Origin of the sequence: Yersinia sp. 2466 StPb PI (assembly GCF_041538325.1) — a bacterium.
Taxonomy (GTDB): Bacteria; Pseudomonadota; Gammaproteobacteria; order Enterobacterales; family Enterobacteriaceae; genus Yersinia; species Yersinia enterocolitica_E.
Genome location: NZ_JAULSL010000001.1, coordinates 2,594,669 through 2,710,011 on the forward strand (window position 1 = coordinate 2,594,669; position 115,343 = coordinate 2,710,011).

A 115,343-nucleotide genomic window follows, 5' to 3' on the forward strand; every position below is an offset into this window, starting at 1 on the left:
TGCGTGACATCCCAGGCAATGATGCTCAACAATTGGCAACGGATGCGGATTATTTAGTCGATAAATCCATCTGGTTGATTGGTGGCGATGGCTGGGCATATGACATTGGTTTTGGTGGACTTGACCATATATTGAGCCTAACAGAAAACGTCAATGTGCTGGTGCTCGATACCCAGTGTTACTCCAACACCGGCGGCCAGCAATCTAAAGCGACCCCGCTCGGGGCGGTCACTAAATTTGGTGAGCATGGCAAACGTAAGGCGCGCAAAGACTTAGGCGTCAGTATGATGATGTATGGCCATGTCTATGTTGCCCAGATTTCGCTGGGAGCGCAGCTCAATCAGACGGTAAAAGCCATTCAAGAAGCGGAAGCTTATCCTGGCCCATCGCTGATTATCGCTTACAGTCCGTGTGAGGAGCATGGTTATGATTTGGCCTACAGCCATGATCAGATGAAGCAATTAACCGCCACCGGTTTCTGGCCGCTATACCGCTTTGACCCACGCCGCACTGACGAAGGCAAAGCGGCCTTGGCATTGGACTCCCGCCCACCAAGCAGTGACCTGACCACCACACTGCTGAATGAGCAACGTTTCCGCCGACTCAATACCCAAGAGCCGGAGGTGGCGGCACAGTTGTACGCGGCGGCGGAGAAAGACTTGAAAAAACGCTACGACTTCCTGAGCTTACTGGCAGGGAAAACAGAAAAAACCGCCTCTGAGGGATAAGTCCACTCAGTATCAACATCGTTTATCAGCAGGATAACAACGCCTCATTCGGGGCGTTGTACTGCGGGTTTTGATTCTGGGGGCACCCTATTCTATTGTTTTTCTCGTACTGAGTATTCCCCCATAAATCAATGGGGGAATAGCAGAATGGGTCAAAGGTGATATTACCGCGTTAACTTAATAGATAAATAAAATCAGAGATTGGTTACATCTATATACAGGGCGTTATTGATATTGGTAGAAGAAACCGTTGCTTCACTAAACGCGTACTCTTCCCTATCCCCGTCACGATCTAACGGCAGGTTGACGAAATCAAAAAGGTTACGGTCAGCTAACTGGCTTGGGCTTACGTTTTGTATTGACTTAAATACACTCTCAACCCGTCCCGGATCTTTTTTATCCCATTCGCCTAGCATGGTTTTAATCGCCTGGCGTTGCAAATTCTCCTGCGAACCACACAGGTTACATGGAATTATTGGAAAAGTTTTATACTCAGAATACTTAATCAGGTCTTTCTCGCGGCAATATGCCAGCGGCCTGATAACAATATTACGTCCATCGTCAGAACGTAATTTTGGCGGCATCGCTTTCATGCGTGCACCATGGAAAATATTCAAAAATAGCGTTTCAACAATGTCATCCATATGGTGACCGAGCGCGATTTTTGTAGCGCCAATCTTCTCCGCAAATGAATACAATGTTCCTCTGCGTAGACGAGAACATAGCCCGCAGGTTGTTTTACCTTCAGGTATTTTCTCTTTAACAACCGAATAAGTATCTTTATCTACAATATAATAAGGGATATTAAGGCTTTCAAGATACTCAGGCAGAATATGCTCAGGAAAACCAGGCTGTTTTTGGTCTAAATTTACCGCAATAACATCGAACTTGATCGGCGCAACCTTTTGTAGGCCGAGCAGGATGTCCAACATTGCAAACGAGTCCTTCCCACCACTCATGCATGCCATTACAACGTCATTATCTTCGATCATGTTGTAATCGGTGATAGCGTTGCCGACATTTCTCCGAATGCGCTTCTGGAGTTTATTGAACTCAAGGGTTTCTTTTCTTGTATCTTCTTGATTCATAAATACTTATCAGGTCTCTAATAACGTTCAGAGCGACTAATTCCGAGTGAAAAAGTAAAGCGTTATTATACGTAAGTTTATGCATCCATGAAACAGTAGAAATTGCAGCAACCCTGAGCAGGTTGAAAGGAATTAAATATCTTGCTAAAAATGCATAAAAAAAATGCCGATGTTGAGACAACATCGGCATCGTAACAATTATGTGCTATGCAGTAATTCAAAATAAAAGTATTACAAATATGGAGCGCAACGCCCATCGCTTGACGTTGCATTCACCTGCACAGTGATAATGCCTGAGTCATTACCATCAAATCTTGATGTGGCTCAATTTTGCAGTGATTAACCCTATCTCTGGCACACTCTTTTACGCGCCTACCGCTTCATTATTAGAGCCATTTACTGCGCTTTAACCACCAGGCAACACCTAACACCAAAGCCACCAACATCATGCAAAAAGTCGCAAAACCAAAAGAGTCGGTATTACCGGGGATCCCACCAAGGTTGACCCCAAACAAACCGGTCAAAAAGGTCGTCGGTAAAAAGACCATTGCCAAAAGCGACATGGTATAGGTCCGCCGGTTCATCGCATCAGCCATTAATGAACTAATTTCATCAGACAGCACTGCCGTGCGGGCGATGCTTGAATCTAAATCCTCTAATCCACGGCCCAGCCGTTCTGAGATTTCCTGCATTCGACGCCGATCATCATCATTCATCCAGGGCAAACGCTCGCTGGCCAATCGAGAAAATACATCGCGTTGTGGTGCCATATAGCGGCGTAACACAATTAGCTGCTTGCGTAATAATGCCATTTGCCCACGCTGGGGGATTTTTTGCTCCAGTAAATCATCTTCAAGATCGATAATTTTGTCGTGTAAGTCTTCGATAAACTCACTGGTATGGTCGGTCAGGCCATCGACAATCTCCACCAGCCAATTACCACTGTCTGTCGGGCCAGTGCCGCTTTGCAGGTCATTTAGTACATCATCGATGGAGTAAACCTTACGATGGCGAGTTGAGACGATCAATTTGTCTGTGATATAGACCCTAATCGTCACTAACTGATCGGGACGGGCATCGGTGTTAAAGTTAATACCACGCAAGGTTATCATCGTGCCATCACCCAGCCGGGTGACCTTAGGACGCACACTCTCCCCCGCCAGACCATCACGCACCACCTCTGGCAGTAAGGGTGTATTTTGCAGCCAGGCTGCACTTTGCGGATAGGTATAATCCAGATGCAACCAGCAAGGCTGCTCCGCTGTGGCGACCGCATCAACACTTATTGACGTCACCCCCCCTTTACCATCGAGTTGATAGGCATAAACCGCATCAGAGACTTGAAGTGCTTTCCCTTCGACTACATCCACAACAACATCCTCTATTTCGGAATTTATCATGCAATTAGCTCAGTGTAGCGCTAGCCACCCGATCTTTAAAGGTGATGAACCAGGATAGCTCGCCGCAGCCATAACAGAACCGTCTGACACTAAGAAAACGCAATGTTAAATGTAGTAAAATGATCTAAACATAAAGTGACCAGATAGATTTAATTATCTCATCACCACTGAGAGAAAATTAAAAAAATAGAAAAAGCCGCCAATTAATACTGGCGGCCTAACTGTCAGAAATACACCAGCTTTAGTGCTTGATGATATACATCGTCTGACTGTATGCCACATCCTCAGGGTTAGTGATTGGATAACCTTTCACCCACGGCTTAATTAAACGGCCATTGGTAAATTGATATATAGGTGCGATAGGTACTTGCTCGGCAATAATCTGTTCAGCTTTATTATAATCATCACTCAGTGCTTTAGCATTGGTCTGTTTACCCGCTTCATTGAGTAACTTATCATAATCTACACTATTAAATTTCGCGATATTTCCGCTGTGTGTGGATGTCAGCAGTGACAGGAAGGTAGACGGCTCATTATAGTCACCGACCCATGACGCACGAACCACATCAAAATTACCGGTGTTACGGCTGTCAATATATGTCTTCCATTCCTGGTTAATCATTTTGACATCCACACCCAATGTTTTCTTCCACATAGAAGCAATGGCAATGGCTAATTTCTGATTATTATCAGAGGTATTATACAAGAGGGATAATGTTAACGGCTTATCAGGGCCATAGCCCGCAGCATGCAGCAATGCTTTGGCTTGTGCGTTCAATTCATCCTGATCTTGCTGCTGCAATAAATTTGCAACCGGATGGTAGCCAGCAGTAACATCAGGCGTAAAGTGATAAGCTGGCTTCTCTCCAGTACCTAATACTTTTTCAGCAATGATTTTACGATCTATCGCATAAGATAATGCTTTACGTACGCGAATATCATTGGTTGGTGCACGTTGCGTATTAAAGGCGTAATAATAGGTTCCTAGCTGATCAGGCGTATAAACCTGGTCAGGAATATCTTTTAGCAACTTCTGATATAAATTTTTCGGGAATGATTCTGTAATATCAATATCACCCGCACGATAACGTTTAGTGGCATTTGCTTCCTGATTAATTGGAATAAACGTTACTTTGGTCAGCACCGTATGCGCATGGTCCCAATAATGTTCATTCGGTACTAAGACCAATTTCTCATTGACGACTCTATCTTGTAATTTAAATGCGCCATTGCCTACCAGATTACCGACTTTGGTCCAATCATTACCATATTGTTCAACAACAGACTGGGGTACCGGGAATAAACTGAAATTTGCTGTCAGACTTGGGAAATAAGGTACTGGTTTACTGAGTTTGACTTTTAAGGTGTGATTATTAATAGCACTCACCCCTAGCGTGTCGGGTGACATTTTCCCTGAAATAATTTGCTGTGCATTCTCCATCCCCGCTAATTCAGCGAACCAGGCAAAAGGAGATAAACTTTTAGGGTCAACTAATCGACGCCAGCTGTAAACAAAGTCCTGTGCAGTGACCGGTGAGCCGTTAGACCATTTAGCGTCTTTACGTAAAGTAAATATATAGGTTTGGTTATCTGTTGTTTGCCAGCTTAATGCCACTCCGGGAATTATTTGGCCCTGAGCATCCTGATTCACTAAGCCTTCAAACAGGTCACGCGCGACCTGAGCCTCGATGAGCCCCACGGCTTTCATCGGATCAAGGGAGGCTGGCTCATCTTTAATATGACGAACGATTTCTTGTTTTTCTGCCAATACGGTACCCGCAGGAACATCAGCAGCATTTGCTGCGCCCAACGCGGTGCCCACTAATGCGGCACACAATGCATAACGGAAATAGCGCATAATCGATAACCTTATCGTTGTTGTCCATGTCAGCGAAAGCAGCCCCTGACTGCTCATAACGTTAACTACTCACAGCGCGTACCAACATATTCTATGTAGGTAATATTCAGCCATGACCTTGGGGTTACTGTGTGTGTAAATTTAACGCATCATTATTTCTAGATCTATTTATTTAAAGTAAATCAAACAGTAAAGCTTCAACATCAACTCAACACGTTGTCGATATAAACTAGCAGATTAAACCCTATACTGACGATGATAAAATATAGCTCACCACGGCAACATCAAAAGTAAACTGCATTCAACAATACAATCAGCGACTGACGTTAGCCTTTATGGTTCTCTGAACCATTGCCATCAGCATCAAAAATAACTTATTGATTCAAAGAAATAATATTAAATGCTATGTTGAAAGTATTATAAATATGTTCAGGATAACAGAGAACATTATGACTCAATATCGACCTCGTTCAGCACGAGGAAATTTGTTCACCTTAGGCCAACACTACGGCCAATCGCTGCTGGGGGCACCGCTGCTTTACTTCCCTGCCCCCACGTCATCTGTGAACACCGGGCTGATTATCGCCGGCACCCATGGCGATGAAAGTGCGGCCATTGTTGCCCTTTCCTGCGCGTTACGCACTATTGCCCCGGAACAACAGCGCCATCATGTGGTATTAGCAGTGAACCCGGATGGTTGCCAATTAGGGTTACGTGCTAATGCCAATGGTGTTGATCTTAATCGCAATTTCCCGGCAAAAAACTGGCAACCAGGCGAGACGGTTTATCGCTGGAACAGTGCCGCTGATGCACGTGATGTCCGGTTATTGACGGGCGAACACGCAGGTTCAGAGCCAGAAACACAAGCTTTATGCGCCTTGATTGAGCAACTTGCTCCCCGCTGGGTCGTCTCATTCCATGAGCCGCTGGCCTGCATTGAAGACCCTGATAGCTCTGTGCTAGGGGCTCGGTTGGCAGCCAATTTCGCATTACCGCTCGTTAACAGTGTCGGTTACGCCACACCTGGGTCATTTGGTAGCTGGTGCGCTGATCGCAATTTGCCGTGTATCACCGCAGAATTACCGCCAATTTCCGCCGATGCGGCCAGTGAATGTTATCTGGCTGCATTGGTGGATTTACTCACGTTGGCGGATTAAACCGACAAATCGATCGCCCCTGTTGAGAAGTGCAACCCACCCTCAATATCCTGTTCCAACCATGTCGGGCCGTCGAGATCAACAAACCGCGCGCCCGGTGCCAGTGGCAAGGCCGCTCGTATGGCGCGGGAAGTACACAACATGCAACCGAGCATAATGGCAAATCCCTGTGATTTTGCCTGCTCGGCTAGCAATAACGCTTCGGTTAACCCGCCACTTTTGTCCAGTTTAATGTTTACCATGTCATAGCGGCCAACCAGTCCGGCTAAATCCGCCCGCGTATGGCAGCTTTCGTCAGCACAAATCGGCAACGGATGAATAAAATTCTGCAAGCTATCATCTTCACCGGCCGGTAGCGGCTGTTCCAGCATCGCCACACCTAAATCTGCCAGTAACTGGCAACGGGCAACCAGCCCTTCGGTTTGCCAGGATTCATTGGCATCCACGATTAAGGTCACTTCTGGCGCAGCACTACGGATCGCCACTAAACGCTCAGCAATAAGATGGTCATCAAGTTTTATTTTCAACAATCTGGCGCCAAGATGTGCCAATGCACTGGCACTGTACGCCATCGCTTCTGGCGTGCCGATACTGACTGTTTGAGCCATTGAAATATGGGGAATAGCCGTTGTCTGGCTCATGTGCCACAAACTTTGTCGGTTCTGTAAACATTCCAACTGCCACAGTGCACAATCCACCGCATTCCTGGCGGCCCCTGCGGGTAATAGCGGCTGTAAATCCTGCCGTGAAATGCCACCTTCTATGGCATTAACAACCAAGGCGAGCTGTGCCATGACCGATGATTCACTTTCACCATAATGTGGATATGGCGTACATTCGCCGCAAGCCAGGATGCCGTCCTCTTCAATCTCGACGACCACCACTTTGGCTTCGGTGCGGCTACCACGGGAAATAACAAACGCAGAATGTAAAGGCCATGCCTCAGGGTAGAAACGCATTGTTCTCAATTATGGCTCCTTGGCAAAATTCGGGTTTGAGTATCAGACGTTAGAACCTAACGTAAGCGAAATCTCAATTATTTAGCAAATTTCTCATATCCAAGCCGCCATTGTTACCTTAAACTGAACTTCGTGTTACACATCTGTAAAAGGGATCAAATAATGACACAGACCGTACATTTTCAAGGCAATCCAGTGACTGTTGCAGGTCAACTGCCACAAGCTGGCGATAAAGCAAAAGACTTTACTTTGGTTGCGAAAGATTTATCTGATGTTGCCCTGAGCAGCTTCATTGGCAAACGTAAAGTCCTGAATATCTTCCCAAGTATTGATACCGGCGTTTGTGCGGCATCGGTACGTAAATTCAATCAATTGGCTGGCGAACTTGAGAACACTGTCGTTCTTTGTATCTCCTCTGACCTGCCATTCGCTCAATCACGCTTTTGCGGTGCTGAAGGCCTGAGCAACGTAACGACCTTATCAACGCTGCGTGGCGCCGATTTCAAACAAGCTTATGGTGTGGCCATTACCGAAGGCCCATTGGCTGGTTTGACTGCGCGTGCTGTGGTGGTTCTGGATGGGCAAGATAACGTTATCTACAGTGAACTGGTTAACGAAATCACCACTGAACCAAACTATGATGCCGCCCTGGCAGCATTGAAGTAACTGGTTAACTTGGGTTTAACTAATCCGGAGCATTAACTCAAAACGGCTGGCCCATCTGGGTACAGCCGTTTTTTAATACAATCCGTTTTTAATACAATCCGTTTTTAATACAATCCATTTATAGCAACGTATTGCTCTGTTGCTTACTCTTCTTCGCTGTTATCACTGACTGGCCGCTTACTGCTTAAACCATATTCGCGCAACTTGTTGGCAATCGCGGTATGCGAGACGCCAAGGCGCTTGGCCAATTTACGTGTACTGGGATAATTACGATAAAGACGGGTCAGCACTGAGCGTTCAAAGCGTTTGCTGATGTCATCAAGCGAACCATCAAGCACTTCGTCCCCCAGTACGGCTTCAACTTCGAACTCCGGCAAGATAATGTCCTGGGGCCGTAGTTCGAAACCGTCCAATTGGGTCAGAGCGCGATAAATGGCATTTTTCAACTGCCGTACATTGCCGGGCCAACCATAATTAGTCAGAAAACTGCTCAGTTCAGGAGCCAACTTCGGCCGTGGCACGCCTTGTTCGTCCGAAAAGCGGGCAACGAACAATTCGGTCAGTGGCATGATATCAGCCTGACGCTCACGCAATGGTGGCAAGGTGATAGTCAGCACATTAAGGCGATAATAGAGATCTTCACGAAACTCACCACGCTGAACCAACTCCACCAGGTTCTTTTGCGTGGCGCAAATAACCCGAACATCGACATGCACTTCATGTTCTTCCCCGACACGGCGGAAGGTACCATCGTTTAGGAATCGCAACAGTTTGATTTGCATGCGTGGCGACATTTCGCCGATTTCATCCAGTAGCACCGAGCCACCATTCGCCTGCTCAAAGAAGCCTTTTTTACCTTCGATGGCATTCGGGTAAGCCCCGGCTGCATAGCCGAATAGCTCGCTTTCTACCACATCGTCCGGCATTGAAGCACAATTAAGGCCAAGGAAAGGCATTTTCCCGCGCGGGCTACGCAAGTGACAGGCGTGAGCCAAGAGATCTTTACCAGTACCGGTATCACCGACCAATAGCAAGGGGGCATCCAGCATCGCCAATTTACGGGCTTGCTCAAGCACTTGGCGCATCTTAACGCTGGTGGCAACAATCTGTTTAAATTCAGTATCATCGTTAACTGATAAGATTTGTAACTGTTTACCCATGCGCGCCGTGGATTTTAACATCACCACTGCACCCACTGTTTGGTTCTGCTGATGCTCGTCTTCAAGCTCGATGGGGGTTATCTCCATCAGGTAATCCTGATTGTTGATCAACACCCGTTCGGTATGAGGCGCGGTTTCCCCCCCTTCAAACCAACGGGCAAAGTTATATCCCCCGAGCAGGCTGCCGGCAGTTTTGTGGCGAATACGCTCCTCATGAAGGGAGAAAAGCTCACGGGCCGCAGGGTTCGCTAACTCAAGATTACCTCTTAAATCAATGGAGAATACCGGTTCTGGCATCGATTCAAGTAACGCTCGCAGCGCGCGGTGTTCACGTTCTGATGGCATAAAGGAGACGGTTCGAACGTCTGTTACCCCCTCGATACGTCGAATATCCATCATTAAAGCACTGAATACACTGAAATCCAGTTGAGAAAAGTTCAGGTAAATACGCCCTATCGGATCAATTTCGATCCCCCGTAAATCAATGCTGCGTAAAACCAAGAGATCAAGTAACTCTCTGGTGAGACCGAGTCGGTCTTCACAAAAAACTTCCAAGCGCATCAGTATCGACCTTATATAGTGCAGGTGCGGAGTCTCTGCTTATGATAATACCCTGTCCCCCCTTGCTGATGAAGCAGTCTGTCAGCAAAAGTTGACAGGAATCGGGTTTTTGCTGATTTTTTCCCCGACCAATACTAGCAAGGTAAGATTTTCAGCGCCTGTGCGCTATACATCTAGCGAGTTATTAGTTTTTATAAGAATAATTCAGAATAATATAATGCCTGACTGTATCAGTCCCTTCGTCAAGGTGAGGTGACACTTTGCATTCCATCGGCCAACTGGCTATAGTAGAGGTAGCCATATGACCGAGGAGGTTACATGAGAGCTTATCAGCCTACCCCCACAACCAAGGCAGGGGCGCTCTGGCGTGAAATTGGTTTGCCGGCCAGTCGTGGCACGGTATTGGTGGATAGCATCAAATTGGGTTTTTCTGTCGATGTCATCGATAGCATCCATCTCTGGGCGTCCATACCTAAATCTGAAGTATTGCGTGCTACCGGTATTCCCAGCCGTAGTCTAACCCGCAGACGCACCCATGATGGCCGTTTCACACCGGAAGAAAGCGAGCGAATTGCGCGTTTCGTGCGAGTAATGGATGCCGCCGTTGATCTATTTGGTGGTGATAAAGGCAAAGCCATCGTCTGGATGTCGACGCCAATTAAGGGGCTTGGGCATCGCAGCCCTGACTCACTGCTGGAGACCGAAACCGGCGCACTAGAAATCTGTGATTTAATTGGCCGGCTGGAACACGGTGTATTTTCATAGCTGAGTGCCAGGAAGGATAAAAGTTCTATAGGGAAGATGACATGGATAAGTTCACAATTACTAGCAACCCGACGGGGCAATACTTATGATGCTCTATCGCATTGTGATGCGCCGTTATCTTGCTTCAACCTGGACCGGCTATGGCGCTGAAATCTATGGCGGCCGCTGGAATCATAAAGGCCACGCTGCCATCTATTTAGCCAGTAGTGTGTCACTGGCAATGCTGGAAACACTGGTGCATATTCAAGACAGCTCAACACTCAGTGAGTTTGAATTATTTCAAATTGAGATTGATGATAGCAATATCATGCTGTTACAGCCACAGGATTGGCCCATTGACTGGCGCAACGACCCCGCACCTGTCGCTACGATGGATATCGGCACCGAGTGGTTGGCATCAGAATCATCAATTGGATTACTGGTCCCGTCCACACTGGTGCCATCAGAACACAATATGCTGGTCAACCCACGCCACAAAGATTTTCAGGCCTGTTTGAGTACCGCTAAAACACTCTCCTTCGCCTTCGATCCGCGATTGAAATAGCCAACCGGCTATGGCTTAGCTTGGTCTTTTTTCGGCAGCGTATTTTTCAATTGGCTAATCAACTGGCGGCGAAAATCTCCCAGTTTAGGTTTATCACCATCCAGCCATGGCAACGGGCGACATAGCTCCATCGCTTTGATACCCAGTCGGGCGGTCAGTAGCCCCGCCCCGATCCCTTGCGCCGCACGAGCCGATAAACGCGCGGCCAAATCCTGTGACAACCAGTCCATACCCACTTCTCGTACCAATTCGGAAGCCCCGGCAAAAGCAATGTTCAGTAACACTAAGCGGAATAACCGAATTCGGCTGAAATATCCCAATTCGATACCATACAAAGCAGCAATACGATTAATCAGACGAATATTACGCCAGGCGATAAAGGCCATATCCACCAACGCCAGAGGACTGACCGCAATCATTAATGCTGATTCAGCAGCGTAGCGGCTAATTTCTGCCCGTGCCTGATTATCCAGTGCTGGCTGTACCAGTTTGGCATATAACTCAACCACTTCTCGATCGTTATGCGTCTCATGCAAGGACGCCTGCCAACGTTGCAGTGCCGGATGCCCTTGATCCAGTCCGGCCTGACGCGCCAGTTTTTCACAAAAGGTGCGCCCTTGCCCGATACCGTGACTCACCAAAAGTTCGCGTGCGATATCTCGCTCTTGTGCCCGCTGGCGTAAACGGTATAGACGCCGCCACTCGGTCAACACCGAACCAACTCCGGCCACCACAATCAGCCCACCGGCAGTCGTTGCCCCCAGTGCTATCCAATCCTGCTGCTGCCAAGCCTGATTAACCCATTGCACTGACTGGGCAATTACACTGACACCAAAGAGTGCCAGTCCGGCCGTCACCATTTTGCGCCACAGACTGCGTTTGGGTTTCAGCGCAGCATTCACCAACCCTTCCACCCGCCCTTCTTCATCTTCAGCGTCTAGTTCAGGTGCCGCAGGGTAGAAGTTCTCCGCGGTTTGTTGATCAAAAGCCTGTGCTGCTTTTAATACTGGCTCATCAAGAGGCTGCAAAGGCTGTTCAAAATCTATCCGTGGTTTCAACGGCTCACTCATCGCAACTTATCTCCCAATAAGAACTCCATCACTGCATCCAGCCGAATATGGGGCAATGGGCTATCAACATTCACCGCTTGTGGACGAAATTCATCAAAATGAAAACCCTGTTGCTGCCAGAATGCCGGACCAGGCAAACGCGCCGGGACATCCCCCGGGAATACCGTCAGCGGTACACCATCCAGTAGGCGATGGCCACGCAATGCAGGGATTTTTTGCCCCTGATGTTCGACTATGCCACTTTCTGTCGCCTGTACCGATGCTAGCCCAACACAATCCATACTGATCCCTTCGAAAGCAGCATTTTGCCAGGCTTCCTGCACCAATTGCTGGAGTAACGATACTAGATTCGCGTGTTGATCCGCCGTCACGTGATCCGCTTTAGTCGCCGCAAACATCAGCTTATCGATACACGGCGAGAATAAGCGACGGAATAACGTTCGTTTTCCGTAATGGAAACTCTGCATTAATTGTGTCAGAGCCAGGCGCATATCGTTGAATGCCTGCGGCCCGCTGTTCAAAGGTTGCAAACAATCCACCAGCACAATTTGTCGATCAAATCGGACAAAATGTTCTTTATAAAAACCTTTCACCACCGAGTTGCAGTAATAGCTAAAACGGGTGCGTAACATACCCAAATTGGAATGTTTATCCGCCTGCGCCAGCCGTGATTCACTCAGTTCATTCACCTCCGGCCACGGGAAAAACTGTAGTGCAGGCGCACCAGCCATATCACCAGGCAGGACAAACCGCCCGGGTTGAATGAAATGCAGGCCTTCATTCTTGCAGCGAATAAGATAATCGGTATAGGCCTGTGCAATGGCCGCTAGCTGGTTTTCGTCTGCCGGTGCTAACGGATCACACTGCTGACACAATGTTAGCCAAGGTTTGGCCCACTGTGCGCGATCCCCTTGTAGTAGACCAGCCATCTGGCGGGACCAGCTTAAATAGTCCTGTTCCAACATAGGCAGGTCCAGTAACCATTCACCGGGGTAATCGACAATCTCCAAATAAAGTGTCGATGTCTCTTTAAAGTGGCGCAAAAGCGAATCACCAGAACGAAAGCGCAATGCTAAGCGAATTTCACTGACGCCACGGGTTGGGGTTGGCCAGTTTGGCGGTGTGCCATATAAAGACGCCAATCCTTCATCATAGGTAAAACGTTGAATACCCAAATCACGCTGCGGTACCCGTTTTACACCCAGTAGCCGCTCTTCGCGCACAGCCGAAAACAGCGGTAAACGTGCACCGCTGTGGACATGAAGTAATTGATTCACTAACGAAGTAATAAAGGCAGTTTTCCCGCTGCGGCTCAAGCCGGTTACCGCTAATCGCAGATGGCGATCCATCCCACGATTAACCAAAGACGTAATCTCATTTTGCAGTCGTTTCATGCTTCTCCTTGGCAAATTGGCCAGCAGCTGCCTGCATTGCGCGTTTTAACATTGGCTCAAGCAGCATCAGCAGCAACCAACGCAGGGGCTTGCGACTCACACTCTTTACTATCAAGCCAGCCGCACTGGCTGGGCCATAGGCCAATGCAACAGTAAAGATAATTTTAATCAGTGACGTTAATACTACACCTGCACGTGAACGGGCGGGATTATTGTTCATCTTTTGCCCTCCGGCAGGCTGTATGGATAGGTAAGTAACATCTATGGGCAACATTCCCGGCTGCAATAATTGGTAACACTACAACTGGCGAAAACGGCTCTGGACACCAAAAGTCTCAGAGGTGACATAGCGCTCTACCTGGCGCAAACGCTGTTCCCCGGCGCCCAACTCAAACTCTAGTTGATCCAGCAGCTGACGAGGCGTTGCTTCATGCTGCCCATTAAAACTGGCTGCGGGGACCGGTTCCAGTATAAAAGTCAGTACGATATAGGCCGCGATAGTGAAAACAAACAAACCAAAGAACAGAGATAACACCACCATCACCCGAATCAATCGTACTGGAATATCAAAATAGTGGGCCAGACCAGCACACACCCCTTTGATCATGCCCTCTTCTGGCACCCGGTACAGTTTTTTGCCACTTAACATATTATTTTTAAAAACATCGCCCATTATGACTGCCTCCAGTTCGGATGTTGCGCATCAAGAATTTCTTCTAATGTTTGAATCCGTTCCCGCATCCGGCGAGCATCATCAGTTAACTGTGATAGGCGCTGCATATCCTGATGACTAAGCTGAGCGCCACTTTGCTGGCGATTGCTGTAATGCAGCCATAACCAAATAGGTGCGACAAACAGCACAAAAATGGTCAGTGGTATGGCAAGAAACAGGATACTCATTCGTTCCCCTTAATCATCTGGCGGGTATCCGCATTTAAATTATGGCAGGCCGCTTTATTGCTTACGGCCCGCTCGATATATTTTCGCCACTAAAGCGATAAAACAGAGCAAAAGATAGGGCTTACGCAAATGGATCAAGACCATTACTCAGCCGAATTCATTTTCGCTTTCAGTGCGGCCAACTGGTTACTGATTTCATCATCTGCTTTCAGTTCAGCAAACTGGCTTTCCAGCGACTTTTGTTTGCCGACCCCCACAGTTTCAGCCTCAGCTTCCATATGGTCAATACGCCGCTCGAATTGCTCAAAACGTGCCATAGCTTCGTCGAGTTTCCCACTATCGAGCTGGCGGCGCACATCGCGAGATGACGCAGCAGCCTGATGGCGCAGGGTCAGCGCCTGTTGTCTGGCGCGGGTTTCAGTTAGCTTACTTTCCAACTCGCTAATTTCATGTTTCATGCGGCTCAGTGTTTCTTCTACTGTGGCCACTTCACGGGTCAGTGTATCAATCAATGCAGCAACTTTTTGTTTTTCAATCAGTGCCGCGCGGGCTAAATCTTCTTTATCTTTACGCAGAGCCAGCTCGGCTTTTTCCTGCCACTCTTGCTGCTGACTTTCGCTGTGATCGATGCGACGCAACAACTGTTTTTTCTCAGCTAATGCGCGGGCAGATGTTGAACGAATTTCGACTAGTGTATCTTCCATTTCCTGAATCATCAGGCGTACTAACTTTTGTGGATCTTCCGCTTTATCCAGCAATGTATTGATGTTGGCATTCACGATATCGGCAAAGCGTGAAAAAATACCCATAATGTATGTCCTCTTTGACTTAATGGCTTTCTGAAATAGCGGCGTCTGGTTGCATCCATTCGCCTAACTCTTGTGAAATAACTATTATCAAGAGTCGTGCCAACTTTTCATTAGTTTTAATAAGTTGAAAAATAACAAAAAAATATTTTCGGCTTAAATTAAGATAGAATGTAAAGTGAGTGTTTTAACCAACTATTGGCGAATTTCATCATGAGCGAGCAATTAGAAAACCTGTTAGGCGAAGCAAACTCTTTTGTTGAAGTGCTGGAGCAAGTTTCCGGGCTGGCAAAGTTGAATAAGCCGGTGTTGGTGATTGGTGAACGAGGCACCGGTAAAGAGCTGATTGCGCACCGGTTACATTATTTATCAAACCGTTGGCAGGGGCCATTCATCTCACTTAACTGTGCCGCATTGAATGAAAACTTACTTGACTCAGAATTATTTGGTCATGAAGCTGGGGCGTTTACCGGTGCGCAGAAGCGCCATCTGGGGCGTTTTGAACGAGCAGATGGGGGGACGCTCTTTTTAGACGAACTGGCCACAGCGCCTATGTTAGTGCAGGAAAAATTACTGCGTGTGATTGAGTATGGTCATCTGGAGCGCGTTGGCGGCAGTCAGCCGTTGCAAGTGGATGTCCGGCTGGTTTGTGCTACCAATGACAATTTACCCGCTTTAGCGCAGGCAGGTAAATTCCGCGCCGACCTGCTGGACCGGCTCGCCTTTGATGTAGTGCAACTACCACCGTTACGTGAACGTCAGCAAGATATCATGTTACTCGCTGAACACTTTGCCATCCAGATGTGTAGAGAGTTAGGTCTGCCGCTATTTCCCGGTTTTACGCCACAAGCTAAACAGCAACTACTGGATTATGACTGGCCGGGTAATGTGCGGGAGTTGAAAAATGTGGTGGAACGTTCAGTTTATCGCCACGGGAATAGTGACCAATCACTGGATAATATCATTATTAATCCTTTCGCACCCCGACAGCCTCGTGAAAACAAAGCGCCGCAAATGGCAGACGTTCACGTTTCTGAACTTCCTCAATTGCCTCTCGACCTAAAGCAGTGGTTGCAAAACAGTGAACAGCAAATGTTGAAACACGCTTTGGAACAGGCGCGGTTCAATCAACGCAAAGCGGCGAGTTTACTCGGGCTAACCTACCATCAGTTACGTGGCATGTTAAAGAAACATGCTATTTTAAGCGGTGATATCGGTCAGTAGAAAAGAATTAGCTTCTCATTTCGTTCAGTGCAGAGGATAATAACCGGCTGATCTGAGCGAAAAGCTAATGAACCCCCTCCAGCCCCCGTAGATATTTACCTTTAACACAGACATCGACAGGGAGATTAATTAAGTAAGTGGCTTGTGCAAAACTGGATAGCCCTTTCGCTCCATTACCATTAACTTTATCTTCTGCTATAGTTCCATACCATTTATCATCTATTTTAATATTAATCGCATTAAGCGACATATCATCCGGTCGCCACATAATAGTCGCATTATATTTTTTAATTATCTGATTATAAATCATCATGCTGTTATCAGCATCACATTGTGATTTTAAATCTCCAGGTTTAGTCGCCAATACCGAACTACAAAATAACACAATGGCCCCATAAATAACCACCTTCATAATATAACCCCTACATATTAGGAATATTAACTTTATAAAATAGCGATTAACTTAAACATTCTGCCATGACCTCGATAAATTGAATCTATACCCCGCTTGTGGTTCGTTGACTTCATACTGCCAAAACACGCCCTGACCATCGGTCTTATTCCCATTCTTAACATCCAGACTCGCATTATATTCAGAGTCGACGGTATTATTAAAGCATTGCGATAAGGATTCGCACTGGCACTCGATCGTGTTTGCCGATACAAAGGGTTAGGCATAAACTCATTAGCGATAACTTTGCCCTGACGCAACAGGTATGAAGTTGCTGACATAATTTGTTCTCCTAAAATTCTGCTATGCGCCATCCATTCCGATAAGAACGGCGAATAGCGAAAAATATGGTGAAGCTCCTGTTGCATACCACTCGCCCCCACGCGTAATATAAAATTCAATGTATAATCTGCGCTATACATATTACTATCAGCCCTTATCTGATAAAGATAAACCAGTGCATCACTGCCTATTGTCGTTTGTGTTTTTTTCAAAACTCTCTCTAAATAATTATAAGCAAAGATTTTATCGGCTATAGTGGAAATAAATATACTATCCGCTGATGTGGCATGGTCACCACGGCAACTTCTTCCACTAAGGTGTTCTACTACAGAATCATTATCACCTAAAGAGTGAAAACCCTGACTGAATATCTCTTGATAATCGCGGGTATCAACACGCCAAACAATATCCGGCGGTTTAGCCCAACCACTCATACTTATTATATAAGAAATAAACAATAAAACCATTAATTGACATCGTTTCATAACGCCACCAGACTATATAAATACAGTTTCAGCACTAATATTTTTCATTTATTAATATAGCAATGGATGTATTGATTTCATAATACAAAAAAACTGAGTGCACACAGGATAAATATCATTATCATTTATAATTAAATCGTGATCGAACGTCAGTACACATAACATATGAAAGGACCAGCCGACGGCAGGCAAAAAAAAAGCCAGCACCCGAGCTGGCTTAAAAAACACTGGAAGCAATGTGAGCAATGTCGTGCTTTCCTGTCTAAAACCAGAAGCTACTGGCCTTATCTCGAAGAGCAAAATGATGATAATGGTTATCAATAGCACTTGCAAACACTTTGTTGAGAATTTTTCTCATTCCCGCACTGATTATGATGGAATTATACTCAATTACAGCATCGAACACCGCCGCCGCCGCCCATTGCTCTCACTACATCCTCGCGTATAAACAACAATTTGCTGTTTATTCACCTCGATTGCTGCAACAACCAGCAGACAGTGCAGTTGTTTTACTCAATGGATTGGGGGGAGTGTCAGATTACGGTACACTAAGAGTATTGCTTACTTACTGCGAAGCGTTTATGCGTGCTTTACTTATTTGCTTGCTGTCGTTGTCTTGCCTTGCGACATCAGCGCTGGCGCAACCCGCCCCGGCCCCTCAACCCGCTCAACCGCTGCCGGATATCCGCCAACGTGGCTTCGTCTATTGTGTCAGCGGGATACTCAATACCTTTAATCCGCAGATGGCCAGTAGCGGATTGACCATCGATACCCTGGCAGCACAACTTTACGACCGCCTGCTGGACGTTGACCCGTATACCTACCGTTTAATCCCTGAACTAGCTGAAAGTTGGCAAGTGCTGGATAACGGCGCGACATATCGTTTTCATTTACGTAAAGACGTCCCCTTCCAGACCACCGATTGGTTTACCCCAACCCGGATGATGAACGCAGATGATGTGATATTCAGCTTTCAGCGGGTATTTGACTCACAACACCCCTACCACCATGTCAATGGTGGCGAGTATCCTTACTTCGACAGTTTACAATTTGCCGACGCAGTGCAAAGTGTCAAAAAACTGGATGATTATACGGTTGAATTTAAGCTGAAGGCTCCAGATGCCTCCTTCCTTTGGCATCTGGCTACCCATTATGCACCAGTACTCTCTGCCGAGTACGCCGACGTCTTGACCCAAAAAGGCCGACAAGAGCAGATCGATCGTGAGCCTGTGGGGACCGGTCCCTTCTTGTTGAACGAATATCGCTCCGGGCAATACATTCGTCTGTTCCGTAACAGTGATTATTGGAAAGGTTTACCGCGCATGCCGCAGGTGGTTATCGATCTGGGTGCGGGTGGTACTGGCCGCTTATCCAAACTACTGACCGGCGAGTGTGATGTGTTGGCCTATCCAGCAGCCAGCCAATTATCCATTTTACGAGATGACCCTCGCCTGCGTCTGACACTGCGCCCAGGGATGAATGTAGCTTATTTGGCATTCAACACCCGTAAGCCACCACTCAACGATCAGCGGGTGCGGCAGGCGATCGCATTATCGATTAACAACCAGCGATTAATGCAGTCAATCTATTACGGTACCGCTGAGACCGCAGCGTCTATTTTACCTCGTGCATCATGGGCATATGACAATCAGGCCCAGGTAACCGAATATAATCCAGAAAAAGCTAAAGAGATTCTAAAACAGCTTGGATTGACTAATTTACAATTCAATCTATGGGTGCCGACCGCCTCGCAATCTTATAATCCCAGCCCATTAAAAACGGCGGAACTGATTCAGGCTGATTTGGCTCAGGTGGGGATTACGGTCAATATAGTGCCGGTCGAAGGCCGATTCCAAGAGGCGCGGCTGATGGAGATGAATCACGACCTGACGCTGACGGGGTGGTCGACAGACAGTAATGACCCAGACAGTTTCTTCCGCCCGCTATTAAGCTGTGCGGCAATTCGTTCGCAAACAAACTATGCTCATTGGTGTGATCCGGCGTTTGATGAATTGCTACAAAAAGCATTACGTTCCCAGCAATTATCCGCGCGTATTGAATATTATCAGCAAGCTCAGCGTATTTTGGAGCAACAATTGCCACTGTTGCCATTAGCATCTTCATTACGGTTACAGGCATACCGTTATGATATTAAAGGTTTGGTATTAAGCCCGTTTGGCAATTCTTCTTTTGCTGGCGTGTTCCGTGAGAGCAATGAGGGCAAAAAACCATGATTATCTTCACCTTACGCCGCTTATTACTATTAGTGATAACGTTGTTTATGTTGTCACTGGTCAGTTTTAGCCTGAGCTACTTTACCCCTCATGCGCCGTTAAATGGCGCATCCTTAATGGATGCTTACCGCTTCTATTTCAATAGCCTGTTTCAGTGGGACTTCGGGGTTTCTAGCATCAATGGTCAACCTATTAGCGAGCAATTGCGTGAAGCCTTCCCCGCCACCATGGAATTATGTGTACTGGCCTTTACACTAGCCCTATTTGTTGGTATTCCGCTGGGGATTATTGCCGGTGTGATGCGCGGGAAATGGGCTGATATCGCCATCAGTTCTGTCGCATTACTTGGTTTCTCAATTCCTGTATTCTGGTTGGCGCTGCTGTTGATGTTGTTCTTTTCACTGCATTTAGGTTGGCTGCCGGTTTCTGGCCGGTTTGACCTGTTATATCAAGTGAAACCGGTCACTGGTTTGGCTCTGGTCGATGCATGGCTATCACCTTCGCCGTATCGCAAAGAGATGATGCTCAGCGCTGTGCAGCATATGATCCTGCCAATCACCGCATTGGCGGTGGCCCCAACGACCGAAGTCATTCGCCTTATGCGCACCAGTACCGATGATGTTATTGGGCAAAACTACATTAAAGCCGCCGCCACTCGCGGCCTATCACGCTTTACCATTATTCGCCGCCATGTGCTGCATAATGCATTGCCGCCCATCATTCCAAAACTGGGGTTACAGTTTTCCACCATGCTGACGTTAGCGATGATAACCGAAGTGGTGTTTAACTGGCCGGGATTGGGCCGTTGGTTGATAAACGCCATTCGCCAGCAGGATTACGCCGCCATTTCTGCGGGGGTAATGGTGGTCGGGTCGTTGGTTATCGTCATTAACGTCCTGTCAGATATTCTGGGTGCAATGATGACACCGCTAAAGCATAAGGAATGGTATGCCCTTCGATAATGTCTACCGTGAGAAGAAAATGCCCAGCCCGTTGCTGTATACCTGGCGGCTTTTTTATGGCGATGCCTTGGCAATGGTGGGCTTCTACGGCGTACTCGCCCTCTTGGTGCTTTGTGTGTTGGGCAATACACTGGCACCCTATGCCCTTGACCAACAGTTTTTGGGCTACCAACTGCTCCCGCCTTCCTGGTCGCGCTATGGCAACGTTTCGTTCTTCCTTGGCACTGATGATCTCGGCCGCGATATTTTAAGCCGATTATTGGCAGGAACCGCATCGACTTATGGCTCGGCACTGTTAGTCACACTGGCTGCGGCGCTGTGTGGCGTGATCCTTGGTGTATTTGCCGGTATCACTCACGGCTTTCGCTCCGCTATTCTTAATCATGTACTGGATACCCTGCTCTCTATTCCGTCGCTGCTGCTGGCCATCATTGTGGTCGCCTTTGTCGGGCCGAGTTTAGAACATGCCATGTTCGCGGTTTGGCTGGCACTGCTACCCCGAATGGTACGAACCATTTATAGCGCCGTACATGATGAGTTGGATAAAGAATATGTTATTGCCGCCCGTTTAGATGGCGCGTCTACCCCTCATATTCTGGCTTATGCTATTTTCCCCAATATTGCCGCTATTTTGGTCACTGAATTTACCCGGGCACTATCAATGGCAATTTTGGATATTGCTGCGTTGGGTTTTTTGGATTTAGGCGCACAATTGCCCTCACCGGAATGGGGAGCGATGCTGGGGGACTCACTTGATTTAGTCTATGTCGCCCCGTGGACCGTGATGTTGCCGGGTGGCGCGATTTTAGTCAGCGTACTGCTAGTTAACCTGTTGGGTGACGGCATGCGCCGGGCAATTAATGCGGGGGTGGAATAATGCCGTTACTTGATATTCGTAACCTCACCATTGAATTTATGACCTCTGAAGGGATGGTCAAAGCGGTTGATCGCATCAGTATTACCCTGACTGAGGGTGAAGTTCGTGGTCTGGTGGGTGAATCCGGTTCAGGTAAAAGTTTAATCGCCAAAGCTATCTGTGGGGTCAGTAAAGATAACTGGCGCATTACCGCTGACCGTTTTCGCTTTGACGACATCGATCTGTTGCAATTGACCCCACGCGAACGACGCAAGGTGATCGGCCATAATATCTCGATGATTTTTCAGGAACCGCAATCCTGTCTGGATCCCTCAGAAAATATTGGTCAGCAATTGATACAAGCGATACCGGGCTGGACCTATAAAGGTCGCTGGTGGCAACGTTTTCATTGGCGCAAACGGCGGGCAATTGAGTTGCTGCACCGTGTAGGGATTAAAGACCACACAGATATTATGCGCAGTTATCCCTATGAGCTGACTGAAGGTGAATGCCAAAAGGTGATGATTGCCATTGCACTGGCTAATCAACCTCGGCTGCTTATCGCCGATGAACCTACCAATGCCATGGAACCCACCACTCAGGCACAAATTTTCCGTCTGCTGGCGCGACTTAATCAGAATAACAACACCACTATTTTGCTGATAAGCCATGACTTGCAGATGATGAGTAAATGGGCGAATCGGGTTAACGTGCTGTATTGCGGCCAAACTGTGGAAAGTGCCGTTTGCGAAGACCTGCTGGCCGCCCCCCACCACCCTTATACTCAGGCGCTGATCCGTGCCATGCCCGATTTTGGCCGCTCCCTGCCACATAAAAGTCGCTTAAATACCTTGCCTGGGGCTATTCCATCACTGGAGCATTTGCCCGTTGGCTGTCGTCTTGGGCCTCGCTGCCCTTATGCGCAAAAAACCTGTATTGAAACACCGCGCTTGCGGCTGGTAAAAAACCACGCCTTTGCCTGCCACTTCCCCTTAAATCTGGAGGAGCAATAATGGCAGAGACTCTGCTCGAAGTCCGTAATCTGAGCAAAACCTTCCGCTACCGCACCGGGTTATTTCGTCGTCAGCATGTGGAAGCAGTCAAATCGGTCAGTTTTACTTTACGCGAAGGCCAGACCCTGGCGGTGATTGGTGAGAACGGTTCCGGTAAATCCACCTTGGCAAAAATGCTGTCGGGCATGATTGAACCAACGGATGGTGAATTGCTGATTGACGATCATCGCCTGTCCTACGGTGATTATGCTTACCGCAGCCAACGTATCCGTATGATTTTTCAGGATCCGAGCACCTCACTTAACCCGCGTCAGCGCATCGGCCAGTTGTTGGATGCGCCACTGAAATTGAACACTGATTTAGACGCGGTGGCTCGTGAGCAACGAATCTATCAGACCTTGCGGCAAGTGGGATTACTGCCCGATCACGCTAACTATTATCCGCATATGTTGGCGTCCGGCCAGAAGCAGCGTATCGCACTGGCACGGGCACTTATCCTGCAACCTAAAGTGATTGTTGCCGATGAAGCACTGGCGTCTTTGGATATGTCCATGCGCTCACAGATTATTAATCTGATGCTGGAATTACAGGAAAAACATGGCATATCTTATATTTATGTCACCCAGCACTTAGGCATGATGAAACATATCAGCGATCAGGTGATTGTGATGCATGAAGGAGAAGTGGTGGAGCGTGGTAGCACGGCCGAGGTGCTGGCATCCCCGCTGCACGATCTGACTAAGCGGCTGATTTCCAGCCACTTTGGTGAAGCTTTAACCGCCGATGCCTGGCGGCGGGACTCAGGCCATTTTTAGGCGGGTTTTCTGCCCTGCCATTTACCTCCACGATCACCCATTCCGCGCTCACCTCAGCGCGGATTTTTTCCTGCTTCTTTAGTCATTTATTCGCTAACGTAACAACATTTTTGTTATATATAATAATATGTTATTACTTTTAGTTATGGATTATGGTTTAACATTATTTTATCTCGCAAACTCAATCAGTAATGATATCCACTGTGTTCATTCCATAAAACAACAGGATATCTTGCCGATGTTGATACCGACTACTTTGCTATGCTCCCGGTCCGATACCGCACTACCTACCCTTGTCACTGATTCGCTCTCGGTTTATAGCCAAACGGTGCTTACAACCTCTTTATCGTTAACCTGGGCGCGTTGCTGTCCCTAACGGAGGTCATCATGGTGCAATTTCGACAACAGGATAATGCCCATTGGTATCATGAAACTCAACGCAGCGGTAACCCGGAGATCTACGCCGCCCCCGTCACCGAGGAGAGTTACAGTGCTAATAGTTGTAATGGCGATAATCTGCTGACAAATGAGAACAGCATTGAACAGGGTATCTTTTTGCTTGGCTTAGCCGATACTATTCCCGCCCGATTAGATGACCCGTTACGCCAGCATGCGGCGATTTTGTCTGCCTCAGATGCAATGTATCAGGCACTTTTCCCGCTCACTGTCGAGCTGAACCGAGACCACACCTTTTCACTGTATGACCGCTTAAGTACCGCACTGACGGTGGCACAAGTTACCGGGGTTCAACGGTTGTGCAGCCATTATGCCGCCCGCCTGACGCCACTTTCCAGCCCGGACGCATCGCGGGAAAGTAATATGCGACTGACACAGATAACCCAATATGCCCGTCAACTGGCCAGTCAGCCGACATTAATTGATAAGCATGCTTTGCAACAACTCGCTGATGTAGGTTTAACCGCTACAGATATTATTGTTTTATCGCAGATTATTGGTTTTGTTAGTTATCAAGCCAGAGTAGTGGCAGCCCTTTGTGCACTCGCTGGATATCCTACGGTAATATTGCCCGGTTTTCCGCGCATGGAAGATGCTCCCGCAGGCTTGATAGCGTCATCTGTAGCGCAATGGCAAGGTTGGTTACCCTCAAAGACAATCAATGAGGTCATTTCATCTGAGCCATCGTCAGATGACGCAGAGATAACCCTCAGTGAGTTGCTACAACACCATCAGCAAAGTCTGCTCGCGTACCGCACCATTATCACCCGCCAACATTATCCTCCGTTGCTGCCACCTGATTGGCTGGCATTGGTGGCGTTGGTGACTGCGCGCATCAATGGCAGTCGCTACTGTCTGGCTATCCATAAACACCAATTGCACCAATTAACCCCTAACACCACATTGATAACGGCACTTGACGCGGGGATTGATAACGCTTTGGCGACTCAATCTGATGAGCAGATTATCCACTGGCTTATCTATGCCGCAGCCGAGTTGACTCGCGCACCAGAACGCTTTAGCCATCAACATATCAGTCCATTGTTAGCTCTGGGTGTCAGTAATCAGCAACTGGTGAGTATCATCTTCGACACCGCCGCAGCCGGATGGACCAACCGGTTAAGACAAACGCTGGGGCAAGCTGTTTGATACTCACCCGCAATTGCGGATTGCAGTGTTTTAGTGGGTAGCCAACCATGTTTTAGCGACATCAAAAAAGTGCTGGGCCAGCGGTGTAACTCGCCCTGGTTCAGCCACCACGACAGCAGCATGCCGACTCATCTTCAAAATATCCACCGGCCGCCGTTGCAGGTCGGGTGACATATCCTCAAGTAGACTACCCTGCGGGAACAGGCCACAGCCTAAACCGACAAAGATGCCTTGTAACAACTGAAAGATAGAAGTACTTTCCAGCCGCACATGCAGCGGCAGACCGGCATCACGAAAACTGTTATCCAGATAGCGGCGGAAGTAACGGCTGGGTTCAGCCAGGCAGAGCGGCAGTTGTGCTACCTGGGCCAGTGCCAGCGGCTCAGTCCCCATCAAATCAGGGAAATGTCCGGGGTGAAACACCAGGTCAATGCCCCCGTCAACTAGCGGTTGTACCTGAAAATGCAGCTCATTCAAGGTGGTCAATTCAAAAAAACCAATGCCCACATCGACCGAGTGACCGGTTAAAGCTTCCAGTAATTGGTCAGCACTTAACACTGAAACACGGTAATCCAGATGGGGATAGCGTTCACTGGCACTTTTAAGTAATAGTGCCAACGAGATACTGCATTGTGGTACTACACCAATACGCAGCGTGCCGTTTAAACCATGTTTAAGGGACTCCACCTCTAACTTTAGCCCTTGATAGACAGAGACAATCTCTCTGGCCCAGGCTAATACGCGCTCACCTTCGGCGGTAAATCCTTCGAAATTATTACCCCGGTTTATCAGTGCCACCCCCAGTTCCCGCTCCAGGTTTTTCAGACGCATCGACAATGTTGGCTGGCTGACAAAGCTGGCCTCAGCCGCACGACCAAAATGGCGCTCGCGCTCCAGATTACAGAGATAGACCAGTTGCTTGATATCCATACAGATACTCAGATTTTCATGATTCTATCCAGTATACCATCGTCCCTTGGTGGCATGTTTTGCCGTGCTGGCCTTTTTCGCGCGAAAAATTTACACAGCTATCTGATCCAGATCCCATTTCATCTTTCAACTCAGGCATTTTACTGATTAACATTTGAACGAAATTTGGATAATTTCAGATTATTCACAATAACCACAATATTGAATTGTTTATTCACTCACATCTGACCATATAAACCACTAACCAATCAAATAGCAGAATATACCACCAAATAAAATCAGTTCAGCTTTTAATCAAAACAAAAAATCGTCAAACAGCTAAAACATAAACGTTAATACTGCATAACATTTGTAACATGGTCGCATAGCCCTGCCTGAGATATATGTAACAGAATATTGCAAAAGCCTTGTCTCGCTGACAAAGATAGTGAACATTAACCGCCGCTAAACATCTTATAACAATGCAAAAGGATGCCGGTTCGCGCATTCACTTTTGTCTCTCCCACCATTTGTGGTCGGTAGTGAAAAACAGAGGTCCCCGTGTCAACAGCAAACAACAGTCAACAGCCACCCAACAGTGAGCAACCCGAAAGCATCAGTATGAATGCTTTCAAACAACCAAAAGCATTTTACCTGATCTTCTCTATCGAGCTTTGGGAGCGCTTTGGTTATTACGGCCTGCAAGGGATCATGGCCGTCTATCTGGTAAAAATGCTCGGGATGAGCGAAGCCGACTCCATCACCTTGTTCTCATCCTTCAGTGCACTGGTCTATGGCTTTGTGGCCATCGGTGGCTGGTTAGGCGATAAGGTGCTCGGTGCCAAACGTGTCATCGTACTTGGTGCATTAACGCTGGCAGTTGGTTATGCAATGATTGCCTACTCCGGCCATGACATTTTCTGGGTTTATCTGGGTATGGCGACCATTGCGGTTGGTAATGGTTTGTTCAAAGCCAACCCATCCTCTCTGCTGTCAACATGCTATAACAAAGATGATCCGCGTTTAGACGGCGCATTCACCATGTACTACATGTCCGTCAATATCGGTTCATTCTTCTCTATGCTGGCCACCCCATGGTTAGCCGCGAAGTATGGCTGGAGCGTCGCATTCTCACTGAGCGTAGTGGGTATGTTGATCACCTTGGTAAACTTCTGGTTCTGCCGTAAATGGGTAAAAAATCAAGGTTCAAAACCTGACTTTGCACCACTACAGATTAAAAAGTTACTGATGGTATTGGTGGGTGTGGTAGCACTGGTCACGCTGTCAAGCTGGTTGCTGCATAACCAAATAGTGGCACGTTGGGCGTTGGCATTAGTATCTCTGGGCATCATCTGTATCTTTGCCAAAGAGACCTTCTCTCTGCATGGCACTGCCCGCCGCCGAATGATTGTGGCATTCTTACTGATGCTGGAAGCGGTGGTGTTCTTTGTGCTGTATAGCCAAATGCCAACGTCGCTGAACTTCTTTGCTATTCATAACGTTGAGCATTCAATCTTTGGTATTACCTTCGAACCAGAACAGTATCAGGCGCTGAACCCGTTCTGGATCATGGTAGCCAGCCCAATACTGGCGGCTATCTATAATAAGATGGGTGACCGACTGCCAATGCCACACAAGTTTGCTTTCGGTATGGTGCTCTGCTCTGCGGCCTTCCTGGTTCTACCATGGGGTGCCAGCTTCGCCAACGAACATGGCATTGTGTCCGTTAACTGGTTGATCCTGAGCTACGCATTGCAAAGTATCGGGGAACTGATGATTTCGGGCCTCGGCCTGGCGATGGTTGCGCAGTTGGTACCTCAGCGCTTGATGGGCTTCATCATGGGTTCATGGTTCCTGACGACAGCAGCAGCAGCCCTGATCGCCGGTAAAGTTGCAGCATTAACTGCGGTGCCAAGTGATATTACTGATGCCCATGCATCACTGGCAATCTATAGCCATGTATTTATGCAGATTGGTATTGTCACTGCCATTATCGCAGTATTGATGATGCTCACTGCACCAAAACTGTATCGCATGACTCTCGCACCAACAGAGAGTAATAAAGCGACCCCAGTAACCGCCGCATAATTGCCCGGCAGGATAAAGCACGCGTGCTAAGCACTTTATCCTGCCAACTCCCACGTAAAACTCAGACAGCCTGTTGTTTGGCGAGAATAAGTCCTAAATTCAATACTTATTTGTCAGACCATACCGCTAACTGATAGCCATCCGGGTCGGTAAAGTGGAAACGACGCCCGCCGGGGAAAGTAAATATCGCCAGCACAATAGAGGCTCCCGCTTCTTCCAACCGTTTTTGCGTCTGTTCAAGATCATCAGCATACAGAATGATTAACGGCCCACCGTTGGGCTGAACGTCACTCAGGGTGGTGAAGCCACCGGTCAGTCGGCCATCGGTAAACTCACAATATCCTGGGCCATAGTCAGTAAAGCGCCAATTGAATACTTTGCCATAGAAATCCTTCGAGCGAGCAATATCACCGACGGCAAACTCTATGTTGTCAATTCGACTATCATTTCCCTGAATACCCATAAACGGCTCCTGATTAAAATACCTGATTAATTCACTGATTCATCCTAAACATTTACTGAGATGATGAATATCACTCGCCTTATCAATGATAACTTCATCACATTATTTGTGCGCAAAAAATAAACTATACTGATAACAGACCGCACAGCGTTAACCCCATTTTGAGCGATATCAGAATGAAACCCGTCTGTTATTTGCGGTCAATAACCGGCAAGGAGGTGATTTATGATAAACCATGTATGGGGGCTTCTGACCCGTCCTAGTCAGGAATTGCAGCAAATTAAACGCGAGGGGGAAAGTGTCCGCCACCTGTATGCCCATCACGTCCTTTTAATGGCTGCCATTCCCGTGATTTGCGCGTTTATCGGCACCACACAAGTGGGCTGGAACTTTGGTGATGGTCAGATAATAAAACTGGCTCCCCTTACCGCACTCTATTTTGCCATTATTTTCTATGTTTTGATTTTGGCGGCGGTAGCTCTCATGGGACGAGTAATTTATTGGATGGCCCGCCGCTATGAGAGCCGGCCTAGTTGGCAAAGCTGTACCTTATTCGCCGGTTATGCTGCAACGCCCATGTTTTTAGGTGGCGTGGTTGCCCTCTACCCGATTATCTGGTTATGCTTATTGGTTGGCATCATTGCACTCTGCTATGCAGGCTACCTGATGTATTTGGGCATCCCCACCTTCCTGAATATAGACCGACAAGAAGGTTTTATCTTCTCCGGTTCCACATTTGCTATCGGCGTGCTGGTATTAGAGTTACTCCTTGGTCTGACTGTATTGCTGTGGGGTTACGGTTCACGGCTATTATGACCTCCAAACCTTCCCTTCGTTAACACCGCTCCTGATAACATTTACAGAGAGCGGTGGCTGTTACTCCGTTGGTCCTCGCTTTATTAGCTTTGACTGGGGCTAATATCAGGCTTTTATGGTGATTAATGTCGCCCAGATCGCAATCTCTTACATCCACACGCAGGATAAGGTTGTACACTGAGTAAGACTGATGCAAACAAGGCGAAAAAAATGAAAAGGCTAACATTAAAAGAAATGACCGAAAGTGAGCAACGTGACGTCAAAACGCAACTCGATAGAGCCAGAATAAATTTAGGAAGGGCTTTAACCAATTCAGAACAGAATAAAGTAAGAGAAGAAGCAATAGATAAAATCATGAACGCTCGGGAACAAGTCGCCAAGTTAACCCGCGTAGAAAGAAAAACCAAAAAAACCGCACCAAGTACCACCACTTTTAGCTGGTCCGCATCGATCAGCACTCGCCCACCACGGTAACTGATTTCCACTGCCTGATAATAACAGACAGGGATTACCTACAGCGGTGGATACTCACTGCTGTAGGACAACACTTTATTTCTGCGACTAATTTTATTTCCCGCACAATTATATTACACCGCTAGCAGCATTTTTCCCCCGCCTGCCTTAGGATTAAGGAAGCTTTTTTCTTTCAGTGATCGATTAAGGAGTTAGTGATGAAATTGTTCTATAAACCCGGTGCCTGCTCTCTGTCTCCACATATTGTATTACGTGAAGCAGGGTTAGATTTTAGTATTGAGAGTGTCGATCTGGCGGCCAAAATAACTGAAACGGGTGAAGACTATTTAAGCATCAGTCCAAAAGGACAGGTACCCGCCTTGGTACTGGATGATGGCAGCCTGCTCACTGAGGGTGTTGCTATCGTGCAATATCTGGCAGATATGGTGCCAGACCGCCACCTGATTGCCCCATCAGGGACCCTTTCCCGCTATCATGCCATTGAGTGGCTAAACTTCATTGCGACTGAATTACATAAAGGTTTCAGCCCACTGTTTAACCCGAAAACACCAGATGACTATAAAACGATCGCACGTGAGCGGCTGAATAAACAATTCAGTTATGTAGACAGCGTATTAGCACAACACGATTATCTGTTAGGCAAAAAATTCAGCGTGGCTGACGCCTATTTATTTACTGTCACTCGTTGGGCGAGTGCGCTGAAACTTGATATTACCCAGCGCAGTAATTTGGATAAATATATGGGCCGTGTAGCAGAACGCCCAGCCGTTAAAGCCGCATTAGCCGCAGAAGACGTTAAGAAATAAGTCCTTTGATTAATTAGAGTGCCCCTCCATTAAGGGGCACTGTATAGCTGGGATTATAACTTGATGGCAGAGAATTTACTGACGGGATTAACAATTCCATCCTGAGCGGCGACAACCTGAAGTTCATACTCACCCATCTCCTGAGTTTTCAGCATCACTTCATATACAGCGGCAGTAACATGCTCCAGTGCCTTATCCAGTGCTTCACCTTTCAGCAAGTTCACCAGCAATAAACCACTGGTCAAATCACCCACACCGACCGGTTGGCGGGCACCAAAGTCCACCAGCGGACGGCTGATATGCCATGCCTCATCGGCCGTGACTAATAACATTTCAAAGCAGTCAGCATGATAACCGGCGCGGCTTAGGTGCTTAACTAACACAACTTTTGGCCCTTGGGCGCAGAGATCACGAGCAACCTTAACGGCCTGTTCGACACTTTCAACCCGCACACCACTAAGTTGCTCCAGTTCAAGCAGGTTCGGTGCAATGATATCGCTGGCAGGCAAGGCCTCTTTACAGAAGAACTCTGCCACCCCTGGCGCGACGATACAGCCCTTCTCTGGATGCCCCATGACCGGATCACAAAAATACCAGGCATTCGGATTGGCTTGTTTTACGCGTGCAACCGCAGCCAGAATATGATCGCCCTGCTCGGGTGAACCGATATAACCACTTAATACCGCATCACAATCTTTCAGCCGATCAATATCGGCAATGCCTTGTACTATCTCAGTCAAATGGCTGGCGGGCATCACACAACCAGTCCAGTGACCATATTGCGTATGGTTGGAAAACTGGACGGTATTCAGCGGCCAAACATTGACCCCCATTCGGCGCATAGGAAATTCAGCAGCACTATTACCCGCATGGCCAAAAACAACGTGAGACTGAATCGAAAGTATATTTTTCATTGGAACGGCCTAAAGTTAAGGGCACCCATGCCCACTTTGTAATACAGCGCTGACTGGAATAAAACATCAGCTAACAAAACATTAGCCAAAAAATAAGGGGCATTTCGGCCCCTTATCTTATTTCATTCTTATAGCCAGCTAATCAGGCAATAATGTTTTTTGCCACGACGCAATAAGGTATAGCGCCCAAACAGACGATCAGCATCGGTAAAGATGTATTCTGGGTCTGCCTGCTTTTCACCATTAATGGCGACAGCATTAGAACCAATCATAGTACGCGCCTGCCCACGAGAAGGGACCAACTCAGCATTAACCAATGCCTGTTGTAAATCAGCATCGCGGCTCAGTTCAATTGTCGGCATGCCATCTTGTGCTAACTGAGCGAAGTCGGCTTCGGTCAGCTCATTTAAATCACCGGAGAATAAGCTCGCGGTAATACGTTTGGCGGCAGCAAGGCCTTCTGCACCATGGACCATACCGGTGACATTTTCGGCCAGAACATACTGCGCACGTGGCGCTTTGCCGCTGTTTTTATCTTCTTCTTCCAGCGCGTTAATTTCTTCCATACTCATGAAAGTAAAGAACTTCAGGAAACGATAAACATCGGCATCTGCGGTGTTAATCCAGAACTGGTAGAATTTGTAAGGACTGGTCTTCTTCGGATCAAGCCATACCGCACCACCTTCGGTTTTACCAAATTTAGTGCCGTCAGCTTTAGTAATTAATGGCACGGTCAGGCCATAAACTTGCTGCTGATGGAGGCGACGCGTCAAATCAATACCAGAGGTAATATTACCCCACTGATCAGAGCCGCCGATTTGCAGCGCCACACCGTGAGCTTTATTCAGGCAAGCGAAATCATAAGCTTGTAACAGGTTATAGGAAAACTCAGTAAACGAAATCCCACTGTCATCGCGATTCAGGCGTTGCTTAACCGCTTCCTTATTGATCATCTGATTAACAGAGAAGTGCTTGCCAATATCACGCAGGAAGGTCAGCACATTCATGCCACCAAACCAATCGTAGTTATTGGCCGCAATAGCACTGTTTTCACCGCAATCAAAATCCAGGAATGGCGAAACCTGACGGCGGATTTTCTCCACCCATTCGTTAACCGTATCTTCCGTATTCAGTTTGCGTTCGCTAGCCTTGAAACTTGGATCACCAATCATACCGGTAGCGCCACCGACCAGCGCCACGGGACGATGCCCAGCCAGTTGGAAACGCTTTAGGCACAACAACGGAACCAGATGACCCAAATGCAAGCTGTCTGCGGTAGGATCGAAACCGCAATACAGTGAAATTGGCCCTTGCGCCAGTCTCTCTGCTAACGCGTCTTCATCCGTAACCTGGGCAACGAGGCCCCGCTCTTGCAATTGTTTAATCAGGTTGCTGCTGGTCATCAACGACTCCATTGTTTTTCACAAAAAATTGTCTTTTACAAAAATTATCTTTTACCAGGAAAAGAGGATTTATACCCAAAAAACTTGGCGTTGCAGCCAGGCAGCAAGCAAATAAATCCCACTGGGCTTACTCAAATAAGAAATAAGCGATTAGGGTGACAAATTTGCTTGCCGTGGCCTCGCAGAGGCGAGACTCAGGGGTGGGCCGAGTAACGAACGTAAAAACCCCCTGCGGCTTCAAGTACGAAGGGTATAGAATAAAGCGCCCGTCACACGAGCGCTAGGCTTAACCACAATTATTTCATCGTTCTCAAGGGGCTAAACGGTCAATTTTCCATGCATCTGCTTGCCGTTGATAAATAAAACGGTCATGCAAGCGATGCTCACCGCCCTGCCAAAACTCCACAGAGTCAAACTTAACGCGGAACCCGCCCCAAAAACTGGGCAACGGCACGTCACCATGCTGGAATTTTTGCTTTAACTCGAGGAACTTACTTTCCAATACACCACGAGCAGAAATACGTGATGATTGTTGGGAAACCCAGGCACCAATCTGGCTATCTTTCGGGCGGGAACTGAAGTACTTCAGCACTTCAAGGGTTGAAAGCCGTTCTGCGGTACCGAGGAAGATGACTTGCCGGTCTAACATATGCCAAGGGAACAACAGACTAATATGTGGATTTTCAGCCAGTTGCTGCGCTTTGCGGCTGCCCAAATTGGTATAGAACACCATACCCTGATCATCATAATGCTTCAGCAGCACGATGCGCTGATAAGGTTGACCATCGGCAGCTACCGTAGCCACACACATAGCTGTTGGATCAGGCAAACGCGCTTCACAGGCCTGTTTTAACCAACGTTCAAATAAGTCCAGTGGGTTTTCGGTTAAATCACTGCGACGCAAACCGCCGCGAATATATTCACGACGTAAATCTGCAACATCAAATTCATTCTTGTCAGTCATATAAGCTCTGTAACGCGCAGGAAAGCAGTGACTATTATTCTGCCCTTGCAGAGCAAGAATCACAATCACTCAGAGCAGACAACGGCCTGATTACTTGATCAAAACACAGTCATTGATAATGACTTTTCCATCACGCTCAACAAAAGCACTATTTCCTTTCGACCAGAAGCTATAGTGGCCGTTGCTATATTTAGTGCCGGAAGCTGCACGCACCTGAGGTAAGGTCAACTGTTCACCATCTAACACCAAATTGACTTTATCTTGGCGGTTGTCCTGAGCAACGGTCAGCCGGGTTGTGCCACACTGATAATGCAACGTTTCACTTTTAGGTTGAACCAGACTGCATCCTGCCAACATCAATACTGCTGTTACGCCAAATACTGAAGTTGCAACAAATAAGTGTTTCATTATGTCGTCCTCGTTGATGGAATAAGGCACCGTACCCTATGGCAGCTTAACACCCTCAGCGTGACGATACAGGATAGACTGCTCCTAAAATGGTTTCGCAACTGGCTCCGGTCACCGAGGGCAAATTACCCGATTTACCGGACAAGGTCCGAAATGCCAGCCAGGCGAACGCCAGAGCCTCCATATCGTCGCCACTCACACCAAAATTGTCAGTTACGCACACCTCCGTCCCCGGTAACAAGGTTGACATCCGTGACATCAGCAACGGGTTACGCGCCCCGCCGCCACACACCAACAGCCGCTCACAGCCTCCCGCCAACTGCACCTGTTCGGCGATTGATAGCGCGGTTAACTCTGCCAACGTTGCTTGAATATCTTCCGGTTTCAGCCCCGGCACCTTCGCCAATTGCTTATCCAACCACCCGGCATTGAAATATTCACGCCCGGTACTTTTTGGGGCAGGCTTGGCAAAATAAGGATCACTGAACATAAGCTCAAGCAGCGGTTGATTAACTTGCCCCGACAGTGCCCAGCACGCATCTTTATCATAGGGTAAGGCACGATTACGCCAGATCCAGGCATCCATCAACATATTGCCAGGCCCGGTATCAAACCCCCGCACCGGCAAATCGGGTAATAGCATAGATAAATTAGCAATACCGCCAATGTTCAGTATCATGCGCCGCTCGGTGGCATGGGCTAGTAACGCATGGTGGAAAGCGGGTACCAAAGGTGCACCTTGCCCGCCATAAGCCATATCACGGCGGCGAAAATCCCCAACAGTAGCAATGTTTGTCAACGCAGCAATACGATTATTATCACCTAATTGTATTGTAAACGCCGGTTCACCAAGCGGTTCATGCCACACCGTTTGCCCATGACAGCCAATGGCGGTAATGTCCTGTGCGCTAAGGCCTTCTTTTGCTAGTAAGCCCTGCACCGCTTGCGCAAACAAGATACCCAGTTGGGCATCAAGCTTACCCACTGCGGACAAGGTCGTAGACTGGCCCTGACACATGCCGAGGATATCTTTTTTCAGCTGTAGCGGCATTGGATGACTATAGCTGGCCTGCTGGGCCACCATACGCTCATCAATGGCAGCTAACACCACATCAATCCCATCCAAACTGGTTCCTGACATCACTCCAATAAAACGGCCTGATTTCATAGCAATGACCTTATTCCCTCATTCAGGGACAAAATAGCAATAAGACTTTCCACAAGCCAAGTCAGAATAATAAAATTAACACCCTGAAAAGATATACTTTTTAAAGTGTATACCGCTATAGGAGCCTGTCCTAAACGCTACTTTTTATTTGTAGGAAAGGTCACATAAAAGTCACTCTTACTGACATTTTCATTTATCGCAGTGATATTTCTTACTTTAAGAAAGTTAAACTGCCGTTTAATATTCGTTGAAGTATAAACCGCTAAGCTGCGTACCCATCGATGGTGGTCGAAAAATTAAGCAGAAAGTTAAAATAAGTAAGTAGTGAAATAAACATTTGGGTAAGCCATACTTTGTGCAAATATCGGCCCTGCGCAAATACTGGGCCATCAATAGACTGGATTTGGATATCCCTGGCATACTGAACCGTAATACGGTTGTGCATTTTTAATAGGAGTTTTTATGATCAAGCCACTAATCGCCGTTGCTATCGCTGCGGTTACTCTGACCGGTTGTGCCAATAATAGCACCCTGTCCGGTGATGTCTTCAGCGCATCCGAAGCCCGACAAGTACAAACTGTGACTTACGGTACCCTACTATCCGTACGCCCAGTCACTATTCAGGGTGGCGATGAAAACAATGTTATGGGTGCCATTGGCGGTGCAGTCTTGGGTGGTTTCCTTGGCAATACTGTTGGTGGTGGTACTGGTCGTAGCCTGGCAACTGCAGCAGGTGCTGTTGCGGGTGGTATGGCAGGGCAAGGTGTTCAGGGCGCAATGAACCGCACCGACGGCGTGCAACTTGAAGTCCGTAAAGATGACGGCACAACCATTCTGGTGGTGCAAAAACAAGGCCCAACTCGCTTTAGCGTCGGTCAGCGCGTGATGCTAGCGAGCAGTGGTAGCACCGTTACCGTTAGCCCACGCTAATAACTCTGCTATTACTGTCTTCAGGTAAAAGCCAGAGTTCGTAATGAACTCTGGCTTGTTTTACTAAAATATTTCTTTCTGCTGTGAATAGAGTCGTAAATCTTTATTATTACTTGCTTTGTAATTGGTTAATATTGCTCTCAAGCTTATTAATCAGACCAGATAGCAATTCAATCTCATCTGTTGAAATCCCCCCAAGAATTTCTTTACGGGTGGAACATATGACTCCATCAACCGTATCGATTATCGGTGAAGACTGCTCCGTCAGTTTTATCCTCTTCGCACGGCGATCATTTGCGCAGGTATGCCGTGTGATTAAACCTTTCTCCTCCAGTTGATCTAAGGTTCTAACCAATGATGGTTGTTCGATACCAATCGCTTTTGCCAGTTGAATTTGTGACTGTTCAGGCGGTAAACGATTAATGTTATGCAAGGTAACCCAATGCGTTTGAGTTAACTCCAGCGGCTTCAACCGATGGTCGATAAGCGCGCGCCAAGCGCGAACTAATCGTGCTAAATCAGATCCTAATGTCGATTCCAATTGCCCCTCCTTTTAATTAGCGTGCTAGCATAACTCCCAGAGTCCCGTCTATTTTGGGTAATTAACATTAAAAACACAAATGTATATATACCGTCGATGCTAGGGTAATAGCAATAAATACGGCGAATCCTTTAGAAAAAATGATGTTTTAGCTAAAAATACCTATTAAGGATTAACCTTATGTATGTATCAGTGTTACCCATAAACGCACCTCTTACAGACTTGGTTATAGGTGCCTCAATCTATTTCCCGCCGATGTTTAAGGCGGTTATGCTAGGTTTGGTGTTTTGGCTATTGATCCATCATGTCCTACGGAATTGGATCTACTCTGGTGACATCTGGCATCCAATATTAATGGATCTGTCAATTTTTGTCATTGCGGTCAGCGTTTCTTTATGGATATTAGCCAGTTGGTAAATTGATATGAATCATCAGTCTCTTAAATATTTCTCCTCTGTCATTGTCTTCGCTCTCGCACTTTGTGCGGGTTGGTGGATGTGGAACTACTACATGCAATCACCCTGGACTCGCGATGGTAAAGTCCGGGCTGAATTGGTCAGCATCACCCCGGAAGTGTCGGGCCGGCTGGTTAAAATAGTAGCTCATGATAACCAGTTGGTAAGCTCGGGTAGCTTATTATTTGTGATTGACCCACAACCCTACCAACTGGCACTGGATAACGCACAAGCCGCTTTAGTGAAGGCGCAAGCTGACCTGGCTAAAGCGAATCATGAAGCAGAACGTCGGCGAAATTTACCGAAAAATATCATTTCTGGTGAAGATCTCGACATTGCCAACTTAACCGCCGATAGCATGAAAGCGGCCTATCAGGGCGCAGTGGCGAATGTCGAACAAGCGAAATGGAATCTCAGCAAAACCCGTATTTATGCGCCGACCGATGGTTATATAACCAACTTGCAAACACGGGTGGGTAACTATGCTACCGCCGGCATACCATTAGTCGCGCTAATCGATACCAATTCATTCTATGTGATGGGCTATTTCGAAGAAACCAAGTTGAAACATATTAGAGAAGGTAATAAAGCCAAGATTGTTTTGTATAATGGCAACATTCCTTTACGCGGCGTAGTCGAAAGTATTGGTCGTGCTATTTATGACCAAAGTGTTGATAGCAGCGGTGACTTATTGGTAGATGTAAAACCTAATGTTCCTTGGGTACGGCTGGCCCAACGGGTTCCGGTAAGAATCAAACTGCTGGATGTCCCAGCCGATGTCACCCTTATTGCCGGCACCACCTGCACTATTTCACTGGTTGACTAAACGATGCGTATCTCCTTCCCCCTGTGGCACCAGACCCCATGGGGTAAAGCCAATACCGGTCAGTGGCGTTATGCATTGCGTAATTCATTGGCAATGTGCTTATCACTGTGGATTGCCTTTGCGCTGAATTTAGATGAGCCTTACTGGGCAATGACCTCCGCTGCGGTGGTGAGTTTCCCCACCGTCGGCGGGGTCATCAGCAAGAGTATTGGTCGCATCATCGGCAGCTTACTGGGGGCGGCCGCATCCGTGGTAATTGCCGGCCATTGCCTAAATGACCCCTGGCTGTTTACCTTTGCCATTGCAGCCTGGATTGCCCTTTGTACTTTTGTCTCCAATCACTATCAAAATAATGTTTCTTATGCGTTTGCGTTAGCCGGTTATACCACCGCGATTATTGCCTTTTCTACGGTCAACACCGCTGGCACCCAGCAAATTTTTGATATCGCGCAAGCCCGAGTGTGTGAAGTAATTACCGGTATTCTTTGTGGTGGCCTGATGATGATGCTGATGCCGAGCACCTCCGACGGCGAAGCATTACTGACCTCACTGCGCCGCATGCAATCTCGCTTACTGGAACATGCCGAGTTATTGTGGCAAACCGATCATAACCCCCAGCTACGTGCCTCACATGAAGGGGTAATTGGCCAGATCCTGACCATGAATGTACTGCGGATCCAGGCCTTTTGGAGCCATTACCGCTTGCGGCGGCAAAATAACGTCTTGAATTTTATTTTGCATCGTCAATTACGTATAACCAGTGTAATTACCAGTTTACGACGCATGTTACTTAACTGGCCAACGCCACCGGAGAACCTGACACCAGTTCTGTCACAGTTGCTACAAACACTACAGCGACCCGATTGCGATAAATATCAATTGGCCAAAATACTGCAACAAATCGCCCCGCATGATGAGTTCGACTATCGACACCGCGCCTTCTGGTTACGATTACAGCATTTTTGTTGGTTATATTTGCAAGTGAATCGTTGGCTGACACAGTTGGATAAAGAATCTGCCAGCGACCTGCCACAACCGCCACCAGTAACCGCGCTGGCTCGCCATACCGATACCTATGAGGCCGCCTATAATGGGCTGCGAACCTTCGTGTGTATTGTTATTGGTTGTGCATTTTGGATAAATACGCAGTGGAGTTCGGGCAGTGCTGCACTGGCATTGGCCGCGGTAAGTTGCGTGCTCTACTCCGCAACCCCGTCGCCAACCGACAGTATTGCTACACTATTGAAAGCCATTGTTCTGCTTTCTATCGGCTGTTTTATTCTTAAGTTTGGTGTGATGGTACAGATTGATGATTTCTGGCAATTTGCTGCCGTACTGTTCCCCATTTTAATCACCATGCAGATGATGAAACTACAGCATCCGGCCTATGCTTCATTGTGGGGACAATTGATTGTCTTTATGGGTTCTTTCCTAAGTGTAACCAACCCGCCGAGCTATGATTATCAAGAGTTCCTTAATGATAATATTGGTAAATTAGTCGGCGTAATGTTAGCTGGTGTTGCTTTTCAGCTATTGCGCCCCAGTTCTGATAAACGCAAAAGTCGACGTATCATTCGGATGCTCCGCCGCGATTTCATTGATCAAATCAGTAGCCATCCACAACAGAGCCAGAATCAATTCGAATCACTGATTTACCATCGAATTAACCAACTCAATCTCAGTAAAGATCAGTCAGCTCGCCTGTGGCTGCTGCGTTGGGGGATGGTATTGCTCAATTGTAGCCATGTGGTCTGGCAATTACGTGATTGGCAAACCACCTCTGCACCCTTGTCAGCAGTACGGGACGTTTGTATTCACTGCCTGAAGGGGTGTATGACCGAAAAAGGTGTGCAACCCAGTTCGTTACTCACAACATTGCAGGAGTTACAACGAATGAGTGCTATTTTGGCTCAATACCCCGATGCCTCTGGGCGGGAACTGGCGGGGCTGATTTGGCGATTATATTGCTCACTGACACAACTGCAACTGGCCCCTCCTGCTGAGGAAAGCAAAACTGCGCCAGCCTGAGGCTTACTGGCGCAGAAAAGAAGCTTAAGGCACGTCATAACCCAGTGCAGCACGACGAATGCGGAACCACTGCTGGCGCGTCATCGTCAAGGAGAGTGATGCCCATGCGGCTTTAACCCGCTCTATCTTGCCAGAACCAATAATCGGCAGCGGCGCTGACGGCAAACGTAGCACCCAGGCATAAACCACTTGCTCAATGCTTGCTGCACCGATTTCGTCAGCTACCGCCTGTAACTCATCACGTAATGCCTGGTACTCCGGGTCGCTGAACAACCTACCACCACCAAGACAAGACCATGCCATGGGTTTGATACGCAGTTGCTGGCAAGCATCGAGCGTACCATCCACAATAGCAGGCTGATGTAGCGGGGAAATCTCTACCTGATTCGTTACCAGCGAGAATGGCAGGCGTGATTGCAGTAAATTGAATTGCGCAGGGGTAAAGTTTGACACACCGAAATGTTTTACTTTGCCGCTTTTGTGCAGTTGGGTGAAGGCTTCTGCCACCTCATCGGCATCCATCAACGGGTCCGGGCGGTGAATCAGCAGTAAATCAAGATAATCAGTGTGCAAATGGGCCAATGATTGCTCAGCACTTGCAATGATATGTGAACTATCCGTAATGTAGTGCCCCAACGCATGTTCCGGTTTAGCCGTGGTGGCAATGCCACATTTACTCACCAGCTCCAGTTGGTCACGCAAGGACGGTTTAAGCCGTAAGGCTTGGCCAAATGCTTGTTCACACTGATAACCGCCGTAAATATCAGCATGATCCGCCGTAGTAATACCCAACTCAATGTGTTGCTCGATAAAAACCAACAACTGCTCAGGCGTCATGCCCCATTCCATCAGCCGCCAATAACCGCAAATCATACGTGAAAATTCAGGTCCAAGCGGAGCCAGTTGGCTACGTGTATCCATTATTAGCTACCTCATCTGTTTATCTACCTATAAGCATACACAACCGGCGGTAAGGTTAAATCCTCCCTGAACCATCAATTAAAGGTCAAACGGGGGCTTAGCGGTAAAATAGCCAGAAATGGTAAAGTTTAAGACCGATTAAGCGCGAATTAGAATAAGGAAGGTTGTTCTGGTAACGGCTCATCGACTTGTTTGTTACCACGCTGCAAGCGCATTAGGCGTTGGCGGCATAAACGCAATACATCCCGTTTCTGCGGGTCACTCATTTTCATCCAATTAAAGCGCTCATCCCTGCTACGCAGACAGCCACGACAAAAGCCACGGTCATCTGATTGGCAGATGCCACGGCACGGACTGGGAATGTCGAAAAACTCAAGTTGCTGAGACACGCTGCCTCCTGCGGCTGATACCTTAATTGAAGACTGCTTCACCGCGGCTGGCAAGTCCAATTTGTTTACGGTTGTAAAAATCCGCTATCAGCGCCGAGGCGCGGCCCTTAACCGCTAAGGTTATCTTAAGTTTCATTCGATACCATTCAGGTAATTAGTGAACTGTAGGATTCCATTTTCACAATGAATGTTCGATATAAGTTACGGTGTAATAGCCTGAGTTTTATCCTGGCCAGTGCACTCTTTTTCACTCTGGGTCATAACGCACTGTTTATTGCGAAAGCCTGGTCGCTGATCCATTTTGACAGCAGTGACAGTTACTTCTTCGCCGCGACAATTCCGGTGGTGATATTTTGTGCACTGAACATCATATTTAGCCTGTTAGCTGTGCCCTTTCTGCATAAGCCAATCATTATTCTATTGCTGTTGGGCAGCGCGGCGGCAAACTATTTTATGTTTAGTTATGGTGCCGTCATTGACGCCAATATGATGCAAAATGCCTTTGAAACCAACTCACAAGAGGCGGCCGCTCTTTTCACTCCCCGTATGACCCTATGGCTACTGGTGGCAGGTATTATTCCTGCGACCCTGGTCTGCTTTGCCCGTATTCGGGTCAGCCGCCCATGGTGGTATATGTTGGGGCTGCGCGCAGCAAATATTTTGATATCAGCAGTGATTATTCTGTTGGTTGCTGCCCTGTTTTATAAAGATTATGCATCGTTGATTCGTAATAATAAAAACATCGTTAAAATGTTAACTCCATCCAACTTTGTCAGTGGCAGTTTTCAATTCACTAAACACAAATATTTCACCCGTAATCTGCCACTGGTAACACTCGGTGAAGATGCCCATAAAGGCCCATTGATTAGTGGGCAACAAAAGAAAACGCTGGTCATTCTCGTGGTCGGTGAAACTGCCCGTGCAGAGAATTTCTCCCTGGGCGGTTATGAGCGAGAAACCAACCCGAACCTGAAAAAACAAGATGTTACCTATTTCAGCAAAGCATCATCCTGCGGGACTGAAACTGCGGTGTCGGTACCTTGTATGTTCTCGAATATGGCGCGCAAAAATTATGATGCCACCCTCGCCAGTCATCAGGAGGGCTTAATGGATATTCTTGCCCACGCTGGCTTGAATGTCTTATGGCGCGAAAATGACGGGGGTTGTAAAGGTGCCTGCGATCGCATCCCACATCAGGATGTTACCCAATTGCAGCTCACCACCGATTGCGAGAACGGGGTCTGTTTAGATAACGCATTACTGTATAAATTAGATAATTATATTAATGGGCTACAAGGTGACGGTGTCATTGTCTTACACCAAATGGGCAGCCACGGGCCGGCTTATTATCGCCGTTCAACCCCAGAAATTCGCCAGTTTTCCCCTACCTGTGATAGCAACCAAATTCAGGATTGCACCCCACAGGAATTGGTAAACACCTACGATAACTCTATTCTTTATACCGATGCGATGTTGGGTAACACCATTAAGTTATTGCAACAACACAATAATAACTTTAACACTGCGCTGGTCTATCTCTCTGATCACGGTGAATCATTAGGCGAAAATGGCATGTATTTGCACGGTACCCCTTATATGTTCGCCCCAAGTCAGCAGACACATATACCATTTCTAATGTGGCTATCACCTGAATATACAAAAAACTATGGCATTGACCGTCAGTGCTTATCCTCCAGTGCACAACATGATGAAATATCACAAGATAATCTGTTTCATACCTTATTGGGCATGATGAATATTCAAACCACTGAATACCAATCAGAACTAGATTTACTACAGAAATGCCGAACTCAGGGCGAAAGAATTAGTCAAAAAAGTCCGTAAAGAGTTAATACCTGATAGTGAGCTTGATGCCAGTGTTTCCCTCCGCTGGCATTTTTTTCTTGACCTAGACCGATTGGTCTATTACGCTCTGCGACATGAACAAAATACAGCACACACACATAGACACCCGTGAACATCTGTTAGCAACCGGTGAGAGCCTTAGCCTGCGTCTTGGCTTTAATGGTATGGGTCTCAGCCTGTTACTGACCACGGCAGGCATACCGAAAGGCTCGTTTTATCACTATTTCCGTTCTAAAGAAGTTTTTGGTGAAGCGATGCTACAGCGTTATTTTGATCGTTACGACGCTGAAATGGAAAGCCTGCTCACCCATTCACAAGGTGATATGCGCCACCATTTGTTGCACTATTTTGCTCAAGCTATTGCTAACTATTGTGGCAGTGAATGCCACAATGCTTGTCTGGCGGTTAAACTATCAGCAGAGGTAAGTGACTTATCCGAACCTATGCGTCATGCATTGGATATCGGCACTGCCCGTGTGATTGGTCGGTTGCAAGATGCCATTGAAGCCGGTATTGCTGAGGGCTCGCTGCGCATTACGCTCTCACCGGCGGCAACCGCTGAAACACTGTATGCCTTGTGGCTCGGTGCTTCACTGCGGGCTAAAGTGAAACGATCGGTTGCTCCGCTGACCTGTGCGCTAGAAAGTATCGAACTGATTCTACAACCAACCCCATAATCCAATGATTCTGAAGCTAACACTTTTGTTTTTCAGAATTTACCCAGTTACTAGTTGACTGGTCTATTAATATAGGACGCACCATGAAGACTGCTAAACTGTTCTCCCCTTTGAAAGTTGGCGCGCTCACATTGCCAAACCGCGTATTTATGGCTCCGCTAACGCGCTTGCGCAGCATTGAGCCAGGTGATATTCCAACTCCTCTGATGGCTGAATATTACCGTCAACGGGCCAGCGCCGGTTTGATTATTACCGAAGCCACCCAGATTTCTTTCCAGGCGAAAGGCTATGCGGGTGCTCCAGGGTTACACACTCAGGAACAGTTAAACGCCTGGAAAAAAATCACGCAGGCGGTGCATGAAGACGGTGGACATATTGCTGTACAGTTATGGCATGTCGGCCGTATCTCGCACAACAGTTTGCAGCCAGGTCAGCAAGCGCCGGTAGCACCTTCAGCCATTGCCGCGGATACCCGCACCACCGTGCGCGATGAAACGGGAGCCTGGGTACGCGTTCCCTGCTCCACCCCACGCGCCCTGGAAACAGAAGAGATCCCTGGCATCATTAATGATTTCCGTCAGGCAACAGCGAATGCCCGTGAAGCTGGCTTTGACTATATTGAATTGCATGCAGCCCACGGCTACCTGCTGCATCAATTTATGTCTCCGGCATCCAATCAACGTACCGACCAATACGGCGGTAGTATTGAAAACCGTACCCGTCTGACATTGGAAGTGGTTGATGCAACAGTAGCCGAATGGGGCGCTGAACATATTGGTATTCGTATTTCACCATTGGGGCCATTCAACGGCTTGGATAATGGCGAGGATCAGGAAGAGGCTGCGTTGTACCTCATTGACGAGTTGAACAAACGTCATATTGCTTATCTGCACATGTCGGAACCCGACTGGGCGGGTGGTAAGCCTTACTCCGACGCATTCCGTGATGCCGTCCGCGCCAAATTCAAAGGTGTGATTGTGGGTGCCGGTGCATACACGGCTGAAAAAGCTGAAGAGCTCATTGATAAAGGGTTTATTGATGCCGTCGCCTTTGGCCGTAGCTATATTTCTAACCCGGATCTGGTAACCCGCCTGCGACAACAGGCTCCGTTGAATGAACCAGATGGTGATACCTTCTATGGCGGTGGCGCAAAAGGTTATACCGACTACCCAACTCTGTGATTAGTCCGTAAATTAAATCATTGAATAACAGCCAGTTAGATTAACCCTCTGACTGGCTGTTTTGTTTATGGCTACAGGTGAGATAACACAAAAAATGGCGCAATTGCCCCCACTACGGATGATGTAATACAACCCCCGCTATCGACTTAGGTATTTAGTGATTCATTTCGAATTCTTTGGAAACAAGATAAAGCCATTGATTTTGTAAAAAATGACGAGTAGAAACAGAGGAATACTTACAGGGAGGATAAAATGGACAGCACTATTATTTCTGTTTTAACCATCAGTGGAGTGATAGCTTTAGGGGCTATGTCTCCAGGGCCGAGTTTCATCCTTGTTGCGCGAACGGCAATGTCATCCTCACTTAAAAATGGTTTAGCCGTTGCTTTAGGCATGGGCACCGGGTGTGCATTCTTTGCCTTGGTCGCTCTGCTTGGTTTGCAATCTTTGCTACTCACCGTACCTTGGCTATATATGTCACTTAAAATCGGCGGCGGTTTTTATCTCATTTATTTAGCCTTTAAAATGTTTTTCGCGCCTAAAAAAGCAATAAAATTTGAACCCGAGGTTGGCGGACAAACAAGTCTGTCTCGTTCGTTTTATATCGGGCTTATTACACAAATTAGTAATCCCAATACAGCATTGGTTTTTGGCGGCATATTTGCCGCAATCCTTACTCAGAATATCGTGGGCTGGATGTATATTGTGTTACCTGTTCTGGCATTCTTGATTGACCTCATTTGGTACGCAATCGTCGCTTGTGTCCTGTCAGCCCCGGTACCAAGAAACTATTATATGCGTTTCAAAATATATTTTGACCGTATTGGTGGTTTGGTCATGGCGCTGCTAGGCATCAAACTGATATTTCAGAAGTGACGGTACTCAACTATAAATTAACAGATTGTTTTTTAATGATATTACTTAACATGCAGATGATTAACCACAAGAACGCATAGCGGGAGAGTCGATTAAATTGATCTTCACATGATGGCAAAAAACACGATAATACCCGCAATAGCCCTCAATACGCCTACTGTGATTAATCTACGTATCCATTTAGCACCCTAGGTTAAAGAATAAATTGCTTCAACCACGAAGAGTATTATCGAAAATAAAAAAGAAAATAGGCTTACCAATAAATTAAATAAAGCTTCTGCTATCGCTACAACTAAAGAGTCCATTTTCATAAGAATAGTATCCATAAAATTCCTACGACTAACCACGGGATAATACAGATATTTTACTGAATCAGAATAGTGTACTGACATAATGTCACAAAAAAAGTCAATTTACTCCCCCCTTTCCAGGGACAATCCCGCCATAATGATAACCAAATATCAGAAGAGTCATGGTAGAGAGCGGGATGATATTACTATATGATTATGAATCAGTTTTGATTTATAATGATTTTAAGACTTTAAACTGTTGATTATAAAGAGGTATTATGAAGCGCTTACTCCATACCATGATCCGCGTTGGTGACCTGCAACGCTCTATCGATTTTTACACCAAGGTATTAGGGATGCGTTTACTGCGTACCAGCGAAAACACGGAGTATAAATACTCGCTGGCTTTCGTCGGTTATAGCGATGAAAGTGAAGGTTCAGTGATTGAGCTGACCTATAACTGGGACGTGAACAGTTACGACATGGGGACTGCATTTGGTCACCTGGCGCTGGGCGTGGATGATGTTGCCGCTACCTGCGATCAAATTCGTCAGGCGGGTGGGAATGTGACCCGTGAAGCCGGCCCGGTAAAAGGCGGTAATACTATTATTGCTTTTGTCGAAGATCCCGACGGTTACAAAATCGAGTTAATCGAGAATAAGAGCGCCGGACACGGCCTTGGCAACTGATTAGCGCAAAGGCACCTAAGGTGCCTTTTTTCTCATCGCGATATCCCCCTGCATCCCGCGCTAAAATTTGACATAATGCGCGCTGAATTCGATGAAGATAAGAAACTGATGGCAGATAAAAGTGATCTTAACGCCCTAAGTGGCCGTTTTCGTGGGTATTACCCCGTTGTAATTGATGTGGAAACCGCCGGTTTTAATGCGCAAACCGATGCATTATTAGAAATTGCTGCCGTAACCTTGCAGATGAACAAGGATGGTTGGTTATTACCCGATGAAACGCTGCATTTCCATGTAGAACCATTTGAGGGTGCCAATCTGCAACCAGAAGCACTGGCATTTAATGGCATTGACCCAACCAACCCTTTGCGTGGTGCTGTGAGTGAATACGATGCTTTGCACGCCATCTTTAAAGCCGTGCGTAAAGGGCTGAAAGATCAAGGTTGTAACCGAGCTATTATCGTGGCACACAACGCCAATTTTGATCACAGCTTCGTGATGGCTGCTGCTGAACGCGCCAGTTTGAAACGTAACCCGTTCCACCCATTTGCAACCTTTGATACTGCGGCGCTCAGTGGGCTGGTGCTGGGGCAAACTGTGCTGGCGAAAGCCTGCCTGACGGCAGGTATTCCGTTTGATAGTAGTCAGGCGCACTCCGCATTGTATGACACCATGCAAACGGCAAAATTATTCTGTGAACTGGTCAACCGCTGGAAAAAACTGGGTGGCTGGCCTATACCGGCGGGGGAATCCGAATAGCGCAGTGTTCACGAAATAAGATTGTTCATGAGAGAAGACGCAACAATTTTACGTTCAAAAAAGGTGGCCCAAAGGCCACCTTTTTATTTTTGTCACAGAAAACACACATGCCCTATTCTGCGGCAGGCTTTTCTTCTTGTGCACGGTATTTGTCAGCGGTTTCTTTCAACAACTGTTGTAGTTCGCCACGCTGATACATTTCCATCAAAATGTCGCAACCGCCGACCAATTCACCATCAACCCACAATTGTGGGAAGGTTGGCCAGTTAGCATATTTTGGCAGTTCCGCACGAATATCCGGGTTTTGCAGGATATCAACATAAGCAAAGCGTTCGCCACAGGCAGACAGCGCCTGCACAGCCTGAGCCGAGAAACCGCAGTTAGGTAACTTTGGTGAACCCTTCATATAAAGCAGGATTGGGTTTTCTGCTATCTGGCGCTGGATTTTATCAATCGTCGTCATTTCTTGCTTCCTCAAGCCATATAGTGGCTACAATACTTAGAACCTATCCATTAGGGCTGTTTTATTATTGCGTCCGGCCTATTGTAGCGACTGTTACCACTGGAATAAAACGCCATCTTTTGCAGGGGCTTTACTCCGTGGACGAATGGTTATATTGTCAGCTACAAATATGTGCATTTAGAATAACATTTTTGATCCCATCACTTCACTATTATCTTCTTTATGGGATTCCCCCTGCGGCTTCAAGTAGGAAAGAGATAACTCGTTGACGTATGGTTGATTTAAGTCCATTAGACGTGTGAAAAAGCGACAATATCTAAGCCATTAATGTTTTCTCACAATATCGATTAAGATCCTGTCGCTCTCTGCTTTTTTATATCGTGAGTTTCGGCAATACTGTGACTCTTCATATTCATCTCAGGGCAAGGTTGGTAGCGTTATTATGCGTTTAATATTTACGCTGTTTGTGCTGCTGTTTACCCAGCTATTTTTAAATCTGGCGCATGCGTCGCCGCAGGCTCATGTGTCTGCTGAGCAGAAGAAAGGACAGGTCAGCCAGGCCAGCCCTGATGATCGTAAAAAACGTAAAGCAGATAAAAGTACCAAAAAAGTAAAAGTAGCCAGCAATAAAACCCCTACCAGCAAAGTGACTACCAATAAAACAGCAACCAGCAGCGATAAAAAGAAAATTGCCGCCGGCACGACTAAAACCATTAAAAAGAAAACGCAGGAAGTCAGTAAAATCGCTACAAAAAAAACCAGCAATACGAAAAAAACCAATATTAAAACTGCAGCCAATAAAAAAGTGACTGCAGGTAAAAAAACAGAAAGAGTCGCTTATGGCCGACACAGAAATAAAACCCAAGGCAAAGCGGCTACCGAATTAGTCGCTAATAGTAAAATCAAGCTCAGTCCAGCGCATAAAAAACGCTATCAACACGCCAAACAGACCGCGATGAGCAAACTGATGAAGCAAGTCGGTAAACCTTATCGTTGGGGTGGCACCTCTCCTAATACCGGATTTGATTGCAGCGGGCTTATCTATTACGCCTATAAAGACGTGATCAGAATAAAAATGCCGCGTACCGCGAACGAGATGTATCACTTGCGTGACGCCGCCCCCGTCAAACGTGCTGAGCTGGAGAGCGGAGATTTAGTGTTCTTCAATATTGCCAACCGTGGCGTCGCCGACCATGTAGGCGTCTATCTGGGTAACGGTAAGTTCATTCAGTCCCCACGCACTGGTGAAGAAATTCGTATCAGTATGCTGGACAATGACTACTGGCAGGATCATTACGTTGGCGCACGCCGTGTGGTCACACCGAAAACCATCCGCTAAGACTTCAGTTTGCGCCCGGTTGTCCTACCGGGTGCTGATGGCACAATAACGCCCCTGCACTTGTTATCCCCATGGCATAACGGTGATACAATAACCCATCAAATAGTATGGTTATATCTGTCATTCCTGTTGAAAGTTGTTAAGATTAATACCCACAACAAAAATACAACAATTAAGCTTTAACCGCTCTTCGCCACCTCACTGCCCGTGGCAATTGATGTGATTTGAGGAGCAAACACCCTGAGCAACCCCGAAAGGAGAGAGCGATGTCTTTTGAATTACCGGCATTACCCTATGCGCAAAATGCGCTAGAGCCCCACATCTCAGCTGAAACGCTGGAATACCACTACGGCAAGCATCACAACACCTATGTGGTTAATCTCAATAACTTGATTAAAGACACTGAGTTTGCGGGTAAGACGCTGGAAGAGATTGTAAAAACCGCTAATGGCGGGATCTTTAATAATGCGGCCCAAGTCTGGAACCACACCTTCTACTGGCACTGCCTGTCACCTAACGGCGGCGGCGAACCTACGGGCAAAGTTGCCGATGCCATTAATCAATCATTTGGTTCTTTTGCTGAATTTAAAGCACAATTTACTGATGCGGCAGTAAAAAACTTTGGTGCGGGCTGGACCTGGCTGGTTAAAAAAGCAGATGGCACACTGGCGATTGTCAGTACGTCTAATGCAGCAACTCCACTGACCACCAACGATAAACCAGTGTTAACCGTAGATGTGTGGGAACATGCTTACTATATTGATTACCGCAATGCGCGGCCAAAATACCTGGAAAACTTCTGGGCACTGGTTAACTGGTCTTTCGTTGAGAAAAATTTAGCCTGATACGGCAAGAAGAGTGACAACCCATCGTCGCATTACGCGTAAAAATAATTAAGGGCGGGATTAACCCGCCCTACTTATCACTTCACACCGGCAAGCGGTTTAATTAATTCATTACCGCCACGAAGCTAAAGACAATAATCATCGCCAGCGCACCAACAGTCGTAATCAGCGACATTTTCAGATTGGTATCCATAAAAACTCCTTAGCCGGTTAGTTTGTAGTAGGGAAAAGGCACATAGTTAGTGTGTTAAATTATTTTCCCACAGTTCAGAAAAAAAATCTTGTGCTCATTACGCACTTTATAACTTTGATTACCCCTTTCACTTTTCCTCCAGATCAGCCAAAATTCGCAGTTCATAACTGCATACCGACTAATAACGTCCAATAAATACTCTCAGACAATCAGCTGATTTAACTTCCCAGCCTAATATCGTGTTTTTGTCTGAGCGGTTTTCGGGTTATGCAGGCAAACGATTAACATAATACTTACCCTACTGTAACCGGTAAGCTTAGGAGTCATTCTTTTTATGGCAACGATTAAAGATGTGGCCAAACACGCGGGTGTGTCCACCACCACCGTTTCGCACGTTATCAACAAAACTCGTTTCGTCGCCGAGAATACCAAGGCTGCGGTGTGGGCTGCCATTAAAGAACTGCATTATTCACCCAGCGCTGTAGCCCGCAGTTTGAAAGTTAATCACACTAAATCAATTGGTTTACTGGCAACATCCAGCGAAGCGCCCTATTTTGCCGAAGTGATCGAAGCGGTCGAAAATAGTTGTTATAGCAAAGGTTATACCCTGATTTTATGTAATTCTCATAATAATCTGGACAAGCAAAAAGCTTATCTGGCGATGTTGGCACAAAAACGTGTCGATGGGTTGCTGGTGATGTGTTCAGAATATCCTGAGCAGCTACTCGGGATGTTGGAAGAATATCGCAATATCCCAATGGTCGTCATGGATTGGGGAACCGCACGGGGTGATTTTACTGACTCGATTATTGATAACGCTTTTGAAGGCGGCTATTTGGCGGGCCGTTACCTGATTGAGCGCGGTCATCGTGACATTGGGGCTATCCCCGGCCAGTTAGCCCGTAATACCGGTGGTGGCCGCCACCAGGGCTTCCTGAAAGCACTGGAAGAAGCAAATATTACCCTGCGTGATGAGTGGGTGGTCCAAGGGGATTTTGAACCGGAATCCGGTTATAAAGCGATGCATCAAATCCTGACACAAAAACATCGCCCAACGGCGGTGTTCTGTGGCGGCGATATTATGGCCATGGGCGCGATATGTGCTGCTGATGAGTTGGGCCTACGGGTACCACAAGATATTTCGGTGATCGGGTATGATAATGTGCGTAATGCGCGCTATTTCTCGCCGGCGCTAACCACTATTCACCAGCCCAAAGAGCGCTTGGGCGAAACGGCCTTTGCCATGTTACTTGACCGTATTGTCAGCAAACGTGAAGATTCGCAGACCATTGAGGTACACCCTAAACTGATTGAGCGCCGTTCTGTCGCTGATGGCCCGTTCCTCGATTATCGCCGTTAATCCTCTCCTGCCGGTAGTGTTTAGCTCTACCGGCGGCTAATCTTGCCTCATTAATCCTCAGTCATTGATTGATAACTCACTGTCATCTTTCAACCATTCGGTATTAAGTGTGACACTGTCACCTAGATATTCCAGCAGCCAGGCCAATGCTGGTGAATGGTTGTTCTGCTCCCAGGTCAAGCAACATGGACTATCGGGCAACGGTTCAGCCAGCGTCAGTGCCGCTAGCTTCCCTTGCTCAATCAACGGCGATACCATGTGTGCCGGCACCATCCCGATGCACAATCCTGCACACAGGCAATCGATTCCCGTTGCCCAGTCCGGGGCGACCAATCGCTGCTGGTTTGCTAAAGTCCAGGTGTCACGTTTAGGTAAATTACGGGCGGTATCTTCCAGGCAAAGTGAGGGATAAGGCCGTAACTGATTATCGCTAAGTGGCTCGGTTAATTGGGCTAAAGGATGATCGACACTCACCACACAATGCCAGCTTAAAAAGCCCATATCGCGAAAGATGAACCGCCCACCGACCGGGATCGCGCGGGTCGCACCAATGGCCATTTCCGCCTGCCCATCCACCAGCGCATCCCACACACCGTTGAATACTTCATAGCGTACCCGCAGTTCAATATCAGGAAAATGTCGGTAAAAATCCAACACTAAACGGCGACTACGCTGTGGTTTAACAATTTTATCTATTACTATATTTAACTGCCCACGCCAACCATTCGCCACCTGTTGACACTGACGGCGTGTGTCATTCATTTTTTTGATAACATCTCGCGCATCTTTAATAAAAACCACGCCAGCTTCGGTTAATTCCACATCGCGATGACGTCGTTCAAACAACGGAACGGCCAACCACTCTTCCAACTGGCGCACCGTATAACTAATCGCAGACGGTACGCGGTGCAATTCTTGAGCAGCAGCACTGAAACTCCCAGTACGGGCTACTGCGTCCACCACATCCAGTGAATATTCAGACCACATAGTTTTTCACCTTTTTACATCACCAATTTGCTATCAAATTTTTTAATAGCATGGTGCAAATATTACCGTTTCACAACAGAATATCGCAGCGGATAGAATGCCCTCCGCAATTAATTTTCTATAACAGAAGTTTTGCCTGCAAAAATTATAATTTAGCCAACGTCATTGGAGCCGCTGCTAACACCTCTGCGGTTTCAAAGACCAAGGATATAAAGAGAAATAAAGAATGAAAACGTCGTCTGGTTTTATGTTCTATCTGGCCGGTCTGAGTATGTTGGGCTATTTGGCCACTGACATGTATCTACCCGCTTTTGGCGCAATGCAACAAGAGCTTCAAACGTCTGCCGGCGCCATCAGTGCCAGCTTAAGTATCTTCCTCGCCGGTTTTGCTATCGCTCAGCTTATCTGGGGACCCGTATCGGATAAGTTAGGCCGTAAACCGGTACTGTTAGCCGGTTTGGCGTTATTTGCCATCGGTTGTCTGGGGATTTTATGGGTTGAAAATGCGACACAATTATTGGTACTCCGCTTTATTCAGGCGGTAGGGGTGTGTTCTGCTGCTGTAAGTTGGCAGGCGTTAGTGGTAGACCGTTATCGCGATGGCAAGGCCAATCGCGTGTTTGCCACCATTATGCCGCTCGTAGCACTCTCTCCCGCGTTAGCTCCGCTACTGGGTGCCTGGTTATTAAACCACTTCAGTTGGCGTTCAATTTTTGTAGTGCTACTGGCCGTTACGTTGCTGCTATTGATCCCAACGGCGCGGTTGAACGAACGCAAAAAAACCGCACAAGATAATGCTGCACGCATTAGCACCAACATCAGTTTCTGGCAGTTGCTTAAGTCGGCAACATTCAGTGGCAACGTGATGATGTTTGCTGCCTGTAGTGCCGGTTTCTTTGCCTGGTTAACCGGTTCACCTTTTATTCTGGGTGATATGGGTTATAGCCCGAATGTCATCGGATTAAGTTATGTCCCCCAGACCCTGGCCTTCCTGTTAGGTGGATTTGGTTGTCGCAGTGCTCTTTCCCGAATCAAGGGTAATACCTTGCTGCCGTGGCTGTTGGCGGGATATGCAATCAGCATGATTGCACTTTATCTGATAGCAACGTTAACCACGCCGACGCTGCTGACCTTACTTATTCCATTCTGCATAATGGCGCTGGTGAATGGTGCCTGCTACCCTATTATCGTAGCGAATGCATTAATGCCTTTTCCAGCTAACACCGGTAAAGCAGCCGCGCTGCAAAATACGCTTCAGCTCGGGTTATGTTTTGTTGCCAGTATGTTGGTATCGGCCTATATCAGCCAGCCATTGCTGGCAACAGTGACCGTGATGCTGTCGACCGTGGTGCTGGCGTTTTTAGGATATGGCATTCATTGCTACGCATTGCGAAAAGAAAAAAATGATACTAATCCGATGCCCAACGTCATCGGTGTTACAGCAAAGCAACAAACGAATGAACCACGGTGAGCCTGGATAAGGAATGATTCGGGTCGGAAATCGATTTGAACGCTGCAAGCGGCAGCCTGATAGAGGCGAGACCCAAGGATGGGCTAAGTAACGAGAGCCGCTAACACAGCGGTAGCGTCAAGGACGAAGTGAATTAATTTCCAATAGAAATAGTCACTAAGGAACACGTGAGCCGGGTGTGATTTATTATTGAGAAAGCCTCCCGGCAAGCCTATACTCGATTTAACCAATTACGATATCATTAAAAAAAAGCATTATCTTAAGTACTTTCTGTGCGCGTGGATTGCGTCACATTTACGCTTATGGATGAGTTACCCTAAATCAATCTTTATTAGGGTTTCTTCTTAATCTTCCTCTGTCCGTTATGGATATTAGACACCAAGGTCACGACAACCTTATTGGTATGAATCTGCATATATCGCGGGTCATAAGTCAGAAGAAAGTGATGGAGAAGCTATGAGTTCATCCTGTATAGAAGACCAGAGTATTCAAGAAACCCCTTGGTTTCGCATTGTACAAGAAATGCTGAATCGGGCTGATATTGAAATCAATGGCTCACGCCCTTTCGACATTCGAATCAATAACCCAGACTTTTTCAAACGAATACTTCAAGAAGGATCTTTGGCATTAGGTGAGAGTTATATGGACGGCTGGTGGGAATGTGACCGCTTGGATATCTTTTTCCAACGGGTTCTCAGGGCTGGCCTGGAAAATCAACTTCCACACCATCTCAAAGATACTTTACGCATTGCTGCTGCGCGTATTATTAATTTGCAATCAAAGAAAAGAGCCTGGATTGTTGGCAAAGAACATTACGATCTGGGTAATGATCTGTTTAGCCTAATGCTCGATTCGAATATGCAATACTCATGCGCTTACTGGAAAGATGCCACGACCCTTGAGCAAGCGCAGGAAAATAAACTGCGGATGATCTGCGAAAAACTTCAATTGGCTCCGGGCATGACATTGCTCGATATCGGTTGTGGCTGGGGAGGCCTCGCAGCCTATGCTGCCCGGCATTACGGCGTCGCCGTTTCCGGTGTGACCATTTCGGCTGAACAACAAAAACTGGCACAAAAACGCTGTGAAGGTTTAGACGTCACTATTTTATTGCAAGACTATCGTGATCTGAACGAACAGTTCGATCGTATCGTTTCTGTCGGTATGTTCGAGCATGTCGGGCCAAAGAACTATCACACCTATTTTGATGTGGTAAACCGCAATTTGAAGCCAGATGGCTTGTTCTTACTGCACACTATCGGTGCTAATCGTACTGATCTGAGTATCGATCCGTGGATTAATAAATATATCTTCCCTAATGGCTGCCTGCCGTCAGTAAAACATATTGCTAACGCCAGTGAGCCTTATTTTATTATGGAAGATTGGCACAATTTTGGCGCTGATTATGATCGCACCCTGATGGCGTGGTATGAACGTTTTCAAGCCGCGTGGCCGAGCCTGGCTGCGAATTACTCGTCGCGATTTGAGCGGATGTTTAGCTATTATCTCAATGCCTGTGCGGGTGCTTTCCGCGCCAGAGACATCCAACTGTGGCAAGTATTATTCAGCCCTAACGGGGTCGAGGGTGGGATTCGCGTGCCGCGTTAATACTTAAAAGAGGACAGGTGGACTGCCTGTCCTATCCTATTTACGTTAAGCCCACATTTATCCGCGAGTGGCCTTATCAACTACCGGCGTAGCGAGTACAGTTTCCCGCTGAGCCAATACCCGCTCAACCGTGTCCACCACCGCCTGGGTTTGTGGATCGATCTCGATATTTACCCGATGTCCCAAACGCTTTTTACCTAATGTGGTCCGCGACAGTGTTTCTGGTATCAGATGTACACAGAAGCGGTTCCCCACAACCTCACCAATAGTTAGGCTGATACCATCAATACCGATAAAACCTTTGTGTAACACATACTTCATTAAATCAAAGCTGGGCATACGAAACCAGATCTGACGATTATTTTCTGATGTGTATATCTTGGCAATCTCAGCAGTACAAATAATATGGCCGGACATGAGATGCCCACCGATTTCATCGCTGAATTTAGCCGCACGTTCCAAATTAACGGTATCACCAACCTTAATATCGCCCAAATTGGTAATACGCAGTGTCTCCTTCATTAAATCAAAGCTAACCCGATTACCCTCAACGGCGGTGACTGTCAGACAGCAACCATTGTGGGCAACAGAAGCGCCTAACGCTAATTCAGGCAACATCTCCGCTGGCATGTCTACTACATGGGTGCGGAAATTTGATTTTTCTTCGATGGCAACCACCGGCGCGGTGCCTTGAACAATACCGGTAAACATACGCCATGCCTCTTATCTGTAGAAAGAAAGTTTCTTTGCCTTGATTTTGCCTCAGAAGATAAGGAAAACCAAACCACTTACACTAAAAAAACAGATAAGAGGTATTTAGCTGATAATTAGCAACAAAGATTGCTTAAGCGCGATGAGCAGGTACAATCCTTCATTGTTTTTCCGCTATTTTATTTATCGCCCATGGCGCGATAAATAGTCGTTATTGAAATCATAACTAGGTTATACCCAAGTTACTTCGAGATACAGGTAGGCGGCAACCGCGTGAACCTCCAGGAGCTTAGATAACTAAGTGTCTGGAGTGAGCAAGGGCAGCCAACACCCCTGTATATTGAAGGGCGACGGGTAGAGAAAGGTGCATACGTGCAGAAGTATATCGTCGAAGCGCGTAGCTTATTGGCTCTCGCTATTCCCGTTGTCATCGCGCAATTATCTCAAACCGCCATGGGCGTGGTTGACACCATTATGGCCGGTTCTGTCAGTGCTACTGATATGGCTGCCGTGGCGGTAGGTACTTCTATCTGGTTACCGGCTATTTTATTTGGCCATGGTTTGTTGTTGGCACTAACCCCGACAGTTGCACAGCTCAACGGTTCCGGGCGTCGCAATCAAATTGCCCATCAAGTCAGGCAAGGGTTTTGGCTGGCGTTTTGCGTTTCACTGCTAATTATGTTTGTTCTATATAATAGCGACCACGTTATTATGCAAATGCATAATATTGACCCCGTGCTAGCAGATAAAGCCGTGGGCTTCCTGCATGCCATTATGTGGGGTGCGCCGGGCTATCTCTTCTTCCAGGTGCTACGTAATGAATGTGAAGGATTATCCAAAACCAAGCCGGGGATGGTTATCGGCTTTATTGGTTTGCTCGTGAATATTCCGGTTAACTATATTTTCATCTACGGGAAATTCGGTGCTCCGGCATTGGGTGGCGTCGGGTGCGGGGTGGCAACAGGCACAGTCTACTGGGTGATGTTCCTGATGATGCGCTGGTATGTCACCCGCGCTCGTTCACAGCAAGATATCAAACTGGAGAAAGGGTTCGCCGCACCGGACTGGCAAGTAATGAAACGCTTGGGTGGCCTAGGCCTGCCGGTTGCTCTGGCACTCTTCTTTGAAGTGACGCTGTTCGCGGTTGTCGCCTTACTGGTTTCACCCCTGGGCATTGTCGCTGTTGCCGGGCACCAAATTGCGCTCAACTTTAGTTCATTAATGTTTATGTTACCGATGTCGCTGAGCGTAGCAGCCACCATTCGTGTTGGTTTCCGCCTCGGTCAAGGCTCGGTAGAACAAGCGAGAGTGGCCGCTTATACCAGTATTGCCGTGGGTTTAATGCTGGCCTGTGTCACTGCGGTATTTACCGTTATTTTCCGCGAGCACATTGCCTTGCTGTACAACAAAACACCGGCAGTGGTAATGATGGCCTCGCACTTGATGTTGCTGGCCGCTATTTACCAGCTATCGGATGCGATTCAAGTAATCGGTAGCGGTGTGCTACGTGGTTATAAGGATACACGTTCGATCTTCTTTATTACCTTTACTGCCTATTGGTTACTGGGGTTACCGAGTGGTTACGTGCTGGGGCTGACCGATTATATCGTGCCCGCCATGGGGCCAAGTGGTTTCTGGATTGGGTTCGTTATTGGCTTAACTTCTGCGGCGATTTTAATGGCACTGCGCATCCGCTGGTTACAAAAACAGCCAGCAGCATTTATCCTGCAAAAGGCGGCGCATTAGTACCGATAGTCTCTGGCGTGACAGGCAGAATTCATATTGGCAAGTCGCGACTGCGTAAAACACCGAGGTGGAGAAAAAAACAGCGCAATGGGCAAAAGCGCAGCAATTACGTGAGTTTGCGGTGAATATTGTGTTTTTCCCCTTGCCAGCAGACGGGCAGCTCGTTAATATTCGTCCCCGCTGTCAGCATTGATGGTGAGTAATAAAAGAGGATGCGTCCGTAGCTCAGTTGGTTAGAGCACCACCTTGACATGGTGGGGGTCGATGGTTCGAGTCCATTCGGACGCACCAAATTTATTGCAGGTAGATAACGTTAAATATTTTGTTAGTTCAGTCGCTAAGGTAGTAGTCGTTGCAGTTGGTAACACTGTAGCGTCAAGTCAGTAGGGTAATGTGCGTCCGTAGCTCAGTTGGTTAGAGCACCACCTTGACATGGTGGGGGTCGATGGTTCGAGTCCATTCGGACGCACCACTCTGGCAACAGGTTTATCATCTTTAGATGCGTTCTTAGCTCAGTTGGTTAGAGCACCACCTTGACATGGTGGGGGTCGATGGTTCGAGTCCATTAGAACGCACCACTCTGCATTTGCGGTTTACTCTCTGTTTTCTTAATCTTCCCAATACTCTTTTACCCCCTATTCCCTGCAATATATAACCGAGATAAAGCAATAAATATCAACCAATCGCCCTGCCACCTCCTGCTTGTTTTTCAACCCTGGATTGGCTAAAAATGTTAAACATCACACCAGTTGCGCAACAAAATAAGAAATATTCGCAATACTTGCGCGACTAATTCCCCCTTTTTATAAAAAACGGCAATGAGTTTCTGTTTTCTATTTCATTTCCCGTTAGTTACCGCTTATAATACGAACCGTCGTTTCAGTTGAATGGTTTCAGCATCTTGATCTGCCGATACGCTAAAAAAATACAACTCACATTTACGCCATCGTATACCGATCATGCGGTTAGCCTCGTGCTAAAGTTTTCCGCTCAACTTCCGCAACTGTCATCTATCCTTAGTAATGTTTTGCTTCTTTGTAACGTTTCGCTACACCAGACACTAATCAGATCCCACTCCGTTGATCTCATTAACGGAACTTTCGTTTTTAATCCATCACAACTTGTAGAAAAATCCTCATGAACATGAACGACAAAAAGACTAAAATTGTTTGTACTATCGGTCCCAAAACCGAATCTGAAGAAATGCTGACAAAACTGCTTGATGCCGGCATGAACGTTATGCGTTTGAACTTTTCTCATGGTGACTATGAAGAACATGGTCAACGTATCAAGAATATTCGTGCTGTCATGGCAAAAACCGGCCACAAAGCTGGCATCCTGCTGGACACCAAAGGCCCTGAAATCCGTACCATGAAACTGGAAGGCGGCAAAGATGCAGCCCTGGTTGCCGGTCAAACTTTCACCTTTACCACGGATCAAAGTGTTATCGGTAACGACAACATCGTTGCTGTGACTTATCCCGGTTTTGCTGCTGACCTGAAAATTGGTAATACCGTGCTGGTTGACGATGGTCTGATCGGCATGGAAGTGACTGAAGTCACTGAAAGTACCGTGGTATGTAAAGTACTGAACAACGGTGACCTGGGTGAAAACAAAGGCGTTAACCTGCCAGGCGTTTCTATCCAGCTACCTGCATTGGCTGAAAAAGATAAAGCTGACCTGATCTTTGGTTGTGAGCAAGGTGTGGACTTCGTTGCAGCCTCGTTTATCCGTAAACGTTCAGACGTGCTGGAAATTCGCGAACACCTGAAAGCGCACGGTGGCGAGCATATCCAAATCATCTCTAAAATCGAAAACCAGGAAGGTCTGAATAACTTCGACGAAATCCTGGAAGCATCTGACGGTATCATGGTTGCCCGTGGTGACCTGGGTGTTGAGATCCCGGTTGAAGAAGTTATCTTCGCGCAGAAGATGATGATTGAGAAATGTAACCGCGCTCGCAAAGTTGTTATCACTGCAACGCAAATGCTCGATTCAATGATCAAAAACCCACGCCCTACCCGTGCAGAAGCTGGCGACGTTGCTAACGCCATTCTGGATGGTACAGACGCCGTGATGCTGTCGGGTGAAAGCGCCAAGGGTAAGTACCCATTAGAGTCTGTCACCATCATGGCGACCATCTGTGAGCGTACAGACCGAATTATGCCTAGCCGCATTGATACGCTGAATGATAATCGTAAAATGCGTATCACCGAAGCCGTTTGCCGTGGCGCGGTAGAAACAGCAGAAAAGCTGGAAGCAAAACTGATTATCGTTGCCACTGGTGGCGGTAAATCAGCAAAATCAGTGCGTAAATACTTCCCTACCGCCACCATTCTGGCATTGACCACCAATGAAACCACCGCACGTCAGCTTATTCTGACTAAAGGCGTGGTGACTCAACTGGTCGATAAGATTGCTTCAACTGATGATTTCTACCGCATCGGTAAAGAAGCTGCTTTGGCCAGCGGTCTGGCACAGAAAGGCGAAGTTGTGGTTATGGTTTCTGGTGCTCTGGTAGCAAGTGGCACCACCAATACTGCTTCGGTGCACGTGTTATAATCCCAACACGTCCTCTCGGATGATAATTAAAAACGCCGCTTTCAATAGCGGCGTTTCCTTTTTTAAACCGTCCAAATAAACTTTCTGAAAAATCTGCTTTATCCCAACTGCGTTAAAGTCATTTTTTCAAATAAGACTTATCCCATAGAATCCGGCTGTTTTGCCTCGTTTTTTTAACTTTTTTTTAAAACAAGGTGCTTCTTTGAGCGAACGATCAAAATAAACCCCTCTAACACTAAAAATTTATTCTCTTTCGAAAAAACTTTGTGTAATACTTGTAACGCTACATGGAGATTAACTTAATCTAGAGGGTGTTAATAATGAATCGTACTAAACTTGTACTGGGCGCGGTAATCCTGGCTTCAACTATGCTGGCTGGTTGTTCAAGCAATGCTAAAATCGACCAACTGTCTTCTGACGTTCAAACTCTGAACGCTAAAGTTGACCAACTGAGCAACGACGTGAACGCAATCCGTTCTGACGTTCAAGCAGCTAAAGACGATGCAGCACGTGCTAACCAACGTCTGGACAACCAAGCTCACGCTTACAAGAAGTAATATTACTTCCTGAAAATGAAAAATGGCGCACATTGTGCGCCATTTTTTTTACCCCGCTAAAATGAATCCCTGACGTTACCTTCCTTGATATCGACCTTCCTTTGCTACTGACTCGCCATGCCATCCTGCGGTTACTGCTACACGCTTTGCCACGACGGATAAGTTGCCATGGCAAAGGTGCATCTAAAACTTAATTAGCGGCGGAGTAGACCGGACCTGGCTGAACCAGCTTAGGTGCGGCTTCATCAGCCGGTTGCTGCTCTTCTGTCTGCGGTTGTGCCTGTTGCTCGCCCTGAGGCGCTACAGCGGCCGGAGCCTCTACAGGGGCAGTCTCACCTACCGTTACGATGACGGGCATGCCAGCGCGGCGTACAATCGCATCCTGGACCACTTGAGCATCAGTCTGGCTGTCACTCATAAACTTCAGTAGGCTGCTGCTAATCGCAATTGGCATCGTTTGTGGGTCATCACTGTCTACACGGGACAACGGCTGATGAACTTCCACATAACGTTTACCATCAGGTTCTACGGAATATTTAACCGGTTCGTTGACTATCTGTACGCGAGTACCTTTAGGTACTGAGCTGAACAGTGCCTTGATATCATCAGGACGTAAACGGATACACCCGGAGCTGACACGCATACCGATACCAAAGTTGGCATTAGTACCGTGGATCAAGTACTCACCGCCGCCGGCTGACAGACGCATAGCAAACAGGCCCATTGGGTTTTCCGGCCCTGCTGGAACAACTGATGGCAAGGTAACGCCTTGTGCCAGGTAGTGCTTACGGATGTTCGCAGTCGGTGTCCAAGTCGGATTCGGGATCTTCTGGCTAACAGACGTCGTCATCGTCGGAGTATTACGCCCTAACTGGCCGATACCGATAGGATATACGATGACCTTGTTCTGGCCTTTAGGGTAGTAATAAAGACGCAGCTCAGCCAGGTTGATGACGATACCTTCACGTGGGGTATCAGGCAGCAACATCTGGGTCGGGATAGTTAATACTGAACCCGGTAACGGCAAATACGGGTCAGCACCTGGGTTGGCTTCGAGCATCCCCAGCAAACCGATTTTATAATCGGCAGCAATAGCCTCAAGCGGACGGCCATCGTTTGGAACGGTATAGGTAGTATTTTCACCAATCAGACGGCTATTGGCTGGCGGCAGAGGATACTCGGTCGCATTGGCAGCGGTGATACTTCCCGCCATACAAGTTGCGAATAACATACCAATCAAAGTTAATGCACGTTTCATGCTTAGTTCCTACATCACTTCTTCAAATTCGGTTTACACGGCTATACCCGATAGATTTCAAGTTGCAGGAAGGCGGCAAACAAATGAATCCCGCTGAGCTTACGCAAGTAAGTGATTCGGGGGGATGAGAGCAGCCAACACACCAGCAGTTTGAAAGATGACGGGTATATCTACGTTAATTCTAGCAGCCAATTATAAGGCCAACATATAGTAACAGCCATTATTATAAAGGCAATTTATATCTCTAGAAATCAAGGTGTTACAAAGTAATTTATTATGCTTTATCCAGCAAGAAAGCCGATTTAACCTGCTGAAATTCCACCATTTTAAGACTGTGACCCATGACGCAAAAATGGTCAACCGCCGAGGAATAAAGCACAAAATGTTGGCATGAATTAGTGAGTTTTTAAACTTGCCGCTTTAATACGAATAGCACGGATCATCGCTTCCAGACCTTGCGAACGCGATGGTGTCAGGTGCTGACTCAGGGCTAAGTCGGCAAAAAATGGCCGAACATCCAATTCGATTATCTGTTGTGGCGTTAAACCTTGATAAAGGATAAACACCACCGCGACCAACCCTTTAACGATAGCCGCATCACTGTCACCGGCAAAAACCACCTGGCCCTCATCAGAGGTTGTCATGGCAATCCACACTTGGCTTTGGCAACCGGAAATAAGATTCTCCGGCTGGCGCTGCTGTTCCGTTAACGCTGCCAACTGCCCACCCAACTCGATCACATACAGATACTTTTCTTCCCAATTCAAACAACGGGAAAAGTTACGAATCAATTTATCTTTATCTGGCAAAACAGCCATAGCGTGCTTCCTGATACCCTTTGTACTTGATGCCGCAGGAGATTAAGGCCCCACTGCCCCGCCAAATTACACGAACGCGTAAGCTCATTGGCATTTATGAGTTTCATCCTGCGGCATCAATAATGTGGTAGTAGTTGATTTTAGGTACGGCGCTTATTAATAGCACTCAACCTAGCAATTTTTCAATGCGCTGTAGCCCTGCCACCAAGCGATCTACTTCCTCACGGGTATTATAAAGTGCTAATGAGGCACGACACATACTCGGAACCTGGTAGAACGCCATCAGAGGCATGGCACAATGATGACCAGTACGAATCGCGATACCGTATTGGTCAAGGAAACTGCCAACATCATACGCGTGGTGCACCCCTAAATTAAACGCGATAACCCCGGCACGGGCTTGCGGGCCATAAAGTGTCAGGCTGTTTACCTGACCCAGTTGCTCCAAGGCATACTGCATCAGCGACTGCTCATAGTGCTGGATCTGCGCAAGTCCAACATCAGTAACATAACTGATTGCCGCACCCAGCCCCATAATGCCTGCGGTATTGGGTGAACCAGCCTCGAAACGCCACGGCGCATCAGCAAAAGTGGTACCTTGCGTCAGGCTAACGGTTTTGATCATCGAACCGCCCCCTTCCCATGGCGGCATGTGTTGTAGCAGTTCACTCTTGCCGTATAAAATACCAATGCCTGACGGCCCATAAAGTTTATGGCCGGAGAAGACATAAAAATCACAATCCAATGCCTGCACATCTATCGATTGATGCATGATAGCCTGCGCACCATCCACCAGCACCACCAGACCAGTAGCTTTAGCCTGAGCAACAATCTGCTGTATGGGATTCACGGTCCCCAATACATTGGAAACCTGAGTAATCGCCAACAACCGGGTGGTATCATCAATCAAGCCCGCCAATGCCGCCAACTCAAGTTCCCCGGTCGCCGTCAGCGGCCAGATACGAATTTCAACACCCAAGTCAGTTGCTAACATCTGCCACGGCACAATATTGGCGTGATGCTCCATCTCAGTGATGATGATGCTGTCACCGGCGCTCAGGAAATGACGGCCATAACTGTTAGCCACCAGGTTGATGGCCTCGGTAGTCCCTTTAACGAAAACAATCTCTTCAGCCGAGGCGGCATTAATAAAACCCGCAACCTGGCTGCGCACCGCTTCCATCTGTTGGGTCGCTTCGCTACTTAGGGTATGGATACCACGATGGACTGCGGCATAACCCTCACGATAAAAGTTAAGCTCCCTGTCGATGACCACTTGTGGCTTCTGTGCGCTGGCGGCGCTGTCCAGATAGGCCAGCGGCTGGCCGTTAACCTGACGGCTCAGTAGTGGAAAGTCAGCTCTGACCTGTTCGATAGGGAAACTCATAGCGATTCTCCGGCTAAGCGCTCAGCAATCCGCGCCAGCACCACTTTGCGAATGGCATCGCTGTGAATGGCTTCCGTCAATTCGGCTGCAAAGGCAAAAATAATCATCTGTTGCGCATCAGCCTGATTAATCCCGCGCGATTGCAGATAAAAAAGCTGTTCCGCATCAATGCGCCCAACCGTCGCACCATGACTGCATTTCACATCATCAGCATAAATCTCTAACTGTGGCTTGGTATCAACTTCAGCCAATTTACTCAACAGTAAATTATTGTTGGTCATCTGGCCGTCAGTTTTTAATGCATGTTGAGCCACTTTAATCATGCCGTTAAAGATAGCTTTACCCCGTTCACGCACAATGGTTTTGTGTAACTGGCGGCTTTCACAATAACCTTTGTTGTGCTCCAGATAGCTGCGGGTATCGCAGATTTCGCGCCCTATCGGGAGCAGCAAGCTATTAATGGATAACGTAGCACCTTCGCCGTTCAGCTGGGCGCTGGTATTATGACGGGTCAACCCGGCACCCAGCAGGAAACTATAACTACGCGCCCGCGCATCACGACTTAATACCAGATCATTATGGGCAAAGTGATAGCTGTGAGGGGTTTCAAATGCCAACTTACAATGGCGTAGTTCAGCATTATCACCTACCTCAATGGTAAGCCGTGCGCCGGTAAAGTGAGGCTGCTCACTCAGACTGACGAAATGTTCAATCACTTCAGCCTGTGCATTAGCTTCAATCACCAGATGGTGTCGGTAGTGACTGGTATTCACAACGTCAGAATCATTGCCTGAGCTGATATGCAGCAGATAGAGCGGCTTCTCACTGTGTTTCCCCACCGGCAATCGGATATGCAGACTTTCCTGCGCCAGACTTTCCGTCAGATGCAAAAACACCTCAGACTGGATCGCCGGAGGAAACTGCGTATTTCCACTCAGGTTGGTCAGTTGATAAGGGCCACACTCAATATCACTGAGTTCAGGTGCATATCGGCCATCAATAAAGACTAAACGATGAGCATCTTGCACCAACGACAGTTCATCGCGTTGGCTAGCCGTCACCTGCGCAGGGCTGGCGAAACTGAAATTATTGACCAGCAAACGTTCCAGTGGCGTGTATTTCCAGTCTTCATGTTTAAAGCTCGGGAAACCCAACTGTAACACCTGTTGCCAGTGCGCACTGGCCTGTGTTGAATGGCCATGCTGGCGCAGATTAAACAGTTGACCGAATTGTTTCAGTGCATCACTGCGCTGTTTTTGTTGCAGATGCTGCTGTTCCAGCATTTTACTGTTGGTCGGTAAGCCAGCCATAGCCTTGCTCCTCCAACTGTTTTACCAATGTGAAATCACCTGACTTAATGATCCGCCCCTGATACAGCACATGCACAAAGTCGGGTTTTACATAATCAAGGATACGCTGATAGTGAGTCACAATAATAAATGCACGGTTTTCGTTACGTAGCGAGTTAACCCCGTTAGCGACAATTTTCAGCGCATCAATATCCAGCCCAGAGTCGGTTTCATCCAGAATACATAACGAGGGTTCCAGTGCCGCCATTTGCAGAATATCGTTACGTTTCTTTTCGCCGCCGGAGAAGCCCACATTAACCGAACGGGTCAGCAAGTCAGCCGGCATTTTCAGTAACTCAATTTTTTCTTCAATGAAATCAGCGAAATCAAAACGGTCCAATGGCTCTTGCTGGCGATATTTACGCACCGCATTGACGGCAGTTTGCAAGAAGAAATGGTTACTGACACCCGGAATTTCCACTGGGTACTGAAAAGCCAAAAATACGCCTTCACCCGCGCGATCCTCTGGGTCCAACTCCAGCAGGTCTTTCCCTTTAAAGGTTATATGCCCCTCGGTCACCTCATACTCTTCACGCCCCGCCAACGCGGCAGATAATGTACTTTTCCCTGAGCCGTTTGGCCCCATGATGGCGTGCACTTCACCGGGTTTGATCTCCAGATCCAAACCTTTGAGGATTTCATTACCTTCAACACTGACTTTTAAATTCTTAATGCTTAACATAGGGTTCCTTGGTGCGCCAGAGCGCAAAACTCTGCGAATGCGTGTTTCAACTCACACTTAACCGACACTGTGTTCCAGACTGATGGCTAACAGTTTCTGTGCTTCGACGGCAAACTCCAGCGGCAGTTCGGAGAACACATCTTTACAGAATCCGTTAACAATCATTGAGATGGCATCATCTTCACTGATACCACGCTGCAAGCAATAAAACAGTTGGTCATCGCCAATTTTTGATGTTGTCGCTTCGTGTTCCAATTGGGCTGAGTTATTGCGCACTTCCACATACGGGAAGGTATGCGCACCGGAGTCCGGCCCAATCAACATCGAATCACATTGCGTGAAGTTACGTGCGTTATCCGCACCGGGCAGGATTTTCACCAAACCACGGTAGGTGTTCTGGCTATGCCCAGCAGAGATCCCTTTGGCAATAATTGTTGATTTGGTGTTTTTGCCAATATGAATCATCTTGGTACCGGTATCGGCTTGCTGGTGGCCATTCGTTAGTGCCACCGAGAAGAACTCACCGATTGAGTTATCACCCTGTAAAATAACGCTTGGATATTTCCAAGTAATAGCGGAGCCAGTCTCAGATTGAGTCCATGACATTTTTGAACCCGCACCTTCACACAACGCACGTTTGGTCACGAAGTTAAGAATACCGCCAGTGCTATCAGCACCGGCGAACCAGTTCTGCACCGTTGAATATTTCACTTCAGCATTTTTGTGCAAAATGACTTCAACGACCGCAGCGTGTAGCTGGTAGCTGTCTCGCACTGGCGCTGAGCACCCTTCGATATAGCTGACATAACTGTCTTCGTCAGCAATCAGAATGGTGCGTTCAAACTGCCCTGTTTTAGCCGCATTAATACGGAAATAGGTGGATAACTCCATCGGACAGCGCACACCTTTTGGCACATAAACAAAAGTGCCATCAGAAGCCACCGCCGCATTTAGCGCGGCAAAAAAGTTATCTTTAGCCGGTACCACCGACCCCAGATATTTACGTACCAAATCCGGGTATTCCTGAATAGCTTCGCTAAATGAGCAGAAAATAATCCCTTGTTCGGCTAATTTCCCACGGTAGGTGGTCGCAACCGAAACTGAGTCAAAAATAGCGTCTACTGCTACTTCGGCCCCTTCGCGCACCGGAACCCCTAGCTGAGCAAAGGCAGATTCAACCTCTGCGGTGAGGTACTCATTCATCGCCTGTTCAGACAGATCACGTGGTGCCGCACTGTCCGCAGACGATTGCTGCACTGCACCGGGTTGCGAATCACAACTGTCATCACAACTGCCACAGGATGGCGCGGAGTAATAACTGTAGTCCTGATAATCCAGACTTTTATAATTGGCTTTCAGCCAGTGAGGCTCTTCCATTTCGAGCCAACTGCGATAAGCACCAAGACGAAACTCCAGCATCCATTCAGGCTCATTACGTTTCGCTGAAATGGCGCGAATGACATCTTCACTAAGGCCTTTCGCTAACTGATCAGTCGCAAGCTGGGTAAAAAAGCCTTCTTTGTAACGACCATCGCTGACCCAAGCCTGCACATCATCTGGAACCTCTACATTGCTTCGTGTCATTTCGTTTACATCGCTCAAACGCCAAAACTCTCGCCACACCCGCAGGAATGCTGAGCTTTAGGATTATTAAATTTAAAAATCTGGTTTAGCCCTTCGCGGACATAATCCACCTCGGTGCCATCGATAAACGGCATCGCTTTTAACGGTACGTAGAGTTTGGCACTGCCCTGTTCGAAAACCAGAGCGTCGCTGGCTGGCTCTTTAGCCATATCCATTACATAAGCAAACCCCGCACAACCGGATTGTTTCACGCCAAGCTGCAATCCTTTAATTTGCGGATCTTGCTGCATGAGTCGTGTAATTTGTGCGGCAGCGCTCTCTGTTATCGTCACGCCCTGCCAGACATTCTCGTCGAGTGAAAATGTCCCGACTGATTCCTGTTGCATATGCCCTACCTTATATTTCGCAATCACCCATTAGGTTGATCTTTTCAGGTTAACAATTTGCTGGCTGATTATTGGAGAATCAACACAGATTATTTACAATGGTAGTGATAATAATTATCACTTCAACCGTTTGTTTTGCAGGGATATTAAGAAAAGTGCCGTTTGAACCTCGAATGAGGCGGCAACGAGTAAGCATGCTGCGATGGCCGAAGAGGTCTGGAGGAAAAAGTGCACTTTTATCACCCTGAAATAAATGAATAAATTCCTCGGTGACGCTCGAATCCCTTACTATATCAAGGGCTAATCGCAGTCAGCCGCTGAGTATTTAAAACATTCATAAAAAATACCTATTTCTATTTTAACTTTAGCTGAAAACCCTCACAGGGGAAACCTATCATAGAGATTCGCCGCATTTATCGGCTAAATGAAACTGTCTGAAGGGAGCCGCAGCAAGTGCCATGAGCTGCTGACGTCACTCAGGGCCATTGGTGGCCCTGAGTCAGGTAATCACGTGTAATTTGGTGGGGGAATGACCTTATCGGGACAACACGGCGACGGTTAAACGCGAGGTACAACACAGATGGTCTTCTTCATCAAACACCTCAATCTGCCACACCTGATGGCTGCGGCCGATATGAATGGCCCGACAGCAACCCCGAACTTTCCCGGAACGTACTGCTTTCAGGTGGTTAGCATTAATCTCCAACCCCACGACTTGCTGGCCTTCGGTGGTACACAGATATCCGGCCATCGAACCGAGCGACTCCGCCAGCACCACCGACGCACCACCATGAAGTAAACCGAAAGGTTGAGTCGTCCGCTGGTCTACTGGCATCGTGGCTTCTATTTCGTTATCAGAGAGGCGGGTAAACTCAATGCCCAAATGCCCAACCATACAGCCCTGGCATTGCTGGTTTAACTGTTCCAGCGTTGCGGTGCGTTTCCACAGCATCTTTTCCCCTTGGTTGTTGAAATTACAGCAGCAATAGCTGTTCTGATTACTCAGCCCATCCTTGGGCTTTGCCTCTGCGAGGCGGCGGCAAGTAGCACGAAGTAAATAGCATAGTCAGCTCGTAGGTTAAACCAGCTCAAGCAAAGCTTGTAACGGATGTCTCAGTCCATTGCCTTCAATACGTTTAACCTGACTCCGGCAAGAGTAACCTGTGGCTAAACAGCGTTTACCCGGTAACTTTTGTAACGCCTGTTGCCAGGATAACGCGTAAATACCCAACGAGTTATCGATGTTCCTCGCTTCATGACCATAAGTTCCGGCCATGCCACAACACCCGACACTGACGTTTTCCAGTTTGGCACCATAACGGGAGAATATTGCTGCCCAGTGCTGGCTGCTGGCAGGTAGTGCCGTGGTTTCGGTGCAATGCCCAAACAGGTACCAGGATTCGCCACTCATCTGCTGCTCTGGCAGGTCAGCCAGGGCCATCTGTAGCCACTCGTGCACCAATTGCACCGTAAAGTCACCGCGCGCATCACCAAGAATCTCTTTATATTCATCGCGATAACAAAGAACCAGCGCCGGATCAACCCCAACCATTGGTATCCCCAGTAACGAAATGCGATTAAGAAAATCTGCCGTCTTACGGGCCGTTTTAGCAAAACGTTGCAGGAAACCTTTAATGTGCTGCGCTTTACCGTTGGGTGAGAATGGCAACAGCACGGGATTGAAGCCCAGTTTTTCGACCAAGTGAACAAAATCCGCCACCACCTGAGCGTCGTAGTAACTGGTGAAGGGATCCTGCACGATCAGCACATGCTGGTGGCGTTCTGACTCAGACAGTTTCTCCAACTGCTCAAGGGTCATAGTACTGGCATAATGGCCGGATAATGATTGCTTCAACGTTGGGCTAGAAAGCATCGGTAAGTCCACCATACCAATACTTTTCCGGCTTAGCTCCCTGACCCACGGCTGTTTGAGGAAAAAGTTAAACACTTTTGGGGTTTTGGCCATTAACGGCGCATAACTCTCTACTCCAGCCACCACATAGTCACGCAGTGGGCGATGATAACGGGTGTGATACAACTGTAGGAAGCGGGAACGGAAGCCCGGTACATCAATTTTTATCGGGCACTGCGTCGAGCAAGCTTTGCATGCCAGACAACCTGACATCGCCTCTTTGACTTCATGAGAGAAATCATAATCCCCCTGACTGGCAGCCCAGGTATTACGGGTTTTCTCAATCAAACCACGCAGGCTGGGGCGTTTGGTCGCCAGCCCTTTCTCTAGTGCAATGGGGTCAACCCCTTGCTCAGATAGCAGCCGTAACCATTCTCGCACCAGCGTTGCCCGTCCTTTTGGTGAATGAATACGGTCACCGGTAATCTTCATCGACGGGCACATCGGGCTACGTGTATCAAAGTTAAAGCACAGACCGTTACCATTACATTCCATCGCACCTCGGAATGAGGTTCTTACTGCTAACGGAATACGCCGGTCCAAGGTACCGCGTTTATCTGAGGTATCCACTTTCATCATTGGCGCATCACTGCCCAACGGTGAGCATATTTTCCCCGGATTTAAGCGATTATCCGGGTCGAAAACGGATTTAATGCGCCGCAACTCGTGGTAAAGCACTTCACCAAAGAAGTCAGGGCTGTATTCTGCACGGAAACCCTTACCGTGCTCGCCCCATAGCAAGCCGCCATAGCGCTCCGTCAGTTGCACCACTTGGTCAGATATCTGTTTCATCAGCATTTCTTGCTGTGGATCGCACATATCCAGCGCTGGGCGTACATGTAATACCCCCGCATCCACGTGACCAAACATGCCGTAGCTCAAATTGTGGCTATCAAGCAGTTGGCGGAACTCGACAATATAATCGGCCAAATGTTGTGGTGGCACACAGGTATCTTCCGCAAACGGAATGGGCTTAGCCTGGCCTTTACTGTTGCCTAACAAACCAACCGCTTTTTTGCGCATACCATAGATGCGCTCAATACCCGCTAACTCACTGCAAATCTGGTAACCAATAACGCCGCCTTGCTGAGCAGACATCAGGTCATCCAAGCGCTGACAAAGTGCCTCCATTTGACTATCGATCAGTGCCTTATCATCACCGGCAAACTCAACGATATTCAACCCCAGCATCTCTTTATCAGGGATATCGGTAATCAGCTCTTTTACTGAGTGCCAGACAATATCTTCTTTGGCCAGATTAAGAACTTTAGAGTCCACAGTTTCCACTGACAGTGCTTTGGCTTCCACCATAAACGGGGCATTACGCAGAGCGGAATCGAAGGAGTCATACTTTACATTCACCAGACGGCGAACTTTAGGCAGCGGTGTTATATCCAGTGTCGCTTCAGTAATGAAGGCCAGCGTGCCCTCTGCACCGGTTAAAATTCGGGTCAGGTCAAAGGTTTGCAGGTCATCACTAAACACGTGGCGTAAATCATATCCGGTCAGGAAACGGTTTAATTGGGGGAATTTCTCCAGAATCAGCGCGCGCTGCTCACGGCAGTGATGCAGCACCGTATGATAAATACGGCCGGTTACAGAGTCCTCCTGCGCAATCGTTTGTGCCAATGCCGTCGGCATGGCGCGGGTATCGAGCAGGGTTCCACCCAGCAATATGGCACGTAGCCCCAACACATGGTCGGACGTTTTGCCATACACTAGCGACCCCTGCCCAGAGGCATCGGTATTGATCATTCCACCCAATGTGGCGCGGTTACTGGTCGATAACTCGGGCGAAAAGAAGTAGCCGAATGGCCGCAGATATTGATTGAGCTGATCTTTAATCACCCCCGCTTCAACCCGCACCCAACCCTGTTCGGGATTAATCTCCAGAATACGGTTCATATGGCGCGACATATCCACCACAATGCCACTGTTCAGTGCCTGGCCATTGGTGCCGGTCCCGCCGCCGCGAGGCGTAAATACCAGGGATTTAAAACTCTCCAGGCCAGCCAGACGGCCAATCAAGGCAACATCTGCAGTCGAACGAGGAAAAACCACGGCGTCGGGTAGCAGTTGGTAAATACTGTTGTCCGTCGCCATAGTCAGGCGATCGGCATAATTAGTGGCGGTATCGCCGGTGAATCCGTTTTGCTTCAAAGCATCCAAAAAATCTAGCACCAACTGGATGACACCCGGTGCCTGAGAAATCTGTGGGATCATTAGTGTGACCCTATCTAATAGGTATGTTTGTGGTTCCGCCAAGAGATTATCTGCTAGCAATCCTCTTTGTCGAATAATTTATGTCAATTCAGAATGATGAGAAAGTGATGCGTATCTGCCGAGGATAAATGCGGCAATAAATCATTAAGTATCAAAATTATATATTGTATAAATAATAGTCGCACCACGCCGAAAGAACATTGTTTCAGCACCTTGGTTGCGGTCGGTGTTTTTGTTATGTCCAAGCTAATGCTATTTTTTAACAAATCACAGCAGTAAAATCCGGCGTTGTCTGTTAAAACATTAAAAAATACACCATGATTAGTACAGATGCTTAATTAGTTCAAAATCTAATGAGTGCCTAAAAAACAGTGCGATGGCCACCTTGCCATGACTTTCGATGTGAGAACCCATTGATGAATTACCCGCAGCAGCGCCGTTTCGATTTACCTAAACTGATGTTTGGGGTGATATTCATTATGATAATGATTATCGCCAGTTTCTGGGTGGTACAGCCTTTTATTATGGGTTTTGCCTGGGCGGGCATGGTAGTCATTGCGACCTGGCCACTGTTGATTAGGCTGCAAAGGCTACTTTGGGGTAAGCGCTGGCTGGCTGCTATTGTCATGACTCTGCTGCTGGTGTTGTTGTTTGTCATCCCGATAGCCCTACTGGTCAGCAGCCTGGTGGAAAACAGCGGCCCGCTTATCCAGTGGGCATCCAGCCCGTCTAATGTGCGCATGCCGGATATGACCTGGTTGCAATCGATCCCAATGGTGGGGAACAAACTCTATAGTAGTTGGCATACATTGGTTGCCGGTGGTGGCAATGCGATGATCGCCAAAGTTCAACCCTATATTGGTGCGGCCGCGACCTGGCTGGTAGCTCAAGCCGCCCATGTCGGTTATTTTTTGATTCATCTGGCGCTGATGGTGCTGTTCAGTGTTTTACTCTATTTCCATGGTGAGCAAGTCGGGCTGGGTATCCGCCATTTTGCGGTGCGCGCTGCCGATAAACGTGGTGATGCCGTCGTGGTGCTGGCCGCTAAAGCTATCCGGGCCGTCGCATTGGGGGTCGTGGTCACCGCACTGGTACAAGCAGTGCTGGGCGGGATTGGGCTGGCGATTGCGGGCATTCAATACGCCACACTGTTTACCGTATTAATGTTTATCTGCTGCGTAGCTCAGCTTGGGCCACTGTTGATACTGGTCCCGGCAATTATCTGGTTGTATTGGACCGGTGATACCACCTGGGGCACGGCACTGCTGGTTTGGAGCTGTATCGTTGGTACCATGGATAACGTTTTACGCCCCTACCTTATCCGTATGGAAGCTGATATGCCGATGATTCTCATCCTGTCCGGGGTGATTGGTGGCTTGTTGTCATTCGGCATGATTGGCTTGTTTATTGGGCCGGTGGTGTTAGCCATCTCCTACCGCCTGACTTCTGCCTGGGTCAATGAAGCGCCGGAACCTGAAGAGAGTATGAAGGAAGTTGCCAAGCATTTAGAAGAGCTTTAGCTCTTACCGGGGGTTTGGTAGTTATGCTGCCGAACCCCTATTATCCAGCGACATTCGCTATTAACAATTAAGAACAACCGTTTTAATTCCTCTATTTCTATTCTCAACCTGTATTTCATTAGTTATTAAATAGAATGATTATTAATAACCATATGAAATTAATCCTATAAAAACATTTATTTAACCTATTATATTCAGAAGATTCTTAATGACTAAGCCACGGAATTTACTTAATATTATTATTAGAAAGTGCTTTCCCCAAGGCATTTAAATAATTCATCTTCAAATGACTTATTTAAATATCTGTAATCGAATACACGTATTGCTGTGTGTAGTCTTTGCCTGTCATCTTAGACGGGCTTTTTTTTTACTTATTATTGCAAAAAATCCGCAACCTAAGCTGCGGATAATTAAATGTCTCTCTATCGGTATAACCCGAGTCCAATCAATGCTTAGTATGTTGCGCCAAACTGACCCACGTTTGTACTACGGTGTCTGGGTTAAGGGACAAACTGTCAATCCCCTGATCCATCAGCCATAAAGCAAAATCCTCATGGTCTGACGGACCCTGACCACAAATCCCCACATACTTGCCTTGACGTTTCGCCGCCTGAATGGCCATCGACAGCAACGCCTTAACGGCTTCATTGCGCTCATCAAACAGTTCAGAAACCACACCGGAGTCGCGATCCAGCCCCAATGTTAACTGAGTCATATCATTGGAGCCGATAGAGAAGCCATCAAAATGCTCAAGGAATTGATCCGCCAGCAATGCATTGGACGGGATTTCGCACATCATAATAAGCTTCAGGCCATTCTCACCACGTTTCAGCCCTTGTCTTGCCAGTTCTGCCACCACCGCCTCTGCCTGAGCCACTGTACGTACGAAAGGCACCATGACTTCGACGTTAGTCAACCCCATCACATTCCGCACCCGCTTAACCGCCTCACACTCCAGTGCGAAACAATCACGGAAGCTGTCTGCGACATAACGACCCGCCCCACGGAACCCTAACATCGGATTCTCTTCATGTGGCTCATAAGCTTCTCCGCCAACCAGATTGGCGTATTCGTTAGATTTAAAATCCGACAAGCGCACAATCACACGTTTCGGCCAGAAAGCGGCACCCAAGGTAGAGATCCCTTCGGTCAAGCGACCAACGTAAAACTCGACCGTATCGTCATAACCCTTCATCAAGGCTTTGATTTCTGCCTGAATTGCAGGCTCCTGGCTATCGAATTCCAGCAATGCTTTAGGATGCACACCAATCATGCGGTTGATGATAAATTCCAGACGCGCCAAGCCAACGCCGTCATTTGGGAGACGGGCAAAGTCGAAGGCTCGGTCTGGATTGCCAACATTCATCATTATTTTCAACGGCAAATCAGGCAGTTCAGTAACTTGTGAGCTCTGAATCGAGAAATCGAGCAACTCTTGATAAACATAGCCCGTATCCCCTTCGGCGCAAGAAACCGTAACCTTCTGCCCTTCTCTCAGAATATCAGTGGCATTACCACAACCCACAACGGCTGGGATCCCCAGCTCACGAGCGATGATTGCCGCATGGCAGGTACGCCCGCCACGGTTGGTCACAATCGCTGATGCTTTTTTCATGATCGGTTCCCAGTCAGGGTCCGTCATGTCTGTTACCAGTACATCACCCGCCTGAATACGGTCCATCTCGCTGATATCATTAATCACCTTAACCGGCCCCGCACCAATACGATGACCAATGGCGCGCCCCTCCACCAGCACCTCACTTTGGGCATTCAGCAGATAACGCTCCATAACTTGCTCGTTGGAACGTACTGTTTCTGGGCGAGCTTGCACGATAAACAGCTTACCGGTATGGCCATCTTTGGCCCACTCAATGTCCATCGGGCGGCCATAATGCTTTTCGATTGATAGTGCCTGATGCGCCAGCACTTGTACCTCTTCATCACTGAGAGCGAAACGATTGCGTTGTACTTCTGGCACATCTTCAATCTGTACCTGTTTGCCATGTTCCTGGCTTTCGGCATAGATCATGCGAATTTTTTTCGAACCCATAGTGCGGCGTACTATCGCGGGTTTGCCATTACGCAATGTTGGCTTATGGACATAAAATTCATCCGGGTTCACCGCCCCTTGCACCACCATTTCGCCTAAACCATAAGCTGCGGTGATAAAAACCACCTGATCGAAGCCTGATTCAGTATCAATAGTAAACATCACGCCCGCCGAGGCGAGATCAGAGCGCACCATCCGTTGTACACCAGCAGATAGCGCCACCCCACGGTGGTCGTAGCCTTGATGCACACGATAGGAAATAGCGCGATCATTGAACAGTGAGGCAAATACGTGCTTGATAGCAACCATCACCGCATCAATCCCCTGCACATTCAAGAAGGTTTCCTGCTGGCCGGCAAAGGAGGCATCTGGCATATCTTCGGCAGTAGCCGATGAGCGCACAGCAAAAGAAGCCTCAGGCTCACCGTCAGCTAATTGTTGGTAGGCTTCATGAATAGCCTGTTCAAACTCGGGATGGAACGGCGTCTCAACCACCCATTGACGAATCTGCGCGCCCGCTTTGGCTAATGCCGCAATATCATCAACATTGGTCTGATCCAACAATTGATAAATGCGTTGGTTAACACCGCTTTGCTCCAGAAATTCGTTAAATGCTTGAGCTGTGGTAGCAAAACCATTAGGTACCGAAACACCCAGGTCTGAAAGATTGGTTATCATTTCACCCAGGGAGGCATTCTTGCCGCCTACCCGCTCAACATCGTTCATGCCAAGCTGATTGTACCAAAGCACATTGCACAGATTTAGGCCATTGTTGGACATCGAAACAATCCTTTTTACATTGTCTATTAATTATGGACGGTCAGTAGGGTACAGACGGAGGTATCACGGCTGACGAATCAGCTATTTCAGACTAGCACAATGATCCATAGTCCATGGACAGGTGAATCGATCAACCCAACAAGAAAAGTTATTTTCAGGCGATTCTGACAGCAAACGCTTTACCGATAGGCCGAATCAGGCACACTGATTAGGCTAAACTTGTCACCAGATGCTCATTTATCAGTGTGGTCAATCCGACCAGAAAAATACTCAGGAGTCAGCGTGGAGAGAAGTGTGTTTTATATTTCGGATGGTACCGCCATCACTGCAGAAGTACTCGGTCATGCTGTTTTGTCGCAGTTCCCTGTTAAAGCCACTACCTTTACGCTGCCGTTTGTCGAAAGTGCTGCGCGTGCGCAAGAGGTTTGCCAGAAGATTAATCAGATATATCAAGACACTGGCGTTAGACCGCTGGTTTTCTATTCGATAATCAGTGCGGAAGTGCGTGAACTCATTCAGCACAGTGAGGGATTTTGTCAGGATATTGTGCAAGCACTGGTTGCCCCACTACAGGGCGAACTGGGGGTTGCCCCACAACCGGTGCTCAACCGAACCCACGGTCTTACTGAAAGCAATTTGGGCAAATACGATGCGCGGATTGCGGCTATCGACTACGCCCTGGCCCATGATGACGGTATTTCTCTGCGTAATCTGGATCAAGCACAGGTGATTCTATTGGGGGTTTCCCGTTGCGGTAAAACCCCAACCAGCCTCTATTTAGCCATGCAATTTGGGATTCGTGCTGCAAACTACCCATTTATCGCCGATGATATGGACAATTTGCAACTTCCCGCCGCGCTGAAACCTTTTCAGCAAAAACTGTTTGGTTTGACAATTAACCCTGAACGGCTGGCGGCAATCCGTGAAGAACGACGTGAAAATAGCCGTTATGCCTCGCTGCACCAATGCCGAATAGAGGTGGGTGAAGTAGAAGCGCTATTTCGCAAGAATCAGATTCGCTATCTGAACTCCACTAACTACTCCGTTGAGGAAATCTCCACCAAAATCCTGGATATTTTAGGCATGAGTCGCCGCATGTTCTAATGGAATATTTGCCTGAGATATTATTTACAGTTTATTTCATCACAAATTGTATGAATCAAGGCCGTGGCGGTTGAATTCATTTAGTTTTGGTTTATTGTGATCGCCATCACTTCCCGGTATTCCTGCCGCAGAGAAGAACAGATTTAGAGAATTTCCATGCACAAAACAGATGAACTGCGGACTGCGCGCATCGATAGCTTAATCACGCCACAACAACTGGCGGAAAAATTACCGATTTCTGCCAGCATTGCCGATAACGTGACAGCGTCACGTAAACGAATTGAAAAGATCCTCACCGGCGAAGACTCCCGCTTGCTAGTGGTTGTCGGTCCCTGCTCGATTCACGACCTTGATGCCGCCATTGATTACGCCACCCGACTGAATGTATTACGCGAGCGCTATCAGGATCGCCTGGAAGTCGTCATGCGCACCTATTTCGAGAAACCGCGCACCGTCGTGGGTTGGAAGGGGTTAATTTCTGACCCGGCGTTGGATGGCTCATGTCAGGTCAATCGAGGGATTGAGATGGCGCGCAAACTGCTATTGGCAGTTAATGAGTTAGGTCTACCTACTGCCACCGAATTCCTTGATATGGTGACAGGTCAGTACATTGCCGACCTGATCAGTTGGGGGGCCATTGGCGCACGTACCACGGAAAGCCAGATTCATCGAGAAATGGCATCGGCCCTCTCCTGCCCGGTGGGTTTCAAAAATGGCACTGACGGCAATACCCGCATTGCAATTGATGCTATCCGTGCCGCGCAAGCCAGCCATATGTTTTTATCCCCGGATAAAAACGGCCAGATGACGATTTACCAAACCAGCGGCAACCCGCATGGGCACATTATTATGCGTGGCGGTCGGCAGCCTAATTATGGTGCATCTGATATTGCCACAGCCTGTGACAGCCTGCGTGAATTCGATTTACCGGAACATCTGGTGGTCGATTTTAGCCATGGTAATTGTCAGAAAATGCACCGCCGCCAGTTGGAAGTTGCCGCTGATATCGGGCAGCAAATCCGTAACGGTTCTAGCGCTATTGTCGGTGTGATGGCTGAAAGCTTCCTGATTGAGGGCTCGCAGAAAATTGTTGCGGGTCAGCCCTTGATCTATGGACAATCCATTACCGACCCTTGCCTGAATTGGGCCGATACTGAACAGTTATTGAACTTATTGGCCATTGCTGTCAGCAGCCGGTTTTAATTAACACACAGTGATAGAATGGGTTAACACGCCACATTGACTCTGTTCTATCACTGGATTAAATGGTCCACGCCCCCTCATTCCGCTCAAGCTCCCTTTTTACAAATCAATTCTAAACTATCTATCCAAAATATTAATTACTAAGAAAAATAAAGGAATTAACATAAAAAGTAATAGAGATTGTTATTGAAACCATCCACAGATGAAGATGATAATGATTATCACTTAACTGGATACTCTAAAGAATACTTCTTATGCGCAAGGGCACCTATCCTAATCAAGCCGTAAATTGCACACCAACCCCATCTCCTGCGGTGTTGCAATTATCCTGTATTAATAGCGGACAACTGCTTGGTCAACATGATGTCGTGGTGATCAATCACCAAGGGCAGTTCTATTATTTGCGCCAAACCAAAGCAGGAAAACTAATACTGACTAAATAATTTTTAGTCACTCGATCCTATTTGCAAAAAATATCCACTACGCCAGCCACCTTATATTGAATACTCAGGCAGCCAGCAACTTATTGATTATGTTTAATAACATAGGGAGAGTTGCTTATGCTTCGTTTTTTTCGTTTGTCTTTATGCAGTCTGGCAATAACCGTGGCGTTATCCCCGCTGGCAACAGCTCATTCGGCACCTGCCAGTAAGAATCACACCCTTATTGTTACCGGAACTCAACCGGCGACTGACAGTTTCAACACCCCCGGCACAGTCACCGTCATTGATGCTGCATTACCAGACAAACAAACTGCTACCACCGCCGCAGAAATGCTGCAAAACGTACCCGGTGTGAGTGTTAGCGGTGTTGGGCGCACCAATGGACAGAACGTTAATATCAGAGGCTATGATCAGTATGGTGTGCTGGTGCTCATTGATGGTATTCGTCAGGGCATCACGGGGGCCAATATCAGTGGTACTTTCCTTGATCCGGCCCTGATAAAGCAGGTCAGCATCATTCGTAGCCCATCAACATCAAGGTTTGGCAGTGGTGCCATGGGCGGGGTGATTGCTTACCAGACCGTTGATGCGGCCGACTTGCTGGCTGAGGGCCAAAATCTTGGTTTCCGAGTCAGTGGCTTTGGCGCCACGGGTTATCACAGTATCGGCTCTGGGGTGTCCATGTTTGGCCGTACAGAGAGTCTTGATGGCATTATCGCGCTAAGTAAACGTAAGGTCGGCAATATTTACCACGGCAACGGTAATGAAGCGCCGAATGATGAAACGATTAACAGCTTGATGTTTAAGGGCACCGCCTATCTTTCTGACAGCCAATCGTTAACCACCGCCCTGCGTTATTACAATAACCAAGCACTAGAACCGCGCATGGCTAATCTTAGTACGCCTGACTTAAAATTTAATAAAAATCCAATGATGAATCGTTCCACCCTTCAACGTGATGCCGAGTTAACCTACCGCCTGCAACCACAACACCTTGATTGGTTGGATGCCACCAGCCAACTCTACTATTCCGAGATCAATATTAGCGATGACGTCAATCGCGAAGGCTCAGGCCGCCGAAAACAGATCACCCGTGGTTTAAAGCTGGAAAATAGCAGCCTGCTATTTACTCACAGCCCGGCTGCAAATTTATTCACTTATGGCATTGAAACCTACCATCAAGAGCAAGTTCCAGTCGGTGTTATTCGTAGTTTCCCCCCGTCTGAAATCAAATTTTCCTCCGGTTGGTTGCAAGATGAAGTTACGCTGCGTGATTTACCCGTTACCTTGCTGCTAGGCAGCCGTTTTGATCGTTATCACAACAGCCGCGCCGGTTTTGCTGATAGAGAAGCTAAAAACGGGTCAACTCGAGGTGCCGTTACCCTCAAGCCCACCGATTGGCTGATGTTGTTTAGTGCCTACAGCCAAGCGTTCCGTACCCCAACGCTGACTGAGCTTTATAATGATTCGATTCATTTCTCTATGGGGCCTTTTACCAATCGCTGGCGACCCAATCCAAACCTAAAACCCGAAAGCAACGTCACTCGTGAGGCTGGTTTTGGTTTGAACTTTGAACAATTATTGTCCAATGATGATTTGATTGAATTCAAAGCCAGCTACTTTAATATTGATGCCAAAAACCGCATCACCAGTGAAGTCCACACCGAATTTTTTGGTAAAAATTACTCCGGCTACATCAATATCCCGCGCAGTAAAAGCTGGGGTTGGGATGTGTCATTGGATTACCAGAATCAATGGATTGACTGGGCGCTGGCCTATAACCGCACTCGTGCTATTAATCTCGACACCCGCCAATTTATTAACAGTATCAATCCAGATACCGTCACCAGCAGGCTTAATATCCCTATTGCCAACAGTGGTTTTAGCACTGGCTGGATCCTGACAATGGCAGAAAACACCAAGTTTATGAAAAATAACGATGCCAAAACGTCGTCACGCCGTTCCTATGCGCCGCAAGCTGGTTATGCGGTCCATGACTTTTACCTAAGCTACCGTGGGGCTGGCAGCTTGAATGGCCTCACCACCACCGCAGTATTGGGTAATGCGTTTAATAAGGAGTACTACTCACCGCAAGCAATCCCGCGGGATGGGCGTAATGCCAAACTGTTAATCAGCTATCAGTGGTAATCACAAGGAAGCGACTCATGGAAATGTCACATTACCAACACTATCTCAACATTCGGCAGCAACACCCCAGCAAGCCTCTACACGATATTGCCCTCATGATGAATATCAGTGAAGCCGAGCTATTTTATGCGCGGGTAGGACAGGATGCAGAACGCCTGGATATCAGTGCCGATAGACTGCTGACTGAGTTAGCCAGTGTCGGTGTCACTAAATCGATCACCCGTAACGATTATGCAATACATGAGCATTGGGGTGAGTACCAGAATTTACGCTTGCACGGTCACCTGGGCTTGGTTCTTAATCCACGCGCGCTGGATTTAAGGCTGTTTTTCCGCCAATGGGACAGCATTTTTAGCCTGAGTGAGGAGACACCACAGGGTAAGCAACTGAGCATTCACTGCTGTAATCTGCAAGGCAAGGCAATCCATCAAATCTACTGTACCGAAGAAACAGACCTTAACGCATGGCAGCAGTTGGTAGAAAAGTATCGCTGTGAAACCAATGCGCGATTGGTGTTCTCCCCCGCAGAAAAGGCGTTAACTCAAGAGACAGCCATTGATAACGCTGCGATAGATAATGAATGGCGCAAGATGAACGATATCCATCAGTTCTTTATGCTACTCAAACGCAATAAAATCACCCGCCGGCAAGCCTTCCGGTCTGTCGGTGATGATCTGGCTTATCCGGTTGATAATAAAGCATTAAGGCAAATTTTATATGCGGCACAGGCTTGCCAGAATGAAGTGATGATCTTTGTCGGTAACACCGGGTGTATGCAGATCTTCACTGGCGTGATAGAACAATTTATTGCCTGTCAGGGGAAGCAAACACCGCCGCCTCATTGGATGAGTGTGCTTAACCGCCGTTTTGCTTTGCACCTGCATGAGAATGCCATTGCAGAAAGTTGGGTAACACGCAAACCGACCAAAGAGGGTTACATCTCAAGTCTGGAGCTGCTGGATACTCAAGGTAATCATATTCTGCAATTATTTGGGCAACGTAGCGAAGGCCAACCAGAGCAGCACCACTGGCATCAGCAACTGGCCGAATTGACTGCCATAGGCTCCGCTGATGAATAAATGGCTAATATTTATTGCCCTTATAATTCCAATCAGTGGCATTGCCAGCCAACGCATTATCACACTCGGTAGTGATATCTCTGAAATCACCTACGCATTAGGCGTAGGTGCCAACATGGTGGCCAGGGATAGTGCCAGCCAGCACCCCAGTGAATTGAAAACCTTACCCGACGTGGGTTACTTGCGACAACTCAATGCCGAAGGCATTCTCGCGTTACAACCTACGTTGGTGTTATGTCGTAAGCAGGCTTCAGCGTCACGAGCGCTGAAGCAAATCACTGACTATGGGGTAAAGGTCATACTTATTCCCGCGGACAGCTCGCCACAAACAGTGGTAACTAAAATTCAGTTGATTGCCACCGCAGTTAATCAGCAACAGAAAGGCCGACAACTGATCAATCACTACCAGCAACAGCTAGCAATGATAGATTCCACACCATTGCCGGTAAAGGTTCTATTTATCCTAAGCCACGCGGGGTTACCGCCGCTGGCTGCGGGTAAAAATACTGCTGCGGATAGCTTATTTCGCCTTTCAGGCCTGAACAACACCATGCAAAAATTCAGCGGCTATCGCCCTTTATCACAAGAAGGGATTATCGCCAGTGCTCCTGACCTGCTGATTGTTACGTCATATAGCGTTAAATCACTGGGTGGCATTGATAATATATGGCGCTTACCGGGAGTAGCTCTGACTCCTGCGGGTAAAAAGCAACGATTACTGGTACTTGATGATAGGGCATTACTGAGTTTTGGCCTGCAAACACCCCAAGTTCTACAACAGTTGCGGAGTGCCGGGGAGTCCAGCCGGTAAAACGTCTTCTGTTAGCGACGAGTAGGAGTGATTGAAATACCTTTCATCCTTGAAGCCACCGCTAAGTTAGCGGTTGTTACTCACCCGAGTCACTGAATACGTTGGATATGCAACCAACTAACTGGAACAGGAGATTTCCAGATGTTTCCCCCAGTCAGGAGGTAATGCCGCCAAGTCATCAAATTCAGGTTGCTCTGCGAAAGGATGTTGTAATGCCTGATGCAACCGCTGTAGAGGTTGAATATCATCCTTTTCAGCGTGATCAATCACTTGCTGTGCCAGGTAGTTACGCAATATATATTTCGGGTTAACCGCTTTCATCAATTGCTGACGCTGAACATCGTCAATCAGCTCTTGTTGCAAACGTGTACGATAACGGTGGTACCAACTGTCAAAACCGGCTCTATCGATAAAATCATCACGTAGTGGCGATTGCGCCGAATGCATTTCAACCTGGCTCAACAAGCGGAATGTACGGGTATAATCTCGCCCCTCTTGAATCATCAAACTCAATAATCCTGTCAGTAACTCGTTATCCTGGCTGCTGTTTTCGACAAAACCTAGTTTAGCGCGCATCTGTTGGCCATAAGCTGCCATTAACTCTGGCTCATAAGCCTCTAGTGCCAACTGTAGCTGCTCCACCGACATTAAGCCGGACAACGCCTGCCCCAACCGATGCAGATTCCATAGTGCGACCGCTGGCTGATTATCGAAAGCATAACGCCCCTGATGATCAGAGTGATTGCAAATATATCCCGGTACATAGTCATCAAGAAAACCAAATGGACCATAGTCCATGGTAATACCAAGAATCGACATATTATCGGTATTCATCACACCATGAGCAAAACCGACCGTTTGCCAATGAGCGATTAAACGTGCCGTGCGTTTTACCACATCAGTAAACCACAACAGGTAACTTTCCGGTTGACCGGCCCATTGCGGCCAGTGACGAGCAATAACATAATCAGCCAACTGTCTGACCTGTGCAGGCTGCTGTCGATAATAGAAGTGTTCGAAATGGCCAAAACGAACATGACTTTCAGCCACGCGTAATAACATCGCCCCACGCTCTGGTTGCTCACGATAAACAGGATGTTCGCTGGTAACAATGGTCAGTGCACGGCTGGTAGGTATTCCTAGATGGTGCAATGCTTCGGAGGCTAAAAACTCCCGGACGACTGAGCGCAAAACGGCCCGCCCATCTCCCATGCGGGAATAAGGGGTTAACCCTGCGCCTTTCAAATGCCAATCCATACTGCGGCCGTCACTGAGTTGTTGTTCCCCGAGCAAAATCCCACGGCCATCCCCGAGTTGCCCTGCCCATACGCCGAACTGGTGGCCACTATATACTTGTGCCAGCGGCTCCATACCTGGTAGCAAAGCCTCTCCTGCCCATACGCTGGCTTTCGGCAAACTAAACCAACTCTCATCCAGCCCAAGCTCCAGCGCTAACGGGGAACTGTGGTACAGCAAGCGTGCCCCCTTTAACGGCGTTGGTTGCAAGTGAGTATAAAAACCGCTCAATTGCTGCCCGTAGCTATTATTAAATTGAGGCGTATTCTCAGATTTTGAAGCGCTATCTGATTGAATGAAGTTAAAAGGGGTCATCAGCGTAATACCTCAGCCAGCCAGTGACTAACTTGCAACAGCTCAGCATGTGACTCAGGAAAATCATCGCTTAATTGCTGACAAACAACGTTAATAGCCTCGGGACGATACACCGTCCCTTGTAGCCGCTCAGCCAAAGCTTCCAGCGGAGCAGGATTCAAACTATCCGTAAAGATTTGGCAGCGAGCGATGGCACCCTGTAATACATCAAAATGCAGTTCAATTCCGCCCCAAATAAAACGGGTATCGACTAAGTGGCTAAAGGCGGGGGCCTGACCGAAATTCCATTCCCAGCTACTCTGTTTCGCAAATTGTTCGGTAAAACCAGGTAGGTCGGGCAATGCTTGTGGGGAGATTCTTTCCGCCAGCACCTTTTCATTATAATAATCGAAAAAAGCCTGCTCAATGGCGACACAAATCTGTTGATGCTCAATTCCCGGTAATAGCTCCACCAGATTGGTGACTCGGGAGCGCACTGATGTAATCCCTTTGGCCTGCAATTTTTTCGGATCAGGATTAAGGTAATCGGCCAAACGACTCAGATCCGCACTCAATAACAATGTGCCATGATGAAAACCACGATCTTTGGTCTCTTTATACGCCGAGCCCGAAACTTTGCGCTCATCATCACCGTTCTTAACCACCAAATCATTACGACCTGAAGCGGTGGCCTGAATTCCGAGCGAGGCTAACGCAGTAAGAATAATTTGAGTGGAGACCGTTTTATCATATTCAGGTTTACCCGCCATAAAGGTGAAACAGGTATTGCCCAAATCATGAAATACCGCCCCGCCGCCGCTGCTGCGCCGAGCCAGCTTCACGCCATCTTGCTCCATTTGGCGCGTATTACACTCTTTCCATGGATTCTGAGCACGGCCTATCACCACGGTGTCAGCATTACGCCACAAAAATAGCACTCGCTGATCCGGGGACATCTGACGGAAAATGCACTCTTCTACCGCCAGATTAAACCAGGGGTCATAAGAATCAGAAATGAGTAAGCGAAGGGATGACATAAACGCGGCTCCGAACCAAAATAAGCAGCTATTAAGATAACATAACCAACGCCGATATCTTTAGGTTCGAGGATTCATTCTGTATTGATTAAGAACTATATCGAAAATGCATCAAATGCGACGCGCTTGCCAGTACACACGTTTCCAGTAAACATTTTCCAACGATGAACGGATCACACCTTTACTCGTTGAGGCATGAATAAATTCATCATTAGTATCGTAAATACCGACATGCAGCCCATTTTGTCCACTGCCAGTTTTGAAAAACACCAAGTCGCCAGGCATGAGTTCATCACGAGAGACTTTAGTGCCTAAGGTGGTCTGCGCTGCTGTTGTTCGGGGTAATTGCATATCAAAACGATCACGGAATGTGCGGTAAACAAACCCTGAACAATCAACACCACTTTGATCCAGCCCACCATTACGGTATGGCGTTCCTTCCCATTGACGCAGTTGTTCATTCAGTTTAGCGACTACCACAATAGAATCTGATAAGTGACCACTCGGTGTTGGAGCATGGCTGCTACAACCAGCAAGAATCATACTGACCAAAAAGATCCAGAAACGCATCCGCATCGAGATATCACCAGAGTAAGGCTTAGCCAATCCACCGCACAGCAAGCTATTCGGCGCTATATCTGGCCAGCGAGAGGTACCAGTAGAGCTAATTTAGCTATCGAGTCTGGAAAAAACAAGTTATATGAATGAGATAATAGATTTAATCACTTTTTATGGGTTTGGTGTGAATCAGCCATATCCCCAGTAGGATAAACCCCGCCCCTAACGTTTTTAGTAACGTCGCCGACTCATTGAACCAGGGTAGCAATACAGCGGCTAAATAGACCAGCGCATAACTAAGACTCAGTAATGGATAGGCTCGATTGAGTGGCAAATACCTTAAGGCAAAAAACCAGCACAACATGGATACTGCATAGCCGACTAGCCCGAAAGTTACCGCCATTAATTGTGTCAGATGATGTGCTAAAAACTGACCATTAATATCTGCCAACGATATTAATGGAGTATGCATCATCCCCCACTTCAACATGAGTTGGGCCATGGTCACCAACACCACACTGCCTATTCCCCACAGGTAACCTTTCATAAATGCCAACTAATCAAAAGGATGCCAAACATAATGGCAGCAACACCCAACCAATGGCGAGAAGTTGTCTTTTCTCCATAAAACAACTGCGCGGCCAAGGTCACCAGCACAAAGTTAAAGCTTAATAGCGGATAAGCCACACTCAAAGGCAGATGTTGCAATAAACGCAACCACAGCACCATTCCTAAGCCCAGCAATATCACTGCGATAGCAAGCCAACGCAGTGTGGGCGCAAGCCGTTTTTCACCAGATTGCCCCCAACATTGTGCAGCTTGCTTCTGACACAGTTGCCCCGCACAGGTCAATAAACTGACAACTATCAATAGCAAATAATTTGTCATGGTGTCTTTTGGTACCACAAAAGTGCCAAACGATTCATTAAATTAACCTTGTCGGCTACCGGATAATGGGTAGAGATGTCCTCACCGCGAGATAATTGCACAACTAACGACACGTCACCTTGCTGCCTTGCATGAGCCAACCATTCACTAAAATCTTTATTGCTAATGTATTTATCTTTGCTGTCAGCATAGTTCAGCCCATAAGACAGCTCGCCCTTTTCGCTGAACATCAGTATATCGCTACGTTTCAGTTGCCAGGCTAACCCTGCCGCTACACCCACACTGTCGGTAAGCACATAGCGGCTGCTGCTCAACGCATCAAAATTATTCTGAATAAAATTTTGCGGCTGTTTGGAATCAATAACCTGTTGAGGAATCAGGTAACCCACCAGCAAAACCAACAATAATGGACAGGCGGCAGCCCAACGCCAATAACGGGCGTTATTATACAATGTAATCAGCCCCACCAACCCCCATCCAGTAAAGGCGACTATCCCCAACACTACTTTCTGCTGCTCTTGTGGCCCATAGGCGACCAAGTGCCCTACCAAATTCAAACCAATAACTAACACCGCCAGCGCGCAAACTAATCCAAAAATAAGATTTATTGCACCATTTATTTTCAGCGCGCGCATACGCATGTTACTGGCGCAATCTGTTGCATATGCCGCTATCAGTAAAGATAGTGGAGCCATACATGGCAAGATATACGTTGGGAGTTTTCCTTTAGCCACACTGAAGAATAACAACGGCATGACGACCCAACTGAGCAAAAAGAACAGCTCTGGTTTTGCCACCCGTTCACGCCACCCTTTAAGTAACGCTCCCGGTAATAACCCCAACCACGGCAATACACCGATGCAAAGAATAGGCAGGTAATACCAAATGGGGGCTTTATGTTGAGCATCTTTTTCAGCGAATCTCTGAATATGTTCAACCCAAAAGAAGTAATGCCAGAAATCGGGTTCACGTTGCGCGATGGCCAATGCCCACGGCAAGCTCAAGATTACCGCACCCAATATCGCTATCGGGCCAAAAATGATGAGTTCTTTTATTCGCTTTTGCTGTATGACAATAGGCAATACCGAAATAACCGGCACGGCCAACGCCAGAAAACCTTTAGTCATAAAGCCCATGCCACAGGCAAGGCCGAGCAAAAGGTAAGCCCCAACCTTCTGCGCCAAGGTTTCGGCCCGCAATGTGAGATAAAAACAGACCATTGAAGCGGTTAGCCATAATGAAATCATCGGATCCAATACCGCATAGGAGCCGATACTAAATACCAACAACATGGAGAGATAAATTAATGTCGCCAGTACCGATGTAGAGCGGTTACGCCACAATAAAGTCGCTAACCAATAGACTAATATTGCACTCAGCGCGGTACTAAAAATGGAACCAAATCGGACGGCAAAATTAGTGTCACCAAATATCCACTGGCTAATATTATTAAACCAATATCCAGCGATAGGCTTTTCGAAATAGCGGATCCCCAGAAAATGCGGCACAACCCAATCACCACGTTGCAACATTTCCCGACTAATCTCAGCGTAGCGAGTTTCGTCAGGTTGCCACAGTAAACGACTATTGATTGGCAATAGGTATAGCAAAGCAAAAAACAACGCCAACAGTGCTGCCCCGCCTCCTTTTAACAGTTTCATCCGACATCCTTAATTTTTGTCTGACACCCTAACCAACCCTCTCGGCCAGGAAAGGTGGTACGCTCGACTGTCCCTATCGGCAATAAATCTAAATCATCGGGTAATAACTCTCGAAGCGGGCAAAACTGGATACCTTGTTTTTTGGCCTGGACTAATAATTGCTCAAACATTACTGCCTGAGACATCCCTTCAACTTCAGCATGAATGGTATAAACCGAGACACCTCTATCACGCAAAATAGCTTCAATGATGAAATTATTAAAATCCTCAGCCCGCACTTCACTCCCTACGACTTCATCGTACGTTGGCAACGTAACAGGAATTTGTACACTGCCAAGACTGCCATCAGGTAATAGGGGGCGGAAAGGGTGAGTACCACGACAATCACTGTTATAACGAAAAGCGAACGGTTGCTTGATGGCTAACACCCGCGAGTCTGCACGCCAGCCAGCAGCGGCGGAACAAGTTACTGGCTGCCCAATGCTGTTCTGTAATTCATCCACACCCCATTGAACCTGCTCAGTTAGCTGTTGTGTTGACCACGATGCAACCTTAGCTTGCCAGCCTTGATGATCCCATGCATGCAAACCAACCTCATGCCCTGCTTGTAGCGTGGCTTTCATTAATGAGCCAAGGTCTTTACCGATTTTTTTACCCGGCCAGGCGGTTCCGGCCAGTAAGATATCCCAGCCATAAAGCGAAGCGGCATTAGAACGCAACATCTTCCACAAGAAACGAGGTCGGAAAAGGCGCCACAAGTGACGCCCCATATTATCTGGACCAACACTGAAGAAAAAGCTGGCGCTGATATCATACTGTTCCAATACAGCAAGTAATGATGGCACACCTTCTTTTGTTCCACGGTAGGTATCCACATCAATTCTTAGTCCAACTTGCTTCATAGATAATGCTCATCCTTTTGGGTTTCACCCAGTTCGAGTACAGCACCACGAAGGAAGAAATCCAAGGTTTCGCTGACAGTTTGCTGCAAAGCGATTTCTGGCTGCCAATGTAAAATACGTCGCGCATTCGTGATGCTGGGGGTGCGATATTCGACATCTTGGTAGCCTTTACCATAATAGGCACTGCTTTCGATATCTTTAAAGCCAGCAAATGGTGGGAAGTGACCACGTAATTGATGTTTTTCAAAACTACTCAGCAGCATTTGCGCTAATTCGCGAATACTAGCCTCATTCGTCGGGTTACCAATATTGATTATCTGACCATCACAGCAGCCATCATTGTTCTCAATAATGCGAAATAGCGCTTCAATGCCATCATGAATATCAGTAAAACAGCGTTTTTGCGCGCCGCCATCAACCAGTTGAATAGGAGAGCCTTCAACCAGATTTAATATCAATTGTGTAATGGCGCGGGAACTGCCAATACGAGCAGCGTCAAGGTTATCCAGACGTGGCCCCATCCAGTTAAATGGGCGGAACAATGTGAATCTGAGATTTTCTTTCGCACCATAAGCCCAGATAACACGATCCAATAATTGTTTGGATACCGAATATATCCAGCGCTGTTTGTTAATTGGCCCAACAATCAGTCGCGAACTGTCCTCGTCAAACTCTTTGTCATCACACATACCATAAACTTCAGAAGTGGATGGGAAGACAATACGTTTATTGTATTTAACGCAATCGCGAACAATCTTTAAATTTTCTTCAAAATCTAATTCGAAAACACGCAGTGGATTGCGGGTATATTCAATTGGCGTCGCAATAGCCACCAGCGGCAAAATGACATCACATTTTTTAATATGATATTCGATCCATTCGGAATGAATACTGATGTCGCCTTCCACGAAATGGAAGAAAGGGTTATCCAAGAAACGACTAATAGCATCAGAACCAATATCCAGACCATAGACTTCGTAACGGTCATCACGCAACAAGCGTTCGGTTAAGTGATTACCAATGAAGCCGTTCACACCAAGGATCAGTACACGGGTACGTCTTTTCAAAGCATTGCTTGGTCTATTAGCTAAACGCACATCCGTGACAATGCCCATTTCTTGGGCTAATCGACTGCCCTGAACATACAAACCAGCGTCTCCCTGACCAGTAACAATCTCCAGCGCACCTTCACCGCAGGCGACAACTAAAGGTGAAATTGAGAGTATGGTGCCGGGTAACTTTCCGTGTGCCATCTTCAGCGGCCGCGCACGCCAGATGATGAGTTTACGCTGTCCAAGATAGCTGAATGCACCGGGATAAGGCTCCGTCACGGCACGAACTAAATTATTGATATCTGATGCTGACTTTTGCCAATTGACCTCTCCATCAGCAGCAGTTCGACGGCCAAAATAGCTGGCATCAGCTTCTTTTTGTGGTGTCAGATGCAGTGAAGAACGCTTCATTTTTGGCAATAAATCACGTAACAACTCTTGCGACGCTTCACGCATTTTTGCATGTAATGTCAATGCAGTATCTGTATCGCTGATGGTAACTTTGTGCTGACCCACAATTGGGCCTGCATCAGCTTTTTTTACCATTTGGTGCAAGGTTACACCTGTTTCGGTCTCCCCATTAACCAGCGCCCAGTTAATCGGAGCACGCCCTCGGTATTTCGGCAACAAGGAGCCGTGTAAATTGAATCCTCCTTGCGGTGCTAACGACAAAATTTCATCACACAGCATATTGCGATAATAGAAAGAGAAAATAATATCCGGCTGTAATTGCTTAATGCGCTCAACCCATAACGGATGATTGGCATCATCCGGTGCAAATACAGGAAGTTCTAAATCAGCAGCAACCCGGGCCACTGAAGAGAAAAAACGATTCTCATTAGGATCGTCAGTATGGGTAAATACTGCCTGAATATCGTAACCAGCTTCTACTAGTGCTTTTAGACCTACACAGCCAATATCATGATAGGCAAATACAATCGCTTTCATTTTTCTACTTCCTGATTATTGTCGGTATGCTCTGCCCCGACCACTTTCTGTATGAAATAACGTGGGCGCGCGCGCACATCGTTATAAATTCGACCGATGTATTCACCGAGTAGCCCCATACCAACGAATTGGGCACCGATGAACATGAACAACACGGCAAAGAGCGTAAAGACACCGCCGCCCGCCCATTCCGGGCCAAATACCAAACGCAAAACCACTAACAGCACAGCAAGAGTAAAACCAGAAAGTGCAATGACACTGCCCACCAGGCTTAACAGACGTAATGGGGTCGTTGTCAGGCAAGTTATCAAGTCATACATAAGATTAATGAGCTTCATCAGGCTGTATTTTGAGTCACCGAATTCGCGCTCAGCATGATGAACTGTAATTTCAGTGGTACGGCGGGCAAAGCTGTTTGCCAGAATGGGAATAAAGGTACTGCGTTCGTGACAGTGTAACATTGCTTCTACGATATGACGGCGGTAGGCTCGTAACATGCAGCCATAGTCACCCATAGATTTACCTGTAGCACGTTGAATCATCAGATTAATCAAACGGGAGGCTGTTTTACGAAACAGCGAATCTTGCCGATTAGCGCGCACAGTCCCGACGACGTCGTAGCCCTCTTCTGCCACACCGACCAGCCGTGGGATTTCCTCCGGCGGGTTTTGCAGATCAGCATCAAGTGTAATGATCAAATCACCACTAACCTGATTGAATCCAGCCATAATGGCTGAATGTTGGCCATAATTACGATTTAGCAAAACTGCGATTATGTGGTTTTCAGGTAGGTTCGCCGCTGTTGTCAAAATTTCAGCAGAACTATCACTACTCCCGTCATCAACCAGAATAATTTCATAAGGTTGGGTGAGTAACTTACAGGCAGCCGACGTCCTCTCTATTAATGCCGGCAAGCTCTCTTGCTCGTTATAAACAGGGATAACTATTGATACTTTTTTGATTTGCTCATTTTGTAACACGGTGCGGCCCTATAATAGTTGCCAATGCATCAACTACCCGGTCAACATCACTGTCTAGCATGTCGGGGAAAAGGGGCAATGTGCATAATCTGGCGGAATTCCATTCGGTATTGGGTAAGTGCAACTGTGGATAGCGTTCGCGATAATACTTTTGAGTATGGGCGGCACGAAAATGCAGACCAGTACCAATTCCTGACTCTTTCAACCGCTCCATCAGTGAGTCGCGACTAATTCCGCAGCGACCTTCATCAACACGCACCATAAACAGATGCCATGCATGGAGATGGGCATAGTCGGGAACCGCCAGGGGTTGCAAGGGGGAATCGTTCAATGCCTTATAGTAGCGGGCAACTAATTCTTGGCGACGAGCATTGATTTCAGGTAAACGCCTGAGTTGCACTACCGCAATCGCTGCGTGAATATCAGATAAGTTATATTTATAACCAGGCACTATAACTTCGGCCTGTGGGCTACGCCCTTGTAGCTGTCGATAAAAGGCATCCACACCCAAGCCATGAAACTTAAGTTGCCGTACTTTGTCGGCTAGCTCATCATCATCAGTGGCAATTAAGCCGCCTTCAGCACAAGTCATATTTTTAATGGCATGGAAAGAGAAAATAGCGGTGCCCTTCTCGCCAATCCATTGATTACCATAGCGGGTGCCAGCAGCATGGGCCGCATCTTCAATCAATGGGATACCTTGATGCTGAGCAATTAAACGCAAAGCATCAAGATCACAGGGAGCGCCGGCATAATGCACCGGGATAATGGCTTTGGTTTTTGCGGTGATAGCTGCTGCAACATCCGCAGCATTTACCATTAAAGTGTCGCGATCAACATCAATCATTACCGGCTCAGCGCCCAGCAACACAATCATATTAAGAGTAGAAACCCACGTTTGAGACGGGGTAATAACTTCATCCCCTGGGCCAATACCCAAGGCCATCAAGGTGATATGCATTCCCGCAGTGGCCGAACTGACAGCAATAGCATGCTTGCAACCCAATGCCTTACAAAAATCAGTTTCTAACTGTTGATTCTGTGGGCCAGTAGTTATCCAACCTGAGCCTAATACATTTATGACCGCATTAATTTCGTCCGTACCGATTGACGGACGTGAAAATGGCAAAAAATTCTGCATTGAATAATCCCTTAGGACACCAGAGCTGTCGGCAACTATATGCTCACTTAAGTTAACGAAAACTAAACGCCCATCAGATAAACCTGTGGTCTGCTAGGGTCAACTCTAGTCCATTAACCTTAAATAAACCTTAAGATAGCGTTTTTTTGCTGATATATTCAGAAAGGGTATTTCACGAAGAAAGGAATTGTTTTTCATAGTAAAATCAATCAATTAACATAAAACACTGTGGGATATTTCATCGCAATGATTTAATTGATTTCTTCTGTGGAGAAAAAGAAAAATAAGCACCATAACAAATATTAATGCAAATTATAGATGCAGGTTATTAATTTTATACTCCCAATAAAACTTAGTAGCTAAATGTAAGTATCATATGCTTTTTGTAATAATCCAATTCTGGCCATCAAAACTATGTATTTGAAATTCCACTTCGAACACATCAGATAAAATATCTGCCTCCATTACCTGTTTAGCCCCACCCTGTGCAAGCACGTCCCCTTTAGACATTAACCAAACCTGATCAGCCTGTTGCAAGGTGTGGTTAAGGTCATGAGCACTAATGATAGCACTGCGCCCAGCCGCACAAAACTCAGCAAGCAGACTATCAAGTGCCACTTTTTGCGCCACATCAAGCCCGGTATAGGGTTCATCAAGCAATAACAGCTTGCTGTCAGCGTTGATATCCGGCCAAACTTGCAAGAATACTGCCGCGAGCCGAACACGCTGCCACTCGCCGCCTGAAAGTTGCGATAACATTCTTGGCAATTTATCGGTTAATCGTAATTTTTTACAGAGATAACCAATCGTTGCCGCTACAGCATCCAAAGCGGCACCGGCTGGCTGATAGAGAGCCAGATATTGGAAAACCGGCATTAGAGTCAGAGCCGATTGCTGTTGACTTAGATAGGCTCGTGAACGGGCCAAGTCGTGCCCTGCATAGATAGGCAGTGGTTGCCCGGCCAGTAAAATATCACCACGAGCAGGCAACAAGCCTGCCAGAGCGGCCAACAGGGTACTTTTCCCTGCACCATTGGGACCTATCAAATGAATTTGCAACCCAGCAGCCACCTGGGCAGAAAAAGGCGCAAGGCGGGTTTCGACATGGACATTGCTGAGTTGCAAAAGCATCAAAATAAACCTGTTGTCGGTAAATTATTTGGTGGCTAACGCTTGAGTAATTGCACTGATTAGAATCGAATCTTCTGGTGCCATATCGGGAGCAAAACGCTCAAGAACTTCGCCATCACGACTAACCAGGAATTTCTCAAAATTCCACAGAATATCACCCGGTTGCTTTGGCTCACGCCCCTTACTGGCTAACCGTTGATAAAATTCGCTCCCTTCCGGTTTTATTGCAACAGACTTAGCCGCAATCAATTGCTGGTACAAAGGGTGCCGTTGCGGGCCATTGACCTCAATTTTACTAAACATCGGAAATTCAACCCCAAATGTGCCACGGCAGAAAGCTTGGATCTCTTCATCACTGCCAGGCTCCTGCCCCGCAAACTCATTACTCGGAAAACCTAAGACTTCAAAACCTTGCTGATGATATGTTTTATAGAGGTTTTCAAGCCCTTCATACTGCTTAGTCAGACCACACTGAGAAGCCACATTAACCACCAACAGCACTGAGCCTTTATACTTTTCCAGCAGAATAGATTCACTTTCAATGGTTTTAACAGGAATGGAATAAATTGGATTACTCATCAGGAAGGATCCTTATTCAGCGATGATATACAGATGAACTTACAAGAGTATCAATAGGTGTAAGGCAGATCACTTTACACTTTTCACTCGTGTCAGCAACCAGATAAATAATGGCGAACCCAACGTTGCTGTCACCACACCAATGGGCAGCTCAGCCGAAAATAGAGCGATACGTGCGATAACATCCGCAAACAACAGTATTCCAGCGCCAGCTAGTGCACATCCGCTTAGCAGATGGCGTTGGTCAGTTAAACCGGTCAATCGTAAGATATGGGGAATAACCAGGCCAATAAAGCTGATAACACCAGCCAGAGCAACACTAATACCTACCAGCAATCCTATAGCCAGTACTAATAAATTCCGCCATAAATGGAGTGGGATCCCCAACTGCCTGGCTTGCTGCTCACCCAATGACATAAAGTTGAGCACTCGCCCCTGGCAACAAAGCCATACCACGATCGGCACCAATGCTACGACCAATCCCTGCTGTCGCCAATCTATACCGCTGAATCCCCCCATCATCCAATACATCAACTGGCGTAAATCCAAGCTGGTACTGAAATAAACAGCCCATGTCATCACCGCGCTGCAAACGATCCCCAATGCAACACCAACCAGTAACAGACGAGCGTTAGTCAACAAACGCCGGCGAGCGAAACCTAACAGCAGAACCGTCATAAGTAAGGCTCCAGCAATAGCACAGCCACTTAAAAACCAGATCGGTAATAACCCGTGCCCTAGCAAGACCGCCATAACTAATGCAACACCTGCACCATTCGCCACCCCCAGCAGACCGGGTTCGGCTAATGGATTTTCAAACAATGCCTGCATTACAGCACCCGCAACCGCAAGACTTGCACCAACCATCATTACGGCTAAGGCTCGGGGCAAACGCAACTGCCAGACGAATAATTGCCCGCTTTCACCAAACCACTGAGTGGGCCAAATCCACGCATCTCCAGCACACAAGCTGACTACCAGCGCAAAAAAAAGTATCACCACCAATCCCTTGAGGTAACGGTGATCACGTTGTTGTTGCCGCTGTTGAAGCGCAGTAAATAACTGACTGGTCTGCATTACATCCTCGGTCGCTGCCTCAGGATTAACCTGAAGATGTCTCATAAATATTAGGGGCTGATACCCATAGCTAGGCTACAGATAGTAGGGGGTTAACGCGATAAGGGGAAGTTTTGCATGAAGAATAAGACTTTTTTATGGTAAGAGAACGCAAACTCTGTCGATGATTTTAGCGACAAAGCCTGCATTCATCGGTTACTTACTGTCAACGATGGCCCTTATTTTGCGATGGATAGAGTGGCTGACCATTATGATTATCGTTATTATTTGGCCCGCCTTGCTTAGCACCACTACCCTGTCGGCTATTATTCACTGGCTGGCCGCGTCCATTATTATCACTGCCATTATTGTGCTGTGGCGAATTACCGTAATCGCTGCGTTCATTATGGCGTTGACTACCTTGCTGCCCACGGAACGGGTTATGGCCATACTGCGGTTGTGGATGTTGCCAACGCCCCCCGTCCCAATAATAGCCACGGTCATTGCGGTCACCAATATGGCCACCACGATGTTCATGCCACCACTGTGGCGGACGCCAATCATAACCATCCCAGTAATAGCCACGGTTGTCCTGATCACCTAGATGTAAGCTGACTCCGGGTATATTGATGTCAAGTGATACGTCTGCCTGTGCAAACGATGGCATTAATGCCAACACCCCAAGTAATAGCAGATATTTTTTCATATACATCCGAATGTATTATTTAACAGTTATTAAATTTATATCAGCGAAAATAAAAACCATCTATCAGACAATCCGCTCTTTTCATTTTCATTTCATCTTGCTTACGCAATACATACAGTTATTACAAGTCGGACATTTTCATTTACTACCACTCCTAATATATCTTAACGTTTATCTGACAGTGACATTTATTGTATTGAATTATAATCCAAGCATTGCCGGATAATAAAAGATGAGACAAATAAAATGCAACGTATAACGTTAATGACAATAGTACTCTTATTAAGCACTACATTATCAGCTTGCTGTATATTCCCACCGCATGGCGGTGGCGGTGGCGGTGGCGGTGGCGGTGGCGGCCCAAGGATGCATTATGATAACCATCAGTTGCGTTAGATTACATCCTAAAAAATAAGTATAAAACTGGCATTCAATAAGAATAGTCTAATTTATTTAGAATAAAATATTGAGTGCTAACTTAAGTACTTCATGAAAATATAATCTCAGCCAATCTAATTTGGATGCAAAAATTAATTATCACGTAATGATTAATATAGTCTTTACAATTTAATTAAAAAAAATGTTATAGAATGAATGGTGCCACTCCACCGAACATTAGCAGAAACATGACAAATCCTACTCTAGATTAATGCTTTTGCAACGGTTGTAGACTAGACAAACTAAATGCTGAAAATTCCATTTCCAATCAACCCCCACTGGTTTCTGTGACCCCACCTTAAGGCTAAGCTAGAAATACAAATAAAGGGAAATGGCCCCAACCTGCGGTCATGATGTGGGCACTTATAAAATAAAATCGATGTTTCTCAATGAGGTGCAGGCAAGAAAAAGGCCGCTTGCGCGGCCTTTTGTTTGGGGAAATACTTACTCTTTTGGAGTAGCACTCTCTACCCGGCTTTTTAGCTTTTGCCCTGGACGGAAAGTCACCACACGGCGCGCCGTAATAGGAATGTCCTCACCCGTCTTCGGATTACGGCCCGGACGTTGGTTCTTGTCTCGCAGATCAAAATTGCCAAAGCCAGACAGTTTGACCTGTTCGCCATTCTCGAGAGCACGACGTACTTCCTCAAAGAATAACTCAACCAGATCTTTGGCATCACGTTTGCTAAGCCCTAGCTTTTCAAACAGATGTTCTGACATTTCAGCTTTAGTAAGCGCCATAGGTTCAATCCCTCAAGGATGCTTGGAATCGCTGTTTTAACGCCTCTACACATCTTGCAACGGTAGCGGCGATCTCCTCTTCTTCCAGTGTACGTGCGGTATCCTGCAACACCAGACTAATAGCCAGACTCTTATAGCCCTCTGCTACGCCCTTGCCACGGTACACATCAAACAAGTTTACGCCAACTACCTGATTTGCGCCAACTTTCTTACACTCCGCCAAAATATCTTCTGCGGGGACGTTTTCGGCCACCACAACGGCGATGTCACGACGGTTTGCTGGGAAGCGTGAAATCTCGCTGGCCTGAGGCACAGCGCGGTCTGCGAGCTTGTTCCACTGCACTTCAAACACCACAGTCCGACCATTTAGACTCAGCTTACGCTCCAACTCAGGGTGAACTACACCAATGAAACCAATGTGTTCCCCTGCTAAATAAATTGCAGCACTCTGCCCTGGATGCAGTGCAGGATGTGCTTGTGCACGGAACTGAACATCAGATAATTTGCCGGTAAGTTCCAGAATTGCTTCCAGATCACCTTTCAAATCATAGAAGTCGATTGGCTGACGCGCCAGATCCCAATGCTCTTCAAAACGGTGGCCAGCAATGACACCAGCTAGCATTACATCCTGTCTAACCCCGAGATCTGCTGTATTATCAGGTACAAAGCGTAACCCACTTTCAAATAAACGCAAGCGAGATTGCTGGCGATTCTGGTTATAAACCACTGCTGACAGTAAACCTGTCAACAATGATAAGCGCATCGCAGACATCTCAATCGAGATAGGGCTTGGCAAAATTAATGCGTCTTGCTGTGGGTGCAGAAGTGCTTGTACTTTCGGGTCAACAAAACTGTAAGTAATTGCTTCCTGATAGCCGCGATCGACTAAAGCGGTTTTTACACGCTTCAATGATAAATCAGCTTCGCGGTGTTTGGTCATCACCAAATCAGCTTTGATAGGCACATCCGGGATATTGTTATAACCGTAGATGCGGGCAACTTCCTCCACCAGATCTTCTTCGATTTCCATATCGAAACGCCAGCTTGGCGCCACTGCCCGCCAATCAGAACCGAGTTCAGTCACCTGACAACCGAGCCGGCGCAGAATGTCACTCACCTGCTGTGAAGGGACATGATGACCAATCAACCGATCCAATTTCTCACGGTGTAGCGTGATGGTGGCGCATTTTGGTAATTCTGCGGTCGCGGTCACGTCTATTACCGGCCCCGCTTCACCACCACAGATATCAATGAGCAGACGTGTCGCACGCTCAATCGCTTTATGCTGTAACGCAGGGTCGACACCACGCTCATAGCGATGAGATGCATCGGTATGCAAACCGTGGCGACGCGCACGACCAGTAATTGATAATGGATTGAAGAAAGCGGATTCCAGCAAGACATTGCGGGTTTCTTCGTTAACACCTGAATGTTCACCACCAAAGATACCGGCCATCGCCAACGGCTTATGCTGATCAGCAATGACCAGCGTATCTGCATTCAATTTGGCTTTTGTGCCATCCAGCAGTGTTAATTCTTCACCTTCAGCCGCCAGGCGAACAATAATCCCGCCTTCAATACGGTCCAGGTCAAACGCATGCATTGGCTGGCCTAACTCCAGCAACACAAAGTTAGTAACGTCTACCACCGGATCAATCGAACGAATACCACAGCGGCGCAGTTTCTCTCGCATCCACAATGGTGTCGCAGCCTTAACGTTAATCCCTTTAACTACTCGGCCCAGATAGCGCGGACAAGCCTGCGGAGCTTCTACATGGATTGGGAATGTATCCGTAATGGAAGCCGCAACAGGACTCATATCCGGTTCGATTAATGGCAATTGATTCACAACCGCCACATCGCGCGCGACACCAATAATGCCCAAGCAATCGGCACGGTTTGGTGTCACACTGATTTCAATGGTTTTATCGTCCAGATACAGATATTCACGCAGATCGACACCAATAGGCGCATCAGCAGGCAGTTCAATAATACCGTCACTATCTTCTGAAATAGCCAGCTCAGAGAAAGAACACAGCATGCCTTCTGATGGTTCACCACGCAGTTTGGCCGCTTTGATTTTGAAATCGCCCGGCAGCACAGCACCAACAGTCGCAACAGCGACTTTCAAGCCCTGACGACAGTTCGGTGCACCACACACGATATCCAATAAGCGGTCACCGCCTACATCAATTTTGGTCACCCGCAGTTTATCGGCGTTGGGATGTTGGCCACATTCGACAACATGACCGACAACGACACCATTGAATTCGCCCGCAACCGCATCTACACCATCAACTTCTAAACCGGCCATAGTGATTTGATGGGCCAGGTCATCACTACTAATGGCTGGGTTTACCCATTCGCGTAACCAAAGTTCACTGAATTTCATGAGATATCCCGCCTTACTTAAACTGTTTGAGGAAACGCAGATCATTTTCGAAGAATGCCCGCAAATCGGTGACGCCGTAACGCAACATAGTTAAGCGTTCCATCCCCATACCGAATGCAAAACCTGAATAAATATCAGGATCAATACCGACGTTTCGCAATACATTTGGATGCACCATGCCGCAACCAAGCACTTCAAGCCATTTACCATTTTTACCCATCACATCCACTTCAGCGGACGGTTCGGTAAACGGAAAATAGGAAGGGCGGAAACGAATTTGCAAATCTTCTTCGAAGAAATTACGCAAGAAGTCATGCAAGGTGCCTTTCAAATTGGTGAAACTGATATCACGGTCAACAATCAGCCCTTCCATTTGATGGAACATTGGAGTGTGCGTTTGGTCGTAATCATTACGATACACACGGCCCGGCACAATAATTCGAATAGGTGGCTGCTGGGTTTTCATGGTGCGAATTTGCACGCCCGAGGTTTGGGTGCGCAGCAATCGGGTAGCATCAAACCAGAAGGTGTCGTGGTCAGCACGCGCTGGGTGATGAGCCGGAATATTCAATGCATCAAAGTTATGATAGTCATCTTCAATTTCCGGGCCAGACTCAACGGAAAAGCCCAACTCACCAAAGAACGTTTCGATACGATCGATAGTGCGGGTAACCGGATGCAACCCACCATTTTCCATACGACGCCCCGGTAGAGAGACATCAATGGTTTCGGCTGCCAATCGGGCATTCATGACCGCTGATTCCAGCTTGTCCTTACGTGCATTAAGCGCTTCTTGTACTTCCTGCTTGGCCTGATTAATAACGGCCCCCGCTGCCGGGCGCTCTTCAGCTGGCAGCTCGCGCAGTGATGTCATTTGAAGGGTCAAATGGCCTTTTTTACCTAGATATTCGACGCGTACCAAATCCAACGCGGCAACATCTTGGGCATCTTCTACGGCTGCTTTAGCTTTGGCAACCAGCTCTGCGAGATGTGGCATTGTTCTCTCTTCCTCTGGCCAGTATGGCCCACTTGTAGTTATATCCTTTGTTCTTGAAGCTGCTGGGTTGTTAGCTACGCTCACTCACCCGAATCACTTACCTATGTAAGCTCATCGGGATTTACTCGCTTGCTGCCTACCAGCAACTCCAATAACGTTGGATATAGATAATGAGTTAAAATCCGATAAGTAAACTAAACTTTTCATACAAAATCAATAAGGTACCACATCCGCGATACCCTTACTCCAGTCGCCATAAATGCTATAGAGCAAAAACAAAAAAGCCTCCACGATGGGAGGCTTAGGCGTTATTTTTCGTTTCTATTCTTACGCGCAAGCCTCCTGAAATCAGGCGCTAAAGTAAAAAAAGAAGCGAAAAGTAACTGCATGCATCATAAAAGTGACCTTCTTACCAAGAAGATAAAGATTAAAAGAGGGAGACAAGCTCCCTCTTCAATTCTGACTTACGCCAGAGCTACTTTCGCTTTTTCGACCAGTGCAGAGAATGCCACTTTATCGAATACTGCGATGTCAGCCAGGATCTTACGGTCAATCTCAACAGAAGCCTTTTTCAGACCATTGATGAAACGGCTGTAAGACAGACCATTCTGACGAGCAGCTGCGTTGATACGTGCAATCCACAGTTGGCGGAATTGACGCTTCCGTTGACGGCGGTCACGGTAGGCGTATTGGCCTGCCTTGATTACTGCCTGGAAAGCAACACGATAAACGCGCGAACGGGCACCGTAGTAACCTTTCGCCTGCTTTAATATTTTTTTGTGACGTGCACGAGCTACCACACCACGTTTTACGCGAGCCATTTACTTCTCCTATCGTCTTAATTCAAACCAAAATTACTTATGCGTATGGCAGACATGCTACGACCAAACCTAGATCGTTCTTAGATACCATGCCTTTTGGACGTAAATGACGTTTACGCTTAGTAGCTTTTTTGGTCAAAATATGACGCAGGTTGGCATGCTTACGCTTAAAACCACCGGCACCGGTTTTTTTAAAGCGCTTAGCGGCGCCGCGTACTGTCTTAATTTTTGGCATTGAATATATCCACTTCGCATTGTTAATTACAACGAGCTAGCTAGGCGAACAGACCCCTACTCTGCAATCAGAAAGAGGCCTATTACTTGAGTGCCTTACTGTCTCTTCTTAGGTGCGAGCACCATGATCATCTGACGGCCTTCGATACGAGTCGGGAAAGACTCCACGACAGCCAAATCAGAATCTTCAGTCAGATCTTTTTTGACACGGTTAAGGACTTCCATGCCGATCTGCTGGTGCGCCATTTCACGCCCACGGAATCGCAGGGTGATTTTGGCTTTATCGCCATCTTCCAGAAAGCGAATCAGGTTGCGTAGTTTGACCTGATAGTCGCCATCATCGGTACCAGGACGGAATTTGATTTCCTTGACCTGTATGACTTTTTGCTTCTTCTTCTGTTCTTTTGTCGACTTGCTCTTCTCATAGAGGAATTTGCCGTAATCCATGATTCGGCAAACCGGCGGCTCGGCATTCGGACTGATTTCTACTAAATCAACACCAGCTTCCTCAGCTTTTTCAAGAGCTTCATTCAGACTGACAATGCCAATCTGCTCACCATCGACGCCTGTTAAGCGAACTTCTGTGGCGCGAATCTCTTTGTTGATGCGATTAGGACGCGCCGGTTGAACTCGTTTTCCGCCTTTAATACTTTATTCCTCCAGTTGATGAAGACTACGGCTGCGAATTTCTGCTAGCAGCTGGTCTACGACCACGTTGACGTCCAAGCTTCCTAAGTCTTTACCACGGCGGGTACGAACGGCAATTTTGCCTGATTCGACCTCTTTATCGCCACAGACCAACATATATGGAACCCGACGCAACGTATGTTCACGAATTTTAAAGCCAATCTTCTCATTTCTCAAGTCCGCTTTTGCCCTAATCCCTGCATCTTGCAGTTTTTTGGTCACTTGTTGGACATAATCAGACTGACTATCGGTGATATTCATCACCACGACTTGTACCGGAGCTAACCACGTTGGGAAGAAGCCTGCATACTCTTCGGTTAAAATACCGATAAAGCGCTCCATTGACCCCAAAATAGCCCGGTGAATCATTACTGGCACCTGACGATCGTTATTTTCGCCGATGTAAGACGCACTTAAGCGGCCCGGTAATGAGAAATCGAGCTGTACGGTACCACACTGCCACGCGCGATCCAAACAATCATGCAAGGTAAACTCAATTTTCGGACCGTAAAACGCTCCCTCACCCGGCTGATAATCAAATGGAATACCATTTTCAGTCAGCGCAGCGGCCAAATCATCTTCGGCACGGGTCCACAGATCATCACTCCCAATCCGTTTTTCAGGGCGGGTAGACAGCTTAACCACAATTTTCTCGAAGCCAAAAGTGCTGTACATGTCGTACACCATCTTGATACAGCTATTCACTTCATCGCGAACCTGCTCTTCGGTACAGAAAATGTGTGCATCATCCTGAGTGAAACCACGGACGCGCATTAAACCATGCAGTGCGCCTGAAGGCTCATTACGGTGGCAGCTACCGAACTCAGCCATACGCAATGGCAAGTCACGGTATGATTTCAACCCTTGGTTGAAAATCTGCACGTGCCCTGGGCAGTTCATTGGCTTGATGCAATACTCGCGGTTTTCAGACGATGTGGTGAACATATGCTCAGCATAGTTTTCCCAATGTCCGGTTTTTTCCCACAGTACGCGGTCCATCATAAACGGCCCTTTCACTTCCTGATACTGGTACTCTTTGAGCTTGGTCCGCACAAAAGTTTCCAGTTCACGGAAGATAGTCCAACCGTCGTTATGCCAGAACACCATACCTGGTGCTTCTTCCTGCATGTGGTAAAGGTCCAATTGCTTACCAATCTTACGATGGTCGCGTTTGCCCGCTTCTTCCAGACGTTGCAGATAAGCATTTAGTTGCTTCTTATCACCCCAAGCCGTGCCATAAATACGTTGCAGCATTTTATTTTTGCTATCGCCACGCCAATAAGCACCGGATGTTTTCTGCAATTTAAAGTGATGGCAGAAACGCATATTCGGTACGTGCGGGCCACGGCACATATCAACGTATTCTTCATGGTGATACAAACCAGGATGATCATCGCGGCTAATATTCTCATCGAGAATCGCCACTTTATAATCTTCACCACGAGCAGCAAAAGTGTCGCGGGCTTCTTGCCAACTGACTTTCTTCTTAATTACATCGTAATCTTTATCGGCAAGTTCATGCATCCGCTTCTCCAGCAGATCCAGATCTTCCTGCGTCAAGGTGCGGTCGATATCTACATCGTAATAGAAACCGTTGTCGATAACCGGGCCGATGGCCATTTTGGTATCAGGCCAAAGTTGCTTGATTGCGTGCCCCAATAAGTGTGCACAAGAGTGGCGGAGAATCTCCAGACCTTCAGCATCTTTGGTGGTGATAATAGCCAGTTGGGCATCAGATTCGATCAAGTCTCTGGCATCGACCAGTTCGCCATTAACTCGACCAGCAATACAGGCTTTTGCCAAACCAGGGCCGATATCCAAGGCAACATCGAGAGCAGAAACGGCGTGATCGAAATGACGCTGACTGCCGTCAGGAAGGGTAATAACGGGCATTCTAATTCCTTATCTACAGTGGTGACCCACACGACAGATCACATGCAAAAGTCTAATACTATTTAAAATCAATATGTTATAAACGCTATCCGACTTTACTTTGCCTGATATATACACTCATATGTACACAACTTGTTTGCACATAGGGTGTGACGCTATAACGGACGAACCATACTAACATCCTCATTATTGGTTTATCCACTCAGAATGATTTCTTTATCAGGCATCCCTGCCCCGTTAACGAGTGATAATTATCTGATAATTGGTCACTTCACTCAGCGATGTTACTGTCGACGTTACCCTCGGCGAATTTGCCATATTGCGACTAATGAACTGATTAGAGCATGACAAAAACGCGTAGACTACATCGAATCGGGGAACGACCAGCCACACTAGCAACGGCTATCACAGTTAAGGGCAACATCATGCTACGTATCGAAGTGACAATAGATAAGCTAAATATCAATAAATTCCCGGCAGGATACACCGACGCACTCACTGAGGAGTTGGATAAGCGGCTTGGGAGGAAATTTGACCATATTGATGTGAAAGTAAGGTTTGCGGGCGCTGATGGTCTATCAGTTCTAGGTGGTGCGCCAGATGATAAGAAAGCGGTAGAAGAAATTTTACAAGAAACATGGGAAAGTGCTGATGATTGGTTTCAGCCTTAGAATAGACTGGGCAATTACGCCCGGTTTTTGTATTTAGAATGGCAGTACAATCCGCTCCTGGCATGATCGACCCAATGCCAATAAAGAGGATGTATCTCCGCAATCGGTCGTCACGGATAGAATAATACCTAGCGAATAATCTATTAATACTACAGCCAAACGGTGATAATGATCACCGACAAAGTTATCAAGCTCAAACTGCTCTACGATCACTATAATATCAATACCGTACAACTGAGGGTCAACTAGTGCAGCGACAACCTGTTACATCTTCCAGAATTCTGTCGATTGGTTATGATCCTGAAAATCGCATGCTGGAGATACAATTTCGCGAACAAGGGATTTATCAATATCTTGGCGTCCCGGAGCGCGTTCATCAGAATTTTATGTCCGTGGTTTCGAAAGGTCGTTTTTTTGATGGCGTGATTAAGGGTAAGTTTTTGTGCCGGAAAATTGGCTAATTAGAAAAATAACCAATTAAAACAGTCAACTAAATAAATCTGAAACGGTCGCTTCAATGATAAATCTGTGCAGAGAAGCCTACCGTTTTAGAAATCATCTTTCCGCTCCACAGATTATCCCATCAAGTAGCGCCATAAATAGGATATGGGTACCACAAACAATAGCGCGGGCAGGAAATTCACCACCGCGAATATTTTAATTTGTGCAATACGTAACCCCACTGCAATCATAATAATCCCACCGCAGGCGGAAAAATCAGCAAAGGCAATATCATCCATATACGGCATGATCAGTTTAGCCAACAAAACCAATGCAATTTGGATCAACAATTGCGGCACAGCAATAGCCACCAGCGCGATACCGAGCGAGATGGAGAATATCAGCGCGGTGAAAAAGTCCATTAACGCTTTGACAAATAGCAGTTGAAAATCACCAGTAATGCCTTCAGTCAACGAACCGACAACTCCCAGTCCACTAGCACAAAACAGCACAATCATCGCGGTGAAACTCTGCGCAAACTCCTGCGGCGGCAATGTACTGCGTGATGGAATAACTCGTTCCAACATTATACGGGTTTTATTTGCCCCCCATTTTACCCCCTGCTCAAGGGATAATAACTCCCCCACGGCTGTCCCGATAATCAACGCCAAAATAACCGCTGGCATAAAATGTACTTTTACCACCATCACAATACCGATGGAGATAGAAGCTAGCGCAAACGTAGCCGGTAACCCTTCCTGTAAACGCTTAGGGACATGACGCGCTAGTAATACGCCAACTATCCCCCCCAGGATAATGCCTGCACTGTTAATAAATGGGCCAACCATACCGTGCTCCCAATGGCTAAAACGCGTTCTGCTGATAAAAAATGTGTCTGTTTTAGAATTAGGAATTTCGATAATAGCTAAAGACAAACAACTGATATGAGGTATCCCGACCACTGGAATACCCCATACAGACAAATTATATGTTACGGTGTCACAAACCCCAATTCCTGCGAAATACGCTGGGCCGTAGCCAGAATAGGTTTAATTAGGGTTTTTACCCCCACCTGTTGCAGTTTGGCTGTGGGCAGGGAAACTGAAACGGAGTACGGTACCCGTTGCTGAATATCAAAAACAGGAGCCGCCACACAAGATACACCTAGTTCATTCTCTTCACGATCCATCGCCAGCCCTGCTTGACGAATATCTGCCAGCTCCTGGTACATTTTGGGTAATTCGGTGATGGTATTGTGCGTCAGCGGCTGAATCTCATGCTGATGGCTCTGCCAATAATCATCTGGATAGTCACTTTTACCGTACGCCATAAATATCTTACCCATCGCCGAGCAGTACAGTGGCATATGCTGCCCGATATAAGCGCGGGTGCGCATCATGCCAGTGGTAGGTTCTAACTTATAAATCAGGATAACGTGGTCATCTTCGCGGGTTGAAAAATTGACTGTCTCACCAAGCTCAAGATTGAGTTGTTCTAAATGTGGGGCCGCGACATGGATAATATTCAGTGATGACAGTGCTTTTTGGCCAATTGAGATGAACTTGGTTGTCAGCCGATAACTGCCTGGAGAAGGCGCCTGAGTGACATAGCCACAGGTATGTAGCCCTTGCAATAACCGATGAACGGTACTTTTGTTCATCCCGGCCAATTCAGATAGATGCGCCAATGGGCAGCCATTAGGGTAATTACTTAATATCTCAATCAGTTGCAGCCCGCGGAACAGACTTTGGCTGCCTAACGGCTTATCTTTCTTGTCATCTGTGAGTATAAGGGCCATAGACGATATCCTTGTTGTTTAGCATGAAATGGTACTCCAAAGCCGCAGTCTGTGTGAAGCACGAAACAGTGTTTCGTTATCATCCCTGGCGCTGTATCTCGCAACATTTATCCAACATAAGAAGTGCGTAGTTCGTCACATTTCCACAAACAAATAAATAAGTACTTGTTTTTTATAGCAACTTAATTCATCACTTCTTTTGCTTTAGCGAAGATATCAGCATATTATTTTTGAAATCAGATTTCGTATGTTGAAATATAAAGTCTAGTTTATGCTCGATAACCACTAAATCGCGAATGCTTTCACTCAAGACATTCACCGGATAAGGGGCGTCACACTGATGAATACCACTGAATTGGGCCAACCCATTCTCTCGATGCGCCATATCATCAAAGGATTTGGCGGCAATATTGCGGTCAACGATGTCAGTCTTGATGTTATGCCAGGCGAAGTACTGGCATTGCTCGGCGAAAACGGCGCAGGAAAATCCACTCTAATCAAAGTATTGGCGGGCGTCTACCCACGGGACAGTGGCGATATTCTGTTCCAGGGAAATAACATACGTTCTGCCGCAGAAATTAAAAGTGATACTCGTCAGCCTATTGCTTTTATCCATCAGGATTTAGGGCTAATTGACTGGATGACCGTTGCCGAAAATATGGCGTTGGTGATGGGGTTTCCGCGTCGATTCGGTCTGATTAATTGGTCAGCTATTCGCCTGCAAGCCAGTCGGGCTTTACAGGATATCGGCATTGACCTCTCACCTGATGCGCGCGTGTTTGAACTGTCGCGCACTGAAAAGTCATTATTGGCCATTGCCCGCGCCGTTGCGGTTAATGCCGAACTATTGGTGTTGGATGAGCCGACCGCCTCTCTACCCGCCAACGATGTCCGCCATTTATTTGAAGTGATTAACCGCCTGAGGGATAAACATGTTGGCATGATTTATGTCACTCATCGTTTGGATGAAGTGATTGAAATTGCCGACCGGGTGTGTGTGATGCGGGATGGACGCTATGTTGCGGGTGGGAATACCGCCGATTACTCATTGCGTGATCTGGTGCAAATGATTGTTGGTGAAGCCATGGGCGACTCCCAGCGTGAACCGTTACCTGAAGCCAGTAAACCTGTATTACAGCTTAACGCGGTGGTGGTAGGTGAGATTGGCCCGGTTACTTTCAGCCTACAACCAGGCGAAATGCTGGCACTAGCGGGGCTAAGAGGAGCGGGCCAAGAAGAGTTAGGCCGCCTGCTATTTGGTTTACGCCATTGTGATCAGGGTGAAATTATTTTCCGCGACCGCCCCTATACCGCCGCCTCACCGCAGCAAGCTATGGCAGCAGGTGTTTCCCTGGTGGCCGGTGACCGCACCGGTGAAAGTCTGGTGATGTCGATGTCGGTGCGCGAAAACCTATTCATTAACCCAATTGCCAGCGGTCACAAATTACTTTCCCGTTATAGCACCCGCAGCGAAATGGGGGAAAGTTGGTGGAAAGTGCAGTTATTCGATGTCCGACCTAAAGACGTAAATATTGATATCAGTGCCCTTTCCGGCGGTAACCAACAAAAAGTGGTCATGGCACGCTGGATGCACCTGGGCGCGCCATTACTGATCCTTGAAGATCCAACTGCTGGCGTGGATGTTGGCGCGCGTGCTGAAATTTATCACTTATTAAACAAATCATTAGCAGAAGGTGTGGCGGTTTTGGTGATTTCCAATGATTTAGAGGAGATCGCACATATCTGTAATCGGGCATTGGTGTTTAACCGTGGCGAAGTGGTTGGTGAACTGCGTAACCAGCAGGTCTCGTTCGCTAATTTATTGGAGTTGGCGTCTGCCAGCACCGGGGAAGTTACATCCGTTTAAAACAGCGACCTGTGCTAATGGTTACATCGCCCCTCGCGGTGTCATTGTGGTGCTCAGGTTTCGGAGAGTGTTATGTCTAAAACATCCATAAAATCGACAGCGCTTGAACAACGAGTCAGCCTGAGTGAACACGGTTTCGGTGCCTGGTCCATGCAGGCCATGACGCGCTACGGCTTACTATTATTGTGTATTTTATTGGTGCTGGTGTTCTCACTGACCACCCCGTCGTTTGCTTCCATGCTCACTTTGCAGGCCATTTTGTCCAGTAAATCAAAAATTGCTTTGCTGGCACTGGCCGCCACTATTCCGATGATTGTCGGCAAGATCGATTTAAACGTCGGTTTCGGTATTGTGCTCTGGCACATTCTGGCGATAACCCTGCAAGTGCAATACGGTTTTTCTTGGCAGGCTGCCGTCATAACCGTATTGATAATTTCGGCACTTTACGGGCTATTAAACGGCATATTGGTAGCATTAGCCGACATTGATAGCTTTGTGGCGACCTTAGGCTCCGGCACCGTGCTTTACGCCATCGCGTTATGGCACTCAGGTGGCCGTCAGATAGTCGGTGATCTTCCTGATGCTTTTATTGCACTGCACCATACCGAGATATTCGGCATTCCTATTGTTGCATTCTATGTATTGATTATCGCCGTGGTGCTGTGGCTCATTACCGAACATACCCCGCTTGGCCGCTGTATGTATGCCGTGGGTGGGAATCCCGCGGCCGCCCGGCTTAACGGGATTTCGGTCAACCGTTTTACTGTCGGTGCATTTATCACCTCCAGCGTGTTGACCGGATTCAGTGGTGTGCTCATCGCCTCGGAGCAAGGGGTTGGCCAGGCCAGTGTCGGTATGGACTATCTGTTACCAGCACTGGTCGGTGCCTTCCTCGGCAGTACCACCATCCGCCCAGGCCGGGTCAATGTATGGGGAACGGTAGTAGGGATTGCGATTCTGGCAATTGGTATTGCAGGTATTCAGCAATTCGGTGGCGAGTTCTGGGTTGAACCCTTGTTTAACGGTGCCACATTGCTGCTTTCCATCACCTTAGCCGGTTATGCCCAACGGCGCAGATTATTGAATCAAAAAGCCGTCAAGCCCAGCCAAACGCCGGGCAACACTAAAAAAGCTACAAATTCTTAACCTCACCAAGGAACAGAATATGAAACGCAATTTGATACTACAGGGCTTAGTTTTTACCACGCTATTTACCACAGCATTACCCGGCTGGGCTGACAGCTATCTTGATGAAGCCAAGGCCGCAGTCAGTAAGGCCACATCAACGGTGACTGAATGGGATGGCCCCACCAGTGGCCCAGCACTGCAACCCAATAAGCATATTATTTTTATTGCTTCTGATATGAAAAACGGCGGCGTGCAAGGAGTACAAGAAGGCTTATCACAAGCGGCCAAAGCCGCTGGCTGGAAGCTGGAAACACTTGATGGCGGAGGCTCGGTTAAAGATCAGTTATCATCATTAAATCAGGCGATTGCACAAAAACCTGACGGTATTGTTATCGGTGGTTGGAATCCCAATGTCGCGAAAATACCACTCAAAAAAGCCATTGCACAAGGTATTGTGCTGACCGCCTGGCATGCCGTCCCAGAGCCGGGTCCGGTGAAGAATTACAATATTTTTTATAATGTTACCTCCGACTCCAATGATGTAGCCCGTATTGCTGCACTGTATGCCGTAGCAAAATCAGAAGGTCAGGCCAAGGTACTGATTTTCACTGATTCGCTGTATCAAATCGCGTTGGACAAAGCCAATGTGATGAAACAAACCATTGAGAAATGCACCGGATGCCAGGTGATTGAATTTATTGATACCCCGTTGGCAGATACCGCCAACCGTATGCCAGCAATGACTTTCAGCCTGTTACAAAAATACGGTGATAACTTCCAATACGCTTTAGCAATTAACGACCTCTACTTTGATTTTATGGCCCCTGCCCTGAAAACGGCTGGTAAAGGTGGCAAGAACGCGCCTTACAATATTTCGGCGGGGGATGGCTCTATTTCTGCCTATCAACGCATCCGCTCTGGCGACAGCCAGTCAGCTACGGTGCCGGAGCCGTTGAAGCTGCATGGCTGGCAACTACTGGATGAATTTAACCGTGCATTCGCCAAACAGCCTCCCTCTGGCTACGTGACTCCTGCTCATTTGGTTACCCGCGACAATATAAGCAGCGACGGGGGTGATAAACAGATGTTTGACCCACAGAACGATTATCAGGGTCACTATAAAGCTATTTGGGGCGTGAAATAAGTCAGGCGTAAATACGCCGTCGGAGGCAGCAACCATGACCACATTAACGCTGGCTGAGACAGGTATTGGTGAATTATCGGCGGTGTTGGCCGCCGATAGCCCACTGGAATGTTTATGCTCCCCAGCTATCTGGGCGGAAGGGCCGGTCTGGTTACCACAAGAAAATGCGGTGGTATTCAGTGATGTAAAAGGGAACCGGATGTTTCGCTGGTGTCGCGACGGCGAACTCAGCCTCTACCGGTCACCGTCCAACTTTGCTAATGGTAATGCCCGTATGGCTAATGGCTCGATTGTCAGTTGTGAGCATGGCCGACGCGGTATCAGCCAGACTGATATACAAGGCAATATCACGCTATTAGTTGATCGTATCGACGGCAAGCGTTTTAACTCGCCCAACGACATTGTAGTGAAATCAGACGGTACCTTATGGTTTACCGATCCGCCTTATGGCATTACCGGCGACGACGAGGGCTATAAATCAGAAAGTCAGGTTATTGGCTGCTACTTGTACTGTTTCGATCCTAAAGATAGCTCACTACGTATCGCCGCTTGTGACTTACAGCGACCAAACGGGCTGGCTTTTTCGCCAGATGAACAACTGCTGTATGTGGCGGATATGTCAATTGTCGATTTCCCCACCCTCGGCCGGCGGCAGTTGCGGGTTTACCCCGTAATTGGGTTACAACTGGGTGATGGCCGTGTTTTTGCAGAAATATCACCGGGCTTCCCTGATGGATTCTGTGTCGATCATGCGGGCAATCTATTTTGCAGTTGTGCGGATGGTGTGCTGGTTTTTACCCCACAAGCAACATTACTGGGTAAGATTTCAGTTCCTGAGCGGGTATCAAATTGCACTTTTGGCGGACCGAACGGTGATGAACTTTATATCACTGCCGGTACTTCACTGTATCGCATCAGAGTGAATACTTATGGCTGAGAAAAACCCATAACCCAGCCCCCTATCCATGCCGGATTCATCCGGCATTAACCCTCGTAACCCCATAATAAAACAGGATTATCCTGCGTACGACCACGTCGTATCTGTGCGCCACACTGCCTAAATAATCAACAAAACGAGGTGGTGATCACATTTTGACTAAAAACAATATAACTGATTGTTTTTAAAAAACATTTAACTACGGCGCTGCTTTGACTTCACTTCTGTGGAGGTATAGCATTAATTTGAAATGTGATTTCGTATATTGAAATTTAGCGCATCAAAAAAATACACTTCAATTTTTAAATTATTCAGGGGAGCGCGCAATGAGAGTCAGTTACCAGCAGTTAAAGGCAGAGTTTAAACGGGTACTATTGGCGCGAAAAGTGAGTGAAGTTACCGCTGATGCTTGTGCCGAGATGTTTGCGCAATCCACTGAATACGGTGTTTATTCCCACGGCGTAAATCGATTCCCACGTTTTATTCAACAATTGGAAGCCGGTGATATCGTGCCTGATGCTATTC

Annotated in this window: 109 protein-coding genes, 3 tRNA genes, 1 other RNA gene and 1 other annotated feature (2 of these 114 running past the window's edge); of the genes, 52 read left to right on the forward strand and 61 right to left on the reverse strand. The window is 47.3% G+C overall.

The window, feature by feature from the left end:
• On the forward strand, window positions 1-728 hold the 3' end of the coding sequence (nifJ, locus tag Q2T72_RS11695) for a pyruvate:ferredoxin (flavodoxin) oxidoreductase (RefSeq protein ID WP_372569214.1). It extends 2,809 nt beyond the left edge of the window; only the last 728 of its 3,537 coding nucleotides appear in the window; its start codon lies off the left edge, out of view; its stop codon occupies window positions 726-728.
• 194 nt (window positions 729-922) lie between these two features.
• On the opposite strand, the gene ttcA is transcribed toward nifJ, so the two are convergent.
• From ttcA to Q2T72_RS11710, 3 genes are all read right to left on the reverse strand, one after another.
• Window positions 923-1,816 carry a tRNA 2-thiocytidine(32) synthetase TtcA gene (gene ttcA / locus Q2T72_RS11700; protein ID WP_083158780.1) on the reverse strand — a complete coding sequence of 298 codons (894 nt, stop codon included), beginning with the start codon at window positions 1,814-1,816 and terminating at the stop codon, window positions 923-925.
• A gap of 386 nt (window positions 1,817-2,202) precedes the next feature.
• Window positions 2,203-3,186, reverse strand: a complete 984-nt coding sequence (gene zntB / locus Q2T72_RS11705; RefSeq protein WP_083158779.1) for a zinc transporter ZntB — start codon at window positions 3,184-3,186, stop codon at window positions 2,203-2,205.
• A 271-nt stretch (window positions 3,187-3,457) separates the two neighbouring features.
• The gene (locus Q2T72_RS11710; protein ID WP_083158778.1) at window positions 3,458-5,074 is read right to left on the reverse strand and encodes an ABC transporter substrate-binding protein; all 1,617 of its coding nucleotides are present in this window, start codon (window positions 5,072-5,074) and stop codon (window positions 3,458-3,460) included.
• Between the two features lie 449 nt (window positions 5,075-5,523).
• Between Q2T72_RS11710 and mpaA the strand changes: the two genes are divergently transcribed.
• Window positions 5,524-6,231 carry a murein tripeptide amidase MpaA gene (mpaA, locus tag Q2T72_RS11715; RefSeq protein ID WP_083158777.1) on the forward strand — a complete coding sequence of 236 codons (708 nt, stop codon included), beginning with the start codon at window positions 5,524-5,526 and terminating at the stop codon, window positions 6,229-6,231.
• On the opposite strand, the gene ycjG is transcribed toward mpaA, so the two are convergent.
• Window positions 6,228-7,199 (reverse strand): L-Ala-D/L-Glu epimerase, encoded by a 972-nt coding sequence (ycjG, locus tag Q2T72_RS11720; protein ID WP_372569215.1) that lies wholly within the window; start codon window positions 7,197-7,199, stop codon window positions 6,228-6,230. The genes mpaA and ycjG overlap by 4 nt on opposite strands.
• A 153-nt stretch (window positions 7,200-7,352) precedes the next feature.
• Here ycjG and tpx point away from each other — a divergent pair, with 153 nt between their 5' ends.
• Window positions 7,353-7,856: a thiol peroxidase gene (gene tpx, locus Q2T72_RS11725; protein ID WP_083158775.1), complete on the forward strand. Its 504-nt coding sequence runs from the start codon at window positions 7,353-7,355 to the stop codon at window positions 7,854-7,856.
• A gap of 143 nt (window positions 7,857-7,999) precedes the next feature.
• On the opposite strand, the gene tyrR is transcribed toward tpx, so the two are convergent.
• Window positions 8,000-9,577, reverse strand: coding sequence for a transcriptional regulator TyrR (tyrR, locus tag Q2T72_RS11730; protein WP_083158774.1), 1,578 nt, complete (start codon window positions 9,575-9,577; stop codon window positions 8,000-8,002).
• Between the two features lie 318 nt (window positions 9,578-9,895).
• Here tyrR and Q2T72_RS11735 point away from each other — a divergent pair, with 318 nt between their 5' ends.
• Together Q2T72_RS11735 and Q2T72_RS11740 are read left to right on the forward strand one after the other, a co-directional pair.
• Complete coding sequence (locus Q2T72_RS11735; RefSeq protein ID WP_083158773.1) at window positions 9,896-10,342, forward strand: DUF2384 domain-containing protein; 447 nt, start codon at window positions 9,896-9,898, stop codon at window positions 10,340-10,342.
• An 85-nt stretch (window positions 10,343-10,427) separates the two neighbouring features.
• A complete protein-coding gene (locus tag Q2T72_RS11740) occupies window positions 10,428-10,886 on the forward strand; it encodes an RES family NAD+ phosphorylase (protein ID WP_372569216.1) in 459 nt (152 codons plus the stop codon).
• Window positions 10,887-10,894: 8 nt separating this feature from the next.
• Here the strand turns inward: Q2T72_RS11740 and Q2T72_RS11745 are convergent, their stop codons facing one another.
• From Q2T72_RS11745 to pspA, 6 genes are all read right to left on the reverse strand, one after another.
• Window positions 10,895-11,956, reverse strand: coding sequence for a YcjF family protein (locus Q2T72_RS11745; RefSeq protein ID WP_083158771.1), 1,062 nt, complete (start codon window positions 11,954-11,956; stop codon window positions 10,895-10,897).
• Window positions 11,953-13,350, reverse strand: a complete 1,398-nt coding sequence (locus Q2T72_RS11750) for a YcjX family protein (protein WP_083158770.1) — start codon at window positions 13,348-13,350, stop codon at window positions 11,953-11,955. The genes Q2T72_RS11745 and Q2T72_RS11750 overlap by 4 nt, the downstream gene beginning before the upstream one ends.
• A complete protein-coding gene (pspD, locus tag Q2T72_RS11755) occupies window positions 13,331-13,570 on the reverse strand; it encodes a phage shock protein PspD (RefSeq protein WP_372569217.1) in 240 nt (79 codons plus the stop codon). Before pspD ends, Q2T72_RS11750 begins: the two co-directional genes overlap by 20 nt.
• 78 nt (window positions 13,571-13,648) lie before the next feature.
• Entirely contained in the window at window positions 13,649-14,023 is a 375-nt protein-coding gene (gene pspC / locus Q2T72_RS11760) for an envelope stress response membrane protein PspC (protein WP_193784654.1), read from the reverse strand.
• Window positions 14,023-14,250 (reverse strand): envelope stress response membrane protein PspB, encoded by a 228-nt coding sequence (pspB, locus tag Q2T72_RS11765; RefSeq protein ID WP_032906081.1) that lies wholly within the window; start codon window positions 14,248-14,250, stop codon window positions 14,023-14,025. Before pspB ends, pspC begins: the two co-directional genes overlap by 1 nt.
• A gap of 143 nt (window positions 14,251-14,393) precedes the next feature.
• Window positions 14,394-15,059: a phage shock protein PspA gene (gene pspA, locus Q2T72_RS11770; RefSeq protein ID WP_083158768.1), complete on the reverse strand. Its 666-nt coding sequence runs from the start codon at window positions 15,057-15,059 to the stop codon at window positions 14,394-14,396.
• A gap of 210 nt (window positions 15,060-15,269) precedes the next feature.
• Here pspA and pspF point away from each other — a divergent pair, with 210 nt between their 5' ends.
• A complete protein-coding gene (gene pspF, locus Q2T72_RS11775) occupies window positions 15,270-16,280 on the forward strand; it encodes a phage shock protein operon transcriptional activator (RefSeq protein WP_372569218.1) in 1,011 nt (336 codons plus the stop codon).
• A 64-nt stretch (window positions 16,281-16,344) separates the two neighbouring features.
• On the opposite strand, the gene ytxB is transcribed toward pspF, so the two are convergent.
• Together ytxB and ytxA are read right to left on the reverse strand one after the other, a co-directional pair.
• Window positions 16,345-16,692, reverse strand: a complete 348-nt coding sequence (gene ytxB, locus Q2T72_RS11780; protein ID WP_372569219.1) for a putative AB5 enterotoxin binding subunit YtxB — start codon at window positions 16,690-16,692, stop codon at window positions 16,345-16,347.
• Between the two features lie 32 nt (window positions 16,693-16,724).
• A complete protein-coding gene (ytxA, locus tag Q2T72_RS11785) occupies window positions 16,725-17,498 on the reverse strand; it encodes a putative AB5 enterotoxin ADP-ribosylating subunit YtxA (RefSeq protein ID WP_372569220.1) in 774 nt (257 codons plus the stop codon).
• Window positions 17,499-18,079: 581 nt separating this feature from the next.
• Between ytxA and sapA the strand changes: the two genes are divergently transcribed.
• The 6 genes from sapA (at window position 18,080) to Q2T72_RS11815 (ending at window position 24,983) form a co-directional block, all read left to right on the forward strand.
• Window positions 18,080-19,732, forward strand: coding sequence for an ABC transporter substrate-binding protein SapA (gene sapA, locus Q2T72_RS11790; protein WP_372569884.1), 1,653 nt, complete (start codon window positions 18,080-18,082; stop codon window positions 19,730-19,732).
• The gene (gene sapB / locus Q2T72_RS11795) at window positions 19,729-20,694 is read left to right on the forward strand and encodes a putrescine export ABC transporter permease SapB (RefSeq protein WP_083158764.1); all 966 of its coding nucleotides are present in this window, start codon (window positions 19,729-19,731) and stop codon (window positions 20,692-20,694) included. Before sapA ends, sapB begins: the two co-directional genes overlap by 4 nt.
• Window positions 20,681-21,571 carry a putrescine export ABC transporter permease SapC gene (sapC, locus tag Q2T72_RS11800; RefSeq protein WP_083158763.1) on the forward strand — a complete coding sequence of 297 codons (891 nt, stop codon included), beginning with the start codon at window positions 20,681-20,683 and terminating at the stop codon, window positions 21,569-21,571. The genes sapB and sapC overlap by 14 nt, the downstream gene beginning before the upstream one ends.
• Window positions 21,571-22,563, forward strand: a complete 993-nt coding sequence (gene sapD, locus Q2T72_RS11805) for a putrescine export ABC transporter ATP-binding protein SapD (RefSeq protein WP_083158762.1) — start codon at window positions 21,571-21,573, stop codon at window positions 22,561-22,563. The genes sapC and sapD overlap by 1 nt, the downstream gene beginning before the upstream one ends.
• Complete coding sequence (gene sapF / locus Q2T72_RS11810) at window positions 22,563-23,378, forward strand: putrescine export ABC transporter ATP-binding protein SapF (RefSeq protein ID WP_032906086.1); 816 nt, start codon at window positions 22,563-22,565, stop codon at window positions 23,376-23,378. Before sapD ends, sapF begins: the two co-directional genes overlap by 1 nt.
• A gap of 387 nt (window positions 23,379-23,765) precedes the next feature.
• Window positions 23,766-24,983: a CMD domain-containing protein gene (locus tag Q2T72_RS11815; protein ID WP_372569221.1), complete on the forward strand. Its 1,218-nt coding sequence runs from the start codon at window positions 23,766-23,768 to the stop codon at window positions 24,981-24,983.
• Window positions 24,984-25,013: 30 nt separating this feature from the next.
• Here Q2T72_RS11815 and Q2T72_RS11820 read toward each other — a convergent pair whose 3' ends face one another.
• The gene (locus tag Q2T72_RS11820) at window positions 25,014-25,913 is read right to left on the reverse strand and encodes a LysR family transcriptional regulator (protein ID WP_372569222.1); all 900 of its coding nucleotides are present in this window, start codon (window positions 25,911-25,913) and stop codon (window positions 25,014-25,016) included.
• A 540-nt stretch (window positions 25,914-26,453) separates the two neighbouring features.
• On the opposite strand from Q2T72_RS11820, the gene dtpA reads away from it, so the two are divergent.
• Window positions 26,454-27,980 carry a dipeptide/tripeptide permease DtpA gene (gene dtpA, locus Q2T72_RS11825; protein ID WP_372569223.1) on the forward strand — a complete coding sequence of 509 codons (1,527 nt, stop codon included), beginning with the start codon at window positions 26,454-26,456 and terminating at the stop codon, window positions 27,978-27,980.
• Between the two features lie 106 nt (window positions 27,981-28,086).
• Here the strand turns inward: dtpA and Q2T72_RS11830 are convergent, their stop codons facing one another.
• On the reverse strand, window positions 28,087-28,443 hold the full coding sequence (locus Q2T72_RS11830; RefSeq protein ID WP_083158757.1) for a VOC family protein: 357 nt from the start codon (window positions 28,441-28,443) through the stop codon (window positions 28,087-28,089).
• A gap of 225 nt (window positions 28,444-28,668) precedes the next feature.
• On the opposite strand from Q2T72_RS11830, the gene Q2T72_RS11835 reads away from it, so the two are divergent.
• From Q2T72_RS11835 to gstA, 3 genes are all read left to right on the forward strand, one after another.
• Entirely contained in the window at window positions 28,669-29,259 is a 591-nt protein-coding gene (locus Q2T72_RS11835) for a Yip1 family protein (protein ID WP_083158756.1), read from the forward strand.
• Window positions 29,260-29,469: 210 nt separating this feature from the next.
• Complete coding sequence (locus Q2T72_RS11840; protein WP_005184457.1) at window positions 29,470-29,733, forward strand: DUF3811 domain-containing protein; 264 nt, start codon at window positions 29,470-29,472, stop codon at window positions 29,731-29,733.
• A 197-nt stretch (window positions 29,734-29,930) separates the two neighbouring features.
• On the forward strand, window positions 29,931-30,539 hold the full coding sequence (gstA, locus tag Q2T72_RS11845; protein WP_372569224.1) for a glutathione transferase GstA: 609 nt from the start codon (window positions 29,931-29,933) through the stop codon (window positions 30,537-30,539).
• A 53-nt stretch (window positions 30,540-30,592) separates the two neighbouring features.
• Here gstA and pdxY read toward each other — a convergent pair whose 3' ends face one another.
• From pdxY to anmK, 5 genes are all read right to left on the reverse strand, one after another.
• Window positions 30,593-31,453: a pyridoxal kinase PdxY gene (gene pdxY / locus Q2T72_RS11850; protein ID WP_083158754.1), complete on the reverse strand. Its 861-nt coding sequence runs from the start codon at window positions 31,451-31,453 to the stop codon at window positions 30,593-30,595.
• Window positions 31,454-31,581: 128 nt separating this feature from the next.
• Window positions 31,582-32,856, reverse strand: a complete 1,275-nt coding sequence (gene tyrS / locus Q2T72_RS11855; protein WP_372569225.1) for a tyrosine--tRNA ligase — start codon at window positions 32,854-32,856, stop codon at window positions 31,582-31,584.
• Between the two features lie 310 nt (window positions 32,857-33,166).
• Window positions 33,167-33,820, reverse strand: a complete 654-nt coding sequence (pdxH, locus tag Q2T72_RS11860; RefSeq protein ID WP_372559107.1) for a pyridoxamine 5'-phosphate oxidase — start codon at window positions 33,818-33,820, stop codon at window positions 33,167-33,169.
• A gap of 90 nt (window positions 33,821-33,910) precedes the next feature.
• Entirely contained in the window at window positions 33,911-34,228 is a 318-nt protein-coding gene (locus Q2T72_RS11865) for an MliC family protein (protein WP_083158751.1), read from the reverse strand.
• 55 nt (window positions 34,229-34,283) lie between these two features.
• Window positions 34,284-35,396: an anhydro-N-acetylmuramic acid kinase gene (anmK, locus tag Q2T72_RS11870; RefSeq protein ID WP_083158750.1), complete on the reverse strand. Its 1,113-nt coding sequence runs from the start codon at window positions 35,394-35,396 to the stop codon at window positions 34,284-34,286.
• 462 nt (window positions 35,397-35,858) lie between these two features.
• On the opposite strand from anmK, the gene Q2T72_RS11875 reads away from it, so the two are divergent.
• Complete coding sequence (locus tag Q2T72_RS11875) at window positions 35,859-36,326, forward strand: glycine zipper 2TM domain-containing protein (RefSeq protein WP_083158749.1); 468 nt, start codon at window positions 35,859-35,861, stop codon at window positions 36,324-36,326.
• A gap of 109 nt (window positions 36,327-36,435) precedes the next feature.
• Here Q2T72_RS11875 and slyA read toward each other — a convergent pair whose 3' ends face one another.
• The gene (slyA, locus tag Q2T72_RS11880) at window positions 36,436-36,867 is read right to left on the reverse strand and encodes a transcriptional regulator SlyA (protein WP_083158748.1); all 432 of its coding nucleotides are present in this window, start codon (window positions 36,865-36,867) and stop codon (window positions 36,436-36,438) included.
• 180 nt (window positions 36,868-37,047) lie between these two features.
• Here slyA and Q2T72_RS11885 point away from each other — a divergent pair, with 180 nt between their 5' ends.
• The 3 genes from Q2T72_RS11885 to Q2T72_RS11895 are packed head-to-tail and all read left to right on the forward strand — an operon-like array spanning window position 37,048 to window position 40,176.
• On the forward strand, window positions 37,048-37,284 hold the full coding sequence (locus Q2T72_RS11885) for a DUF1656 domain-containing protein (protein WP_083158747.1): 237 nt from the start codon (window positions 37,048-37,050) through the stop codon (window positions 37,282-37,284).
• A gap of 6 nt (window positions 37,285-37,290) precedes the next feature.
• Window positions 37,291-38,148: an HlyD family secretion protein gene (locus Q2T72_RS11890; protein ID WP_083158746.1), complete on the forward strand. Its 858-nt coding sequence runs from the start codon at window positions 37,291-37,293 to the stop codon at window positions 38,146-38,148.
• A 3-nt stretch (window positions 38,149-38,151) separates the two neighbouring features.
• Entirely contained in the window at window positions 38,152-40,176 is a 2,025-nt protein-coding gene (locus Q2T72_RS11895; RefSeq protein ID WP_372569226.1) for an FUSC family protein, read from the forward strand.
• Between the two features lie 24 nt (window positions 40,177-40,200).
• Here the strand turns inward: Q2T72_RS11895 and Q2T72_RS11900 are convergent, their stop codons facing one another.
• Together Q2T72_RS11900 and Q2T72_RS11905 are read right to left on the reverse strand one after the other, a co-directional pair.
• Window positions 40,201-41,097, reverse strand: a complete 897-nt coding sequence (locus tag Q2T72_RS11900) for an aldo/keto reductase family oxidoreductase (protein WP_083158744.1) — start codon at window positions 41,095-41,097, stop codon at window positions 40,201-40,203.
• 149 nt (window positions 41,098-41,246) lie between these two features.
• Window positions 41,247-41,486 carry a DUF1289 domain-containing protein gene (locus Q2T72_RS11905; RefSeq protein ID WP_083158743.1) on the reverse strand — a complete coding sequence of 80 codons (240 nt, stop codon included), beginning with the start codon at window positions 41,484-41,486 and terminating at the stop codon, window positions 41,247-41,249.
• 183 nt (window positions 41,487-41,669) lie between these two features.
• Between Q2T72_RS11905 and eptA the strand changes: the two genes are divergently transcribed.
• The 6 genes from eptA (at window position 41,670) to rnt (ending at window position 47,821) form a co-directional block, all read left to right on the forward strand.
• Window positions 41,670-43,331, forward strand: coding sequence for a phosphoethanolamine transferase EptA (eptA, locus tag Q2T72_RS11910; RefSeq protein ID WP_083158742.1), 1,662 nt, complete (start codon window positions 41,670-41,672; stop codon window positions 43,329-43,331).
• A gap of 95 nt (window positions 43,332-43,426) precedes the next feature.
• Complete coding sequence (locus tag Q2T72_RS11915) at window positions 43,427-44,029, forward strand: TetR/AcrR family transcriptional regulator (RefSeq protein WP_083158741.1); 603 nt, start codon at window positions 43,427-43,429, stop codon at window positions 44,027-44,029.
• 83 nt (window positions 44,030-44,112) lie between these two features.
• Window positions 44,113-45,210: an alkene reductase gene (locus Q2T72_RS11920; protein ID WP_372569227.1), complete on the forward strand. Its 1,098-nt coding sequence runs from the start codon at window positions 44,113-44,115 to the stop codon at window positions 45,208-45,210.
• Between the two features lie 252 nt (window positions 45,211-45,462).
• Window positions 45,463-46,086 (forward strand): LysE family translocator, encoded by a 624-nt coding sequence (locus Q2T72_RS11925; RefSeq protein WP_083158739.1) that lies wholly within the window; start codon window positions 45,463-45,465, stop codon window positions 46,084-46,086.
• 568 nt (window positions 46,087-46,654) lie between these two features.
• Window positions 46,655-47,065 (forward strand): lactoylglutathione lyase, encoded by a 411-nt coding sequence (gloA, locus tag Q2T72_RS11930; RefSeq protein ID WP_005184478.1) that lies wholly within the window; start codon window positions 46,655-46,657, stop codon window positions 47,063-47,065.
• A 75-nt stretch (window positions 47,066-47,140) separates the two neighbouring features.
• The gene (rnt, locus tag Q2T72_RS11935; RefSeq protein ID WP_193784653.1) at window positions 47,141-47,821 is read left to right on the forward strand and encodes a ribonuclease T; all 681 of its coding nucleotides are present in this window, start codon (window positions 47,141-47,143) and stop codon (window positions 47,819-47,821) included.
• 112 nt (window positions 47,822-47,933) lie between these two features.
• On the opposite strand, the gene Q2T72_RS11940 is transcribed toward rnt, so the two are convergent.
• On the reverse strand, window positions 47,934-48,284 hold the full coding sequence (locus Q2T72_RS11940; protein WP_083158738.1) for a Grx4 family monothiol glutaredoxin: 351 nt from the start codon (window positions 48,282-48,284) through the stop codon (window positions 47,934-47,936).
• Window positions 48,285-48,726: 442 nt separating this feature from the next.
• On the opposite strand from Q2T72_RS11940, the gene Q2T72_RS11945 reads away from it, so the two are divergent.
• On the forward strand, window positions 48,727-49,623 hold the full coding sequence (locus Q2T72_RS11945; protein ID WP_083158737.1) for a C40 family peptidase: 897 nt from the start codon (window positions 48,727-48,729) through the stop codon (window positions 49,621-49,623).
• A 266-nt stretch (window positions 49,624-49,889) separates the two neighbouring features.
• The gene (gene sodB / locus Q2T72_RS11950) at window positions 49,890-50,468 is read left to right on the forward strand and encodes a superoxide dismutase [Fe] (protein WP_083158736.1); all 579 of its coding nucleotides are present in this window, start codon (window positions 49,890-49,892) and stop codon (window positions 50,466-50,468) included.
• A gap of 103 nt (window positions 50,469-50,571) precedes the next feature.
• On the opposite strand, the gene Q2T72_RS11955 is transcribed toward sodB, so the two are convergent.
• Entirely contained in the window at window positions 50,572-50,661 is a 90-nt protein-coding gene (locus tag Q2T72_RS11955; protein ID WP_019079325.1) for a YnhF family membrane protein, read from the reverse strand.
• Between the two features lie 334 nt (window positions 50,662-50,995).
• Here Q2T72_RS11955 and purR point away from each other — a divergent pair, with 334 nt between their 5' ends.
• Window positions 50,996-52,021: an HTH-type transcriptional repressor PurR gene (purR, locus tag Q2T72_RS11960; protein ID WP_083158735.1), complete on the forward strand. Its 1,026-nt coding sequence runs from the start codon at window positions 50,996-50,998 to the stop codon at window positions 52,019-52,021.
• A gap of 57 nt (window positions 52,022-52,078) precedes the next feature.
• On the opposite strand, the gene punR is transcribed toward purR, so the two are convergent.
• Window positions 52,079-53,008 carry a DNA-binding transcriptional activator PunR gene (gene punR / locus Q2T72_RS11965; RefSeq protein ID WP_083158734.1) on the reverse strand — a complete coding sequence of 310 codons (930 nt, stop codon included), beginning with the start codon at window positions 53,006-53,008 and terminating at the stop codon, window positions 52,079-52,081.
• A 226-nt stretch (window positions 53,009-53,234) separates the two neighbouring features.
• Between punR and punC the strand changes: the two genes are divergently transcribed.
• Window positions 53,235-54,479: a purine nucleoside transporter PunC gene (gene punC / locus Q2T72_RS11970; RefSeq protein WP_083158733.1), complete on the forward strand. Its 1,245-nt coding sequence runs from the start codon at window positions 53,235-53,237 to the stop codon at window positions 54,477-54,479.
• A 456-nt stretch (window positions 54,480-54,935) separates the two neighbouring features.
• Window positions 54,936-56,087: a cyclopropane fatty acyl phospholipid synthase gene (gene cfa / locus Q2T72_RS11975; RefSeq protein WP_083158732.1), complete on the forward strand. Its 1,152-nt coding sequence runs from the start codon at window positions 54,936-54,938 to the stop codon at window positions 56,085-56,087.
• Window positions 56,088-56,144: 57 nt separating this feature from the next.
• Here the strand turns inward: cfa and Q2T72_RS11980 are convergent, their stop codons facing one another.
• A complete protein-coding gene (locus tag Q2T72_RS11980; protein WP_083158731.1) occupies window positions 56,145-56,798 on the reverse strand; it encodes a riboflavin synthase subunit alpha in 654 nt (217 codons plus the stop codon).
• A 372-nt stretch (window positions 56,799-57,170) separates the two neighbouring features.
• Here Q2T72_RS11980 and Q2T72_RS11985 point away from each other — a divergent pair, with 372 nt between their 5' ends.
• The 6 genes from Q2T72_RS11985 (at window position 57,171) to Q2T72_RS12010 (ending at window position 61,663) form a co-directional block, all read left to right on the forward strand.
• Window positions 57,171-58,544 carry an MATE family efflux transporter gene (locus Q2T72_RS11985; protein ID WP_372569228.1) on the forward strand — a complete coding sequence of 458 codons (1,374 nt, stop codon included), beginning with the start codon at window positions 57,171-57,173 and terminating at the stop codon, window positions 58,542-58,544.
• Window positions 58,545-58,758: 214 nt separating this feature from the next.
• Window positions 58,759-58,835 (forward strand) — tRNA-Val (locus tag Q2T72_RS11990).
• Window positions 58,836-58,939: 104 nt separating this feature from the next.
• Window positions 58,940-59,016 (forward strand) — tRNA-Val (locus tag Q2T72_RS11995).
• Between the two features lie 29 nt (window positions 59,017-59,045).
• Window positions 59,046-59,122: transfer RNA gene (locus Q2T72_RS12000), tRNA-Val, on the forward strand.
• A gap of 565 nt (window positions 59,123-59,687) precedes the next feature.
• Window positions 59,688-61,106, forward strand: a complete 1,419-nt coding sequence (pykF, locus tag Q2T72_RS12005; protein ID WP_372569885.1) for a pyruvate kinase PykF — start codon at window positions 59,688-59,690, stop codon at window positions 61,104-61,106.
• A gap of 320 nt (window positions 61,107-61,426) precedes the next feature.
• The gene (locus tag Q2T72_RS12010) at window positions 61,427-61,663 is read left to right on the forward strand and encodes a major outer membrane lipoprotein (protein ID WP_005165631.1); all 237 of its coding nucleotides are present in this window, start codon (window positions 61,427-61,429) and stop codon (window positions 61,661-61,663) included.
• A 190-nt stretch (window positions 61,664-61,853) separates the two neighbouring features.
• On the opposite strand, the gene Q2T72_RS12015 is transcribed toward Q2T72_RS12010, so the two are convergent.
• The 9 genes from Q2T72_RS12015 to Q2T72_RS12055 form a co-directional block, all read right to left on the reverse strand.
• Window positions 61,854-62,921 carry a L,D-transpeptidase family protein gene (locus Q2T72_RS12015; RefSeq protein ID WP_083158729.1) on the reverse strand — a complete coding sequence of 356 codons (1,068 nt, stop codon included), beginning with the start codon at window positions 62,919-62,921 and terminating at the stop codon, window positions 61,854-61,856.
• Window positions 62,922-63,316: 395 nt separating this feature from the next.
• Window positions 63,317-63,739 (reverse strand): cysteine desulfuration protein SufE, encoded by a 423-nt coding sequence (sufE, locus tag Q2T72_RS12020; RefSeq protein WP_083158728.1) that lies wholly within the window; start codon window positions 63,737-63,739, stop codon window positions 63,317-63,319.
• 166 nt (window positions 63,740-63,905) lie between these two features.
• Window positions 63,906-65,126 (reverse strand): cysteine desulfurase SufS, encoded by a 1,221-nt coding sequence (gene sufS, locus Q2T72_RS12025; RefSeq protein ID WP_372569229.1) that lies wholly within the window; start codon window positions 65,124-65,126, stop codon window positions 63,906-63,908.
• Window positions 65,123-66,436, reverse strand: coding sequence for a Fe-S cluster assembly protein SufD (sufD, locus tag Q2T72_RS12030; RefSeq protein ID WP_083158726.1), 1,314 nt, complete (start codon window positions 66,434-66,436; stop codon window positions 65,123-65,125). The genes sufS and sufD overlap by 4 nt, the downstream gene beginning before the upstream one ends.
• On the reverse strand, window positions 66,411-67,157 hold the full coding sequence (gene sufC, locus Q2T72_RS12035) for a Fe-S cluster assembly ATPase SufC (protein ID WP_083158725.1): 747 nt from the start codon (window positions 67,155-67,157) through the stop codon (window positions 66,411-66,413). The genes sufD and sufC overlap by 26 nt, the downstream gene beginning before the upstream one ends.
• 57 nt (window positions 67,158-67,214) lie before the next feature.
• Window positions 67,215-68,741 carry a Fe-S cluster assembly protein SufB gene (sufB, locus tag Q2T72_RS12040; RefSeq protein ID WP_372559127.1) on the reverse strand — a complete coding sequence of 509 codons (1,527 nt, stop codon included), beginning with the start codon at window positions 68,739-68,741 and terminating at the stop codon, window positions 67,215-67,217.
• A gap of 14 nt (window positions 68,742-68,755) precedes the next feature.
• Window positions 68,756-69,127 carry a Fe-S cluster assembly scaffold SufA gene (gene sufA, locus Q2T72_RS12045; RefSeq protein WP_083158723.1) on the reverse strand — a complete coding sequence of 124 codons (372 nt, stop codon included), beginning with the start codon at window positions 69,125-69,127 and terminating at the stop codon, window positions 68,756-68,758.
• 535 nt (window positions 69,128-69,662) lie between these two features.
• The gene (locus tag Q2T72_RS12050; RefSeq protein ID WP_083158721.1) at window positions 69,663-70,079 is read right to left on the reverse strand and encodes a hotdog fold thioesterase; all 417 of its coding nucleotides are present in this window, start codon (window positions 70,077-70,079) and stop codon (window positions 69,663-69,665) included.
• 126 nt (window positions 70,080-70,205) lie between these two features.
• A complete protein-coding gene (locus tag Q2T72_RS12055; protein ID WP_372569230.1) occupies window positions 70,206-73,262 on the reverse strand; it encodes an FAD-binding and (Fe-S)-binding domain-containing protein in 3,057 nt (1,018 codons plus the stop codon).
• A gap of 416 nt (window positions 73,263-73,678) precedes the next feature.
• On the opposite strand from Q2T72_RS12055, the gene ydiK reads away from it, so the two are divergent.
• Together ydiK and rprA are read left to right on the forward strand one after the other, a co-directional pair.
• Window positions 73,679-74,782 carry an AI-2E family transporter YdiK gene (gene ydiK / locus Q2T72_RS12060; RefSeq protein ID WP_083158718.1) on the forward strand — a complete coding sequence of 368 codons (1,104 nt, stop codon included), beginning with the start codon at window positions 73,679-73,681 and terminating at the stop codon, window positions 74,780-74,782.
• Between the two features lie 265 nt (window positions 74,783-75,047).
• Window positions 75,048-75,152, forward strand: an RNA gene (gene rprA, locus Q2T72_RS12065) — antisense sRNA RprA.
• A 75-nt stretch (window positions 75,153-75,227) separates the two neighbouring features.
• Here the strand turns inward: rprA and ppsA are convergent.
• Window positions 75,228-77,612, reverse strand: a complete 2,385-nt coding sequence (ppsA, locus tag Q2T72_RS12070) for a phosphoenolpyruvate synthase (protein ID WP_372569231.1) — start codon at window positions 77,610-77,612, stop codon at window positions 75,228-75,230.
• 282 nt (window positions 77,613-77,894) lie between these two features.
• Between ppsA and Q2T72_RS12075 the strand changes: the two genes are divergently transcribed.
• The 6 genes from Q2T72_RS12075 to Q2T72_RS12100 all read left to right on the forward strand — a co-directional run bounded on the left by Q2T72_RS12075 (window position 77,895) and on the right by Q2T72_RS12100 (window position 84,400).
• Window positions 77,895-78,716: a pyruvate, water dikinase regulatory protein gene (locus Q2T72_RS12075; protein WP_083158716.1), complete on the forward strand. Its 822-nt coding sequence runs from the start codon at window positions 77,895-77,897 to the stop codon at window positions 78,714-78,716.
• Between the two features lie 156 nt (window positions 78,717-78,872).
• Window positions 78,873-79,919 (forward strand): 3-deoxy-7-phosphoheptulonate synthase, encoded by a 1,047-nt coding sequence (locus Q2T72_RS12080; RefSeq protein ID WP_083158715.1) that lies wholly within the window; start codon window positions 78,873-78,875, stop codon window positions 79,917-79,919.
• 254 nt (window positions 79,920-80,173) lie between these two features.
• Window positions 80,174-80,362, forward strand: coding sequence for a hemin uptake protein HemP (gene hemP / locus Q2T72_RS12085; RefSeq protein ID WP_083158714.1), 189 nt, complete (start codon window positions 80,174-80,176; stop codon window positions 80,360-80,362).
• A gap of 117 nt (window positions 80,363-80,479) precedes the next feature.
• Window positions 80,480-82,510, forward strand: a complete 2,031-nt coding sequence (locus Q2T72_RS12090; protein WP_372569232.1) for a TonB-dependent hemoglobin/transferrin/lactoferrin family receptor — start codon at window positions 80,480-80,482, stop codon at window positions 82,508-82,510.
• 17 nt (window positions 82,511-82,527) lie between these two features.
• Window positions 82,528-83,589, forward strand: a complete 1,062-nt coding sequence (locus tag Q2T72_RS12095; RefSeq protein ID WP_372569233.1) for a hemin-degrading factor — start codon at window positions 82,528-82,530, stop codon at window positions 83,587-83,589.
• Window positions 83,582-84,400 carry a hemin ABC transporter substrate-binding protein gene (locus Q2T72_RS12100; protein ID WP_372569234.1) on the forward strand — a complete coding sequence of 273 codons (819 nt, stop codon included), beginning with the start codon at window positions 83,582-83,584 and terminating at the stop codon, window positions 84,398-84,400. Before Q2T72_RS12095 ends, Q2T72_RS12100 begins: the two co-directional genes overlap by 8 nt.
• 117 nt (window positions 84,401-84,517) lie before the next feature.
• On the opposite strand, the gene Q2T72_RS12105 is transcribed toward Q2T72_RS12100, so the two are convergent.
• From Q2T72_RS12105 to thrS, 22 genes are all read right to left on the reverse strand, one after another.
• A complete protein-coding gene (locus tag Q2T72_RS12105) occupies window positions 84,518-86,011 on the reverse strand; it encodes a protein adenylyltransferase SelO (protein ID WP_083158710.1) in 1,494 nt (497 codons plus the stop codon).
• Entirely contained in the window at window positions 86,011-87,027 is a 1,017-nt protein-coding gene (locus tag Q2T72_RS12110; protein ID WP_372569235.1) for a lipoate--protein ligase A, read from the reverse strand. Before Q2T72_RS12110 ends, Q2T72_RS12105 begins: the two co-directional genes overlap by 1 nt.
• 111 nt (window positions 87,028-87,138) lie before the next feature.
• Window positions 87,139-87,603, reverse strand: a complete 465-nt coding sequence (locus Q2T72_RS12115; protein ID WP_083158708.1) for an NlpC/P60 family protein — start codon at window positions 87,601-87,603, stop codon at window positions 87,139-87,141.
• Between the two features lie 142 nt (window positions 87,604-87,745).
• Window positions 87,746-88,132, reverse strand: a complete 387-nt coding sequence (arnF, locus tag Q2T72_RS12120) for a 4-amino-4-deoxy-L-arabinose-phosphoundecaprenol flippase subunit ArnF (protein WP_083158707.1) — start codon at window positions 88,130-88,132, stop codon at window positions 87,746-87,748.
• Window positions 88,129-88,473 (reverse strand): 4-amino-4-deoxy-L-arabinose-phosphoundecaprenol flippase subunit ArnE, encoded by a 345-nt coding sequence (gene arnE, locus Q2T72_RS12125; RefSeq protein WP_083158706.1) that lies wholly within the window; start codon window positions 88,471-88,473, stop codon window positions 88,129-88,131. The genes arnF and arnE overlap by 4 nt, the downstream gene beginning before the upstream one ends.
• Entirely contained in the window at window positions 88,470-90,134 is a 1,665-nt protein-coding gene (gene arnT / locus Q2T72_RS12130) for a lipid IV(A) 4-amino-4-deoxy-L-arabinosyltransferase (protein WP_372569236.1), read from the reverse strand. Before arnT ends, arnE begins: the two co-directional genes overlap by 4 nt.
• Window positions 90,131-91,036 carry a 4-deoxy-4-formamido-L-arabinose-phosphoundecaprenol deformylase gene (gene arnD / locus Q2T72_RS12135; protein WP_083158705.1) on the reverse strand — a complete coding sequence of 302 codons (906 nt, stop codon included), beginning with the start codon at window positions 91,034-91,036 and terminating at the stop codon, window positions 90,131-90,133. Before arnD ends, arnT begins: the two co-directional genes overlap by 4 nt.
• Window positions 91,033-93,036, reverse strand: a complete 2,004-nt coding sequence (gene arnA / locus Q2T72_RS12140; RefSeq protein WP_083158704.1) for a bifunctional UDP-4-amino-4-deoxy-L-arabinose formyltransferase/UDP-glucuronic acid oxidase ArnA — start codon at window positions 93,034-93,036, stop codon at window positions 91,033-91,035. The genes arnD and arnA overlap by 4 nt, the downstream gene beginning before the upstream one ends.
• Window positions 93,033-94,016 (reverse strand): undecaprenyl-phosphate 4-deoxy-4-formamido-L-arabinose transferase, encoded by a 984-nt coding sequence (arnC, locus tag Q2T72_RS12145; protein WP_083158703.1) that lies wholly within the window; start codon window positions 94,014-94,016, stop codon window positions 93,033-93,035. The genes arnA and arnC overlap by 4 nt, the downstream gene beginning before the upstream one ends.
• Complete coding sequence (gene arnB, locus Q2T72_RS12150; RefSeq protein ID WP_372569237.1) at window positions 94,003-95,157, reverse strand: UDP-4-amino-4-deoxy-L-arabinose aminotransferase; 1,155 nt, start codon at window positions 95,155-95,157, stop codon at window positions 94,003-94,005. Before arnB ends, arnC begins: the two co-directional genes overlap by 14 nt.
• A gap of 372 nt (window positions 95,158-95,529) precedes the next feature.
• On the reverse strand, window positions 95,530-96,288 hold the full coding sequence (gene btuD / locus Q2T72_RS12155) for a vitamin B12 ABC transporter ATP-binding protein BtuD (protein WP_193784652.1): 759 nt from the start codon (window positions 96,286-96,288) through the stop codon (window positions 95,530-95,532).
• A gap of 24 nt (window positions 96,289-96,312) precedes the next feature.
• Complete coding sequence (locus Q2T72_RS12160) at window positions 96,313-96,867, reverse strand: glutathione peroxidase (protein WP_083158700.1); 555 nt, start codon at window positions 96,865-96,867, stop codon at window positions 96,313-96,315.
• Between the two features lie 69 nt (window positions 96,868-96,936).
• Complete coding sequence (gene btuC / locus Q2T72_RS12165; protein WP_083158699.1) at window positions 96,937-97,944, reverse strand: vitamin B12 ABC transporter permease BtuC; 1,008 nt, start codon at window positions 97,942-97,944, stop codon at window positions 96,937-96,939.
• Window positions 97,945-98,149: 205 nt separating this feature from the next.
• Window positions 98,150-98,629, reverse strand: coding sequence for a DUF2502 domain-containing protein (locus Q2T72_RS12170; protein ID WP_372569238.1), 480 nt, complete (start codon window positions 98,627-98,629; stop codon window positions 98,150-98,152).
• A gap of 882 nt (window positions 98,630-99,511) precedes the next feature.
• A complete protein-coding gene (gene ihfA, locus Q2T72_RS12175) occupies window positions 99,512-99,808 on the reverse strand; it encodes an integration host factor subunit alpha (RefSeq protein WP_002211830.1) in 297 nt (98 codons plus the stop codon).
• A 4-nt stretch (window positions 99,809-99,812) separates the two neighbouring features.
• Window positions 99,813-102,200, reverse strand: coding sequence for a phenylalanine--tRNA ligase subunit beta (pheT, locus tag Q2T72_RS12180; protein WP_083158697.1), 2,388 nt, complete (start codon window positions 102,198-102,200; stop codon window positions 99,813-99,815).
• A gap of 13 nt (window positions 102,201-102,213) precedes the next feature.
• Window positions 102,214-103,197, reverse strand: a complete 984-nt coding sequence (gene pheS, locus Q2T72_RS12185; protein WP_083158696.1) for a phenylalanine--tRNA ligase subunit alpha — start codon at window positions 103,195-103,197, stop codon at window positions 102,214-102,216.
• 274 nt (window positions 103,198-103,471) lie between these two features.
• Window positions 103,472-103,594 (reverse strand) — a sequence feature (Phe leader region).
• Window positions 103,546-103,593 carry a pheST operon leader peptide PheM gene (gene pheM, locus Q2T72_RS12190; protein ID WP_152414234.1) on the reverse strand — a complete coding sequence of 16 codons (48 nt, stop codon included), beginning with the start codon at window positions 103,591-103,593 and terminating at the stop codon, window positions 103,546-103,548. (Overlaps the previous feature by 48 nt.)
• 67 nt (window positions 103,595-103,661) lie before the next feature.
• Window positions 103,662-104,018 carry a 50S ribosomal protein L20 gene (gene rplT / locus Q2T72_RS12195; RefSeq protein ID WP_004706556.1) on the reverse strand — a complete coding sequence of 119 codons (357 nt, stop codon included), beginning with the start codon at window positions 104,016-104,018 and terminating at the stop codon, window positions 103,662-103,664.
• A 37-nt stretch (window positions 104,019-104,055) separates the two neighbouring features.
• Entirely contained in the window at window positions 104,056-104,253 is a 198-nt protein-coding gene (rpmI, locus tag Q2T72_RS12200; RefSeq protein WP_004713020.1) for a 50S ribosomal protein L35, read from the reverse strand.
• A gap of 95 nt (window positions 104,254-104,348) precedes the next feature.
• The gene (gene infC / locus Q2T72_RS12205; protein WP_011816226.1) at window positions 104,349-104,900 is read right to left on the reverse strand and encodes a translation initiation factor IF-3; all 552 of its coding nucleotides are present in this window, start codon (window positions 104,898-104,900) and stop codon (window positions 104,349-104,351) included.
• Between the two features lie 3 nt (window positions 104,901-104,903).
• A complete protein-coding gene (gene thrS / locus Q2T72_RS12210; RefSeq protein ID WP_083158695.1) occupies window positions 104,904-106,832 on the reverse strand; it encodes a threonine--tRNA ligase in 1,929 nt (642 codons plus the stop codon).
• Between the two features lie 425 nt (window positions 106,833-107,257).
• On the opposite strand from thrS, the gene Q2T72_RS12215 reads away from it, so the two are divergent.
• Window positions 107,258-107,503 (forward strand): DinI-like family protein, encoded by a 246-nt coding sequence (locus tag Q2T72_RS12215; protein ID WP_083163607.1) that lies wholly within the window; start codon window positions 107,258-107,260, stop codon window positions 107,501-107,503.
• Window positions 107,504-107,751: 248 nt separating this feature from the next.
• Window positions 107,752-107,964, forward strand: coding sequence for a KTSC domain-containing protein (locus Q2T72_RS12220; protein ID WP_005161573.1), 213 nt, complete (start codon window positions 107,752-107,754; stop codon window positions 107,962-107,964).
• Window positions 107,965-108,078: 114 nt separating this feature from the next.
• Here the strand turns inward: Q2T72_RS12220 and Q2T72_RS12225 are convergent, their stop codons facing one another.
• Window positions 108,079-108,792, reverse strand: a complete 714-nt coding sequence (locus Q2T72_RS12225; protein ID WP_083163605.1) for a DUF554 domain-containing protein — start codon at window positions 108,790-108,792, stop codon at window positions 108,079-108,081.
• Between the two features lie 143 nt (window positions 108,793-108,935).
• Window positions 108,936-109,742 (reverse strand): IclR family transcriptional regulator, encoded by an 807-nt coding sequence (locus tag Q2T72_RS12230; protein WP_102970400.1) that lies wholly within the window; start codon window positions 109,740-109,742, stop codon window positions 108,936-108,938.
• 340 nt (window positions 109,743-110,082) lie between these two features.
• On the opposite strand from Q2T72_RS12230, the gene Q2T72_RS12235 reads away from it, so the two are divergent.
• The 5 genes from Q2T72_RS12235 to yiaK form a co-directional block, all read left to right on the forward strand.
• Complete coding sequence (locus Q2T72_RS12235; protein WP_083158692.1) at window positions 110,083-111,609, forward strand: sugar ABC transporter ATP-binding protein; 1,527 nt, start codon at window positions 110,083-110,085, stop codon at window positions 111,607-111,609.
• A 72-nt stretch (window positions 111,610-111,681) separates the two neighbouring features.
• On the forward strand, window positions 111,682-112,755 hold the full coding sequence (locus Q2T72_RS12240; RefSeq protein ID WP_372559151.1) for an ABC transporter permease: 1,074 nt from the start codon (window positions 111,682-111,684) through the stop codon (window positions 112,753-112,755).
• 19 nt (window positions 112,756-112,774) lie between these two features.
• Entirely contained in the window at window positions 112,775-113,881 is a 1,107-nt protein-coding gene (locus Q2T72_RS12245; RefSeq protein WP_083158690.1) for a substrate-binding domain-containing protein, read from the forward strand.
• A 34-nt stretch (window positions 113,882-113,915) separates the two neighbouring features.
• Complete coding sequence (locus tag Q2T72_RS12250) at window positions 113,916-114,818, forward strand: SMP-30/gluconolactonase/LRE family protein (protein ID WP_227746531.1); 903 nt, start codon at window positions 113,916-113,918, stop codon at window positions 114,816-114,818.
• Window positions 114,819-115,144: 326 nt separating this feature from the next.
• On the forward strand, window positions 115,145-115,343 hold the start of the coding sequence (yiaK, locus tag Q2T72_RS12255; protein WP_372569239.1) for a 3-dehydro-L-gulonate 2-dehydrogenase. The gene runs 800 nt beyond the window's last position; 199 of the gene's 999 nt are visible here — the first part of the coding sequence; it begins with the start codon at window positions 115,145-115,147; its stop codon lies off the right edge, out of view.

Bases quoted from the DNA above. Each gene is read 5' to 3' on its own strand.
- ttcA (WP_083158780.1), bottom strand. From the start codon at position 1,816: ATGAATCAAGAAGATACAAGAAAAGAAACCCTTGAGTTCAATAAACTC.
- Q2T72_RS11710 (WP_083158778.1), bottom strand. From the start codon at position 5,074: ATGCGCTATTTCCGTTATGCATTGTGTGCCGCATTAGTGGGCACCGCG.
- mpaA (WP_083158777.1), top strand. From the start codon at position 5,524: ATGACTCAATATCGACCTCGTTCAGCACGAGGAAATTTGTTCACCTTA.
- tpx (WP_083158775.1), top strand. From the start codon at position 7,353: ATGACACAGACCGTACATTTTCAAGGCAATCCAGTGACTGTTGCAGGT.
- tyrR (WP_083158774.1), bottom strand. From the start codon at position 9,577: ATGCGCTTGGAAGTTTTTTGTGAAGACCGACTCGGTCTCACCAGAGAG.
- Q2T72_RS11735 (WP_083158773.1), top strand. From the start codon at position 9,896: ATGAGAGCTTATCAGCCTACCCCCACAACCAAGGCAGGGGCGCTCTGG.
- Q2T72_RS11740 (WP_372569216.1), top strand. From the start codon at position 10,428: ATGATGCTCTATCGCATTGTGATGCGCCGTTATCTTGCTTCAACCTGG.
- Q2T72_RS11745 (WP_083158771.1), bottom strand. From the start codon at position 11,956: ATGAGTGAGCCGTTGAAACCACGGATAGATTTTGAACAGCCTTTGCAG.
- Q2T72_RS11750 (WP_083158770.1), bottom strand. From the start codon at position 13,350: ATGAAACGACTGCAAAATGAGATTACGTCTTTGGTTAATCGTGGGATG.
- pspD (WP_372569217.1), bottom strand. From the start codon at position 13,570: ATGAACAATAATCCCGCCCGTTCACGTGCAGGTGTAGTATTAACGTCA.
- pspC (WP_193784654.1), bottom strand. From the start codon at position 14,023: ATGGGCGATGTTTTTAAAAATAATATGTTAAGTGGCAAAAAACTGTAC.
- pspB (WP_032906081.1), bottom strand. From the start codon at position 14,250: ATGAGTATCCTGTTTCTTGCCATACCACTGACCATTTTTGTGCTGTTT.
- pspA (WP_083158768.1), bottom strand. From the start codon at position 15,059: ATGGGTATTTTTTCACGCTTTGCCGATATCGTGAATGCCAACATCAAT.
- pspF (WP_372569218.1), top strand. From the start codon at position 15,270: ATGAGCGAGCAATTAGAAAACCTGTTAGGCGAAGCAAACTCTTTTGTT.
- ytxB (WP_372569219.1), bottom strand. From the start codon at position 16,692: ATGAAGGTGGTTATTTATGGGGCCATTGTGTTATTTTGTAGTTCGGTA.
- ytxA (WP_372569220.1), bottom strand. From the start codon at position 17,498: ATGAAACGATGTCAATTAATGGTTTTATTGTTTATTTCTTATATAATA.
- sapA (WP_372569884.1), top strand. From the start codon at position 18,080: ATGCGTGCTTTACTTATTTGCTTGCTGTCGTTGTCTTGCCTTGCGACA.
- sapB (WP_083158764.1), top strand. From the start codon at position 19,729: ATGATTATCTTCACCTTACGCCGCTTATTACTATTAGTGATAACGTTG.
- sapC (WP_083158763.1), top strand. From the start codon at position 20,681: ATGCCCTTCGATAATGTCTACCGTGAGAAGAAAATGCCCAGCCCGTTG.
- sapD (WP_083158762.1), top strand. From the start codon at position 21,571: ATGCCGTTACTTGATATTCGTAACCTCACCATTGAATTTATGACCTCT.
- sapF (WP_032906086.1), top strand. From the start codon at position 22,563: ATGGCAGAGACTCTGCTCGAAGTCCGTAATCTGAGCAAAACCTTCCGC.
- Q2T72_RS11815 (WP_372569221.1), top strand. From the start codon at position 23,766: ATGGTGCAATTTCGACAACAGGATAATGCCCATTGGTATCATGAAACT.
- Q2T72_RS11820 (WP_372569222.1), bottom strand. From the start codon at position 25,913: ATGGATATCAAGCAACTGGTCTATCTCTGTAATCTGGAGCGCGAGCGC.
- Q2T72_RS11830 (WP_083158757.1), bottom strand. From the start codon at position 28,443: ATGGGTATTCAGGGAAATGATAGTCGAATTGACAACATAGAGTTTGCC.
- Q2T72_RS11835 (WP_083158756.1), top strand. From the start codon at position 28,669: ATGATAAACCATGTATGGGGGCTTCTGACCCGTCCTAGTCAGGAATTG.
- Q2T72_RS11840 (WP_005184457.1), top strand. From the start codon at position 29,470: ATGAAAAGGCTAACATTAAAAGAAATGACCGAAAGTGAGCAACGTGAC.
- gstA (WP_372569224.1), top strand. From the start codon at position 29,931: ATGAAATTGTTCTATAAACCCGGTGCCTGCTCTCTGTCTCCACATATT.
- pdxY (WP_083158754.1), bottom strand. From the start codon at position 31,453: ATGAAAAATATACTTTCGATTCAGTCTCACGTTGTTTTTGGCCATGCG.
- tyrS (WP_372569225.1), bottom strand. From the start codon at position 32,856: ATGACCAGCAGCAACCTGATTAAACAATTGCAAGAGCGGGGCCTCGTT.
- pdxH (WP_372559107.1), bottom strand. From the start codon at position 33,820: ATGACTGACAAGAATGAATTTGATGTTGCAGATTTACGTCGTGAATAT.
- Q2T72_RS11865 (WP_083158751.1), bottom strand. From the start codon at position 34,228: ATGAAACACTTATTTGTTGCAACTTCAGTATTTGGCGTAACAGCAGTA.
- anmK (WP_083158750.1), bottom strand. From the start codon at position 35,396: ATGAAATCAGGCCGTTTTATTGGAGTGATGTCAGGAACCAGTTTGGAT.
- Q2T72_RS11875 (WP_083158749.1), top strand. From the start codon at position 35,859: ATGATCAAGCCACTAATCGCCGTTGCTATCGCTGCGGTTACTCTGACC.
- Q2T72_RS11885 (WP_083158747.1), top strand. From the start codon at position 37,048: ATGTATGTATCAGTGTTACCCATAAACGCACCTCTTACAGACTTGGTT.
- Q2T72_RS11890 (WP_083158746.1), top strand. From the start codon at position 37,291: ATGAATCATCAGTCTCTTAAATATTTCTCCTCTGTCATTGTCTTCGCT.
- Q2T72_RS11895 (WP_372569226.1), top strand. From the start codon at position 38,152: ATGCGTATCTCCTTCCCCCTGTGGCACCAGACCCCATGGGGTAAAGCC.
- Q2T72_RS11900 (WP_083158744.1), bottom strand. From the start codon at position 41,097: ATGGATACACGTAGCCAACTGGCTCCGCTTGGACCTGAATTTTCACGT.
- eptA (WP_083158742.1), top strand. From the start codon at position 41,670: ATGAATGTTCGATATAAGTTACGGTGTAATAGCCTGAGTTTTATCCTG.
- Q2T72_RS11915 (WP_083158741.1), top strand. From the start codon at position 43,427: ATGAACAAAATACAGCACACACACATAGACACCCGTGAACATCTGTTA.
- Q2T72_RS11920 (WP_372569227.1), top strand. From the start codon at position 44,113: ATGAAGACTGCTAAACTGTTCTCCCCTTTGAAAGTTGGCGCGCTCACA.
- Q2T72_RS11925 (WP_083158739.1), top strand. From the start codon at position 45,463: ATGGACAGCACTATTATTTCTGTTTTAACCATCAGTGGAGTGATAGCT.
- gloA (WP_005184478.1), top strand. From the start codon at position 46,655: ATGAAGCGCTTACTCCATACCATGATCCGCGTTGGTGACCTGCAACGC.
- rnt (WP_193784653.1), top strand. From the start codon at position 47,141: ATGCGCGCTGAATTCGATGAAGATAAGAAACTGATGGCAGATAAAAGT.
- Q2T72_RS11940 (WP_083158738.1), bottom strand. From the start codon at position 48,284: ATGACGACGATTGATAAAATCCAGCGCCAGATAGCAGAAAACCCAATC.
- Q2T72_RS11945 (WP_083158737.1), top strand. From the start codon at position 48,727: ATGCGTTTAATATTTACGCTGTTTGTGCTGCTGTTTACCCAGCTATTT.
- sodB (WP_083158736.1), top strand. From the start codon at position 49,890: ATGTCTTTTGAATTACCGGCATTACCCTATGCGCAAAATGCGCTAGAG.
- Q2T72_RS11955 (WP_019079325.1), bottom strand. From the start codon at position 50,661: ATGGATACCAATCTGAAAATGTCGCTGATTACGACTGTTGGTGCGCTG.
- purR (WP_083158735.1), top strand. From the start codon at position 50,996: ATGGCAACGATTAAAGATGTGGCCAAACACGCGGGTGTGTCCACCACC.
- punR (WP_083158734.1), bottom strand. From the start codon at position 53,008: ATGTGGTCTGAATATTCACTGGATGTGGTGGACGCAGTAGCCCGTACT.
- punC (WP_083158733.1), top strand. From the start codon at position 53,235: ATGAAAACGTCGTCTGGTTTTATGTTCTATCTGGCCGGTCTGAGTATG.
- cfa (WP_083158732.1), top strand. From the start codon at position 54,936: ATGAGTTCATCCTGTATAGAAGACCAGAGTATTCAAGAAACCCCTTGG.
- Q2T72_RS11980 (WP_083158731.1), bottom strand. From the start codon at position 56,798: ATGTTTACCGGTATTGTTCAAGGCACCGCGCCGGTGGTTGCCATCGAA.
- pykF (WP_372569885.1), top strand. From the start codon at position 59,688: ATGAACGACAAAAAGACTAAAATTGTTTGTACTATCGGTCCCAAAACC.
- Q2T72_RS12010 (WP_005165631.1), top strand. From the start codon at position 61,427: ATGAATCGTACTAAACTTGTACTGGGCGCGGTAATCCTGGCTTCAACT.
- Q2T72_RS12015 (WP_083158729.1), bottom strand. From the start codon at position 62,921: ATGAAACGTGCATTAACTTTGATTGGTATGTTATTCGCAACTTGTATG.
- sufE (WP_083158728.1), bottom strand. From the start codon at position 63,739: ATGGCTGTTTTGCCAGATAAAGATAAATTGATTCGTAACTTTTCCCGT.
- sufS (WP_372569229.1), bottom strand. From the start codon at position 65,126: ATGAGTTTCCCTATCGAACAGGTCAGAGCTGACTTTCCACTACTGAGC.
- sufD (WP_083158726.1), bottom strand. From the start codon at position 66,436: ATGGCTGGCTTACCGACCAACAGTAAAATGCTGGAACAGCAGCATCTG.
- sufC (WP_083158725.1), bottom strand. From the start codon at position 67,157: ATGTTAAGCATTAAGAATTTAAAAGTCAGTGTTGAAGGTAATGAAATC.
- sufB (WP_372559127.1), bottom strand. From the start codon at position 68,741: ATGACACGAAGCAATGTAGAGGTTCCAGATGATGTGCAGGCTTGGGTC.
- sufA (WP_083158723.1), bottom strand. From the start codon at position 69,127: ATGCAACAGGAATCAGTCGGGACATTTTCACTCGACGAGAATGTCTGG.
- Q2T72_RS12050 (WP_083158721.1), bottom strand. From the start codon at position 70,079: ATGCTGTGGAAACGCACCGCAACGCTGGAACAGTTAAACCAGCAATGC.
- Q2T72_RS12055 (WP_372569230.1), bottom strand. From the start codon at position 73,262: ATGATCCCACAGATTTCTCAGGCACCGGGTGTCATCCAGTTGGTGCTA.
- ydiK (WP_083158718.1), top strand. From the start codon at position 73,679: ATGAATTACCCGCAGCAGCGCCGTTTCGATTTACCTAAACTGATGTTT.
- ppsA (WP_372569231.1), bottom strand. From the start codon at position 77,612: ATGTCCAACAATGGCCTAAATCTGTGCAATGTGCTTTGGTACAATCAG.
- Q2T72_RS12080 (WP_083158715.1), top strand. From the start codon at position 78,873: ATGCACAAAACAGATGAACTGCGGACTGCGCGCATCGATAGCTTAATC.
- hemP (WP_083158714.1), top strand. From the start codon at position 80,174: ATGCGCAAGGGCACCTATCCTAATCAAGCCGTAAATTGCACACCAACC.
- Q2T72_RS12090 (WP_372569232.1), top strand. From the start codon at position 80,480: ATGCTTCGTTTTTTTCGTTTGTCTTTATGCAGTCTGGCAATAACCGTG.
- Q2T72_RS12095 (WP_372569233.1), top strand. From the start codon at position 82,528: ATGGAAATGTCACATTACCAACACTATCTCAACATTCGGCAGCAACAC.
- Q2T72_RS12100 (WP_372569234.1), top strand. From the start codon at position 83,582: ATGAATAAATGGCTAATATTTATTGCCCTTATAATTCCAATCAGTGGC.
- Q2T72_RS12105 (WP_083158710.1), bottom strand. From the start codon at position 86,011: ATGACCCCTTTTAACTTCATTCAATCAGATAGCGCTTCAAAATCTGAG.
- Q2T72_RS12110 (WP_372569235.1), bottom strand. From the start codon at position 87,027: ATGTCATCCCTTCGCTTACTCATTTCTGATTCTTATGACCCCTGGTTT.
- Q2T72_RS12115 (WP_083158708.1), bottom strand. From the start codon at position 87,603: ATGCGGATGCGTTTCTGGATCTTTTTGGTCAGTATGATTCTTGCTGGT.
- arnF (WP_083158707.1), bottom strand. From the start codon at position 88,132: ATGAAAGGTTACCTGTGGGGAATAGGCAGTGTGGTGTTGGTGACCATG.
- arnE (WP_083158706.1), bottom strand. From the start codon at position 88,473: ATGACAAATTATTTGCTATTGATAGTTGTCAGTTTATTGACCTGTGCG.
- arnT (WP_372569236.1), bottom strand. From the start codon at position 90,134: ATGAAACTGTTAAAAGGAGGCGGGGCAGCACTGTTGGCGTTGTTTTTT.
- arnD (WP_083158705.1), bottom strand. From the start codon at position 91,036: ATGAAGCAAGTTGGACTAAGAATTGATGTGGATACCTACCGTGGAACA.
- arnA (WP_083158704.1), bottom strand. From the start codon at position 93,036: ATGAAAGCGATTGTATTTGCCTATCATGATATTGGCTGTGTAGGTCTA.
- arnB (WP_372569237.1), bottom strand. From the start codon at position 95,157: ATGCAGAATTTTTTGCCATTTTCACGTCCGTCAATCGGTACGGACGAA.
- btuD (WP_193784652.1), bottom strand. From the start codon at position 96,288: ATGCTTTTGCAACTCAGCAATGTCCATGTCGAAACCCGCCTTGCGCCT.
- Q2T72_RS12160 (WP_083158700.1), bottom strand. From the start codon at position 96,867: ATGAGTAATCCAATTTATTCCATTCCTGTTAAAACCATTGAAAGTGAA.
- btuC (WP_083158699.1), bottom strand. From the start codon at position 97,944: ATGCAGACCAGTCAGTTATTTACTGCGCTTCAACAGCGGCAACAACAA.
- Q2T72_RS12170 (WP_372569238.1), bottom strand. From the start codon at position 98,629: ATGAAAAAATATCTGCTATTACTTGGGGTGTTGGCATTAATGCCATCG.
- ihfA (WP_002211830.1), bottom strand. From the start codon at position 99,808: ATGGCGCTTACTAAAGCTGAAATGTCAGAACATCTGTTTGAAAAGCTA.
- pheT (WP_083158697.1), bottom strand. From the start codon at position 102,200: ATGAAATTCAGTGAACTTTGGTTACGCGAATGGGTAAACCCAGCCATT.
- pheS (WP_083158696.1), bottom strand. From the start codon at position 103,197: ATGCCACATCTCGCAGAGCTGGTTGCCAAAGCTAAAGCAGCCGTAGAA.
- rplT (WP_004706556.1), bottom strand. From the start codon at position 104,018: ATGGCTCGCGTAAAACGTGGTGTGGTAGCTCGTGCACGTCACAAAAAA.
- rpmI (WP_004713020.1), bottom strand. From the start codon at position 104,253: ATGCCAAAAATTAAGACAGTACGCGGCGCCGCTAAGCGCTTTAAAAAA.
- thrS (WP_083158695.1), bottom strand. From the start codon at position 106,832: ATGCCCGTTATTACCCTTCCTGACGGCAGTCAGCGTCATTTCGATCAC.
- Q2T72_RS12215 (WP_083163607.1), top strand. From the start codon at position 107,258: ATGCTACGTATCGAAGTGACAATAGATAAGCTAAATATCAATAAATTC.
- Q2T72_RS12225 (WP_083163605.1), bottom strand. From the start codon at position 108,792: ATGGTTGGCCCATTTATTAACAGTGCAGGCATTATCCTGGGGGGGATA.
- Q2T72_RS12230 (WP_102970400.1), bottom strand. From the start codon at position 109,742: ATGGCCCTTATACTCACAGATGACAAGAAAGATAAGCCGTTAGGCAGC.
- Q2T72_RS12235 (WP_083158692.1), top strand. From the start codon at position 110,083: ATGAATACCACTGAATTGGGCCAACCCATTCTCTCGATGCGCCATATC.
- Q2T72_RS12240 (WP_372559151.1), top strand. From the start codon at position 111,682: ATGTCTAAAACATCCATAAAATCGACAGCGCTTGAACAACGAGTCAGC.
- Q2T72_RS12245 (WP_083158690.1), top strand. From the start codon at position 112,775: ATGAAACGCAATTTGATACTACAGGGCTTAGTTTTTACCACGCTATTT.
- Q2T72_RS12250 (WP_227746531.1), top strand. From the start codon at position 113,916: ATGACCACATTAACGCTGGCTGAGACAGGTATTGGTGAATTATCGGCG.